Raw genomic sequence first — 115343 nt, 5'->3', positions numbered from 1 at the left:
CATACGAAACAGGCAGTCCGTTTCTTCCCCCGTAGTAAATTTCCAATGGATAAGGATTGGCATCAGGCCACTTATCTCCGTTCACCGCAATCGTCATTCCCATACGCGGGTCTCTTCCCTCATACGGATTACTTGGGTCAGGGGTGCTGCCGTCTTGCATTTCATAAGCATCTACCAACGTTTGTGTGGGACAATTACCGGAATTGGCGTTTTCCATACCAATCGGGAAATTATACCATTCGGGACTGTTCATATCTCCAAGACGGCGTGCAAATATCACTTCCGCAGCCTTATAATTGTCTGTTCCCCACAAAGCGGTGTACGCTCCTAAGGAAATTTCATTCTCGTTGCAATAATCAATCACAGCTTTGGTAGCCGTTGCAGCTTCCTTCCAAAGTGTTTTATCTTCACTTTCGTTGAATAGCTTGCTGGCACGATAAAGCAATGTACGGGCTTTCAGCGCCAAAGCTACTCCACGCGTCACGCGTCCTGTTTCGGGATTATCGGCACCACCGGCAGCATCGTTATCCAGACCGGAATATTTCACCGGAAGTTTGACAGCTACCAAGTCACATTCTTTCACGATAAAGTCGAAAATCTCCGAAGCAGGCGTACGGGTGATAGAATTGGCTTCCGCTTCGGTAAGCACCTCCGTAGTGAAAGGAACATCTCCATAGGCACGCACCAACAAGAAGTAGTAGTAAGCACGCAACAGGCGGACTTCATACGGATAGCGGTTGTACCGGTTCATCTGCGACTGATAATCTATCTGAAAACGCAAGTCGTAAAAGTCCAGGCCGGTTCCTTCTTTCAAGAAATAGTTAATCTCACGGATAGCAGTATAGTATCCCCATTGCGATTTGGGATTCAAGGCACTCCAGTTGCCGTTTGTGTAGTCCAGCACCGAAGAGTAGGTAAGCGCCATCTCGGCCTCATCACAAGCGGACGCCAAAGACGTAAGACCCGGCAAATCAGCATCCAGATAGGAATAGATATTATTCACGAATCCGGCGGTGCGGCCAAAGTCAGAAAAGACATATTCCTTATCATAAGTAGTATATTCGTGGTAGTCCATCTTATCGGCACAGGCCGACAAAGCTGCCACACAAACTATACCGAGACATATATTCTTTAATTTCATATCGTTGTAAGTTTTTAAAGTTCAAGATTTAAAGTTTCTTTTAAAGCCCTATCGACAAACCGACATGTACGGAGCGGGTAGCAGGATAAACGTTGTTCCCCATAGCTTCCGGGTCAGTCAGGTCAATGCTGTCGATACTGAACAAGTCAGTTCCTCTAACGTACACCTTTGCATTTTTCATCTTAATCTTGCTCAACCAGGAAGAAGGGAGTTTGTAGTACACCTCACAATTGCGCAACTTCAGGAAAGAGCGGTCGGTCAACCATATCGAACTAGTCTTCAAGTTATTATCCACCGTTTCAGTGCTTAGGCGCGGGAAACGGGCATTCGGGTTTTCCGGTGTCCAGCGGTTATCATAGGCATATTGGGAGATATTCGTATTGTCAACCAACGGAAGATACAGATTGGATGACAGAACAGCAGTATAATTACCTACTCCCTGGAAATAAGCATTGAAGCCCAGCCCTTTCCATTCCAGTCCGACATTGAATCCGTAATAGATTTCCGGACAAGTAGAGTTATACCCCATCGGTATATAATCATTCTCATTAATCACATTGTCGCCGTTGATGTCTTTGTACTTAATGTCACCTGCCCTTACCGGTCCGAACTGTTGTGGAATACTGTTTGCCACATCGGCATCATCCATAAAATAGCCCGTTGCCTGCAAGCCGAAAATCTGTCCGACAGGTTTGCCCGTAGAACGCAGATAGTCATATGCCTGCGGTGATTCCATCATTTCAATAATCTTACTGCGGCTATAAGAGAAGGTACCTCCTGCACGAAGTTGGAAATTACCGATTTTCTTTGTATAATCCAAACCAATCTCCGTACCCCAGCTATCCACGATACCTGCATTCACGTAAGAACTCGATGCACCCAGTACGGCTGAATTTTGTCCGGCAGAGCTTACCCAGATATCCGAACGTCTTTCATAAAAGCCGTCGACAGTCAGAGTCAATCCTTTCAGAAGAGACATGTCTAAACCCAGATTATACTTATATGCTTTTTCGGTAGTCCCGTTCAGAGAAGGAAGTCTTCCTTCCGTCCAACCGCCATCGCCTGTAAAATCGGCTCCTACAGGATAACTGCTTCCGCCTACCATTGTCGTATGCCAATAGCCGTCGGCAGGAATATTATCCGTCCGGATGATACCGAATGAAGCGCGTAGTTTCATAAAGTCAATGACACTCTGGTTCTTCATGAAACCCTCATTAGAGAGTACCCATGCCAGGCCGACTGTAGGCGCCAGTCCCCAACGGCTGTCCGGGTCCAGTTTATTGGATGCAGAAGTCATCAAGGTGAAATCCGCGAAATAACGGTTGTTGTATCCGTAATGCGTATACCAACCTGCATTTTGAGTGTACAAAGAATTGTTCGTACCATTGCTGTTATCATATTTGTAGGTGTACAATAACATACTATAAATATCATGCTTGCCGAAAGTACGCGACCAGTCCACATTCATCTGAAAATTGAATGAACGGTATTGCCAGTCAAGTTTGGCATTATCTCCTGCCACACTGCTCACCGAACCTCCCGTGAAGTCTGTCAGCGTTGCCGGTTCTCCATTAGTCCAACCCGCCACAGATTTCATTCCATATTTATAGTTCACCGTATAGTTCTCCCAATAAGAAGCGATATTATCATATCCCATGCGCACGGAAGCACTTAAACCTTTAGTTACGGATGACAAGTCCTGACTCAACTTCATGTCTGCATACAGAGCACGTGTATGTCCTTTGGAATATCCACGTCCCTGCGTCAGGGCAACCGGGTTATTATAACCGTCCCAAGTAGAGTTACCACCCCATAATCCGTCTTCCGTCTGGATAGGAAAAGCTGCCGACGGCACGGAGACAATCTTATACATCAAATTGTCACTTCCCAAACCCGGACGGCTGAACTCATTCAGTACTCCCATAATATTGGCCTGCATACGTGTTTTCGGACTCAAGTCAATATCCAGATTGGTACGGAAATTAGCTCTTGAATATTTGTTCTGAGTAGAATAACCGTCATTCGTACCGGTATTATCAATAAAGCCCCGGTTATTCTGCAAGTTCAGCAAAGTGAAATAACGCATCTTCGTAGAACCGCCACGGAAACTTAACGTAGCAATATCCGATGCTCCCTGGTCCCGGAACACTTCGTCAGCCCAATTCACGTTCGGGTATAAGTAGGGATATTTGCCGCTTTTATAAGCATCCAACTCATTCTGCGAATAGCGGGCGGATTTACCGGCATTCGTATAAGCCTCGTTCACCGCACTGGCGTATGTATAAGCATCTGCCATCTCCGGAACACACGTCTGAAAGTCGAAAGAATGGTCGTAGGAGAAATTGATTTCTCTCGTCTTGTATTTACCGCGTTTGGTGACGATGTTGACAACACCGTTGATACCTCTATAACCATAGAGTGCCACCGCCGCAGCGTCACGGAGAACACTTACCGATTCCACTTCTTCAGGAGTAATATAATTCAAGACCTGCCAGTTATTATCACGTTCCAGTCCGTCTACTACCAAAAGAATGCCGTTATTACCATTCAGGGTTTGCAAGCCACGGATAGTCATGGAAGGAATCTGGTCCCACACTGTGCCCGTCTTTTGCATGGTAGTCAGTCCCGTCACATTACCATATAACGAATTCCCCACACCGAATGAAGAACGATTGTCTATCTGGTCGGCATATACAGTAGATACGGCTCCCGTAGATTCTGCATTTGTCTGGTTCAATCCGAAACCGACATTCACTTTCTCGCCGGAAAAGTCGATAACAATAGTCATTGCTTTTCCGTTCGTCACCGGTACTACTTTCGTGTCGTCCCGTCCTGTCCGTATTCTTAAAAGATGATTTTTATCCGCAGTGATTGCAAACAGCCCGTTCCTGTCAGTCGTGACCTCCTGTATCAACGGATTGTTTTCAATGGAAACCAATGCACCCGCCACCGGATTGCCCAACTTGTCAACCACCTTTCCGGTTACACTGTTTTCTTCCTGCGCCATACCTTTCAGGCTGACGCAAGCTAACATTGCCAAAGCTATTATTTTATATTTTTTCATATTGTTCTTTCTAAAATTAACCGTTGTTTCTGTCCAACATTACCAACCCGGATTTTGTGTCAATCCATATCCCTTGTTCACTTCGGAAGGCGGGAAAGCCTGCAAATACCACTTCGGGCTAAAGTTGCTCCACCAGGAACGGGCGATACTCCGAATCGTGAAAGGCTCATACTTGAAATCCGAAGGTTTATTCGGGAAGGATGCACTATTGCCACTCGTACCCGACCACGGAGTATTACCACCGCCGTCATTACGGTAAATCATCAGTCCGTGCAACGGAGCCCTGAACAAATCGGCACGTTTATAGCGAATCATGTCAAACAGGCGGACATCTTCCAATCCCAGTTCACAAGCGCGTTCCCGGAGAATTTCTTCCAACAGGGCATCGGCATCGCCTGTCAGGTTCTTACCCGGATTACATTCTGCCAAACCTCCCAGACCAACACGGGAACGTACCGTATTCACCTGTTTGATAGCTCCTGCCAAATCATTCTTTGCTTTCAGGCAGGCTTCCGCATAAATCAGATATACCTCGGCAAGGCGCAGATAAGGCCAATGCGGATAAATGCCGGAAAGTGAGCCTTCCTTATAAAATTTATACAGACGGAATCCGGTAGCCGTTGTGCCCGTTTCAGTGCTCGTGCTATTCTCATTCTCACGTCCGCCTGTCCATAGTTCGGCAGCGTGGTCACCGTAGCTTGCTCCATTCACCAACATAGTTTCATACAAGCGTGGGTCACGAACCGGTTTGTTATAATCATTATCTGTGAAGAACGGGTCGCCGCCATCTGTAAGGAGAGCATCCGTAAACGGAGTTCCATCACTCATCGGGAACATTTTCATATATTCCAGTGTCGGAGTATATCCACCGTTGCCAACGAAGTCTGTCCATTGGAACCACCAACTTCCATGCTGTCCGGAGACACGGGTTGAAATCAAGACTTCCGTATTATTCTGGCGAATAAAATAGGCTTTATTGAAGGCGTCGCGATAAGCAGCGCTGGTAGTGCCGCTGGCTTCCATCAATGAATAACCGCCACTGGTTTCCAACTCGGTAAAAAATGCATTGCAAGCATTCCAACAGCGTGTCCACCAATCTGACTTGTAACCGCCATACCACACCTGATGATTTGTCACCGCTTCTTGAGGAGATTCCGTGCAATACGGTTCATTATCATTGAACAACGGACTGGCCGCAAACAGCAACACTTTGCATTTCAAGGCCATAGCAGCAGCTTTGGTGAAACGCCCCTGCCAGTTGACGTCATCTGCTCCCAAGCTCCAGGGAAGAGACGGCGTATCGGCAGCTTCGTCCAGCATACGAATCATAAATTCTGCCGTAGCTTCCGCAGTAGCGCGGGGTAGCTCATATTCTGCCTGAACATCGTATGCTTTTTCCAACAACGGAAGACCACCGAAATGGCGGAAAAGGTCAAAGTAACGGGAAGCTATGACAACCTTCGCTTCCGCCGTGAGACGTGCCTTCTCTTCATCATCCATATCAGGCACAAGGTTCACATTCTCAATAAATGTCAATGACTGGCGGATAGCCTCCCAACATCTGTCTTTTGTATAGCTGAAACGAGTCTCATTCGAATCATCTTCATCACTGGCCTTGTAAGCACCCGAGTAATATAAACGATTCACACCGTCCCAACTGTTATGGCTATGCCAACAATCGGACATCGTTTCAAACATACCGGTATTCATTCCTTTATTCCAGGAATCCCAGTAATAAGGCAAACCGAAATAGAGTTTGTTGTAAGCATCCCAAAGGAATGCACGGGCATACTCGGCTTTTCCAAAAATAGAGTCCTTATTCAATTCACCCGAAGACGGTGCTTTTTCAAGAAAACTATCGCCGAATTTTATTTCATCGACACAGGATGCAGAAAAGATTGCGATTCCTGCAAAGGCCGTTATAAACCATTTAGTCAAATGTTTCATATTCTTTTTGTTTTTAAGCTAAAATGAAGATATTAGAATCCTAACTTCAAACCGATATTAAAGACACGGGTGAGCGGATAGTTAGGACGGTCACTCTGACGGTTTTCCGGGTCTCCCCAGTCATATCCCGTGAAAGTCAACAGGTTGTAGCCATTCACATACAAGCGACAATCGCTTAACTTGAGTTTCCTCATGAAAGGGAAATCGAAGTTATAGCCAATCTCTACATTTTTCAGACGCAAGTAACTCGCGTTAATCAGATACAAATCAGAACCGGCATAGTTATTCTTCGCATGGCTTTCCGTTATACGCGGGAACTTTGCAGTGAAAGTATCTTCGGAAGAACGCCACGTGTTTTCGTATTGATAAAGCAGCAAACCTTTCTGCTGCGTATCACCCAGCGGTTGTCTGAATTCGCTCAACATACGGTCTACATTCCAGGCACCCGTCCACTGCATGGAGAAATCGAAATTCTTCCATGAGAATCCTACATTCAGACCTGCCGTATATTCCGGCACATCGGTGAAACCGATATTGCGTGTATAGTCATTACCATTTATTTTTCCATCACCATTCAAGTCTACATACACTGCATCACCCGGTGATAAAGTAATTCCATGGTCGGCAATGGCGCGTCCGAATTCTTCCTGATGGCGCATATCAGCCGTTTCATCATAAAATCCCCAGAATTTATACATCGAACGCGAACCGATACGGCGTCCTGTCTTATACATCCACGGTTCATCCTGAGCTACTTCATTCATATATACAATCTTGTTGGTTGCATAAGAGAGGTTAAAGTTAGCCCAATAACGGAACTCTTTACTTAGATTATCATTCCACTTCAATTGCAGTTCAATACCTTCATTTTTTGCCTTACCTACATTGACTACCGGAAGTGTCATACCCAATATAGAAGGAAGATAATCCGGTTCAACTAGAATATCCTTACGGTTTTCTACAAAATAATCGGCGGAAATACTCAAGCGTTCATTCAAGATTGTCAGGTCGATACCATAGTTCTGCTTGACAGAAGTCTCCCACGTAGCGTCCGGATTTGAGTTAGTAGCCTCATACGCACCGGGCTTGATGGCATTTACATTCTGTCCGAAATAATATCCGTGAGTATTCTGATTGCTTCCCGAACCGTAACCATAAGAACCGGGCAGATACAAAAAGCGTTTATCTCCCATCTTGTCGTTACCTACCATACCTACTGACGCACGGACTTTGAGATAATTCAACGCTTTCTTCAAAGGGGCGAAGAAAGGTTCTTCACTGACTACCCATCCTATCGAACCTGCCGGGAAGAAACCATAACGCTTGCCGGGAGCAAAGTTCTCGGAACCATTGTAACCAGCGTTGAACTCCGCCATATAGCGTGTTTTCCAGTCGTAAGTGACACGTCCTACAAGACCTACATAGCCTGAAGGAATATAAGAATACGTTCCGCCCGGATAATATTTCTTCGATTGATTGTAAAGCATAAGTCCGCTTACATTGTGGTCGCCAAATTTGCGGTTGTAGCTTAAAGCCAACTCCATATACCAGTCACGCGCCTTGCCGAAATCGCCATCACTATAACTCAACTGACTGTCGCTTCCTTCTTTACGGAAGGTAACGGCGCCCTTGTCATCAGTAACCGGCACATAGTAGGCTATGGAAGAACTGGCTTTCTTTGTAGTCGCATATTCTGAGTTGTATGACCCTTTCAGTTTAACAGAAAGTCCCTTCGTTATGAAATCCAGTTTCTGGTCGAGAATTAAGTCAAGATTCAACACATTGGTTGTCAATGTACGGAAACCTTTGCCATAATAAGAGTTCAAGCCATCAGCGCCTGTGAACGGGAGATATGTCGAGTTTGACACCACCCGGTTGCCATCTACGATACCGGCACCCGCAAAAGGAACTGCCCAATAAAGTTTACGAAACAACTGGTTTTGGTCTTCTCCCGATTCGGGAGTACGCTTCACTTCGATACGACCGCCGATATTCACTGAAAGCAGTGTGGTCTTAGTGACATCAAAGTCTAAGTTGGCACGATAATTATAACGCTTATAATCGAAGTCGAAATCCTCACCGGCATTGAACTGCTTGAACATACCGCCTTGGGTAAACATACCTGCGGAGACAAAATAGCGCATATTGTCCGTACCACCGGAGATGTTGACATTGTGTTGCGACTGGAAAGCAGCCTTATTCATACAATAGTCAATCCAGTTAATGTCCGGATAGAGCAAAGGATTGGTCTGGTCACGAAAAGTCGTGAGTTGGTCGTCTGTGAAAACAGGATTACCGCCATCGCCGACTTTCATCATATTATAATAAGAAGCATACTGGTAGGAATTGGCAAATTCCAGTTCCTTTGTACGCAAGTTCACACCGACGGAAGTAGAGAAAGAAACTTTTGCCTTTCCCTGCGCACCACGCTTGGTGGTGATAAGAATTACACCATTCGCACCACGCACACCAAATACCGCCGTAGCTGAAGCGTCCTTAAGAATAGTCACGCTTTCAATTTCATTGGGGTCGATTTGCGACATATCACGTTCTACGCCATCCACCTGAATCAACGGAGAGGCATCTTGCCATGTAGCAATACCACGCACATAGATATCGGCAGCATCGGCACCCGGCTCACCGGAATACTGCACGGAAGAAATACCCGTCACCTGCCCGGACAGGATATTGGAAATAGAACCGGCAGGAGTTTTCAACAAATCCTCTCCTTTCATAGAGGAGATAGCACCTGTAATGGATACTTTCTTCTGCACACCGTAAGCTACGACTTCGACTTCTCCCAATGACAACGCGTCTTCTTCTAATACTATATGGAGACTAATACCTTTTCTGACCGTTACTATCTGGTCTTTGTAACCTATAAAACTAACTTTAATTTTCGCGCCCGGCGCCGCATCTACAGAGAAGTTTCCATCCATATCGGTAATCGAGCCACTGGAAGTACCCACTACCGTCACATTCGCTCCAATGACAGGCTCCCCATGAGCATCTTTCACCGTACCTTTCACTTTGGAATTTTGTTGCATTACCTCCGGCATCGGACTTTCGTCACCATAGCCTTTCAGAGGAATCAAAAGAAATAAGAACAATGAGAGCACTACCGGAAGCAACCGATATTTATTTCCCACTTGTCTTTCATGGAAGGTCTTTTGTTTTTCCATTTAGTATAAACATTAAGATTAAACATTAAATAAACTACGTGGTTCTTCTATCCCGAACAACCACTGCAAACATAGGCAATCGCCCTCCAACCGGACTCCAATCATACTTATTCGAGGTTGAATTTTAGATATTCCACTAAATTGAATGATAATTCGACATAAAAAGCCCTCTCACGACGGCAATATACCGGACAAATAAAAGAGAAGGAATCAATCCTTCTCTTCATTCTGAATAAAACGTTCGATATATTCGGAAGGTAACATTCCGAATTCTTTCTTGAAGCAGGAACTGAAATATTTGGGGTCATTAAATCCTACCGCATACGCTAATTCGGATACGCGCACTGCCGTTCCTTTTTCTTCCATAATCCGGCAAGCCGCTTTCAGGCGAACATTACGGATAAAGGCGGACGTGTTGAGTCCCGTCAAAGACTTCAGTTTCTTATATAAGGTAGATTTACTGGTTCTCATTTCTTCAGCAAACTGCGGCTGGTCGAAGTCGCAATCATCCAAATGATTATTCACACACGTGATGGCACGTTGCATAAAATCTTCATCAAGGCTGGTGTAGTTCAAGTCTTTCACCTCAAAAACGAGTTGATTTTTGAAGTCATGCGCCATTCTTTCCTTATACTTCAACAGATTGCGGATGCGGGCATGCAGCACTGCCAGATTAAACGGTTTGCTGAGAAAAGCATCTGCTCCCACTTCATAGGCTTCCGCACGGTCTTCTTCCTTATTCTTGGCGGTCAGTAAGATGACCGGAATATGGCTGATTTCCAATTTCCCTTTCACATATTTGCAGAACTCTATACCGTCCATCTCAGGCATCATCACATCCGAAACAATCAGGTCGATGTCCTCATTCTCTAAAACGACAATCGCCTCTTTCCCATTCTCGGCAGTGAAAACATTGTAATCACGCTTCAGAAGTTTCACCATCAACTGCAACAATTCTTCATTATCTTCTACCAGCAGAATTGTGTTTTCTTCATTGCCGGCAGACGGAACATGAACAACTTCTTCCGGCTCTTCATAATCAATCACTTTTTGTACGGGAAGAATCGCTTCATCATCTATCTGCTCTTCTTCGAAATAAGAACGGTCGATAGGCAGCATGACAATAAATTCCGTACCTCTGTCCATTTCACTTTCTACGGTGATTGTTCCGCCGTGCAACTCCACCAGGTCTTTGACCAATGAAAGCCCGATGCCCGTACCGATAGTATTCGACCGTCGGTAATCACCTTCGTAGAAGCGTTGGAAGAGGGTTTTCTGCTTTTCCTTCGCGATTCCTTTTCCATTATCTTTGATGCGGAGAAGAATAAAATCCTGATTGTCCGCATAAGAAAGGTTTACCTGTATATATCCGTTCTCACGGTTATACTTGGCTGCATTGGAAAGGAGATTATAGATAATCTTATCCAGTTTGTCCGGGTCGAAATAGCCGATGACGGAATCCGGGTCACAGATAACGGAGAAGTGTATTTTCCTCTTTTTGATTAATGGTTGGAAACTCTCGGCTTCATTCCTGACAAAAGCCGCAATGTCCCCCGGTGATACACGGAGTTTGAGATTGCCTGTCTCTGCCTTACGGAATTCCAGTATCTGCTGCAAAAGTCGAATCAGCCGGCGAATATTACTTCCCATTACAGAATAGAGGTCGTCATGGTCGGGAGCCTGAACTTTCAACTCGTCTACTGTGGCGGAAATGATAGTCAGCGGCGTCAGTAATTCATGAGTAATATTGGTGAAGAACTGCAACTTGGCATGATTCAGCTCTTCCGCTTTTGCCTTTTCCATTTTACGCAAGCGAAGTTCGTTTCGCAATAATATACGATTCTTGGCTGCACGATACAGATAGAAGCCTATAATAAGTACGATGGTTATATAAATAAGGTAAGCCCACCAAGTCGCCCACAAGGGAGGAAGTACCACGACGGTCAACTCGCGGATATAGCCGCTCCACATTCCGTTCTCGTTGGCAGCCTTCAACTGGAATTTATAAGTTCCGCTTTTCAGGTTGTTGTAGTAAGCAAAGCGTCGTTCGGCATTGGTATATTGCCACTCCTTATCGAAGCCATCCAGTCGATACGCATACTGATTCAGTTCAGGATTTTTATAAGTGAGCGCGGCAAATTCTATACTGAAATTATTGTATTCATGCGGCAGTTCTATCCGCTCGGTGAAAGAGGGCATATAGGGAGAAATCCGCTGTCTGACTTCCTTAGGAAGTGTATTGAAAGAGCGATTGTATATTTTAATATCCGTAATCAGGAAGGGAACTTCGCATTGACGGTCTTCCATATGGTCGGGGAAGAAACTATTATATCCTTTGTATCCACCGAAGAAAAGCTCTCCGTCCCAGTTGCAGGAAGATTGGGCGATAAAGAAATTATCCTGCAATCCGTCGGCTGCCGTATATACCCGGACAGAAGGTTCTTTTCCTGCTGTCTGTACACTCAGCTTCACGAGTCCCGCATTCGTACCCAGCCAAAGATTTCCTTTCTTATCTTCTTCAATGCTTCCCACCATATCGCCCGGAATGTTATATTCACGGTTCTTTTCTTCAAAAAGCTGTTTTTCACGGTTGTAGAGGTATAGTCCGCCCCCTTCCGTTCCGGCCCATAATCTTCCAAGCTGGTCGGTGAAAAGACACAGTACGGTGTTGGTCAGTAATTTGCCATTACGAAAGCTATAATTGGCGTACTTCAATGTGGAAGGCTGGTTGAGGTCACCTGTAATATGGATAATTCCGAAGTTTGACGTGGCTATCCATATATTATGGTCTTTATCTTCTATAATATCTTTCACAAAAATCCAGTTCGTAGAATAACCGTCGCCGAAGTCCATCCATCCGAATTTATACCCTTTGCCGTCTGCCATTCTTATCCCAAGACTTCCGCGGGTACCTACCCAACAATTGCCGGCTTCGTCTTCGTAAAGCGCGGATACACATGAAGTGCCTATGAAGTCACAATCATCAGGAAGCAGATTTTTTACTTTCTCGCCTTTGCGGTAAATAAAAAGTCCGCCGTCATAAGTACCGAACCATATTTCTCCGTTTCTCCTTTGGATGATGGAATTTATCGTCGGAACGGATGCTATATCGGCAAATTCGGGCATATGCGAATAGAGCGTCAACTCTCCTGTGGTATAGTCCTGGCGAGCGAGTCCATAAGTTCCTATTCCCAGCCAAATATTACGTTCCGAGTCTACAAACAAGGCTTTCACCGATGTGGTGGGAATGTCTTCATCCTGAAGATTAAGACTATGGCGGATAAATAGAGGTTCATAAGTATCGGTCATCAGGATACCGCCCCCGATGGAACCGAGCCACATATTGCCAAAACTATCCCGGAAGATAGAATTGATTTCATCACAAGGGATATGATAAAGAGAATTCTTCGAATTGTAATTGATAAAGACTCCCGGTTTTTCCTGTTCCATCACACTAAGGCCGCTACGCGTACCAATCCACAATGTGTTTGCATAGGCATCTTCCGAAATATCATAAACGATATTGTCTGACAGGGAATTCGCGTCGCCTGTCTTGTGCGTATAGTTGACATAAGAAACGTTCGCCATGTCTTTAGGATTCAAGACTTTGAAAAGCCCCTGCGCCCAACTGCCTACCCAAATATTTTTATAACAATCTTCATAGATTACATGGGCCGAATTACGGTCGCTTATTGCAGGATAAGCATAAAACTTTTCTTCACCCGGAGAATAGCGGTAAAGCCCCGCTTCCCAGGTTCCAATCCATAAGTCTCCATCCGAATCTTCGTAGAGTGACTTGATGGCTGTGTAGTTCAGCACTCCACCGGTTGCTTCTGCCTCGTACACTGCAAAAGAATCACGTTCGGCTATATATCGGCAGAGTCCGGAATCAGTTCCTATCCAAACACTATTATCCCGGGTCACCAATAAACAGGAAACTATATTGTTAGGAATGACGGGGGACTGGAATTTACGTATCTCACCGGTTTTCTTGTTCAGTACGTTTAATCCTTCCTGAGTACCAATCCAAAGATTAAATTCGTTATCATCGCCCAGGCAATAAATATTATTATTTGTAAGCAAGCCGGGAGAATACAGGTTGGATTTATAAAGCGTAGTCCGGTAACCGTCGTACTTAAAAAAGCCATAACGGGTGGCAAACCACATAAATCCGTCCTTGTCCTGATGGACTTTCTGTACTTCATCCGTGAGAAGGCTATTGAATATGGTGAGCTGCTTGAAATTAAAATGAGACGTTACAGCATGAGATATGGCAGCATCAGACACCTCAACCATTAACAGTAAAACAAAAAATAAAAATGCTCTCTTAAAGCAAGCATAAATCCTTGTCGTATTTTTCATGTTTTTCAAAGATTAGTAACAGTCACAAATGTAGAATATTTTATTTATCCGAATGTAGAATTATCGGTCGTTTTTGTCTGTATAGAATGCAAATAATGTTCTTTAAAGAGCACCTGTCCCTCTTTGAATAGATTATTTAGTTCTCTCATATTCGATTAATTATTTCGTATTACTAAAATGGCAACCAGAAAAGATTTTTGGTTCTTCGTCAAATTTGGTGGTAATCTCTTTTTTATTTCAACGGTCTTCTTCTTTCTTAATCCTATAAAAAGTTGTAGATATGTTTGCTTTTTAGTAACTTTAAAGACACCACATCATTAAAAGTTACCATGCAACAAGCCATATCTACAACGTACAAATATACATCAAAAAAAGAAAACACTCCTACAAATAGGGGATTATTCCATGATTTCAGCTTCAGTCTTGGCTACGATAATCTGCAACAAGATGGTATCTCTGAAGCTGTTGGCTCATTGAGGGTCTTTTTACATACGGCTGGCAAGGGGGCTTCCTGTCCTTATTGCGGACATTTCAGTCACCGGTTGCACAGTTACTACTCCCGTCATATTCAGGATCTTGAAGTTTACGATCATGCTTTGGAGTTAGTCATAAAGGTTGGCAAATATTATTGTGACAATGTTTCTTGTCCGCAAAAAATATTCTGCGAACCGTTGTCTTTTCTGGCTCGTCGGTATGGTAGACGGAGCTATCTTGTTGAGGAACGCATCAGATCGATAAGCTTGGAACTTACTTCTCGAAAGGCCTCTTCTCTTTTGCAACTGTTCCATATAACGGCCAGTAGCTCTTCCTGCTTACGCATCCTACAACAGTGCGGGCAACATAATCCTATGCATAATAAAAGTATTTATGTAGGTATTGATGATTTTGCCTATAAAAAAGGTAAGGATTATATGAGTGTGGTCGTAGACCAGATGACACACATGCCTATTGCTTTGTTAGAGGATAGAAGCGGAGAAGCGCTTGATAACTGGCTTATCCGGAATCCTCAAATACAATATATAACGAGAGACCGTGGAAGATGTTTCACAGAGGCTATAAACAGAATAATCCCTGGTGTTACACAAATCTGCGACCGGTTCCATCTAACCAAGAATATGACGGACACGATGATACCGGAAATAGAGAAAATGATTCGTCAGACCAAGAAAAAGCTCAAGTACGAATATCCTGACAGAGACACGGCTTCTTCGTTAATTCTTCAGGACATATTTAACATGGGAGATGTCCGACACAGAGAAAAATTGAAGATATACAGGGAAAGCCTGAACTTAAAAATGCAGGGGATGACCATTGAGCAGACAGCCACACATTTGGGCAAGAAAAGTCGCTACATTTATAAACTCATTCACAACAGGAGAATAGGGGCATACTTGAATGAGCAACAGAAGACAGCTCTTAAATATGTATCCGAACTGGCTACAATCATTAGTGCGGGCTGTATTACCCGAAAAATATTGGCACAAAAAATGGGGAGTAAAATCAGTGGCGCACTTATTGGAAGGATAACATCAAGCTTGCGAAAAATGTATCAACAAAAGAGGAAGGAAGTCAAGGAGCATAATGAGAGCATTGAAAACGGAAGTAAAACACAGAGAGTTTCACAGAATCAGATACGCAAATACATTCTAAAGGGAAAATCGGATAATCCTAAACTAGCGGAACTGTATAAATCCTCACCACAGATTAAAGAACTCTTAAGCGTGTGTCAGAATTTCAGAGATATGATTAATGGGAATACTTATGATAAGGATATTAGAAAGTGGATTGAAAAAGCGAAGGCAACACGGAATATGGCACTGACGAACTTTGCATATGGTATTGAAAAAGACTGGGAGGCAGTACAGGCAGCTATTGATATCCCCTTCAGTAACGGATTATTGGAGGGGACAGTGAATAAAATTAAAGCGGTAAAAAGACAGATGTACAATAGGGCAGGAACTAAACTACTGAGAGCCAAGATTCTTTATTCACAATAGAAGAAGTACCACCAAATTTGACGAAGAACCAAATACGGTTCTTCGTCAAATTTGGTGGTAATCTCTTTTCAGGGCAACCGCTCAATAATCTCTACATGTTATCTTTTTATTCTTCGGGTGGTATAATTCTTTGAATACCGAGTATTTCATCTCTGTATTTCTCATCCCACCCGCATAGTTTTCTTTTTCCTGCTATCCCTATCTTCTTTTTACTTTGCTTTAATAAGATAAGAGCCATTTTGCACATGAGTGAAAAGTTAACTGCTGCATTATCCGTTTTTCTAGTGTAATCTTCTCTAAAGGAAACATCTAATTGCCAATGCAAGTTATTTTCCACCTGCCAATGTGACCTGACCGATTCCAGAATCAATTTCGGGTCTTGTGGCAAAGAAGAAATATAGCATCTTGTTTCTGTTGTTGGTTCTGCATTGCCAACCTGCCTGACACATGTTATTTTCGCTATAGTTTTTATCCCCTTCCAACCGGCATAAAAATGCTCCGGGTAAAAAGCGGCATCACAAACACATTCTCTGTATTCTTTTCTGCCATGACCGTCATTCTGTTGGAAATAGCTTTGCTTATAAGGCAGATAAATCCGGTCTTCTTCTGTGAGCAGAGAGAATATCTGAGCTTTGAGTTTCTTCTGATTGTCTTTAACGCACAGGATATAATCCGCTTCTGCATCTATAATTGTCTCTGTTATTGCTTTTTGACAACCAACAGCATCAATGGTCACAATACACTGTGTCAGGTCAAGAGCCTTTATCAGCTCAGGGATAGCAGTTATTTCATTGGATTTTCCATCCACTTTTTGTTGTCCCAGACAAAGGCCATTGCGTACGGCCCATGCACTGACCATATATAAACGATCTTTCATCCCATGCCCCTTTGAATGGGGAGTTTGGCATACAGCCTTGCCATCTATAGCAACGACACCGGGAAGCTGACTGCAAATATCATTAATCCAAAGGCGGAAAATTTCTTCAAACCATTCAATATCCAACAAAGTGAAAAAACGGTTGAAAGTATCTTCTGAGGGAATACCTGATAAATGAGGAAGACGGTTCTTGAAATATTCTTCATGACTATTACCAAATATTTCTATTTCATTCCAGGTTTCAGCACCACAAAGAACTGAAACCATCGCAATAAATACGATTTCTTCGACCGTATACACTTGATTCTTTTCATTACGAACATCAGGAACATAAGATGAAAACTCTTGTAGGTTCATATGGCGATATAGTTTGAGATTGCAGAACAAATATAGGCATAGAACAACACAGGAAAAAAGGTTTTATAGGTTTTTCAGAGAGAAGCTGAAAAAAGTCAAAACTATGTAGAGATTATTGAGCGGTTGCCCTGAATCTCTTTTTTATTTCGATGGTTTTCCTCTTCTTCTTCCTTAATCCTATAAAAGTTGTAGATATGTTTGCTTTTTAGTAACTTTAAAGACACCACATCATTAAGATGTTACCATGCAACAAGCCATATCTACAACGTACAAATATACATCAAAAAAAGAAAATACTCCTACAAATAGGGGATTATTCCATGATTTCAGATTCAGTCTTGGCTACGATAATCTGCAACAAGATGGTATCTCTGAAGCAGTTGGCTCATTGAGGGTCTTTTTACATACGGCTGGCAAGGGGGCTTCCTGTCCTTATTGCGGACATTTCAGTCACCGGTTGCACAGTTACTACTCCCGTCATATTCAGGATCTTGAAGTTTACGGTCATAGTTTGGAGTTAGTCATCAAGGTTGGTAAATATTATTGTGACAATGTTTCTTGTCCGCAAAAAATATTCTGCGAACCGTTGTCTTTTCTGGCTCGTCGGTATGGTAGACGGAGCTATCTTGTTGAGGAACGCATCAGATCGATAAGCTTGGAACTTACTTCCCGAAAGGCCTCTTCTCTTTTGCAACTGTTCCATATAACGGCCAGTAGCTCTTCCTGCTTACGCATCCTACAACAGTACGGGCAACATAATCCTATGCATAATAAAAGTATTTATGTAGGTATTGATGATTTTGCCTATAAAAAAGGTAAGGATTATATGAGTGTGGTCGTAGACCAGATGACACACATGCCTATTGCTTTGTTAGAGGATAGAAGCGGAGAAGCGCTTGATAACTGGCTCACCCGGAATCCTCAGATACAATATATAACGAGAGACCGTGGAAGATGTTTCACAGAGGCTATAAACAGAATAATCCCTGGTGTTACACAAATCTGCGACCGGTTCCATCTAACCAAGAATATGACGGACACGATGATACCGGAAATAGAGAAAATGATTCGTCAGACCAAGAAAAAGCTCAAGTACGAATATCCTGACAGAGACACGGCTTCTTCGTTAATTCTTCAGGACATATTTAACATGGGAGATGTCCGACACAGAGAAAAATTGAAGATATACAGGGAAAGCCTGAACTTAAAAATGCAGGGGATGACCATTGAGCAGACAGCCACACATTTGGGCAAGAAAAGTCGCTACATTTATAAGCTCATTCACAACAGGAGAATAGGGGCATACTTGAATGAGCAACAGAAGACAGCTCTTAAATATGTATCCGAACTGGCTACAATCATTAGTGCGGGCTGTATTACCCGAAAAATATTGGCACAAAAAATGGGGAGTAAAATCAGTGGCGCACTTATTGGAAGGATAACATCCAGCTTGCGAAAAATGTATCAACAAAAGAGGAAGGAAGTCAAGGAGCATAATGAGAGCATTGAAAACGGAAGTAAAACACAAAGAGTTTCACAGAATCAGATACGCAAATACATTCTAAAGGGAGAATCGGATAATCCTAAACTAGCGGAACTGTATAAGTCCTCACCACAGATTAAAGAACTCTTAGGCGTGTGTCAGAATTTCAGAGATATGATTAATGGGAACACTTATGATAAGGATATTAGAAAGTGGATTGAAAAAGCGAAGGCAACACGGAATATGGCACTGACGAACTTTGCATATGGTATTGAAAAAGACTGGGAGGCAGTACAGGCAGCTATTGATATCCCCTTCAGTAACGGATTACTGGAGGGGACTGTGAATAAAATTAAAGCGGTAAAAAGACAGATGTACAATAGGGCAGGAAGTAAACTACTGAGAGCCAAGATTCTTTATTCACAATAGAAGAAGTACCACCAAATTTGACGAAGAACCAAAAATACGTTTTAGTGGCGCGGGCTTAATTCTTAAAAATAGAACATTTTACCTGCAACTATAAGGCAACGTCTGCAACCACAATTCCATAAAACGGTCATACACACAATAACCTTCTTCCAACTTGAACACATATTCTTTGCTAATAAGAAATTTAAGAGCAGTATTGATACTGCTTGAACCTTTCAGCCCATATTTCTTCATAAAGGCAGAGCTATTAATAGCTGTAACAATCCGCTCCCTCGCGATAGCGCGCAACAGAGTTGACTGGTTTTCGGTCAGCATTCCATATAAACGTTGATATTCATCGACTTCGGAACGAACGATATCCACCAGGCATTTCTCAAACAGGGTTTCATTCAAAACGGCAATCTTCTGCTCGTAAAGTCGGTTCAATACATATTGCACATACCATGTATGCCCATTGAAGCGCTGATAAATCTTCTGAAAAAGCTCGTTGTCCAGTTCTTTTCCCCCTGCCTTCATCCAACGTATGGCAAATAGAGAATAACTATCCAACGGGATAGGTGCCAGATTCATTTTCTCCGTGCTCCGGTAAAAAGGACGTTTAGCCGAACCAAACATTTCCGCCATCAAGTGTTGTTTGCTTCCTGAAAAAACAAAATGTATATGAGGAAGAAATTGAATGTAAGAACGCAATAAGCCTTCCACTCCCTTCTCCGGATATTCAGTGATTTGCTGAAATTCGTCAATGGCGATATAACATTCTTTCCCTGAATGTTCCAGATAATCAAAGATTTCTTTTAATGTTGCCTGTGCCTGAGAAGGCTGAAAGTCAAGAGTCGCCTGAGGAACTCCCGTCAATACGTCAGGAGAAAACACCAAACGGCAACTTTTAAAAAAGCTGCCAATTGTTGCCAGTGTCTTCTGAGATAAGTTATCCAATTTCCCGATAACAGTCTGCCCGAACTGAATAATAAAATCATTCAGGCAAGTCGTTGAGAAAATATCCATATAGAAACAGGCTGCATCCGGATAATCCTGCCGGATTTGATGAAAAGCATTTTGTATCAATCCAGTCTTCCCCATACGCCGGGGGCTCATAAGTGTTACGTTTCTTCCGTTTCGCAGAGCGGATACTAATTGCTCTGTTTCTTCTACCCGGTCACAAAAGTACTTGGGACCAGCATAGGCATAAATCAGAAATGGGTTATTTACATCTCTCATATTCAATCAATTAATCATAGCACAATTAATGTAGCACTTTTTATGCTACACAAATTACGCTATAAGTATTGACATTACCAAAACTTTATTGGAATATTTGAAAGAATTGATTCGAGCCTTTATTATAAAACTTCCGGTTTTGGCAATGTTTTACTCCCGAGATTGGCTACAGAGCACAACCCCTCCCTGAGAATAAACCTCCAATTGTACTTTACCATTCTCCTTCACCTTTAACGGAACAAGTTGCGGCTCCCCCTTTTTATCATCTTTATAAAGAGAAATCGTTTTTCCGGCAAACATTTCCAAATCCAGTTTCAGTTTCAACGGCTCTTTTCCGGCATTCACGGCGGCGACATACCAAGTGTCACCGTGACGACGAGCCAAAACTACATACTTTCCGGGATACCCGTCAATGAAACGTGTTTCATCCCAAGTGGTGGGAACTGCTTTCATAAAGTCCATGCAAACCGGAGAAACATCATTCAGATTATTCGGAGCAAGTGCAAAGTTCTGAACAGGATTCTGGAATAAAACGGTGGTAGCCAATTGGAATATATCAGTAGTGCGACGAGTCGTACCACCGTCATTGTTACGGTTCAGACGCTTGTTCAGGAAGCAGCTGCCAAATTCCATACTGCCTACCGTATTGCGGATAAACGGATGCAAGCAAGTATTGAATGCTTCTTCATCGCAGAAGTGCTGGTTAAATACCATATTTTCGGATGCCAATACAGCTTCGCTACCTACATAATTGGGATACATACGTTCCCAGCCGCGCGGCAATGTGCAGCCGTGGAAAATAACCATCAGACCATGGTCGTCCGCATCGCTCAAAAGTCCTTCATACAGCCGCATCGTCTCTTGTTTGTCGCCACCGAAGAAATCTACTTTGATTCCTTTTACGCCCAGACTTTGCAACCATTTCATTTCACGCTTACGGATGATTGCATTATCCATGTGGTTAACCGGTCCCTGTTCGATGTCATTCCAGTAACCGGACGAGCTATACCACAAGAATAATTCCACTCCTTTGCCACGCGCATAGTCAACCAAGGATTTCATACGGTCACGTCCGATATTGGTGTCCCACCAGTTATCAATCAGCGCATACTCATATCCCATAGCCGCAGCAAAATCAATGTAACGCACTTGGTCGTCATAGTTGATACTGTCATCCTGCCATAGAATCCAACTCCACGTGCCACGTCCGAAACGGTAATCATACTCCGTCTCATAAAGAGGGCTTACAACGTCCCAGGGAACGGTTGTTTCTACAATCGGCTTCAAGGTTTCGCCGACAGTGACAGTACGCCAGGGAGTAGCTCCGGGCAGAGCAAATGCCGGTGCAACTGTTCCGTTGCCATTATTTTCTTCTGACATCGGGAACGCGACAGTATATAGATTGCCTTCACTGACATCACTCAAACGGGAACCGCAATAGCGGCTGTCCACGCCTGTCTCACTAACCAATACCCAGCCATCATCACCTATACGGAACAAACAAGGGAAAGTATATCCATGTCCGTACTGCGAGCGTTCGCTCATTGGCGCATCCGCTTTATATTCTTCTTCATAGCTCGGCTTCGTACGTTTCCAGCCAATCATGGCGTCGCTTTGCGGACACAGGAAAGTAGTAGTCTGTTGCGGGAAACGGAAGCCGGTCTGTTCATTATTGACGGTAACACTCCCTTTCCCGTTTTGTCTCGGCAAAGTATAGCGGAAAGCAATATCATTATCACTTACACGAAAAACAAGTCCTATCTTTTGACCTTGCGCATTCTCGAGATTACAGGTCAGTTCATTGGCGCGATAATGTATTTGGGACGTTTTGATGCGCGTCTGTTGATACATCGTGTCTATCACTTCAACAGCGTGTCCGGTCAGTTTCAAGTCTTTTGTAAAATCTCCTATATTCGTATTGATACCTAAAGGAGATTTCTCCAGCATTGTTTTTCCGTTATAGGTAACGGAATAATAGGGCTTTTCTTCATTCTGCACAAATACTACTAATTGCAGTTTCTCATCCGGTCCCTTTACCACTACATCTTGTGCAGCAAGAGTGTTCAGACCGAGAAACATTATTAAAATACATAACAATTTCTTCATAATATTACTTTGTTTTTAGACGAATCACTGTAAATGAATAAGCGGGTAATTGCTGTTTGAAGTTTGTTCCTGCCTCTACCATATCCGTCACCGGAAGCGGGGTCGTCTCCGGTGCACCTGCCAATACAGTTCTTGTAGCAGAAGGCAGGATGCCGTCAATTCCAAGCAGTTGCACTTCAGTTTCCACACTGACTGGCAATAAGTTGACTAATTTCACAATCACATCTCCGGTCTTGCTATCACGGACAATGGAAGAACCGACACGAAGTTTCACACGGTTGTCCTGATTATCCAGATTTATCTGTGAAGGGATATAGTGGTCACCTGCATTCTGTCCATATAGCTTCTGGACATAATATCCGGTAGTCGGTTTCACTTCACGGTTATTGAAGTAAATCAAATCCGGGCTCCATTGCGTATGCTTTTCTTTCGCCAGCAAAGGAGCATAAGAAGTCATGTGCACCACGTCTCCGTTACGTTCCAAAGCAGTCAGGTAAAGAGCTTCGGTCAGTGCAGTTTCCATATTGGCTTTTCGTCCGGGGATATGGGTGGCATATTCACCCAGATAAACTTTCGTTTTTTTACTGCGGTCGTATTTGTCGTAGAAGTCCTGGTTATGCAGGAACCAGCCCGGAGACTGATAATAATGTTCGTCTACCATAGGAATACCCAGTTTATCCGCCAGTTTCCAACCTTCGACATAATCCGTGCCCTCATTGAAAGGGCCGACAGTACCTACAACGGTTATTTCGGGATATTTCTCTTTTATCGCATTGAAAATCATAGTGAAACGCTCTTCAAAGATATCGGTGATAAGGTCTTCATTACCGATTCCAATATATTTCAAGTTAAAAGGCTTCGGGTGTCCGGCTTCGGCACGCACTTTTCCCCACTTTGTTTTCTTGGCATCGCCGTTCGCCCATTCTATCAAATCCAGAATATCCTGAATATAAGCCGGCATTTCACTCATCGGAATCCCGCCTTGCTGTCCGCCTCTCAAATCACCGTGACAAGCGGAATTCTGACAAGGAACACCGGCAGCAAGTACCGGCAGCGGTTCGGCACCTATGTCTTCACAGAACTGGAAATATTCATAATACCCCAGTCCCATGCTTTGATGATATCCCCAAAGGTTGCGGGCGGGTTTGCGAGCTTCCAGCGGGCCAATCGTATTTTTCCATTGATAGATATTCTTCAGACCATCGCCGTGAGCCACACAGCCACCGGGGAAACGAACAAAGCGGGGATGCATATCAGCTAGTGTCTGAGCCAAATCGGCACGCAGTCCGTTCTTTCTGCCTTTGAATGTATTCTGCGGGAAGAGAGAAATCATATCCAGTTCGACTTCACCTGCTGATTGCGGTTGGAGTTCCAAATGTGTATCAGCAGATGCTTTGGCGGTCAATACCGCTTTATAATTCTTCCATGAACGGGAAGAAACTGTAATTGAGGTTTCTCCCTGTACTGTGCCATTGGCATCTACCAAACGTATGAGTAGCTTATTGGACTTATACCCTGCCGGAATACGGCCAAACAGAGAGATGTTATACTTTTCAGCAGCTTTAAGAGCTATCCCGTCAAAACCTGTATTAGTCAATACAGCTCCCGGCTGCTTAATATCCAATACAGCATAATGAGGGTTATTCGGATGGATGGGGGTCGACGTATTTATTGTAAATGCCGCATTCTCCCCTTCTAATTTCCAGGAATGGGTACTGTTCCAATTCTTATCCCCCTCACGGTCGGACGGGTCATATTCAAAATCCCTGTTTTGAATCAATTCCGCATATAAGCCACCATCGGCAGAGTAGTTGATATCCTCAAAGAAGATGCCCAACAGTAAATCACTGATTTCCTTTGTTTCTTCCGATTGCGCCGTGACGGTAGCCTTTACAGGTTTCAGTCCGGCGAAACGCTCTTTGTCCTGTACGGGACGTTCCGCATGCAAAGCGTTTCGATATTGGTTCCTTTCATAGCTCTTCGTCAGTTCGTCCACTATTGCCCAAGATACCCGGTTGATATTTCCTGTCTGTTCTTGTCCGGCAATAATTGCCTTGGTTCTTGTGCCTTCAAAATCAGAAGTTGTACGGGGATACTTCTGGCTTTCCCAATAAACCAAGTCTTTTGATTTTGCCTGTCCGTATCCGTCATGGGCATTCAGTTTCCAGGTACAGAGCCATTCTCCATCGGGAAGCTGTTTCAAGAATGGGTCGAGCATCTTTTTCTGTGAACCCCAACGACTATAATCACAACGGAGATAGCCTGTTCCCTGACCTATCTCGAACCAGTGTTTCCCGTCCATGCTCCATGCAAAACGAAGTCCGCTCCGCCCGTCGTCAGTCCGGGTGGCGTAGGAGAAAAGAGATACAGAATCCGGTACATTCGTCGTTTCTTTGATTGCAGCTAAAGTGACCTGTTGAAACGATAAAAACAAGACAACTGACAGCAGGAATAATTTTCTCATGGTATAAGTATCATTAAGATTATCAATCGCAAAGATAAAAGTTTCACTGTTACAGCGAATGCCTTTTTAAGTGTAAAATTACCAATTATTATTCAAAAGCATATCAAGCGACAGGTAAACAAGAATAATTTGTACACCTTTCCAGTAGTATGTATGATTTTCCAGTAGTAAAGCCGTGATTTGCTACGGCTTGTCATAGGCCTTCCGGTTTTCCATAGGCCTTGTACAGGCGTTTCAGTTCCTTTCCGGTGACAGGTATCACTGTGCCGTGACGGGGATGGAAATCCATGCTGACAGCATGGTCTACTACTTTAAAGTTTTCCAGGTCGGTACTTTCCGTAAACTGATACTTGCCTTTCATATATACATCGTACATCAGGATATATTTGTCCGAGCCTGTCAGCGGGAAGATGCCTGCACCTTCCACAGCTTCTTTTGTCTGCTGCTTATATTCATCCGATTCGGTCCATTGTCCGGAAGTTAAAGAGGCAGTGGTCGCTTTTTTGATTCCGTTGCCATCTCCTTCCGTTTTGTAGAACAGGTGATAAAGCCCGTCTTTATAGATGATGTCGCCATCGATACATGATTTTCCGTTCTTCGGCAGAAACAAGGGTTTCGGTTCGCCTTCGAGGTCGGTAAAGTCCTTATTGGCGTATGCATAATAAATAATATCTGCGCCATTGCCATGTTTCATTGACCAATATACCATATATTTTCCGGCTTCCTTGTCATAGACGGTTTGGGGAGCCCATACACGTTTCAGGTTTTCCTGATTGGGATATTTCTTCTGAATATTCACGATGTTGGAAGTCCAGTGCACCAGGTCTTTCGATTTTAATAATACCATGGCACGGTTGGATTCCCATCCGTTCCCGGATACCATGTCGGTAACCACCATATAGAATGTCTTGCCATCCTCGCAACGCAGAATATGAGGGTCGCGCACTCCGCCCGTAGAACTTATCACACGGGAATCAAGTATCGGCTGGTTTCCATTCAGAGCTTTATAATTATATCCGTCAAGGCTGACGCCCATCCGGATGGCTTCTTCGCTCATCTTATTTCCGGTGAAGTAAACAAACAGGTAGGCGGATTGTTGGCAATAGCCGGTTAGCACTCCTATAAAAAGGAGTGCCAAGAGGGTGGTATATTTCTTCATATTCATGTAATATTCAATGCTTGGTCTATAATGATTAATATTTGAAGTCCGCAGGTTTCACATACACACGGTATTCTTTAATCATGCCCGGATAATTCTTTTCGGCACGAGGCAGATAGCGGAATCCGGTTACTGTTTCTACTTTATTCAAGTCAATCACCAAGTGGTGAGGATAAGCGACATTGTCCACTGTCATCCAAAAAGTGGATTCCTGCAAGTCGAATATCTTATCGGCGGTACGGTTGCCGCTGCGGGTTTCTTCGCTGTCGGCGTAACGAATCTTCCAGTGTTCGCGGGATACCGGTTTGCCGTCCGCACCTAATACGTCAAATTCTGCAATGGCGGCAATGTTATCGTTTGCTTGCGGAGACAATGCTTCGAGACAGAAGAAACGTCCTTTCACCGGAGCAGTGAAGCGTACTTCCTGCCAGCCGTTACCCGAAGTAAAGGCGCCTTCGTATACGGCTTTCTCTGTTGACAAATTCAGTTTTTCGCCTTCTTTGCGATGTGTTTCCGGTGCTTTTTCACGAAGTACATCGAGGATAGGTTTCTTCAAGCCTTTGATAGTAGCTTTTGCCGGGCCTTTCAAGTCCAGGACAAGGATTTCATTCTCTCCTTCTTTCAGCCAACAGCCTGGCATGAAGAGGGTTTGCTGTGGACCGATTTCCCAAAAACGTCCCATGGCATGACCGTTCACCCAAACCATACCTTTACCCCATGTGCTCATGTCGAGGAAGGTATCTCCTACTTTATCGAGTTTAAAGCTGCTCTTGTAGTAGGCAGGCATGGTCGGCAGGATTTTGGTGTCGCTATACTTTTTGTTTTTGATGAAAGAGTAGTCTACCGGGAAGTTATATACTGTCCAGTTCTTCAGGTCTTTCGTCTGATTGCCGGAGATTAGTTCCACCTTTTCGGTGATACCTTTCCGGTCGTGGATGGATTTGTCGAAGTTGACACGTCCCATCGCTTCAACAAGAATATCCAGTTGCGTACCTTTCTTTAGTGTGGGAAGCGTGGTTGTAAATTCACCTTTGCGACGGTCTAAACGAGCCAGGAGCTTGCCGTCGGCATATATCTGTGCCCAGTCGTGCACTTCTGTAATCTTCAAGGTTGTGCCTGTTGTAGTGGCTTCGGGCAATGTCGTGCGATACAAGATTGTTCCCCACCCCTGGTTGAACTGTTCCATCGGTTGAATATCCACCGAGTGTTTCGCTTCCGGCAGGTTAGAGAAAAGCGGAGCTATTTTAGTGAAGTGAAATTCGGGAATCTCTATTACAGGCAATGCAGCGGGAGCTTCCGGCAAGGTTTCACCAGTCGGGAGATAGTTTTTCAACAAGTCACGCAATAGGAAGTATTTCTCTGTTGTCCAACCGGGTTCACTGATGGGCGCATCATAATCATAGGAGCTGCACATGGCAGAATAGGCGGGATTGTTTGCACCACCCCAATGCCCGAAAGTAGTTCCTCCATGAGTCATGTAGAGACTGAAAGATATATTGCGGTCGAGCATATCCTTAATGCCCTGTACCATATCCTTGGCAGGACGCGTCTCATGCTTACGCCCCCAATGGTCGAACCAACCACTCCAAAATTCACTACACATCAGAGGAGTTTCGGGACGAAGTTCTTTGAGTTTCTTAAATTGCTGGTCGATATTGGCTCCTGTTCCAAAGTTTACTGTCCAAATCAGGTCGTCAAGCGCGTTGTTGGTAAAGTTACTGCTCCAGTCACATTGGAACAAAGGCACATCGGTGAAACCGGATTCGCGGACTAAATCACGTACGGCAGATACATAAGGCTTGTCTGTCCCGTAAGAACCATATTCATTTTCCACCTGAACCATGATGATATTACCGCCTTTATTTACTTGCAACGGAGCCAGTTGCTTGCCGACTTCTTTCATAAAGATACCTACACGTTCCATATAATAAGGGTCGAGCGTACGCAGTGCCACGTCTTTTTTCTTCAACAACCACCAGGGAAGTCCGCCCATCTCCCATTCCGCACATACATATGGGCCGGGACGGACAATGACATACATGCCATGTTTCTGTGCGGTACGGCAAAAGGCGGCAATATCATTCTGACCGGAGAAGTCGAATTTTCCTTCTTCCTGTTCATGGATATTCCAAAAGATATAGATACAAATCGTATTCATCCCCAACGCTTTGCACATTTCGATACGATGGTCCCAATATGCTTGCGGGATACGGGTGTAATGCAGCTCGGCTGCTTTCACCACAAATGGCTTGCCGTCGAGCAAGAATGTATTCTTGCCAGTCTCAAATTTACGGGCAGTAGTTTGTGCCTGTGCACTACTAAAGATAATGACTGTAAAAAGTACCAGTAAAGCAATCAATCTGTTTTTCATGGTTTATTCAAAATAGAATTTTAATAGTATACGGCAAAGGTAGGCGATTCACCTAAATGAGAGGGCATAATTATCATTCAAAAAGGGTTGGAAATAAAGCAAAATAGCCCCATTAGGGGCTATTTTGCTTTATTTCTATATATTTCCGGAATTATTGTTTTGCTAACCAGAGACTAAAAAACTTATCATACACCTCATAATAATCGCGTTCTTTTGTGATAAAATCTTTATCCAAAAGCCCATTCACAGCAGACTTGACAGAACTGGGGGATGCCAGTCCATAACGTTTACAAAACGCACCCGAATTGACAGCTCTAGCTTTTCCTTCTTTATTAATAGCAATAAAAACTTCTTTTTGTTTTTCGGGTAATTGATATAAAAGTTCAGCATAGGTATCCGCTGTGAAGTTTACAATATAATCAACGGCAGTCTGTATCATATCCATTCCGCAGACACCCTTCTCCGGAGTCTTCAGAAAAAGCACATTCATCACTTTCTGCAAATAAAAGGTTCCACCTTCAAAGCGGTCGTATAACGCATCAACCACTTCCGGACATAAAGTCTTATGATTCTCATGAAAATGCCCGACTGCAAATTCCCGGTACTTATCTTTCGGGATAGGGGGAAGATTCATAATCGTCACACTCTGATAAAACGGACGGGAAGGAGAAGTAAAGATGCTTCCCATTAAATGCCGTTGCGAGCCGGCAAAAATAAAGTGAGCATTGCTACAATACTGCACATATGTACGTAATGTTGCCTCAACGGTATCTTCGTCATATTTTCCTATCTGTTGAAATTCATCAATCGCCACCAGGCATGGCTTGTCCGCTTTCTGCAAATAGTTAAATATTTCATCCAAAGAAACTGCCGGATTAGTGATATCTCCCAAACTAATAGACCAGGAAGGCATCCCCGATATATCATAAGAAATACCGGCTTTCAAAGAGGATATGGCATTAACAAATAATTCCCAAGATTGTCTTCCACGGGGTTTCAACTCTTCCAAAATAGCTTTCCCAAGCTTATTTACCAAATCACGCAATGAACGGGTCGCATAAATGTCCACAATAAACGTATAAAAACGCTTGTTTATTTCCGGACAGGAAAAACAATGCCTGATTAAATCCGTCTTTCCATATCGTCGCGGAGAAATCAAAGCTATATTATTTCCGTTAAGCAGCATTGTTATCACGTCCTCTGTCTCTTTTTCCCTATCACAGAAGTACTTTGCAGAAACATAGCCATTAGTTACAAAAGGATTATTCATACCTATATTACATTGGTTTCTGCTCCAAAGATAATGATTTTATAGCAATGGTCAAAAGATGATGGTCATTTTATGACCATCATCTTTTGACCATTGCATTATTACTATAACTAGAATCAGTTTTCCTTTGTCAGCAGGCTTTCCAATTCTTCCGCATTCAAGCGAAGATAGAACTGTCCGTGATAAGCCACAGAGATAGCACCCGTTTCCTCGGAGACGATGATAGCATGAGCATCCGATTGCTGAGAGATCCCCATAGCCGCACGGTGGCGCAAGCCCAGTTCTTTGGGAATATTTAAGTCATGAGATACGGGAAGGATACATCCGGCTGCCTTGATACGTTTCTTACTGATAACCATTGCACCGTCATGCAGAGGGCTGTTCTTGAAAAAGATGTTTTCAATCAAACGTTGGTTGATTGCCGCATCAATCACTTCACCCGTACGGACGATTTCATCCAGGGGAACGTTGTGTTCAATGACAATCAACGCGCCGACTTTTTGTTTGCCCATACTCAAACAAGCCATCACTACCGGCATGATGTCATCATGCTTCAAGACTTCTTTCTTTGAGCCGTTGAAAAGACGTGCCAGTGCGCTGACGTGGCGGTGAGAACCTAAGGTTAATAAGAAACGGCGTATCTCATCCTGGAAAAGGACAATCAAGGCTATCACACCCACATTCATCAATGTGTCGAAGATAGAACCGAGCAGTTTCATTTCCAGAACCTGGGTCACAACCAGCCAAATCAGGATAAAAACAAGGATGCCGGTGAAAACCTTGATGGAGCCGGACGCTTTCATCAGTTTGTAGGTATAGTACAACAGCAAAGCTACCAGCAGAATATCAATAAAATCTTTTATGCCAAATTCAAAAAACATGCTATCTTCTTTTATTTGCTATATGAACTCTCTTTTTTTATCTTTTCCGTGATTCGGACGGCTTCCACGGCTTCGCGTACATCATGTACGCGGAGAATATGCGCGCCTTTCATTAACGCGACAGTATCCAATATAGTTGTCCCATTCAGCGAATCCTGCGGGGTTCCGCCCAACAATTTATAAATCATGGATTTCCGGGATACTCCAACCAAGACCGGAAGTTGGAAAATACTGAATTCCTCCAAATGTGCCATCAGCTCATAGTTATGTTCCAATGTCTTGCCGAATCCGAATCCGGGGTCGAGAATAATATCCTTTGCACCCAAATCGCGGAGTTGCTGTACCTTACGGGCAAAATACAGAAACACTTCTTTTATCAGATTGTCATAATGAGGGGATTTTTGCATATTTTGCGGAGTCCCCTGCATATGCATCATGATATAAGGTACCCCCAACCCGGCTACAGTATGAAACATCCGGTCATCCATCTCACCGGCAGCTATGTCATTGATGATAGCGACTCCATACTCCTTCACACATTGCTCCGCCACATCGGCACGAAAGGTATCTACGGAAATAATAGCGTCCGGGTGGTTACGGTTGAGGATTTCCAGTCCGGTACGAAGCCGGCGCATTTCTTCCTCGGCAAAAATATGTTCGGCATTGGGACGTGAAGAATAAGCCCCTATATCAATAATCGAAGCACCTTCGTCAATGATCTGCCGCGCACGGGTTGCAATATCCTCTTCGGTCTGCATCCGGCTGCCGGAATAAAAAGAATCGGGGGTTACATTCAAGATACCCATCACCTGCGGAACAGCGAGGTCAAGCAACCGCCCTTTCACGTTTATATAAATAGGAGATACAGGTTTCATCATTGATACTATTCCTTTTAGATTGCCTACAAATGTAGATAAAAAAAGCAAGTATTGCACTAAAAACAATAAATAAACGTATATCGGCAGACTATAGAATTTACCTTTGCCATATGTCTAAGCAAAAAACTGTCCGAACCCCTGTCAAATCCGAAAGAATAGCCTATCTTTGCAGCGTTTTAAATTAAAGTTCAGGTTATGAAACTTGCTGCTCTTTATCAAATTTTCCAGGAGTGCCAATCAGTCACTACCGATAGCCGCAACTGTCCGGACGGTTCTTTGTTTATCGCCTTGAAAGGCGAGTCGTTCAACGGTAACGCATTTGCCGAAAAAGCATTAAATTCCGGCTGCGCGTACGCCATCGTCGATGAAGCCGCATATGCCGTAGAAGGCGACCGGCGATATATACTGGTAGACGACTGTCTGCAAACCATGCAACAACTCGCCAACTACCACCGCCGCCAGCTCGGAACACGTATTATCGGCATCACCGGTACAAATGGCAAGACAACTACCAAGGAATTAATCTCCTCTGTCCTTTGCAAAGGGCAGAATGTGCTCTATACCTTAGGCAATCTCAATAATCATATCGGCGTACCGACTACCCTGCTCCGGTTGAAACCGGAACATGACCTTGCCGTCATCGAAATGGGAGCCAGCCATCAGGAAGAAATCAAATTTCTTTGCGGGATAGCCGAACCGGATTATGGCATTATCACCAATGTAGGCAAAGCCCATTTGGAAGGATTCGGTTCTTTCGAGGGAGTTATCAAGACGAAAGGAGAACTGTATGACTTCCTCCGCCCCAAAAGTGATTCCACCGTTTTCATCCATCACGACAATCCCTATTTAATGAATATAGCCGGTGGATTGAACCTGATTTCTTACGGAACGGAAGATGACTTATATATTAACGGACGCATTACGGACAACTCGCCTTATCTTACTTTTGAATGGAAAGCGGGTAAGGACGGAGACATTCATCAAGTCCGCACGCAGTTAATCGGAGAATATAATTTCCCGAATGCCCTAGCTGCCATTACTATCGGACGTTTCTTTGGAATAGAGGCACAAAAGATTGATGAAGCCTTAGCGGAATATACACCACAGAACAACCGTTCCCAACTTAAAAAGACAGAAGACAATACGCTGATTATTGACGCATACAATGCGAATCCGACCAGCATGATGGCTGCCTTGCAGAATTTCCGTAATATGACCGTTCCTCACAAGATGCTTTTATTGGGAGACATGAGGGAGCTCGGTACAGAAAGTGCAGCCGAGCATCAGAAGATTGTGGATTATATCAAAGAGAGCGGTTTTGAGAAAGTATGGCTTGTAGGAGAACAGTTCGCTGCCGCACAGCACTCTTTCAAGACTTATGCCAATGTACAGGAAGTCATCAAAGAACTGGGAACAAATAAACCGAAAGGATACACCATTCTCATCAAAGGTTCTAACGGCATCAAACTCAGTTCGACAGTAGAACACTTATAAACAGTAGAGTGCTTATCTGTAAAACACTCATAAAGTGAAAAGGGAACGCGTTAAAAGGAAGCAAATGCTATCTTTTTGACGCGTTCTCTTTTTTACTCATTCTCGGTCGTACCACATAATAGGCTACCAAACTCGCCAGAACCGCTCCCGTAGAATTGGCTGCAAAGTCCAGCCAGTCTCCGCCACGATACGTGGTACAGTATTCTTGCATCAACTCCACACAACCGCTGAAAAGTACAGGACATAGGAATGCACCCACCCAGGCGTGCCACATCGGGGCATCATCTCTGCGGTGTGCCCGCAAAAACTCCAGCCATAACATCCCCGACATGCCAAAATACATACAAATATGAACTAACTTGTCTATATTGGGAATTTCATTCAAATCCGTCTTAGGCGGTTTAAAGAACGACAGGTAAATCACAGTCAGTATGATAAAAAGCGAAACAGGATATTTCTTAATATAAGATAGCATATCTAAATTAAATTACAGATTCAGTGCAAATATACGTATCATTTTCTATATTTGCACTTTCATACGTATATTTATAACGATTTGTAAGATAAAACAAGATTTATGATAAAAAGTGATAGAGCGAACTTCGGTAGTAAGTTAGGCGTAATACTCGCTTCTGCCGGCTCAGCAGTAGGATTGGGTAACATATGGAGATTCCCTTATGAGACAGGAAATCATGGGGGCGCGGCTTTTATATTGATTTATCTGGGTTGTGTGCTTCTCCTGGGACTTCCTATCATGATTGCCGAATTCCTGATAGGACGCCGTTCGAGAGCAAACACAGCAGGAGCCTATCAAAAACTCGCTCCCGGCACACATTGGCGTTGGGTAGGGCGCATGGGGGTATTGGCAGGCTTCCTGATACTCAGTTATTATTCAGTGGTGGCAGGATGGACGCTTGAATATGTTTTTGAAGCTGCAACAAACGGCTTCGCCGGAAAAACCTCCGGAGAGTTCATTGCTTCTTTCCAGGAATTTTCCAGTAACCCTTGGCGTCCGGTCTTATGGCTGGTAGCATTCCTGCTGATTACTCACTTCATCATCGTAAAAGGAGTAGAAAAGGGAATCGAGAAATCTTCCAAGATTATGATGCCTACCTTGTTTATCATTATCCTGATATTGGTAGTCTGCTCGGTCACTCTGCCGGGAGCCGGTGCAGGTATTGAGTTCCTGCTGAAACCGGACTTTAGTAAAGTAGACGGCAATGTATTTCTGAGTGCGATGGGACAAGCCTTCTTTTCTCTTAGCCTAGGGATGGGGTGCCTCTGTACCTACGCTTCTTATTTCAGCAAAGAAACCAATCTGACTAAAACCGCATTCAGCGTAGGCATCATTGATACTTTTGTGGCAATACTGGCAGGTTTTATCATCTTCCCGGCCGCCTTCTCCGTAGGTATCCAGCCCGGTTCCGGCCCGAGTCTTATCTTTATCACACTGCCTAATGTATTTCAACAAGCATTCAGCAGTGTACCTGCACTGGCATATATATTCTCAGTGATGTTCTATACCTTGCTGGCAATGGCAGCATTGACTTCCACCATTTCCCTGCACGAAGTAGTGACGGCTTATTTGCACGAAGAGTTCAAATTCTCCCGCGAAAAGGCGGCAAGGCTGGTCACCGGCGGATGTATATCTCTGGGAATACTCTGCTCCCTGTCATTGGGAGTGACGAAAGGATTCACTATCTTCGGACTGGGCACATTCGACCTCTTCGACTTTGTAACGGCTAAAATCATGCTTCCGCTCGGCGGATTATGCATCTCCCTCTTCACGGGATGGTATCTCGACAAGAAAGTGGTATGGTCGGAGATTACCAATGACGGTTCCTTGAAAGTACCTGTGTACAAACTAATCATCTTTATATTAAAGTATATAGCTCCGGTAGCCATCACACTGATATTTATCAACGAGCTGGGATTTATCAAACTATAATGTGGAAAGACTTTTTTTATTTCACTAAAACCGAACGACAAGGCATTATCGTCCTTGTCGTTCTTATTTTAGGAACATTCGCAATTCCTAAGCTCTTCACGCTTTTCATCCATCCCAAAGAGATGGATGCCGCAGAACAAGAGAAGTTAGAAAAAGAGTATAATGAGTTTATCTCTTCCCTCAAAGAGACAAAGCCATATCGGAAATCTACCGGCAACTCCTTTCGCTCATCTCCAAAAAGAGAGATAAGGCTTGCCGTCTTCGACCCGAACACAGCCGATTCCATGGCTTTTCTGTCTCTCGGATTACCGTCATGGATGGCTAAGAACATCTTGCGCTATCGCAGCAAACAAGGACGGTTCCACCACCCGGAAGACTTCCGGAAGATATACGGACTGACGGAAGAACAATATCAGACGCTACTTCCTTATATTCAGATTGCGAAAAGTTCCGAGACAAGAGAACCAGGAGATACTGTACAACTATTAACAGCCAAAAGCACACAACGGGATACCATATTCAAATACCAACCCGGCACCGTCATCAGCCTCAACTCTGCCGATACAACCGAGCTAAAAAAGATTCCCGGAATCGGAAGCGTCATTGCCCGGAGAATTGTAAATTACCGCAAGCGTCTGGGAGCTTTCTGCCGGATAGAGCAATTGCAGGAGATTCAGCTAAAAGCAGAGAAGCTCCGTCCCTGGTTTTCCATTGACGCCGGACAGATACATCGTATCAACTTAAATAAAGCAAGCCTGGAACGAATGACGTATCATCCGTATATCAACTTCTATCAAGCGAAAGTTATTGTAGAGTACCGGAAAAAGAAAGGAAACATAAAAAGCCTGAAACAGTTGTCGCTCTATGAGGAATTCACTCCGGCTGATTTTGAGAGGCTCGAGCCTTACGTCTGTTATGATTTATAAAAAAAGATGCATTCCTATCACACCAGACAAGAATGCATCACACACAAACAAAACAAACACTCTACTATCATCTTCACAGACTTCCGTAGAGAAGCGACTATAAATATATAGCTAAAAGATAGAACCCCAACAAGGTTCTAGCCTTTTGGTATGCATTTTTAGAAATAAGGTTTCTTAATTAATCTTTTTTAATCATACCATCCACCATATGTACTGTCCGGTCGGTGATTTTGGCAAGTCCTTCATCATGGGTGACAATAACAAATGTCTGCCCCAATCTATCCCTCAAATCAAAGAACAGTTGATGTAAATCTTCTTTATTTTGAGTATCCAGACTTCCGGATGGTTCGTCGGCCAAGATTACAGCCGGATCATTGATTAACGCACGCGCCACAGCTACCCGTTGTTTCTCCCCGCCCGACAGTTCATTCGGTTTGTGAGAAGCACGGTCGGCGAGTCCCATAAACTCCAGTATCTTCACCGCACGATCGTTTGCCTCTTTTGAAGATACCCCCGCTATAAAAGCAGGAATCATCACATTCTCCAATGCGGTAAACTCCGGCAAGAGCTGATGGAACTGGAACACGAAACCGATATTCTTATTACGGAAAGCAGACAGCTCCTTCTCCTTCATCCGGCTGACCACAGTTCCGTCAATTTCGACCGTGCCTGCATCCGGCTCATCCAGGGTACCCATAATCTGCAACAGAGTAGTCTTACCCGCCCCGCTCGGCCCCACAATACTGACAATCTCACTCTTGTTGATTTCCAAATCAATCCCTTTCAGCACTTGCAACGAACCGAAACTCTTCGTTATTCCTTCCAGTTTTATCATAATAGCCTTTTATAATCGTTTAATAACATATTCCGCGAGGTAGCATCCGAACACTGCCGGCATATAACTGACTGTTCCACAGGTTGATTTCTTGTTCTGCTCATCATCGGTCAGCAACACAGCCTTCGGATCCGCCTGTTCGGTACTGAATACCACCGGGAGTTTCCGCTTCATTCCCATCTTCTGAAGACGCTTCCGCACCGCTTTGCTTAATCCGCAGTGATAGGTATCCCAAAGGTCGGCAAAGCGGACTTGCGTTATATCACTCTTCGCCCCTGCCCCCATACTGGAAACAATCCGGATACGCCGCTTCATAGCTTCACTAATCAGATAACATTTCGGGCTGATAGTATCAATAGCATCTACTATAAAGTCATACTTTCCGGCATCCAGCAGTTCCGGTATATTTTCATCTTTCAGATAGACAGGAAGAACCCTCAGCTCAATATCCGGATTTATATCTTTATATCGGGCAGCCAGCACTTCTGCTTTTGTCTTTCCTAATGTAGAATGCATGGCAGGCAATTGCCTGTTCATATTGGTAGGCTGCACTGTATCGGCATCTACAATCGTCATCCGCCCTACTCCCGCACGACAAATCATCTCGGCGGCATAAGCCCCTACTCCGCCCAAACCTACGACTAACACATGGGAATTACGGATGCGATTCATCTTTTCCTTTCCCAAAAGAAGTTCCGTCCGTTGTTGCCAGTTATTTTCTTCCATCAGTTTTTCTTTAGCCATTTATAGAACCATTTACCGACCTTTTCATAATGTTGCGACTCATTATGTCCGCGAGGATCAGAGAAAGAAACAATCTCCTGCGGCTCGCCGAACTGGTCGGGATACAAAATAATCAAACTATTATTAGAGAAATACTTTCCGAGTTGCGCGGGCAGACGCTCGAAGGAAGTATCATAAGAGATAGACCCCCGACGGGCGGAAATAACCACCAGCAGATGGTCATAATTCACTTGTCCTGTTAATAAGAGAAGGTCTTCCCATTCGTCCAACGTAGTAAATTCGGTCGGCGTTCCTGCATATTTCTTCTTCACAAGTTGACGCAGCCTCATCAATGTCCGTTCATTTGCAAAGAAATGAACGCGGCATCCCAAGATACTTCCCATCCGGCAGAAGTGTTCCACCCATTTCACAAACCCCGTTTCATACTCGGCTTTTGGCGGAACGGCAATGTTGATTCGCCGCAAGGTATTCACCGGCATCAGGAATTTGGCAATCATCACTTCGCGATGCGTACCCTTCAGCAAACTTTCCGCCAAGTGCCCGAAGAACGAATCCACAATATTGGCTTTCCGGTGCAGACCGATGACGACGTCCGTAGCTTCATACTCCTTTATCGTGTGGATAATCCCCGAAGCGATGTTCAAATCATAACGGCTCACCATAGTGACAGGCACATCGGCAGCGGCGGCAATCATCGCAGCCTTTTCCAGATTACGTTTTCCCTGCAATTCTTTCTTTTCCGAACTATTATTATCATTGATAACGTTCAACGCAATCAACGCATTTTTCTGTTTAGCATCCTTTATCACCAATGCCAGGTTAACAAGGTCTTCAATCGTATCCGGATTGGCGACGGGAATCAGTATCTGTTCATTGCTTTTCTTTGTTCCCTCTTCTTCCGACTGCGTAGCTTCATCCAACGCAAAGCGACGGGCGGCACGTTCGGTCACTAAAGAACTGATAACACAGGTAAAAAGAATCATCACGACCGTACCGTTCAGCACATCGTCATTCAACAACCGCTCACCATTCTCCATGATAATTTCGTGCCCGATTAATACCGCCGCCAACGTAGCCGCTGCCTGCGCATTACTCAGACCGAATATCATGCTCCGTTCATTCGAATGCATTCCGTAAATCTTCTGCGTAATCCATGCAGCCAGCCATTTACTGAAGGTAGCCACCACCGTCATGACAACCGCCACTTTCAATGCCTCCCCACCGGTAAACAGGCTTCTTACGTCAATAATCATCCCGACACCAATCAGAAAATAAGGAATAAACAGCGCATTCCCTACAAACTCCAGACGGTTCATCAGAGGAGATACATGAGGAATCAGACGGTTCAAGACCAATCCGGCAAGGAAAGCCCCCAAGATACCTTCCATTCCCACAAACTCCATCAATCCGCCACCAAGGAAGACCATGGCCAGCACGAATACGAACTGCATCACGCTGTCATCGTACTTCCGGAAAAACCAACGGCCGATACGGGGGAAGAAGAAAACAATCAGGAATCCGAGGAAAGCGACTTTTGCCACAAGAAATCCCCAGAACCAACCGTCGACAGTCCCTTTGAACATACCGCCTACCACAGCGAGAATTATCAAAGCCAGAGTTACGGTGACAGCCGTGCCACCGATAGTTATATTGACACTGCGCAGACGCGACAATCCATAACGGCTGATGATAGGATAAGCAATCAACGTATGGGAAGCGTACATACTGGCCAGCAGCACGGCCGTGAGAAAACCATATCCCAACATACTCATACTGCTCCATATCCCCAGTCCCATCGGAATAAGAAAGGTAAGCCAGCCGAACACAATACTTTTCGCCCGGTTCTTCTTGAAGTCTTCCATATCCATCTCGAGCCCGGCAAGAAACATAATATAGTATAACCCCACTTTGCCGAAGAGTTCGAAACTGCTGTCGCGGTCGAGTACATGAAAGCCATGTTCGCCAATCACCACTCCTGCCAAAATCATACCTATAATATGAGGGATATGAAGACGCCCCAGAATCATCGGAGCAAACAGAATAATAATCAATACCAGAAAGAATACCCAGGTCGGGTCGGTTATCGGTAAGGTCAAATTAAAATCAAACAGGTTCATGGGCTGTAGCTTTAGGAATTCAATGCAAAGGAACAAAAAAGTTCGCATACCACCAATAAGTTACAGGGTTTGAGACGTGAGTTTTAGGTTATTTCAATACAGGTTTTACCAGTTTACCGCCAAAAACTCATCGTCTTATAACTTTTTTCTCACCCGAAATACTGATTATATGGCAAAATGTTATAATTTTGCAGCCAAATCTCTTCTATTCGACAGCGGATAGAGAGATATTCAATATTCACAATTTAACAAAAGAAAAAGATGAAAGTAGCTATTGTTGGCGTAAGCGGAGCCGTGGGACAGGAATTCCTGCGCGTGCTCGATGAGAGAAACTTCCCGTTGGACGAGTTAGTTTTGTTCGGTTCTAAACGTAGTGCCGGAACAACTTACACTTTCCGCGGTAAACAGATCGAGGTGAAACTCTTACAACACAACGATGACTTTAAAGGGGTAGACATTGCTTTCACTTCTGCCGGAGCAGGAACATCCAAGGAGTTCGAAAAAACAATCACCAAGTATGGTGCTGTGATGATCGACAACTCCAGCGCATTCCGTATGGATGCCGATGTGCCTCTGGTGGTGCCTGAAGTAAATGCCGAAGACGCATTGGAGCGTCCTCGCGGTGTCATTGCCAACCCGAACTGTACAACTATCCAGATGGTAGTTGCACTGAAAGCCATCGAACAGCTTTCTCATATAAAAACCGTGCACGTGTCTACCTATCAGGCAGCAAGCGGTGCGGGTGCCGCTGCCATGGACGAATTGTACGAACAATATCGTCAGGTATTGGCAAACGAGCCTGTGACTGTGGAAAAGTTCGCGTATCAGTTGGCTTTCAACCTGATTCCGCAGATTGACGTATTCACAGAAAACGGTTACACGAAGGAAGAGATGAAGATGTTTAACGAAACACGTAAGATCATGCATTCCGACATCAAGGTTAGTGCTACTTGCGTGCGTGTTCCCGCATTGCGTGCCCACTCCGAAAGCATTTGGGTAGAAACAGAACGTCCGATTTCCGTGGAAGAAGCCCGCGAAGCGTTCGCCAAGGGAGAAGGCCTGGTTCTTCAGGACAATCCTGCAGAGAAAGAATATCCGATGCCGTTGTTCCTGGCTGGTAAAGACCCGGTTTACGTAGGACGTATCCGCAAAGACCTGACAAACGAAAACGGGCTGACTTTCTGGATTGTAGGTGACCAGATTAAGAAGGGTGCCGCACTGAACGCTGTTCAGATTGCCGAGTATCTGATTAAAGTAAAAAATGTCTAAGGTATCAGTCCGGAGATAAAATCCGGACATCGACAAAGATAAGCCAAACCAATGAACCGGCTTGCAACGCGATACTGTTCGCAATGCAAGCCGGTTTCTTATTTTATATACCATATGCCTTCCTCATAAAACCGAAAAGGTTCTTTTGTCGCAAACCCTCACTTATTATAGGTATTTCATTTCTTTAAAATAACTAATTATAGCGATTGCCCCGCAGCCGTTATTTAACGAATTTTGCGCAAAACTTATTTATGAAGTATTGTCTTTTTAATATTGCATTGTGGGGGCTATTATTTTGCAATCTATTTGAGGTTGCCGCCAATTCAAACATCTATACAATCTCCGGTCGCGTGACCGAAGCAAAAACGAATTCCCCCTTGCCTGGTGCATCTATCGTTATCAAAGGCACCTACTTATGGGCTGTATCCAATCAGAAAGGAGAATTTACGATACCGGGAGTACAAAGCGGGAAATACAATATAGAAGTATCTTTCCTGGGTTATGTGCCGACAACTCTTCCTGTAGACGTACGTAAAGACATCAAGAATCTGACTATCCAACTCAAAGAAAATACCCTCGCACTGGAAGGAGTGGTTGTCACCGCACAAGCTCCGAAAAACGAGTTGAACACTACGCTGACTATCGGTAGCAATGCCTTAGAGCATCTCCAAGTATCCAATGTCAGTGATATTTCCGCACTGCTTCCTGGGGGAAAGACGAAAGTACCCGACCTTACCGCCAATAACATTTTCTCATTACGCGCCGGCGGTTCGACAGCCGGTAACGCTGCTTTCGGGACAGCCATAGAAGTAGATGGCGTACGCATCGGCAACAATGGTTCATTCGGCGACATGAACGGTGCGGATACCCGGAGCATTGCCGTAGCAGATATTGAATCGGTGGAAGTAATCACGGGCGTACCGTCCGCCGAATATGGCGACTTAAACAGCGGTATGGTTAAAATCAACACCAGAAAAGGAAAGACACCGTGGAACATATTACTCTCCATCAATCCGCGCACGGAACAGGTTTCGTTTTCAAAGGGACTTGATTTAGGGAATGACAAAGGAGTTATCAACATAAACGGAGAATGGACAAAGGCTACCCAAAAGCTGATTTCTCCTTATACCTCTTATACAAGAAGAAGTTTCTCTGCCGGATACAGCAATACTTTCCACAAAGTATTCCGGTTCGACATCGGCGTCACGGGCAATATCGGCGGTATGAATACGAAAGATGACCCTGACGCATATTCAGGAGAATATACCAAAGTGCGGGATAACGTATTCCGTGCCAATACTTCATTGGCGTGGTTGCTCAATAAATCGTGGATAACCAACCTCAAGTTTGACGCATCGGTGTATTATAATGATAATAACTCGCACTCGCACACTTTTTATTCTTCCGCATCCGAGCAACCGGCAGTGCACGCCACCCAGGAAGGGTATTTCCTGGCAAGCAAACTGCCGTACACTTATTTTGCCGACCAGGTGGTCGATTCCAAAGAACTGGATTACGCAGCATCCTTGAAGTATGAATGGAACCGTCGGTTCGGTACTGCAAACAGTAATCTGAAAGCAGGTGTTCAGTGGAAAGCAACGGGAAATGTGGGTGAAGGAGAATATTATAAAGACCCCGCATTGGCTCCGAACGGTTACCGTCCACGCCCTTATAGCGCATATCCGTATATGCATAACGTTTCGTTTTATGCAGAGGAAAGCCTGTCACTACCTGTCGGGAATACAATGCTCAGGTTGATGGCGGGCGTACGCTGGGAAAATCTATTTATCAAAGGGACGGAATATAACAGTCTGAACAGCCTTTCGCCACGCTTCAATGCCCGGTGGCAGTTGAACGAATATATCGCTATCCGTGGCGGATGGGGGATTTCCGAGAAATTGCCTTCTTTTTATATGCTGTATCTCAAGCAGGAATACCGGGATATACAGACTTTCGGATTCTCTTATAATAACAATGAGTCATCTTATGTGTATTATAGCCAGCCCTACACCTTGCTGCACAACGAGAATCTCCGCTGGCAAAAGAACCAAAACTCGGAGATAGGTATCGACCTCAATGTCGCCCGTACCCGAATTTCACTAGTCGGATACTTCAACCGCACGAAACTGCCGTATAAATACACAAGTACGTATACCCCGTTCGCATATGATATACTCCAATTACCCGATGGATTCACGATGCCCGCTAACCCGCAAATCAATGTGGACAGCCAGACGGGAATGGTTTATATACGTGAAAACGAATCGGACTACTGGACTCCGATGGACGTAAAGGTGACCGACCAGACCTTTGTCAAATCAACCTCTCCCGACAATGGCATGGACGTAATCCGCCGGGGAGCGGAACTGATTGTCGACTTCCCGGAGATACCCCCTATCCGTACACAATTCCGGATAGATGCTGCCTATACTTACACGAAATATATAGATAACTCGTTATCCTATTATTATCAGAACGGATGGTCGCACACCGATGCCAGCCTTCCCAACCGTTCTTACCAATATGTAGGTATCTACGCCAACGGCGACAATTCATCCATAACCGCCAACGGCAGGCGCACCCACTCGCTGGATGCCAATATCACCGCCATCACCCGTATCCCGAAAGCCCGGCTGATTATATCCTGCCGACTGGAAGCCTCACTAGTGAAGCGTTCGCAGAACATCTCCGAATACAAGGGCAAGGAATACGCCTTCAAAGTCAGCGAAAGCAGTAATATCCGAACCGAAGGAAGCATCTACAACGGAGATTCCTACACAGCCATCTGGCCGGTAGCCTATCTCGACCTGAATAACGAAATGCATCCTTTCACTTCCGCCGAAGCCGAAAACCCGGAGTTCTCTTATCTGATACGTAAATCGGGTAATGCCTATACGTTCGCAGCCGACGGTTACGACCCGTATTTCTCTGCCAACATCAACATAACCAAAGAGATTGGCGACCACATATCCCTGTCTCTCAACGCTATCAACTTTACGAACTCACGCCCTTATGTGAAATCCCGTGCAACCGGTGTAAGCGCGCTCTTCACCCCTGATTTCTACTACGGGCTCACTTGCCGCATTAAATTTTAAACTTATGAAGCAATCCATCTACATAGTATTACTGACAGCCGCCATCAGCATCGCAGCAGGATGCACGGACATCGACAAAGAGAATCCGTACGGCGACCAATTGCATACCCTGCAAGTCACTGCCGTCTATCCGGAAGGTTATACAGAATATCTCCGGGAAGGAATAACCGTGAAAATTGAAGACGTAGACCGTGGCAACTCTTACAAGGCAAAAACCGACAAGGACGGAACGGTGCAATTTTCACTGACACAAGGAATCTACCGTGTGCAAATCAGTGACAAGAGCGACCAGGACATCTTCAACGGGCTCGCCGACAATGTAAAACTGACGGACGGGGATATGGCTTTTAATCTGCCATTGCTCCACTCCAGAGCGGGAGCTATCATCATCAAGGAAATCTACTGCGGCGGTTGTACCAAGCTGCCATTGGAAGGAAATTACCAGTCCGATAAATATATTATCCTGCACAATAACGATTCGGAAGTACAATACCTCGACAGTTTATGCTTCGGGACGCTCGACCCTTACAATGCGCAAGCCACCAACGTATGGGTGAAGCAGGACGCAGAAACCGGAGCAACCATCTTCCCCGACTTCGCTCCCATCGCCCAGTGCGTCTGGCAGTTTGGCGGCACAGGCAAGACGTTCCCGCTGCAACCGGGTGAAGATGCGGTGATTGCCCTCAACGGAGCCATCGACCATGCGGCACAATATCCGCAGTCCGTCAACCTGAACAAACCCGGATACTTTGTCTGCTACAACAACGTCTATTTCCCGAACACGCAATACCACCCGGCTCCGGGCGACCAAATCACGCCGGAACATTACTTGAACGTTGTCGTGAAGACGGGACAGGCCAATGCCTATACCTACTCGCTATCCTCTCCCGCCACAATCATCTTCAAGGCTAAGGGCACTACAATACAAGATTTCGTTGCCAAAGAAGGCAGCATCATACAAAAGCCCGGAAGCACAGTCGACCGGGTGATAGCCGTCCCGCTTGAATGGGTTATCGACGGCACGGAGATATACTACGGAGGTTCCTCGAACAATAAGAAGCGTATCTCTCCTTCCATCGACGCCGGATACGTCACCCAAAGCGCCACTTACAACGGGCGCAGCCTGCACCGCCAGGTAGACGAAGAAGCCACACAGGAAGCGGGTTATGAGATACTGGTAGATACCAACAACTCTTCCACCGATTTTTACGAACGAGAAAAACCATCTTTGCATGAGTGATATGAGAAAAATAGATATAACCTGTCTTTTGCTATTATGCATGGTGTCCGCAACTTCGGCACAGACCTATGACATTATAGAACGGCGTAACTCATGGAATGCCGGAGCCAATGTCACGGGCATCATGATGGACAGCATCACTACCTCTTACGCCGAATTGTACGGAAACAACCGCCACGGTGACTTCCGCAACTCGTACGAAGCGGAAAAGTCATGGAGTGCCGGGGCGATAGCAAAGTCCATCACCCACTTGAAAGGCTATTCTCTGACCGGTTCATTCTCCTTCGACCAAACTTCGGGCAAGAATATGAGCGGCTCGATGTTTATCCATCCGGGCTTTTACCCGGTAGACGTTCTGGAGTTCACCCCCGGACGCAAAGACCTGCAAACCTATGCGTTCATGGGCGGTATAGCAACAGACATCGCCCCCAACTGGCGATTGGGCGGTAAGATAGATTTTTCCGCAGCCAACTACTCCAAACGGAAAGACTTGCGGCATACCAACTACAGGCTCGACCTGACGGTAGCCCCCAGTGTCATGTATCATTCCGGTGAACTGGCAATCGGGCTTTCGTATCTCTTCAACAAAAACAGCGAATCTGTCAAAGCGGAAGTTATCGGTACGGCAGAGACGTCCTACAATGCCTTTCTGGATAAAGGACTGATGTATGGAGCCTACGAAGCATGGAACGGCAGCGGTATCCACTTGAGTGAATCGGGAATCAACGGTTTCCCTGTCAAAGAGCTCTCTCACGGAGCAGCGATGCAACTTCAATGGAAAGGCTTCTACGGAGATATTGAATATATGCACTCTTCCGGCTCTGCAGGCGAACGGGAAGCTATCTGGTTCAAATTCCCGACGCACCGGATTACCTCTCATCTGAGTTACCGCTTCAAACAGGGAAACAAGGAACATTTTCTGCGGCTGAACCTGCAATGGTCGCACTTGGCAAATAATGAGAACGTTATCAGCAAGGAAACGGTCAACGGAATAACAACGACTCACGTACACGGCTCCAACCGTATCTTCGAGCAAGACGCTTTTTCCGCCAATCCCGAATATGAACTTATATGCCCGCGCGGAGAACTTCGCCTGGGAACGGAATTATCGGCATCCAAACGTCTCGTGACTCAGATGTACCCTTACGTCGCTTCGGAAAAGATGCTTTGCAGCCGGACGTATATCTCCGGGATACTTCACACCGGAAGATTCGACCTGAAAGCCGCCGCATCCTTTTCTACGGGAGACTTCACCGAGAAAAGCAGAACCGTTGAGACAGCTACGGAAGCGGGCAATCCGCCTTATCGTCTGACTGATTATTATAATCTACAGAATGAATACGCAACCGCCACGCACGCCACTCTCCGTCTCGGATTACGCTATCATTTCAACCGGGGAATTTATGCGGAGATACAGGGAAGCTATACGCACGGTTTCAACCTCAACTATATAGAGGGTGCGAGCCGATGGAACGAAACCATAAAGCTAGGATATACTTTTTAAAAACAATCAATATCCATACGAACTAAATTATTAAACAATGAAAAAGATTTTGACGTTTATGTTTGCAGCAGCGCTTCTGGCATCCTGCCAGCAAGAAGAGAAGGAAGCAACGGCTATTGGCACTAGCAGCCGCATAACTATTGCTCCCATAATCACACGTGCTACGGAAGTTAACTTCGAAAATACAGACCAAATCGGAGTAACAGTCACCCAAAGCAATGACTTCGTATATGCATCAAACAAACTGATGACATTCAATGACGGAGTATTTACCGGTGATTTACTTTGGTATCCGGAAGGAAATGACGAATCGCAGATAGTAGCCTATTATCCATATAATGCGGCCGGTACTCCGACTTCATTTACGGTAAAAGCCGACCAGACTACAGGTTACGGTGCATCCGACCTTATTGCTGCGAGCAAGTCCGGCGTACTTCCTTCTACCAATGCTATCGTCATGAACTTTAAGCACCTACTTACCAAACTGGTCATCAACGTAGAGAATGATACGCAATCAAACATTTCATCTGTTGTACTGAAAGGTTCTGTACCAACCGCCATTCTCGACCTGGCAGCCCTTTCGGTTACAGCCGACGAGAACGTTGCAACAACAGACATCATCGCACAAGCTGTTACAGCAAACAAGGTCTATCGCGCCATCGTCATTCCGCAGACGGTAGCTTTCACTCTTGAAGTAGCAACTGCTGACGGCAAGACTTTATCACAGAGACTCGCTTCTACGACATTGGTTCAAGGCGGACAATACAGTGTGAATGTCCGTGTGTTACCTGATGATATTATCGTTACACTGAGCGGTGAGATTGATAATTGGACAGATGAGGGCGAAATCAGCGCTGACAATGAAGTTCCTTTCGAAGAACATCTTGACGAAAACTATTTCCTGTATGACAGAGTGAAATACAATACCGTAACCTTTGCAAACGGAACAACATGGATGGCTGAACCGCTTATCTATCTCCCGAAAGGATTTACTCCTTCCACCGACCCAACCGCAGATTCACATATCTGGTATCCGTATGAAATTGTAGACGGCGCAACCGTAGCTACAACCGATATTAGTGCCATAAAAGAATTGGGCTATCTCTATGACCTGCAAGCTGCCCTGGGCGGTAAGGAAATTACTGAGAGTAATTTGAATAGCTTTGAAGGAGCACAAGGTATCTGTCCGAAAGGATGGCACATACCGACACGCCTGGAGTACTTTAACCTGGTAGGAAAATCAACGAATGATGCTGACGGTAAAGTACCGGCTGATGGTGATAAAGCTCTTTTCTATGATGTAACCTATGACGGTGGCAAAATAACATCACTTAATAATGCAGGATTCAATTACCGGTTCTCCGGTGTACGCATGGTAACAAGCCTCACCGGAGCCGGCAGTTATCAAAAGACTGCAATAGCCAGTGAAGACAACATCCAAGCTGCATGGCATGGGAAACCGGCAATGAATTACCATATGACTTCGACTGCCTACAAACCCATATACAACAATACTTCCGGATTATTGACCAACATACAGTTCTTCGGATTGATGAGTACAATCAATACAGCCAAGTATCCGGAAGGCAGATTATCACTATCTTATGTCAGCGTCAAAGCCGGCATGCAACTTCGTTGCGTAAGGGACTAATCCGCCAGCCCAAGGGGCAATATTTGTTTCATGCCTTGAAACTATTTGTTTCTCGGTGTGAAACGAATGGTTTCCCGGTGTGAAACAAAGTGTTTCTCGGTGTGAAACTAAAAGTTTCAAGTAGGGTTGAAACTAATCTCTTATAGGACCGGCTACTGAATGCTATAAGCAGAGCAATAAACTATTTACAAACTATATAAAAAACGAAGCAGTAACAATGAAAACAAAAAAGCTAACTATCGTCGTTGCTTTAGCAGCAATGACTTTTATCGGAACTTCATGTGGTAACAAACAACAGAAAAGCGCAGCGGAAGCGACTACGGAGCAAACCGCCTCTTCCGCTCTGGAAATCGACTCTCTCCTGGCAAATGCCGAAAGCCTTGCCGGAAAAGAAGTGACCATCGAAGGCGTTTGTACGCACACCTGCAAACATGGAGCCAAGAAAATCTTCCTCATGGGCAGTGACGACACGCAGGTAATCCGCGTGGAAGCCGGAACACTGGGCGCATTCGACCCTAAATGCGTGAACTCCATCGTCCGCGTCACCGGCACGCTGAAAGAGCAACGCATCGACGAAGCCTATCTCCAGAACTGGGAAGCGCAACTCAAAGCGCAAGCTGCCGAGAAGCACGGTACAGGCGAAGCCGGATGCGACACCGAAAAGAAAGCGCGCGGCGAAACAGCCAACACGCCCGAAGCCCGCATCGCCGACTTCCGCGCCAAGATAGCCGACCGCAAAGCAAAAACAGGAAAAGAGTATTTATCATTCTATTTTATGGAAGCTAATTCGTATGAAGTGGAGTAGCAGCGTCCGCAAATGGAGCCGGATTATACACCGCGACTTATCATTTTTCTTTGCCGGAATGGTCTTGATATATGCCATTTCCGGCATTGTGATGAATCATCGCAATACAATTAATCCGAACTTCTCCATCACGCGGAAAGAATATAAGATAACCGAAAACCTGCCGGACAAGGCGGGAATGAATAAGGAAAAAGTACTTACCCTGCTGGAACCACTGGGAGAGGCAGCCAACTATACCAAACATTACTTCCCTCAAGCGGACGTAATGAAAGTATTCTTGAAAGGCGGCTCCAACCTCTTGGTGAATGTAAAGACGGGGGAAGCAGTTTACGAATCCGTCACCCGTCGCCCGCTTATCGGGGCGATGTCCCGCCTGCATTACAATCCGGGACAGTGGTGGACGTACTTTGCTGATATTTTCGCTGTCGGGCTTATTATCATCACCCTTTCCGGCGTCATCATGCTGAAAGGGAATAAAGGTATTATCGGCAGAGGGGGAATAGAACTCATTGCAGGAATCTTGATTCCCCTGCTTTTCCTCTTCTTCTTTTGAATAGAATAACAGATAAAATCGAATGGAACAAATTATCGAATGTAACAACCTGACGCATTATTACGGCAAACGGTTGATTTATGAAAACCTCAGTTTCACAGTACCCAAAGGACGTATCCTGGGACTGTTGGGCAAAAACGGTACGGGCAAGACCACCACTATAAATATCCTGAGCGGTTACCTGAAACCGCGCTCGGGAGAATGCCGCATCTTCGGACAAGAGATACAAACCATGCCACCGTCCCTGCGTCGTAACATCGGACTGCTGATTGAGGGTCATGTGCAATACCAGTTTATGACTATCACCGAAATTGAGAAATTCTATGCAGCTTTCTACCCCGGTCAGTGGAAAAAGGAAGCGTATTATGAACTGATGAATAAGCTGAAAGTCGCCCAGGGGCAACGCATCTCGCGCATGTCCTGCGGACAACGCTCGCAAGTAGCCCTCGGACTGATTCTCGCACAGAATCCTGAACTTCTGGTATTGGACGACTTCTCCCTCGGACTCGACCCGGGTTACCGCCGCCTGTTCGTTGATTATCTCCGCGACTATGCCCGCTCTGAAGGTAAAACCGTCTTTCTGACTTCGCATATCATTCAGGATATGGAACGTCTTGTGGACGATTGCATCATCATGGATTACGGAAAGATACTGATTCAGAAGCCGATTTCCGAATTATTGGAGAAGGGACGCCGCTATACATTTACGGTTCCCGAAGGTTATGAATTTCCCGCGTCCGAGGATTTCTACCATCCTTCCGTCCTGCGGAATACGTTGGAGACATTCTCCTTCCTGCCGCCTGCGGCAGCAGAGGAAAAACTGAAATCAATGTCAGTTCCTTATGCAGACTTGCATAGTGAACAGGTGAACCTGGAAGACGCTTTCATCGGTCTGACGGGAAAATATTAAATACTCAACAACAATGTACGCTATATTTTATAAAGAATGGATAAAGACACGGTGGTATTTCCTGCTTGCCGTGCTCGCCACACTCGGTTTTACAGGCTACTGTATGCTCCGCATCAACCGGGTGGTAGAAATGAAAGGGGCTGCGCATGTATGGGAAGTCATGCTGCAACGGGATGTTATATTCATTGATATGTTGCAATATATCCCTCTGATTGCCGGGATACTGATGGCTATCGTGCAGTTCGTCCCCGAGATGCAGCGCAAATGCCTGAAACTGACGCTTCATCTGCCTTACCCGGAATTGAAGATGACAGGCAATATGCTATTCTCCGGCTTGGTGCTGCTCCTTGCCTGCTTTGCTTCCAACTTCCTGCTGATGGAGATATACTTGAACGGAGTGCTTGCCCACGAGTTGAAAAACCATATACTGCTCACTGCGCTGACGTGGTATCTGGCGGGAATCTCCGGTTATCTGCTTGTCGCATGGATTTGCCTCGAACCGGCATGGAAACGCCGTATCCTGAATCTCGTCATCGCCGTGCTTTTACTGCGAATCTTCTTTTTGTCGCCCACACCGGAAGCCTACAACAAGTTCCTGCCTTATCTGCTGGTCTATACGTTGCTGACGGCTTCTTTCTCGTGGCTTTCCATCGTACGGTTCAAGGCGGGCAAACAGGACTAAAAGAAATGAAGAATGAAGAATGAAAAATTAATAATGAAGAATTAAAGATGAGACGTTTCAGTACCATATTATTATATGTCACCATTGCTTTTCTGCTTCTATGGCAGTTGCCCTGGTGCTACAATTTCTTTGTCGTAAAGCCGGAGAAGTCCCCTTTTACGTTATATAGTTTCGTGATTGGTGACTTCGTCCTGATGGGACAAGAAGACGGAAAAGGAACCGTGCGCCGCGACCTCGCAGGCAATGTCTACTCGGAAGCTGCTTTCGACAGTATCCTGCCGATGTTCTACTTCCGTCAGTTAATGTCCGACGAGCGTTTCCCGGATACGATTAAAGGGATAGCAGTTACCCCCAAGCTGGTGCAGACGGAGAACTTCAATTTCCGCAGTGTCCCTTCGGATATCAATGCACCTTCCATCGGGCTTTATCCCTTGCTGGAATCCATGTCCGGTCGTGTAGACCTGAAGATGCCGGATGATGTGTTCCGCATTACTTCCAAAGGGATTGATTTTATCGACATGGCTACCAACAGTGTGAAAGCAGACAAGAGCCTTCAGTTCACGGAAGCTATGACGAAAAAAGGGTTCTGTTTCCCCGCTACGGAGATAGCAGGAAATCCGACAGTGAAAAAAGAGTATGACGAAGGGTATCTTCTGCTGGATGCCGACCGTCGTCTGTTCCATCTGAAACAGGTGAAAGGTCGTCCGTATGTCCGTGCCATAACGTTGCCCGAAGGACTGGCATTGAAACACTTGTACCTGACGGAATTCAGAAATAAAAAGACGCTCGCTTTTATGACAGACGTCAACAATGTGTTTTATGTCTTGAACAATCGTACTTATGAGGTAGTGAAGACAGGTATCCCGATGTTCAATCCCGAAACGGACGCGCTGACAATCATAGGCAATATGTTCGACTGGACTGTCCGGGTGACTACTCCGGCTTCCGATAATTACTACGCATTGAATGCCAATGATTATTCACTGATTAAAGCATTGGAAAACAAGTCGAGTGTTCATCCTATGCCGGGTGTTACTTTCACTTCCTACACGGATAAATATGTAATGCCACGCTTCGAATAACCTCCCTATTCCACACATTCAATCAGTCAGGGATTTTATCGGAAACCTGTAAAACAGAAGCAGCTTCCGACAATCCCTGATTGTTATTTCCCATATCCATAAAAAACAAAAAGCAATAATTTTCATTTATTCAACAAAAAGCCATATCTTTGTTCACACAAATAGATAAATAAGCCGCAATTGCCTCTGCGTTATACACAAACAAATACGGTTAATGAAAACTACTTTATATATAACCGTATGAGAATCTACAAAACACTTATATTCATATCCCTAAACCTTTTGGTCCTTTTATTCCAAAGTTGCTCACTCCCTGCCGATGACGAAGCGGCAGAAAATCCCGAAGGAGAAGATACTATCACATCCGAACTTCCATGGGAAGGGGAAACGGACAAATTCACCATCAATGCCATAGAAGGAATCCGCCTGAATGACCCGCAGGAAGATGCAGGAACTGCCTACGCCACCTTCCCTTCTTCTTCCGTAAAAAACACCCGTTGGGAATTCGGAGTACGCCTTACTTTTAATCCGTCCGCCAACAATTATACCCGATTTTACCTGACCTCTTCTTCCAACGTACTTTCCGGCAGTTTGAACGGTTATTATATCCAAATAGGCGGAGCCAAAGACAACGTAGCGCTTTATCGCCAGAATGGAGAACAATCCAAACTTCTGGCTTCGGGAAGGGAACTGATGAAAGGAAACAACTCACCGAAGTTATATATAAAAGTAGAGTGTGACAACAACGGCTACTGGACTTTCTGGACACGCCTGGAATCCGAGGATGAATATACCAAAGAAAAACAAGTGAAGGACAATAGTATCCAAAACTCTTCCTGCTGCGGAATATACTGTATTTATACCCAAACCCGCTGCAAAGGCATCACTTTCCATCATGTACAGTTATCGAACGATGTAGAAACAACGACAAAACCCGACGGGACACCGGATGAACCGGATACCCCCGCAGACCCTGTCCCCATTCCGCCTGATTATCCGGCAGAAGTAAAAGGGATTTTATTGTTCAACGAAGTTATGTATGATAATGCAACAGACGGGACAGAATATATAGAACTCTATAACCCATCCGGTTCTACCGTCTCTGTCCCGTCATTAAAACTTATGAGATATGTAGATGCAGGGGCGAACACCACAACCACCAAGTCTACCGTTATCCTGCAACAGACAGACGGCAATCAGGAAATAAGCGTTCCCCCTTACAGCTATATATGCCTTACGAAATCAGCCGCTACCCTCATCAAAAAGCACAAGACTAATGGAGAGACAATCATCGGAATAGCTAACTTTCCAAAACTGACCAACGAAGACAGTTATCTCGCTATAATGACTAACGAGGAAAAGTCACGGCTTATTGACAAATGCAGTTACTTTGAATCCATGCACAGTTCCGGTGATAAAAGACATCAAGGCATATCCCTTGAGAAGGTTTCACCGGAACTGTCTTCCTCAACCCGGAAGAACTGGCATTCATCCAAGGCACTGACAGGGGGAACGCCGGGGATACCAAACTCACAAAAATAGGTTCACTCTCAAGACCTTTCTATTGGCATGCTTGTACCAACGTGGTGGCACAAGACATGCATCCGGTATGCTTATTTCTCTCCTATATATTTAGAAGGCGACACCCCGAAGTGTTCCGTAAAATGCTTGCGAAGCGTACGGGTATCCGAATAACCGACCATCTCCGTAATCTCCTGAATCGAGTACTGTTTTTCAAGAATCAACGAAGCGGCTTTACTAATGCGAATGCTCCGGATCATGTCTATCACAGACAAGTCACTACGCTGCTTTACTTTACGATATAATGTAGGCTGGCTCATATTCAGTTGTTCAGCCAACATCTTGACATTGAAGTTCTCATTAGGAATATTCGCCTCTATGACATGAATCAATTGTAACAGAAAGGTATCTTCCTGTTCCCCCTCTTCCGATTTCTGTTTCAGCATCAAGGCTTTGGTATAAATCCTCTTCAACTGTTCACGCTGCAAAATCAAGTTATCGACTTTCGCTTTCAGGATTTCAGGGTTGAAAGGCTTCATCATATAATCATCCGCCCCGCTACGCGCACTTTGCAGAATGTCTGCATCCTCTGCTTTTGCTGTCAGCATCAAGATAGGAATATGTGCTGTCTCTTGTTGTGAACGAATTTCCTCACAACAAGTAAAACCGTCTTTTACAGGCATCATCACGTCGGAAATAATCAAATCGGGAAGCTTTTCTTTCGCCATGTGTACACCTTCTTCACCATTGCCGGCTTCATATACCGTATATTTGGAAATAAACAAGCTCCGAATGTATTCGCGGACATCTTCATTATCTTCAATGATTAACAGGCTTTTCTTTGCCGCTACATTCTGCATTTCATTTTCCGAAGTTTGCAGAAACAACTCAGTTTTCAAGCCACTCGATTGTTCCACTTCTTCCCGCTGACAATCTACCCACTCACAAGTATCCTTTAAGAAATGCTCTTTCCCCTCAGGGATATACAATACAAATGTACTTCCCTCCCCCGGCACACTTTCCAACGTGACCAGACCATGGTGCAAATCCATCGTGTTTTTCACAATATGTAGTCCGATTCCTATTTTTGTCGAAACTTCTGGCATATTCTCTCCTGTTATGAATGACTCAAAAACATGTTTTTGCAGTTCTTTCGATATTCCCACCCCCGTGTCCGAAACGGCTATCTGACAATAGCCGTTTCCATCTTTTACCACATAAGAAACAGAAAGTAAGACACTACCTCCCAAAGACGGCGTATATTTAAAAGCATTTGAAAGAAGATTCTGCACAGCAGAAAATATCTTACTCTCATCCACCCAAAACAGAAGTTGTCTGTCTGGTAAGTTTACCTCAAAATGTAAACCTCTGATTTCTGCCATTTGCCGGAATGACTCCGATACATTTTTTATCAATTGTATCAGATCTACTTCCGATACCCGAAGTCTTACCATCCCAGCATCTATTTTTTGCACATACAACAAATGATCAACCAAAGTATGTAACGAAGTGGCATTCTCGTACATGATCCGCAACTTTTTATAAAAAGGCTCCAACACGGTACCTTGTTTTATCAATTCCTGCAATGGAGCAAGAATCAAAGTTAGCGGAGTACGCAATTCATGAGCAACTCCCGTAAAAAAGTTTTCACGTTCCATACGTATCTGGTGTTCTTTCTCACGTTCCATATTGACGGTCAGTAGTTCATGTTTCATCTGCATTTCACGTTCCAGACGCTTTTGACGCATTTTCATCAACCGTATGCAATACATTATTCCAACTGACACCAATAAGAGTATGAAAACACGAAAAATTAAAGTGTTACTCCAATGAGGAAGAATTACTATTTTCAAAGAAGTCACAGGACCTGCCTGCCCGTCCGGATAAATGCTCCTGACTTCAAATACATAATCTCCGGCTGCCAAATTGGTATATACCGCCTTTTCTCCATCATCAGATATCAACCAACTCTCCTGATAAGGTAAAAGCCGATAGTTATATTTCTGCTGTTCGTTGGAATAAGACAAATTATTAAATATTAAAGCAATATCCCGGTTAGCATTATTCAATATCACCTGTTCTGTATAAGAAATCATCTTGTCAAGCACAATCTGATTATTTATCTCTTTTCCTATTTCAACGGAGCGATTATCAACTTCCAAACCTGTAATCAAGACCCGCTCATTATTCGGCCAAGTATCTATTTCATTTGGATCAAAATAAGTCAGACTTTGATTATTACCAAAAAACAAAGTACCACAACTGAACAGCGCAGAACGATTACTCCCTGCTATATAATAGTTGTAAAAAAGATGTTGATGGCGGCTATAACGTGATATTCCCGAATTACTACCCAACCAGATATGCTCCTTACCATCTTCCACGATACATCCGACAAAGTTACTACACAATCCGTCAGCAGTTGTATAAAATTCACAAATTGTATCTTGAGAAGGCGAAAGAATGGCAAAACCATCAGTATAGCCAATATATAAGTTTCCATCTGAAGACGCTAATAATGAACGCACCGAATAGTAATCAAGCTTAAGACTTTCCTCATAGCCTTTACGAACTGCCATATCACCGGAAGCTGATTCTAAAATCCTGCACACTCCCTGTTCACTTGTCCCTAACCATATTGTTCCATCTTCTGTTTGGGCAAGAGCACGTACCCAAATAGCCCCTTTCTCATTCAGCCAACGCTCTATCGGCAATCTCACACAAGTCCCTGTCTGCAGTTCATATAAAAGGAGTCCGTGTTCCGTACCTATCCAAAGCCGTTCTTTCTTATCCATATACAAAGCCCATACAGGAAACTTGTTGACAGCTCCGTCTATTACCAAAGACTGGTTTATAAACTTACCGGATTGGGTGTTATAAACAGTCAGCATACCATTCTTATTTCCAAACCAAAGGTTTCCAGCGGAATCTTTCGACGCACATAATATCGTCTCTTCAGACTTCTCCTTTTTAACATTCATTGCCGAAAAACAAAGTTTTCCATTTTGAATATACGGTGTATCACTCCGCATTATCCCTTTATGAAAGGTAGCCAACCATATATGCCGTTCATCATCCATAAGCACACTACATATTTCATTATGCCTGTCCTGATAATAGCGGTTATAAAACTGGGATCTCAAGTCCGAATACATCACTCCACCGCCATTGGTACCAATCCACAAAACACCATTCGGATCATAAAAGGCAGAAATCATCCTAGTCTCAAGATTCCGATGAATTTGCGTATAAGTGTAGTTATATACCTCTGAAGTCAATTCCTCCTTTTTTTCTCCATCTGGCATCAGTAAAGTATAACCACTCCATGTAGCTGCCAAATAACGGTTATTTCCGATATATATAGTTTCATAAACATCTGTATGGGAAAGGAGATTTTCTTTTCCCGTTCCACCATAAGAAATACGGTCAATATGCCCCGTACATGTATGATAACGAATAATTCCTCTTGCCAAAGTCGAAACCCATATAATCCCTTGCCTGCTCAAAACAGAAGTGATTTGCAATGCTTTTCCATTATCTAGTGAGACTTTTTTATATATTTCCGAAGTATCCGTACAGAATAAAAACAAGTCCCCTTTATTAGTTGTCAACCAAATTCTGTTCTTATTTTCCCCATCATAACAAATAGCACTAAAGAAACCATTTTGTTCTGACAACAAATCGTACTCTTTTTGCAACTCAATACGGACAGTAACCGTATTCCTTTCCGGTTCTTCCTGATCCTTCCATCGACATAACAACAATCTATTTCCGGTTACTCCCCAAAAAGAAGATTCATCAATAGGTAATACATGATTGAAGGTAATTTTTTCCATCCTAGAAGCAGAAGATACAGGAATAAAAGCTTCCCGCTTCCGGTTGTAAACATGAAAAGTACCATTGGAAACGACCCCCAGATAATCATGAGACAAACGCACAATAACAGAATTCGGGATGTAGCTTTCCTGCGGTTTGAAATTTCTGACAGTCCTGCCATCATAACGGCTTATCCCGTCATTGGTTCCGAACCACATAAATCCATCATCATCTTTATATATGGAAGTTATTGTATTATCAGCCAGACCATCCTGCATCGTCAGTAAACGAATGTCTTTGTCAAAAAAAGCATGCACAAGATTTATCGGGCAACTACTTATAATCAAAATAAAAAGAATTAGATTTAAGTATTTCATCATTTTTTGTTTTGATGCAAATAAACTAATTTATAACCGAATACACAAAAAAAAGTTATAAAGAAATAATGTTTGAATTAAACATGTATACTCAATGAAAAGAATATGCATATCCTGAAAATTCTTATTCACGTACTTTTGCATTTGTAATATAACAACCTTATGTTCAACTTTAATCAAAATGCAATGAGAAGACTTAAATCATTACTCATCATGTTGTTGCTCAGCATTAATATCATGTATGCACAGCAAATCAACATTAAAGGTATGGTCACTGACAAAAAGCTCAATGAGCCCATTATTGGTGCCAGCGTAATAGTAAAAGGAAGTACCAATGGAACGATTACCGATTTCGATGGTAAGTTTACTCTTACTAATGTTCAGATAGGAAATATGCTAGTCATATCCTATATAGGTTATCAAACTAAAGAGATTAAAATCACTTCTGAAAAACAATATTCTATTTCCTTGGATGAAGACACCCAGACATTGGACGAAGTGGTTGTAGTAGGATTTGGTACCCAGAGAAAAGCCAACCTGACCGATGCCGTAGCAACCGTAGATACTAAAATGCTGGATTCACGTCCGGTAACCAACTTAGGACAATCTCTGCAAGGTACAGTTCCCGGTCTAAATCTGTCTGTCGGAAATCGGGGTGGTGAATTAGGACAAACACTAGATATCAACATTCGTGGCACTGGTACCATATCACAAGGTTCCAATGCAGCAACTTTAGTGTTAATCGACGGAATTGAGGGAAATATGAACAATCTGAACCCTGACGATGTAGAATCTATTTCTGTTTTGAAAGATGCCGCATCAAGTTCCATTTATGGTTCCCGTGCCGCCTTTGGCGTAATCCTAATTACAACCAAAAAAGGAAAAGCAGGAAAAATCAACGTCACTTATTCGGGAAATGCCCGCTACTATGGTCCCAACCACCTGCCCGACTTAATGAATTCATGGCAGTTTGCCAATTATTTCAATGAAGGTAATGCAAACTCCGGCTCCCCCAATCCCATTTTTGACGCAGACACCATGGATCGTATCCAAAAATATATGAACGGAGAAATCAGCACCAGCACTGTTGCCAATTCTAACGGCAATTGGCAATTCCATGAAAAAGCCAATGACAATGTAAACTGGTACAAAAAACAATATAAATGGTCATGGGCACATGAACACAATCTGAATATAAGTGGCGGTACTGACAAAAGCCAATATTATGTTTCTGCCAATTATTTAAATCAAGACGGAAATTTACGTTTTGGTGAAGATACATATGACCGCATTTCTACAAACGCCAAATTCAATGCACAACCGTACAAATGGCTGGATATTGAGGTTAACACCAAATATGTACATACCGACCTCGATAATCCATTCTATACCGATTTGGACGGTTTGCTTTATCATGATATTGTACGTATGTGGCCTACCATGCCATTTGAAGACCCGAACGGACACTATATGCGTAACGGCAAATTAGCACAATTGACAAATGGCAGCCGTTCGAAAACCAGCAATGATAATGTATATCTGCAAGGCCAATTAGTATTTCACCCGATGAAAGGTTGGAATATTTATGCAAATGCAGGTTTACGCCTTATCAGCCAACTAAAGAGACAAAATCTGAACAAAGTTTATGAATATAATGTAGAGAATGAACCGCTGTTACTTTCATATGGTTCAAATTACACTGCGGGACAAACCGGTGCCATGCAGCATTGGACAAAAGCCAATCATCTGACTACCAGTTTATATTCTGATTATTCTTTCTCCATCGACCAACATATGTTTAAACTCATGGTCGGTGTCAATACTGAAAAATACAACAATCGCTATTTATCAGTCAAACGTATGGACTTGATTTCGGAAAATGTTCCGGAAATCGGTTCAGCTACCGGAGAGGATGTTATCAATGAAGCAAGTGCGTATTCATGGGCGACAGCAGGTTTCTTTGGTCGTATCAACTACGATTATTCTAACAAATATTTCTTTGCGGCAAACTTACGCTATGACGGTTCTTCACGCTTCCTGCGCAAAGAACGCTGGGGAGTGTTCGGTTCTTTCTCTTTAGGCTGGAATATAGCCGCTGAAGAGTTCTTTTCTGTAAACAAAGATATCATTAACCAATTAAAACCACGTTTCTCCTGGGGTACATTAGGAAATCAAAACACAAAATCATATTATCCTATGTACTTACTACAGACCGTCAAAGCTAACGGCGGAAGCTGGTTAATGGGAGATTCCAAACCGTCTGTCGCGAATGTTCCAGGAACAATCAGCAGTTCTCTGACTTGGGAGACCGTTAAATCACTGAATGTCGGTTTCGACTTGGGCATGCTGCGTAACCGTCTTACAGTCAACTTCGATTACTTTGTCCGTAAAACACTTGACATGGTAGGTCCCGCATCTGAAATAGCAGGTATCTATGGAACAGGTATGCCACAAACCAACAATACCAATCTCCGCACAAAAGGTTGGGAACTAGCTGTAGCATGGCGCGACCAAATAGGGCAAGTCAACTACAACGTAGGATTCAATATTGCCGACTCACGTTCTTTCGTAGACAAATATCCCAATGCGGACAAATCAATTAAAACCTATTATGAAGGGCAGGAACTGGGAGAAATTTGGGGATATGTAACTCATGGCATTGCCAAAAGCCAAGCAGAAATGGATGAATGGACAGCCAAGAACAATCCTTCCTGGGGTTCAGGCTGGGGTGAAGGTGACATTATGTATACCGACTTGAATAATGATAACGTAATCAATGAAGGAGCCAATACCGTAGATGATCCGGGAGACCGCAAAATTATCGGTAACTCCACTCCGCGCTTCCGTTTCGGAATCAATTTGGGGCTAGAATGGAAAGGTTTAGATTTCAGTATGTTCTGGCAGGGAGTGGCCAAACGGGACCTAGCTTTGACAGGAGCTATGTTTTGGGGACTTTCCGGTGGTGAATGGCAATCAACAGGTTTCAAAGAACATTTGGATTATTACCGTCCGGAAAATACAAATTCTGTATTTGGCCCCAATACAAACGCCTATTTCCCCAGAATTTACATGGGCAAAGATATGAACCAAAAAGTACAGACCCGCTACTTACAAAATGGTGCCTATGCACGCCTTAAAAATATTCAAATAGGATATACATTGCCTAAGCAGATTATCAACAAACTATGTATGCAGAATCTACGTGTATTTGTCAGTGCAGAAAATGTATTGACCATTAGCAGTTTGCCAGGAGGATTTGATCCGGAAACAACTTATTCTGTTTATGGAGATGAATTTTCCGGTAAGACATACCCGCTCCAAAGCACAATTTCATTTGGTATTAATGCAACTTTCTAAACAATCAGAACGCATATGAAAAAGATATTATTATATACATTCATGGTCGCATCAGGCATATTCGCCTCATGTAACGACTATCTGGACTGTGAACCAATTACAAGTGTAAGTACAACAGTCTATCTTTATTCTGAATCAGACCTAGCCGCTTATGCCGCGAAATTCTATAATGACAGCGAAAATGAAAATAATGACGAATATGGAAATATTCTTCCGTCACATGGTTCAGGCAGTTATAACATGGGACTCTTTGATGATGACAACGGGACTGACAACCAAACAGCTGACACACCCAACAAATTGCTTGTAAAAGGACAATCCTATGTTGGTGAAGAAAATCTTTGGTATAAATACTTCCGAAAAATTCGTGCAACCAATTATTTCCTGCAGAATGTCCCCAAACGTTTTGAGAATGGAGAAATCACGGGTAATGATGCAAATATCAAACATTATATCGGTGAAGTCTACTTTTTCCGTGCCTATATTTATTTTATGGCATTGCGAAATCTAGGAGATTTCCCTATTATAAAAGAAGTGGTGTCCGACGATTATGATGTTATACGCGAAGCATCCAAACGCCGTCCACGTAACGAGGTAGCCCGTTTCATTCTTTCTGATCTGGATAATGCCTACAACTATATGTTGCCCACCGCTCCTGTAACCAACCGTCTGAATCGGGATTGTGCAGCCTTGGTAAAAAGCCGCGTAGCCTTATTTGAAGGCACCTGGGAAAAATATCATAAAGGTACTGCATTTGTTCCCGGTGGTCCCGGCTGGCCCGGCGCTACTATGGATTATCTGAAAGACTTCAATATCAACATTGATTCCGAAATCAGATACTTTCTGGAGCAAGCTGTCGAAGCTGCCGACATCGTGGCCAAAGCTCATCCTATATTAAATAACGATTATGCTGCAATGTTCAACTCAATAGATTTGAGTGGTATGAATGAAGTTTTGTTATGGCGCAAATATAGTTTGAATTCTGAAGCAACTTCCTATCATTTTGTAGTAAGTTATCTACAGCGTAACGGTGGCGGAAATGTTGCTTTCACACGCTCAATGGTAGACTCCTACCTGATGAAAAACGGTTTGCCGATTTATGCCGACAACTCCGACTATCAAGGTGACGGTTCTTATGAGGATCTATTCACCAACAGAGATCCTCGCATGGAGCAAACCATCCTTAAAACCGGAGATCTCTTATCTGACGGTCCCAACTTGATAGAGTACATAAAAAATGACGGTAAAGGTTATTTCTATCGGGCTCCGATTTTCGAAGGACAGGTTGAAAACAGCAATGCTACTGGTTACTGTCTTCGCAAAGGCTTAAATACTTCCGGCAGCATGCAGACCACTAAAGAGTCTTACACCGGATGTCCTATATTCCGCGCAGCAGAAGCTTATCTGAATTATCTGGAGGCATACTACGAATTACATGGCAATTTACAGGGTAACTGTGACACTTATTGGAAAGCTCTCCGTACTCGTGCCGGTGTAGATACAGACTATCAGAATACAATTGATAATACAATCATGGAAAAAGAAAAGAATGATTGGGGAAGTTATTCAACCGGAACCCAAGTGAATACTACATTATACAATATCCGTCGTGAACGTCGGATAGAATTGGCTGCCGAAGGACATCGTATGAATGACTTAAAACGTTGGAGAGCTCTTGACCAAGTAAAGAATATACATATTCAGGGATGTAATTTCTGGGAAAGCATTTACCTGCTGTACACAAATCCTCAACCCGAAGATGCTGCTTCCACACTTGCGAAAATGACATTGACAGAATATGGAACTACGGAAGAAACAGCCAACGTTTCATCACGCAATGACCAATACGCAGAAGGAAAATATTTATTACCCTACCGTAAAAATAAAGCAAATATAGGATTTGACGGGCTTAACTGGAATACCGCCAAATACTTATACCCAATAAGTAACCGGGAATTCCGCTTAACGACCGCAATAGCCGGTTCTGGTGACTTTGACAGTTCCAGTATCTATCAAAATCCGGGATGGAGCAAGAATGACGGTACATTGCCTGTAGGCGATTAGAAACCAAGTCGGTTCTCAGCCAATAACAAAGAGTACCGAGTTTTGCATCAGCATCAGGGAGGAAAAGTTGTCTTTCACTAAAATAACTTTACCTCCCTATTACAATACATGAAATAATATATGTATCTTTACCCATTATAAACGTCACCATGCAAAAGATAATTTACCTTCTGGAATTTGTCAGCGGAACTGTATTTTCGTCGCTGTCTGTTATTGCCCAGCCATCTCCTAATCTTCTTTTCATCATGGCTGACCAATGTCGGGGTGACGCTCTCGGCTGTATTGGTAAAGAGCCGGTGAAAACTCCTTGTCTGGATAATCTAGCTTCCAAAGGTATTCTATTTACTAATGCAATCAGCAGTTATCCGGTTTCATCTCCTGCACGAGCCATGTTAATGTCAGGCATGTATCCACCACACAACAAAGTTACAAGTAACTGTAATTCACAAACTGCACCTTATGGAGTGGAACTTCCACAAGACGCCTATTGCTGGAGTGATGTATTGAAAAGCATGAATTATCGTACCGGATATATCGGCAAATGGCATTTGGATTCCCCTTACAAACCTTATGTCAATACCTATAACAATCAAGGGAAAGTAGCGTGGAACGAATGGTGTTCTCCCGAACGCCGCCATGGCTTTGAACATTGGATAGCTTACGGAACATACGACAACCACCTGAAACCGATGTACTGGAATACGACTACTCCAAGAGACAGTTTTTACTATGTCAACCAGTGGGGGCCTGCCTATGAAGCAGATAGAGCCATCGAATATATTCAAAAACAAAAAGAGAGCAAACAGCCTTTTGCTTTAGTCGTTTCAATGAACCCTCCGCATACAGGTTACGAATTAGTGCCCGACAAATACAAGGATATGTATAAAGACCTTGATGTAGAAGCACTTTGTGCAAACCGCCCGGACATACCGCCCAAAGGCACTGAAATGGGCGACTATTTCAGAAATAACATACGCAATTACTACGCCTGTATCACAGGAGTGGACGAACATGTGGGACGTATCATAGAAGCTCTCAAGAACAACGGATTCTTCAACAATACAATTGTGGTATTCACTTCCGATCATGGTATCTGCATGGGTGCCCATAACAATGCGGGAAAGGATATCTTTTTTGAAGAATCAATGCGAATTCCGATGATCATATCCTGGCCCAAGAAGATAGAACCACGCAGAGATGATCATTTAATGATTGCTTTTGCCGACCTATACCCTTCTCTTTTATCTATGATGGGATTCCAAAAAAAGATTCCCGAAACAGTACAAACGTTCGATTTATCTCGTGAGATTCTCTGCAAAAGTAAGAGAGAGATTGTACAACCATATTATTATATACAATATAATAATCATTCCATCGGCTATCGCGGGTTACGCACGGCAACTCATACATTTGTAGTTCATGCAAGTAACGGTGTAATAGATGAAACTATTCTTTATGATCGCACAAAAGACCTTTATCAAATGAATAATATCGCCGGACAATCCCCCCAATTAGTCCGGCAACTCAATAAAAAGCTGAAGGTTTGGCTTATCCAGACCAATGATTCATTCGCTAATTACATAGACCTCTAAATAATCTTATTATCTTACCCCATAACAAATTAAACCATGCAGAAACAATATCTTATTTACCTCTTACTCTTTTGTACAATTGACTGTTTTGCCCAAAAACAGGGGAAAATAATCCCCACTCCCAAACCTCACCAGCTAAAATGGCACGAAGCCGAATTGGGAGCCGTGTTTCATTATGATTTGCATGTCTTTGATGGTATCCGCTATGGCCAAGGCAACAACCGTATCAATCCTATTGAAGACTATAACATATTCAATCCGACAGAATTAAATACCGATCAATGGGTACAAGCCGCCAAAGCAGCCGGATGCAAGTTTGCCGTACTGACAGCCACCCATGAAACCGGATTCGGGCTTTGGCAAAGCGATGTCAACCCGTACTGCCTGAAAGCTGTCAAGTGGAGAGACGGAAAAGGGGATATAGTCCATGATTTCGTCAATTCCTGTCGTAAATATGGCATTCAACCAGGTATTTACGTAGGTATCCGCTGGAATTCCCTATTGGGAATACACAACTTCAAGGCTGAAGGTGAGGGGGAATTTGCCCGGAACCGTCAGACATGGTACAAACGCCTTTGTGAGAAAATGGTAACAGAGCTTTGTACACGTTATGGCGACCTCTATATGATATGGTTTGACGGTGGAGCCGATGACCCGCGTAACGATGGTCCCAACGTAGAACCAATCGTAAACAAATACCAACCGGAATGTCTTTTCTATCATAATATCGACCGTGCTGACTTCCGTTGGGGAGGCTCGGAAACGGGTACGGTAGAATATCCCTGCTGGTCTACTTTTCCAGTTCCCTGTTCACACCATAAACGCATAGAAAGCAACATCGACCAATTAGAACTGTTGAAACACGGTGACAAAGATGGAAAGTACTGGGTGCCCGCTATGGCGGACACGCCATTAAGGGGAGCGAATGGACGTCATGAATGGTTTTGGGAACCGGATGACGAGAATAATATTTATCCGTTGGACGTCCTGATGGATAAATATGAAAAATCCGTAGGACGAAATGCCACCCTTATCCTCGGATTAACCCCCGACCCCACCGGGCTTATCCCTGCCGGAGACGTACAACGACTGAAAGAGATGGGAGAAGAAATAGACCGCCGTTTTTCCTCGCCCATTGCGCAAACGTCAGGACAAAAAAAGATCCTGACTCTAAACCTCGGAAAGAAACAAACCGTAAGTTACTGTATCATCCAAGAAAATATAAAGAATGGAGAACGTGTCCGCCAATATAAGATAGAAGCAAGAATAAATGGAAAATGGAAAACAGTCGGTTCAGGAGAATCCATTGGACACAAACGTATCGAAAAGTTTGAGCCGATAGAAACAACCGAACTAAGACTTACCATTCTCAAGTCTATCGCATTACCGGACATCATCAATTTTAGTGTTTATTCCGCTAAATAAACAAATTCCGAGAATTGAACAGTCAAGAATACATAAAGATAAAACTTAATAATTCCCCCATGAATAAAAAGAAACTATTCCCCCTCGCACTTGTGCCCCTCGCAGCAACCAGCCTGCAAGCACAAAGCAACGTACAGACAGAACGTACGGACAAACGCCCGAACATTATCCTCTTTATGGTGGATGATATGGGATGGCAGGACACTTCACTTCCTTTTTGGACACAAAAAACGCATTACAACGAGCTGTACGAGACTCCGAACATGGAACGGTTGGCACGCCAAGGAATGATGTTTACCCAAGCGTATGCCAGCAGTATCAGTTCTCCCACCCGATGCAGCCTCATCACCGGAACAAATGCGGCACGCCACCGCGTAACCAACTGGACACTGCAAAAGAATACGATGACAGACCGCAAAGACAATCTGCTGGCTATTCCCGACTGGAACTATAACGGGGTCAGTCAAGTGCCCGGTACGAACAACACCTTTGTAGGAACTTCTTTTGTACAAATCCTAAAAGACAGCGGTTATCATACCATTCATTGCGGAAAAGCACACTTTGGTGCCATAGACACTCCGGGAGAAGATCCGCATCACTGGGGATTTGAAGTAAACATAGCCGGACACGCTGCCGGCGGACTTGCCAGCTATCTCGGAGAAGAGAATTACGGACATACCAAAGACGGAAAACCCGTTTCACTTATGGCTGTCCCCGGACTTGAAAAGTATTGGGGCACGGAAACATTTGTTACCGAAGCATTAACTTTGGAAGCTATCAAAGCACTGGACAAAGCCAAGAAATATAATCAGCCTTTCTACCTGTATATGTCACAATATGCTATTCATATTCCCTTGAATAAAGATATGCGCTTCTACGACAAATACAAGAAAAAGGGTATGACCGACCACGAAGCCGCTTATGCCACCCTTATCGAAGGAATGGATAAGAGCTTAGGTGACCTGATGGACTGGTTGGAGAAGAATGGAGAAGCCGACAATACTATCATCATCTTTATGAGTGATAACGGTGGACTTGCTTCGGAATCCGGATGGCGTGACGGAAAGTTGCATACGCAAAACTATCCGTTAAACAGTGGTAAAGGTTCGACTTACGAAGGTGGTATCCGCGAGCCGATGATTGTCAGTTGGCCGGGAGTGGTAGCTCCGGGCAGTAAATGCGATGACTATCTGCTGATTGAGGACTTCTACCCAAGTATCCTCGAAATGGCAGGAATTAAGAAATATAGAACAGTCCAGCCGATAGACGGAATCAGTTTTCTGCCTTTACTGAAACAGACAGGTAATCCATCCAAAGGACGCAGCCTTTTCTGGAACATGCCCAACAACTGGGGAAATGACGGACCGGGTATTAACTTCAACTGTGCAGTCCGTAACGGAGACTGGAAATTGATTTATTATTATGGCAGCGGGAAAAAAGAATTATTCAATATCCCGAATGATATAGGTGAGAGTAATGACCTCAGCATACAGCATCCGGACATTGTGAAAAAACTATCTAAAGAATTAGGTAGCTACCTGAGAAAAGTAGACGCACAGCGTCCAACTGTCAAAGCAACCGGCAAGCCATGTCCGTGGCCGGATGAAATCAATTAGTTCATTCAGTAAAGGAGTGTTCAAAACATAAAGTGTGGCGGGGAGTGTGGATTTATTCCACACTCCCCGCCACACTTTCCACATATTCCCCATTGCTTTCTACACATCTACTCTATCCAAAACGACCATTACAACATTACATATCAACAACTTAGATGAATATTTTTTCTTTGGCACACACTTTGAACTATATTAGAAGTCAATGTAATAGTAATAACCAATTCCTTAACACAAAAGTAGAGAATTGAAAACATATTTCTAATTATCATTAAAGCAAAAGATTATGAAAAAATTAGTATTAGTAGTAGCAATGTTTATGTTTGTTTGTGGTGGTTCATTCCTTGTAAAGGCTCAGAACTCCGCAGAAGCTGTGACAGCCCAGGCAGGAGTTAATGCCTCACTTATCGTTAATGATACAGTAGTGAAAGATACTGTAACCAAAGACGAGCCTGTGAAAACGGAACTGAGTGCACCAACCGCTTTTGTCAATGATACAGTAGTGAAAGGACACTGCATCCAAAGACAAACCGGCTGAGCCTGTCAAGGAATAACCTTGCCAACAACAAGCAGGACATAGTCTGCCGAATAATAGTAAGCACACTACAAAAAAAGCCATCCCTACTTCGTCTATTCCGGGGATGGCTTTTTTGTTCTTTCTATTCGTTTCTTATTCCACTGTCAATATCGGGTCGGCTTTCCACGTAGAAACCACACTTGCCGCTTCAGCTTCAAAGCTCTTGTCCGCTAAAGAAACAAATGTTTTAATATTTCCGTTTCCATTATTGAACAACCAGTTGGCAATCATTCCTTCCGCTTCCTCATTCAGTATCTTGCCACTTTGGTCTGCAATCTGCTGTTCCGTCAATGCTTTCGTCCAGATACGGGCGTAACTGATAGCACCATTCAAGCGGCGTTTGCTGTCAGACTGACCGATGTAGAAGTTGGAAGTCAGGTTAATATTCTTCAAATCATCCGGTGTGCCACTTGTATATTGGAGCGTTTCCTTCACACCATTCACATACAAGGCAATCCGGTCACTGCCACTCTTGCTATCATCCAGAACCACGGCAACATCATACCACTTATTAGTCTCTATCTTAGTGGAGCCTTCATATCGGATTTTACCTTTATCGTCTGCTGCCAACTGAAGATAACGTGATTCCGTATCACTATCGTCCTTATGAACATCCACACGCAATAAGAAGTTTTTCTCGATTCCCATCACCGTATTAATCCGCGCATCACCGCTTCCATTCAACGATTCAATATTGAAACGAGCCTCAAACGTGATTGTGCTCACACTCTTCAGCGATTCGTCCGCCACCCCATTATACGTAAACGGTACATGGAAATAATTGCTGCTACCCAAGTTCGCCACTCTATCTGCCAGTACCACTGTTACAGTCAAAGATAATTCCTGGTCTGCCTGGTCTTTGACAACCACTGTGGTGACACCTGCCTTCTTACCAATCAGATTGAAACGGGTATCATCCACCTGCTGAACACCGACTATCTCATCATCTTCCGCTGTAAGACTATAACCTCCGTTTCCTTTTTCTACAGTAATCATCACCTTGTTGTTCACACCGACTCTCGGAGTCAGGTTGGATACATCAATAGAGATAGGATTCACTGTTACTTGAACCGTAGCCTGCTTTCCCTTATGGTCGGTGAAAGTCACCGTGGTATGTCCGCTCTTCAACCCCATCAATGTATAGAAAGGACGGAACACATCAGTATTGACCATGCCGACAATCGTTTCATCACCCACCGTATAAGACAATTCATCATTACTGGAGAAGTTTCCCATGCTGACAATCAACTGTTTTTCGTCCCCCACTTCCAACGTAACTTGAGATTCATTCACTTCCAGTTCAAAGACCCCTACATTGACCGAAATATTGGCAATCACTCCTTCACCATCCATCACTTCCACCGTAGTGGCTCCATTCTGCGAGCCGCTTCTCACCGTAATCACCTCACCGGAAACCGTAGCCGTTGCGATAGCAGTATTGAAACTCCTCACTGAGTAATTTCCGTTTCCAACCACTATATTCACTTTGGTCTCTTCATTCTGCCCGATACGTATCACCGGTTTATTCACTATCAATTCTATCAGGTCCTTGGCAATATCGTCATCGTCATCATCGTCACAACCGGCAACGGCAAACGACAATACCGATAAAAGCAACAGACACATATATGTATAGATTCGTTTCATCTGATTTTCTTTTTAAAGTTATACATTCCTATCGGTTTACCATCCCGGATTCTGCTCAATAGACGGTGTCTTCTGCAATTCGCTCTGCCGAATCGGGAACAGATAATGCTGGATGGAGAACGTACGTTCTTCCACACAGAAACGTTCCATTCTATATTTTACACCGTCTACAGTAATAGCACCATTCTCATCCTGCACCGGACGCATTCCGTTAATCATCCTTTGGCAACGGGGCAACGCTCCGTTGTTTGCCGCCCAGTATTTCTGCGTACGTTTTGAGTTGTCGCTGCCGCTGGATTTCCAAAGACTCTCTTTAGCCAATTCTTCTTTGCTCGTCGGTTCCAGATACAAACGGCAAGTCCAGGGACGTTTGCCTTCATAGAAGAGCTCCACACGACGTTCGCGCTGAATATATTCACGCATCAACTGCTGATTGGACTTAACTTCCGGTGGCATCGGTTTCATGAACGAACGTTCGCGGACGGTATTTACCAATTTATAAGCCTCATCCAAATCCTCTCCCAGCTCATTGCAAGCCTCCGCATAGATATAGATAAATTCAGGCAGGCGCCAGATAGCAGGCGCATTGATACTGAAGTTACCGGATTTATTCCAGGACTCCTGCTGGAATTTGCGCAAGTAATATCCGGTAGTCGTCGCATTAGTTGCTCCTATCTTATCAGAACCGCTGGCAGTATTCAGTGTTTTCGATTCATTCTTATTGTTGCGGTAAGGAGCACCGTGATAGATAATATCCCGATAGAAACGTGGGTCACGAGTTCCCTTCACATACGGATTCGCATCATCATAACCGCCTTTGCGCGCTTCCGCCGAATATACAGGATAACCGTAATCACCTACGATATATTCATACTCGTCCACCTGTTCCTGTACAGGCTGCTGACGGGAACTTCCCTCTCGGCTGGGCGGATAAATATCTCCCTGCCAGGCCTGGTCCTTGCTCTTCGTCATAAAGAACACATACTCGTTGGCAAACGCATCCATATCATAGAACATATCCCATAGGCGGGCATACACACGGCTATCATTCAAGTTGCCGTCCGCCGGGTCTTTGAAATCATTTGCGTCATGTTTCATATAAAGAGAATAACGCTTTGTACCACCAACTTCAAAATCCAGTACAGCCTTAGCCGCTTCCTTCGCCCTTCTCCACCGGTTGATGTCATACGTATATTCATTCTCGAACACACGACGCAAGTTGTATCCATATTGGGAAGCTCCATTCCACAGCGGAGTCGCCACTATCCAGCGGACAAAGGAAATCAGTCCCAGGCAAGCCCCCTTATCCACACGCCCGAAGTTTTCAGAGGTCTTCACGTATTTATTGGGCACCATACCATACGCAGTCTGTGCGTCCGCAACAATTTTTTCCACCATCGTATGAACAGACTCCTTCTTGAAATCCATATTATCTCCGGCATGAACTACATAGTCAATATACGGAGCTTCTCCGTACATACGCAACAGCAACATATGGAAATAACCGCGCATGAAATACATTTCTCCGATACGGTTACGCAAGTCACCGTCCTGTTGAGGATTATCGGGCGTATTATACTTCGCCACATTTTCTATAATCAAGTTCGCCTTACGGATTCCTTCATACAAACTTTCCCAGTACTGACCGCAGCTACCCGGCAAGGAGTTCGGGTTCCAGGCACCGTTATTGAAGTTATTCGTAATATTCCCTTCTACATTAGTACCTTCACATTCGTCCGTAATGGCACTGTTACTGAAGTGTTCGAAAAACACCAGCGGACGGTCGGCTTTCTTCGCCTTGGCATACACATCCGATACCAGTCCGTTTACTTTCTCATAACGGGCAAACACATCCGCTTCCGTAATGTTGTCATCATCATCCCGGTCGAGGTAATCATTGCACGAAGCGAAAGACAACGTCAGAAGCGATAAAGCGATTGCTGAAAATCTATATAACTGTTTCATGTTTCTATACTGTTTTTAGAATGTAATATCAATACCGAAGTTGAATACCTTTTGAATCGGATACCAGGAAGCACCGTCACCGGACTTCGTTTCCGGGTCGATGTCTACATCACCCAGTTTATCAAAAGTCAACAGATTCAAGCCCTGCACATAGATACGTGCCTGCTGTACATGGAACTTACGCAACCAGTTAGGCGATACATTATAACCGATTTCCACATTCTTCAGACGAAGGTAGGAAGCGTCATACAAGAACAGGCTGCTGTTTCCATTCTTATTGTTATCATGCGTTCCGTAGTGCAAAGCCGGATATTTTGCCGTAGCAGCCGTTTCCGGTGTCCAACGGTCGAGATGCATCTTCTTCACACGCCCGATCTTATCTTGCTCGAACTGCGGGAAGTCAAATACAGCAGCCCCATTCAACAGGATAGATGTTTTGGTGGCTCCCTGCAACAATACACTAAAGTCGAAATTCTTATACTGGAATCCGAAAGGAATACCGAACATAAGCTCCGGGCTACGCGGATTTCCCATAGCCGTACGGTCTTCATCGTCAATCACCCCATTGCGATCCAAATCCTTGTAAACGACATCTCCCGGAATTAACTGCCCCCATGGCTGATAACCGATTTTATTCAAGCGGTCGGCCTCTTCCTGATCGGCCACAAAGTGGTCGAATACATAGACAAAGTTCTCATACAGGCGCTTGCCGGTTTCTTTACGCCAGGAGTTCTTACGGGCTACTTCCGCCTTATATTCCAGGCGGTTGCGGGAGAAGGTCAGATTCGGACGAATATAATAACGGAAATTCTTTCCTATCTTGTCGTTCCAGCTCAATTCGATGTCCACACCACGGTTGCTGACCTCACCCAAATTCTGTAAAGCCGCATCCTTACCTACAATGTCCGGATATCCCATGATACCGTCACTATTCATATCCGTAATAATATCGAACCGATATTCATAGAAAGCATCAACAGTCAATGCCAAACGCTGGTTCAAGGTAGTAAAGTCAATACCTACATTCAACTTGCGGGCTTTCTCCCAAGTCAGGCTTTCATTTGCCAGGTTTCCTTCGGAAGTACCACCCACGTTCGTTCCGAAATTATTGCCGAAATCATAGCTGCTACCACTACCGTAGAAAGCTAAATAAGGGAAACGGCTGCTCACGTTGTCACTACCTACCAAACCATAAGAAGCCCTTACCTTCAAGAAGTCGATCCAGGAAGCCTTCTTCATAAAAGACTCTTCCGAAATCACCCAGCCGATAGAACCTGCGGGGAAAAATCCGTAACGTTTGCCCGGAGCGAAGTTCTCGGAACCATTGTAACCGAAGTTGAACTCCATCAGGTACTTCTGATTATAATAATAGGCAAAACGTCCGGTGATACCCTGGCTATGATAAGCCAGTTCATTATTAACAGTACGGTTGCCACGGTTTGCCAGCAACATCGCTGTCAGTTCGTGACGGTCGTTGAACAAACGGTTGTAGTCCACACGTGCCTGTATATACGTCCGTCCGTCGGAAGCATTATGGCTGAATCCGTTGCCGATAGTCTGGTCGATGTCGTATTTATTACCTGTCTTGTAAGCACCGGTATAATGTCCGCCCGCCATATAGGCATCCGAACCTTCAATCGGCATAAACGTCGCATATTTCGGATATTCACGGTATCCGTCCTTATAAGTATCCAGCTTGCGGTTGATCCAGCGTCCTTCGGAAGCATCATAAGAAAACATCACTTCCGCTTTCAGCCCTTTTGTCAGGAATCCCATATCCAGGTTCATGGCAAAGCTACCGTTCAGATAGGTATTCTTCTCATTCAGATAACCGGTACGGCTCAGCTCACCTAATATATTATAGCGATAGATGTTGTCACCATACAGCATGCCCCGGGAGTTCTGCTGAATATATTCTTCATTCTGCGGATGCGAGTTCTCCTCTACCAAGATAGGCAGATACGGCGGTTGCGTAGCACAGATAGTCATCAGTCGCCCGGCAGTAGTACCCGGTGCATTACGGTCGGTAATACGGGCACCCAGGTCGAGACGTGTACTCAGATAGCGGTTAATATTAATGTCAATATTCGAACGGAAGTTGTAACGGGTAAATCTGGTCTGCGAATTATATTCACCGGCATTCGAATATTTGTAGTTACCGCCCTGTGAAAAATAATTAGCCAGCACATAGTAACGCACCTTGTCCGTACCTCCACGGATAGAAAGGCTGACATCTTCCTGCATACCCGGTTTGAAGGCGAAATCATAATAATCCCAGTCATACCCCAGCCCGTCAGAGTTGTCGCCTTTTGCACGGCGGAAGTTGTCGATAGCCTGTTGAGAGAAAAGATTCAGGCTGCTAATGTCTGCGCCTGTCATCTTGGCGTCATTCAGTCGCGCTTCATTATATAAGGTAGCATAATCGGCAGAGCCCAAATATTCGGGGAATCCGATAGGTTGGTTGATACCGACAGAGGCTTTCAGGTTTACAGTCGCTTTCTCGGCGGCCTTACCACGTTTGGTTGTGATCACGATTACACCGTTCGCGCCACGGATACCGTAAGCGGCAGTCGCGGAAGCATCCTTCAGAATAGTGAATGTTTCAATCTCGTCCGGAGCCAGATAACTCATGTCGCGTTCGATTCCGTCAACAATGACAATAGCACTCTGATTGCCGTAAGTAGCTTTACCACGGATGAACAATTCACTTTGGTCAACACCCGGCTCACCACCCGCATATTGGTTCACAACCAATCCCGGCAGACGTCCGGCAAGTGCATTGTTGATATTGGCGGTCGGACTTTGCGTCAAGTCTTTCGTTGTAATGGTAGCTACCGAGCCGACCATCGTTTCCTTGCGTTGCTTGGTGTAACCTACCACCACAACTTCCTGCAAGGCTTTCGTATCTTCCTGTAATAAGACCGTCAAGTCTTTCTTGGCACCGGGAACAATTTCCTGCGGCTGATAACCCAAGTAAGAAAATACCAGCGGAGCTTCCGCGTATGGCAACTTCAACGTAAACTTACCATCCATATCCGTAATCGTTCCCGCATTGGCTACTCCTTTTACCACAACAGACACACCAATCAACGGGTCATTTGTCGTCTTATCCAATACCGTACCCGATATCGTTATCTTATTGTTTTGCGAAGCCTGTGTCCTTGCGGCTCTGCCTGTCTGCGCCATACTTTGTACAGGGATACCTGCCAGCAAAGCGCAAGAAACAGCCATCAGACAAATATTTCTTTTTATATGTATCATTTTTATTTTCGATTTTCTATGTGTAATGAATCAATCTTATTCCCCTGCTTTCTTCCCAAATTCCGGGCCAACCCAGTTGGCCTCTTCGGAAGCCTTGCCCTGTACCCAGTCCTCATAACGGGCACGAATCTCGATCATTGTCGCTCCGGGAACCTCTGCGTTCAAAGAAATCGTCAGGCGGTCTTCCCTGTTATCGCGATTGCCGAACTTCGGAGCTTTCGCCCAATCGTATTCCCATACATAATATCCTTCCGGATGTGCCAGTGTCCAAAGTACATCGGAGCAACTCCGTAATGCGGCAATAAACTTATTCCTGGTCTTTTCCGGATAAACACTGCTGACAGGTTGTTTCACCATATCCAGGAAATAACGGACAAAGATTCCCCGGAACAAAAGATTATCACCGGAATTACCCTCCCCGCTGAATACCGGATAATTGGAATCCATTTTCTTATTCACCTGATAAGAACCGAAAGCAACAGCGTTACGGAGATATTCCTCCTCACCGGTGGCATTGTAGAGTGCCAAAGCAGATGCCATGAATGTTCCCTGATTGTAAGACAGAGCCACTTTATCCGGGTCACCCGGAGTGCCGTCATCCTTGATTCCCAAGTTATCATATACCTGTCCGGTCGACGTGTCACACAGATAAGCAGTCATCCAGTTGTACACCTCTTTGGCAAAGTTGAGATAATAAGCCGCCTTATCCTCCCATCCCTCTTTCGCTTCTTTGACAGTCAGCTTGTACAGTTTCATAGCCAAAAGACAACCGGGGCCATTTGAACAAGCCATACGTGAAGCCGGCGCATCCGTTTTCCATGCCATGCCGCCTACTCCTTTATAGTCATTCTTGGCTCCCTTGATATGATCCCACATTTTCATCAAGGCACTGTAATAGTCTTCGTCGCCCGTCAGCTCGTACACCCGCAGGCAAGCCAATGCCATCCACTCCATATCATCATAGAAGTTATTCCAGAAGTCCTTGCCACCATAACCGCAATGCTCATTCCAGTCGTCAAAAGCCGGAAGGAACGGTTTTATTATGTTCTCATACAAATCGGCCTGATAAGCAGGATCGTCTGCATGACGGATATAAGCATCGATGACTATATCCAGCGCATGTCCCTGCGACCATCCGCCGCTGCCCCCTGTACTTGTAGGTTCTCCGGTTTCCGGTGTATTCGGTTTTTCCCAATAAATGCTTCCGCAGAAAGTATCCCGTCCGCCGGCATTCTCAAAGAAATATTTGATGTAAGTTTCTGTACTTGTATTGGCAGCATCCGTCCAGTTTACATCCGACACATATTCGCCGGATGAACTCCCTTTGTAGATGTCACTCAATTCGCCGTCGTCACAGGCAGCGAACATAGTTAACGTAACACCGCCCAAGAGCAAAGCCTTTTTTGAAAATGATACTATATAGTTCTTCATATTATTATTCAGTTTTAATCTTCATTGGTTTCCGAAGCCACCCAACGATGAGTATAGACTCCAAATTCAGCATTGAAATAAAGGGTAACATCTGTTTTTACCGTTGCATAATACACATTTCCCTGTATTGCGCCCCACTGAAGCAGTTCGTCACAATAACGGAAACTGTAATCCCAAGGATCGGTACCCAACGCCAATTGATACAAGTTGTAATAGCCGGCATCGGTAGCCAAGTTGGGCTGACTCTTATCTTTCTCCTTATGTCCCCAACGATAAGTCGTCCCGTTGATTTCCATCTTAAAGCTATGACGGGTTTCACCGCTTCCTGCCCAACTTTCTGTCTGTTTCCGTGCAGTATAATTCTTCACGCCCCACTTGCCATATCCCAAGTAGTCGAAGTTCTGCCGGTATCCGCCCGAATGGTTATAGAGATAGACTGCTCCTATTTCATCATAACTGATGGTTTGTTCACCCATATTGATAGTAATACGGTAAATGCCGGACTTCGGAACGGTCACCGTATACTCTTCACCGTCATTGCGTTCGCGCAACACGCCATTGTCGTCTACATAGTAATAGCATCTGCGTCCCTCTACCGTTGACATAAAGATAAACGGCTGGTCTGCTTTCAACTGAACGAAAGTCTGGTAAATTCCTTCGTTCTGCCGGAGCATCTGCAACGCTTCCGCTTCGTCCCCGTCATCTTCCGTACCGATACCTGTGATATAAACCGGTTCATTCTCCGAAGGCATATCGTCAATGCCGTCCATCATAAATATCACGAAATAACCTTCCAGGCTACTGATTGCCTGATCCAATCCACAGTAGGCACGTACTTTCCAACGTAGTGTTCCGTTTGTGTTGCAACGGAACTTGGCAAGTTTGCCAATCGTATTTGCCTGATAATGCGTCAAGGTAAGCTGAGGTTCCAAGCCGTTATTGTCGGAAAAGATAGTTTCTACCGGCTCCGTAAAATCCCCGCCAATCGTATCAATCAGCACTTCGTAACGATATACTGTATTACCGTGTTTCTCAGTAGGCGTCCATTTCAGGATGATGTCCGTCAGTGAAGCTCCCGAAAGCACCACTCGTTCACCGCTAGCCATAGCGTCCATCGTACGTACTGGTTCAGGCGGAACAATCGCTTCATAATCGTCCGGGTCAAATCCCGGATTCAGTTCATTGTCACAAGCCGTCACTCCGATAAGAAAAAACAGCAGGGCAAATTTGATTAGGTTCTTTGTAATCATATTGTTTCTCATATTATTGTATTCCTTGTTTTTAGTATGAATGAGGACATTCCACTCGTTTGTAGCGGTCAGGGAAAGTGACAGGACTTATACTCTTACCGTTGTTATAAACCACTGCATCCAATCCGTCGCCTGCAGAACCATAGTTCTTGAAAACACTGATATCACCAACACCATTAGACGGTATCCAATAACCCAATAAATCAGTATTCGCCTTAGCTTCTTCCTGAGAGTAGTATTTACACATATCCTCTTTTATCTGCTCTGCAGTACGGGCAACTTTCCACATACGCGCCTGAGCAACGGCACAATATCCCAAACGGAATTCACTATTACCCGAACGTCCAATCATCAAGGCGTTATCACCGGATACGGAAGAAAGAACCAAATACGGATCGGGCCGTACATCTTCATAATCACTGCTTGCAGGAGTCAGCGTTTCACGCACACCATTGATATACATCTTGTAAGCCTCCTTTGTACTGCCCTGTGTTCCATCAAACACAATAGCGATATGATACCATTTCCCGTTTCCCTGACGGTCATTGCCCATTTTCTGCTGACTGCGGAAACGGGGGTCATTGTATTTATCTCCATTCAAGTTATTGGGATCTTTATGGATTTTGGTAGCTATTTCAAAGCGCAAATCAGTATCCCCATTGGATTCGCAACGAAGCAGGAAAACACCTTCCAACCCGATAAACGACTGCAAAGCACGTGAGTATGTCGGATAAAATACCATCTCAAAAGTAAGTTGTTGCATATTATCCAAAGCCTGGTTACCTTCTACAAATTTCTTGATGTCAATCTTAAAGCAACGGTCAGAGTCGAGGAAGGTTGCCATCGGCATGACAGTAACCGGTAAGTCCAACTTCTTCCCGGCAGCATCCGTAATTATAAGCGTAGTAGTTCCCAGCCAGTTAGCTTCAATTTTCAGATGACCGTTTTCATCTATTTCCGCTGATTTCAAGTACTTCCTATTATCATCCGTCAATGGCGCTAACTGATATTCACCGTTACCACGGGAAATTGCAATTTCTTTTGACGAACCTTTCTGGTCGGTCACAATCACCTTTACATCCCCTCTTGCTTTCGGCTTCAGCGTAATCAGATTCTCTTTCTCGGTAGCTTCTACAACGGTAGCCTCCGTAGTCGGTTCACTGTCTCCCACCTGATAAGTAAAGCTATATCCACCATTCCCTTTTTCAATCTCGATATACTGAGACTCGGCATCCGGCTCCGCAAAAACCGCTTCGTTGGCTTTCAGCGTCAAGTCAACGATATTTACTACCACAGGAATAACTACCGTCTTACCTTTTTTATCAGTAATCGTAATTTCAACAGGTTCTGCTCCTGTTTCAAATTTGGCAGTTACGGGGAATACCTGACCGGAGAATTCGCCCACTTCGATATACTTGTCGGCACCTTCGGGAATGGAAATCTCATAATTACCATTACCAGTCAGGATTTTCACCATTCTTTTTTCACCGATAAACAAATCGAAGCCTTCTTCCGGTACATCTGCCGTCAAGTCCCAGAGTTTGGCTACCTGAACCTGAATCCTAGCCACTTTCTTGCGTCCGTCTACTACTAATACAGTTGTTTCGATGCGGTTATTTTCTTCAAGCCGGCTATTCTCCGTAGCTTTAATTGTTACTTTATTACCACTGACCGTAGCTGTCGCTATACTTTCATCAAATGGTTTCACATAATAATCTCCATTACCGGAAGTAATACCTACCGTAATTTCGTCTCCTTGCAGTAGTGTCACCGAATTATTATCGACCACCAAGTCAGTTGCCGGCTTCACCTCCTGTTCTTCTTTATCATCACTGCACGAAACCATAAAAAATGGAAGGGCCAATGCTGACAGGAATAAAAAACTAAGTTTCCTTTTCATTAGATTAAAGATTAATAAATTAATACTTTCGATTTTATCTACTTAAATTTTCGATGAAGCAAAGATAAAATCACTAAACTCTACCAAAAGAAATCAAACTCTACTTTTTTACTTTTTGGCACGGATACTTACCATATTAACACGGATATTTACTTCTTCTTTTTCTCGGAAAATCCCCCGCTACAGCCTATTGCCGAACCTCTTCCAAATGTTTCATCCGAAATTCTTTTGGCGTGCACTCGTACTTTTCACGGAACACTTTGAAGAAAGTTACCTTATTGGAGAACCCTGAATCGAATACTATTTCATCAATAGTCTTTTTAGTCGTCAGCAGCAAATCCTTGGCGATATGCAAACGACATTCCTTTATCAGATCCGTCGGACTATCTTCACCGATTTCTTCCATTTTCCGGTAAAGGCTACGCGGGCTGATTGCCAGCCGGTCGGCGATATAACGCGGGGTCAGTTCCTTATTCGTTATATTATCATTGATAATCTTCAAGACAGACTGGAGGAATTTCTTCGATTCCTTATGTGTCAGCTTGCCGTCCGACTTCTCAAAGGAACTGATGGGTGAACTGAAATAGTTTTTCAGCACTTCCTTACGCTCCATCACCTGCCCCACCGATATGCGGAGATATTCCGCATTAAACGGTTTCGTGATATACATCTCCGCACCTGCCGAGAGAGCCGCCATCTGCTCTTCCATCTCATGTCGTCCGGAAACTATGATGATAGGTATATGTGCCGTCTCTTTCACCGCCTTAATCCGCCTGGTCAGTTCAATGCCACCGATTCCCGGCATCATGACATCACAGATTATCACATTCGGATAAACTTCGTTCATCACCTGTTCCACCCGCTCAGGGTCCTGCAGGGTTACTACATTAAAGTCACCGGAAAAGATTTCACCGATAAACCACAGCATTTCTATTTCATCATCAACCACCAACAAGGTAGGACGCATCTTATCAAACTCATAATGAGGAAGTTTCAGAACAGGCTGTGTGTCTATCTTCGGAATATATTCCGAAGTAATCCGCTTTGTTGCCGTTGCTCCGGTAGTCGGCTCCATGACAGGCAAGGTCAATGTGAACATCACCCATCCGTCAGGCGTATTTTCCACTTTCAACGTGCCGTTCAGCAACTTCGCCATATTGTAGGAGATGGCAAGCCCCAATCCATTACGGGAGAAGTTCTTCTCATCCTGATTTTCAAAGTTATCCAGGATAGAATAGCGGTTGAAGATATGCTGGAAATCTTTTTCCTTGATGGCACTTCCTTCATTGGCTACCCGGAGCACCAATACACCTTCCTCAGCCGTATCCACTTCAATCTTAATGCTTTGCCCGTCGGGAGTATATTTGAATGCATTCGAAATCAGATTGATAATGATTGTATTCAGGAAGCCTTTGTCCGAGTTCCACATCACCTGTTCGGGAATCTTGCTCAGGAAAGTAATATTTCTCGATTTCGCCATTTCGACAAAGGTTCTGGCTATTCCTTTTACGATGGACGATACATTTAACGTTTCAATACGCACTTCCCTGTTGCCCGTCTCGATACGGCGGAATTCAATCAGTTCATGAATCAGGTTATTCAGACGCTCGGCATTGGTCTGAATCATCTGTACGTAGTCTACCACAAACTTGCTCAGTCCGTTGGACGAAAGGATGCGTCCGCAAGGGCCGTAAATCAAAGTCAGCGGCGTGCAAAATTCATGAGCGATATTTGTAAAGAAGCGGAGTTTGGATTCAAAGACATTCTTTTGATGACGTTTCTCTATTTCGTTCAGCAATTCCTGCTTCTTGCGTTTGGAGCGCAGGATAAAGGAACGTATCAGCAAGGCAGCCAGCAAAAGCAGGCACAAGGCATAAATCAGATAAGCCCACCAGGAAGCATACCACGGGTCGCCGATACGGATGACCAAAGAGTAGACATCACTCTCTTTATCAAAGACACTATTATAGTATTTCACCAGCAGCGTATATTCGCCGGGAGCCATATTCGTAAAAGACACTCCGCTCTCCGAACCGTTGTTCACCCATTGGTCGCTCAAACCTTTCAGCTTATAGAAATAGGTGCAGTTGTTACCATTCAGATAATCCACCGAAGCAAAGGAGACAGAAAAGAAGTTTTGATTGTACTGCAGGTTCAGCACCTCCGTATCCTTTTTCCGGGTGAGAAATTCGCCCAAGTTATATTGTTCGCCAAAGATGGATAATTTATCAAAATAGACGGGCGGTGTATAAAGCTGTTCGGGACGACCGTCCGCACGGATGGCAACAAAACCGTTGATGCCGCCGAAGAACAATGTACCCGTCCGAGGATCGCGGTAAGCGGCTCCGTCACTGAACTCCACCACTTTCAGCCCGTCACCGAAACCATACGAACGGAATACATTCCGGCGGGTATCGAAGTTGATTAGTCCCAGGTTGGTACTTAACCAGAAGTTATCGGATGAGTTTTTGAGAATGGCATGAATCGTGTTGTTCAGGAAGCCATTCTTCGCATTAAAAAGTTGGTAAGAAGTCTCCGAGGTATATTTTATCAACCCGTAGCTCGTGCCGAAAAGATAATTGTTACTGCTATCCTTGCTGATGGCGAGAATATTGTTCAGCGTCATGTTCTCATATTTATGAGTAGATACAGGCTCCAGTCCGTTCGTTGTCTTGTTGAAGCGGAACACCCCATATCCTTTATTGCCAAAGAGCAGACGGGATTCGTCTTCCGCATAGATAGTAAAGAAGTAGTTCGAGCCCAGTTCGCCATCGTTGATGACATAACGCTGGGCATCTACGATGACCGGATTATCCGGTGTTCCGGCAATACGGGCTTTCAGGACTCCCATTCCTACACTTGCCAGCCATAGTTCGGAGTCCGCCGTTTCGTAAATATCGTGTATATATTTGAAGTCTTCGTTAGCTACCCGGATAGGGATATTCCTGACACGTTTTTCCTTGTACGAATAATAGCTCAGCCCTTCTTCATCGCCTATCCAAAGAAGATTCCAGTGACTTTTGGCAAAACAATAGACGGCGTTGCTTCCCAATGCACTGTTGGAAGTGGTCAGCGTCTCCGCACGACAGTCGGAAATGCTCTTATCAACCTCGTAATCATAGATTTTCAAGATGCCGTTTCCCTTTGTGCCTACCCAGAAAGTACGGTCTTCATCAAGATAAAGGGCACGTACGGGGCGTTCTATCTTCTCGCTGTAATTGCTGAGCACCGTTGATTTGATAGAATAGAGAGGGGTGGAATAAAGATAAACCCCTTGTCCGTCCGTACCTATCCACACAATATCCTGAAAACGGTCTTTCTTGAGACAAAACACGCCACTGTTGACAGGCAACGGCTGAATCTGATAGGTATTCGTTCCCTTCTGCTTCTCCAATAACAGAATGCCGTCCATCAGAAAACCGACAAAGAAGCTGTCGTGATAATGAACAATGGAAGAGATTTTGCCGCGTGCCTGTATCTCTTTGCCCAGATTGGCGATAAACTCATTCTTTTTGGTCGGGATATGGAAAGCGTAGAAGTTATAGTCCTTGTCGATGTAATAAAGAGATTGCTCATCATTGAAGCAGTAAATCAGTGAAGTCTGATAAATCAGGCTGGTTTTCTGCGGCAGCAAAGTGATGTCTCCCGAGGCGGACTCCTGCTGTATGTCATAACAACGGTTGTACCCTTTCATCACTACCCACATACGGTTGTTGCCGTCGATAAAAAAGTCTACGATGTCCGAGATGGGAATACCTGTAATATTTATTTTCCTGAAAGCCCCCTCTTTCTTATGATAATAATAGATGCAGTTGCTGTCCTGGATAATAAACAGATTGCCATTGGTATCCTTGTTCATAAAGAAGAGTTTCTGAAACTCATTGTAGTGCGTAATCGTGTTGGTTCGCCTGTCCAGCCGGTTCAGTCCGTAGTAGGTTTGAATCCAGTAAATTTCGTCACCGGTATATACAATATTGTCAATCAGATTACCGGATAAGTAATCTTCCTTGTCACGTGTTTTAAACTCTTCGATTTCCTGTCCGTCGTATATATTCAGTCCGTCGCAAGTACCTATCCACATCAGCCCGCGTTCGTCCTGGCACAGAGATGTAATCGAACTGTTAGACATATATTCCTTATCTGCAATCTGCTTCAGGTTATAGGCGGAAGCCGTATGTATCAACAGATTAAGGATTAAAACAAAGATAAAAAACGGTTGTCTATTCATGGCGTGTCATTCTTAGATTTGATGTATGGCAAAGGTAAACAAAAAAATATTTCGCGCTTTTTTCTGGCAGGAATATAAGTTAAGTTCCACGCCATAATGGTTAACATTAGCGCCATCAGGCATTTTTGCTTTTCTATTCGTGGAAGCACATTCCTTTTCTCCCTATTTTCGTCGTAGAAATTATTATCAAATCAATAAATTCATTTGTTCATGAAAGCACATTTTTCATTTAAACACTTGTTATTTCTTGGAAGTGCCGTGTTGTACACCCTGCAATCTTCCGCCGTAAAGAATCCGGTGGACTATGTCAGCACACTGGTAGGCACCCAATCCAAGTTCGAACTGTCCACCGGAAATACGTATCCGGCTACGGCACTGCCGTGGGGAATGAATTTCTGGACACCGCAGACCGGTAAAATGGGAGACGGCTGGGCATATACGTACAATGCCGACAAAATCCGGGGATTCAAGCAGACGCACCAACCCAGCCCGTGGATGAACGACTATGGCCAGTTTGCCATCATGCCCATTACCGGCGGACTGGTATTCGACCAGGACCGGCGCGCCAGTTGGTTCTCTCACAAGGCGGAAGTCGCCAAGCCTTATTATTACAAGGTGTATCTAGCCGACCATGACGTGACTACCGAACTCGTTCCCACCGAACGTGCAGCCATGTTTCGCTTTACGTATCCCGAAACGAAGAATTCCTATGTCATCCTGGATGCCTTCGACAAAGGTTCTTACATCAAAGTGATTCCCGAAGAGAACAAGATTATCGGCTATTCGACAAAGAACAGCGGCGGTGTGCCCGAAAACTTCAAGAACTACTTTGTAGTGCAGTTCGACAAGCCGTTTACGTTTACTTCCACCGTTTCGGAAAACAGGATTCTCCCTAATGAAACGGAAGCGAAGGGGAACCATACGGGAGCTGTCATCGGATTCGCCACGAAAAAAGGAGAAATCGTCCACGCCCGTGTCGCCTCTTCTTTTATCAGCCCCGAACAGGCGGAACTGAACCTGAAAGAGCTAGGCAACAAGACTTTCGACCAACTGGTGAGCAGCGGACGAAACATATGGAACCGTGAAATGGGCAAGGTAGAGATAGAAGACGACAACATCGACAACCTGCGCACGTTCTACTCCTGCCTGTACCGTTCGATGCTCTTCCCGCGCAGTTTCTACGAAATAGACGCGAAGGGACAAGTGATGCATTACAGCCCTTACAACGGCAAAGTACTTCCGGGGTATATGTTTACCGACACCGGATTCTGGGATACATTCCGCTGTCTGTTTCCTTTCCTCAACCTGATGTATCCGTCAATGAACCGGAAGATGCAGGAAGGACTGGTGAACGCTTACAAGGAAAGCGGCTTCCTGCCCGAATGGGCGACACCGGGACACCGCGACTGCATGGTAGGCAACAACTCGGCTTCCGTTGTAGCGGACGCCTATATCAAAGGTTTGCGCGGATATGACATCGAAACTCTTTGGGAAGCGTTGAAACACGGAACGAACGCGCATCTCCGCGGGACTGCTTCCGGCCGTCTCGGTTATGAGTCCTACAACCAACTGGGCTATGTAGCCAACAACATCGGAATCGGGCAGAACGTAGCCCGTACCCTCGAATACGCTTATAACGACTGGACTATCTATGCATTAGGCAAGAAACTGGGTAAACCGGCCGACGAAATCGAGATTTATAAAAAGCGCGCACAGAACTACAAGAATGTCTATCACCCGGAACGCAAACTGATGGTGGGCAAGGACGATAAAGGTGTATTCAACCCCAACTTCGACGCGGTAGACTGGAGCGGCGAATTTTGCGAAGGTAACAGTTGGCACTGGAGTTTCTGTGTATTCCACGACCCGCAAGGGCTTATCGACCTGATGGGCGGCAAGAAAGAATTCAATACCATGATGGATTCCGTATTCGTAATTCCGGGCAAGCTGGGAATGGAAAGCCGCGGCATGATTCACGAAATGCGCGAGATGCAGGTGATGAACATGGGACAATATGCACACGGCAACCAGCCGATTCAGCACATGGTTTATCTTTACAACTATTCCGGCGAGCCTTGGAAAACCCAGTACCGGGTACGCGAAATAATGGACAAGCTGTATACCGCCGCACCGGACGGTTATTGCGGTGACGAGGACAACGGTCAGACTTCTGCCTGGTATGTATTCTCCGCCTTAGGCTTCTACACTGTTTGTCCGGGAACCGACGAGTATGTCGTAGGCTCTCCTCTCTTCAAATCAGCCAAACTGCATCTGGAGAACGGGAAAACAGTCACTATCAAGTCGGATAACAACCAGCCCGACTACTGCTACATCAAAGAAATGAAAGTGAACGGAAAGCCGTACTCACGCAATTATCTTACACACGACCAGTTGACGCGAGGTGCGAATATCCAATTCCGGATGAGCCCTGTACCCGACAAACAACGGGGAACCACTGAAAAAGATGCTCCCTACTCTCTTTCATTTGAATAAAATATCGTACTTTTGAAGTCTGAGAATTATCTATCAAACAAACTATAAAAACATGAAACTTAAAAGCCTTTTATTTATTGCTATTGTTGCGATAGTCTTTTGCGGTTGCCAAAGTAACTATCAGCCTACTTCCATCACCGTTGCCTCCTACAATCTGAGAAACGCCAACGGCAGCGACTCCGTCAACGGAAACGGTTGGGGACAACGTTATCCGGTCATTGCCCAAATGGTGCAATACCACGATTTCGACATTTTCGGCACGCAGGAGTGCTTCATTCATCAACTGAAGGACATGAAAGAGGCATTGCCCGGCTATGACTATATCGGTGTAGGCCGCGACGACGGCAAGGAGAAAGGTGAACATTCTGCTATTTTCTATCGTACGGACAAGTTCGACGTGATAGAAAAAGGCGATTTCTGGTTGTCGGAAACTCCCGACGTGCCGAGCAAAGGTTGGGATGCCGTACTGCCGCGTATTTGCAGTTGGGGACATTTCAAATGCAAGGACACCGGTTTCGAATTCCTTTTCTTCAACCTGCACATGGATCACATAGGAAAGAAGGCACGCGTGGAAAGCGCATTCCTCGTACAGGACAAGATGAAGGAACTCGGCAAAGGCAAAGACCTTCCGGCTATCCTGACGGGGGATTTCAATGTCGACCAGACTCACCAGTCGTATGATGCTTTCGTGAGCAAAGGGGTATTGTGCGACTCTTACGAGAAGTGTGATTTCCGCTATGCCATCAACGGTACGTTCAATGACTTCGACCCGGACAGCTTTACGGAAAGCCGTATCGACCATGTGTTCGTGTCGCCGTCTTTCCACGTGAAAAGATACGGCGTACTGACGGATACATACCGCAGCATCGTAGGAAACGGCGAGAAGAAGCAGGCGAACGACTGTCCGGAAGAAATCGACATCAAGGCTTACCAGGCACGCACGCCTTCCGACCATTTTCCCGTGAAGGTGGAACTGGAGTTTGACGAGCGGCAACAGAAATAATATTTGTCAGCCGTGTGCCGTCTATCCGTCATTCGGCTGACACTTTTCACTAATAACCTGAAAGTTTCAATTCCCAACTCCGATACTCCTATGAGAAATATATGTTTTGCAGCCTGTATATTATTTTGCCTTACTTCCGCAGTAGGAAAGACTCCGGGAAATGCCCGCTATCTTTCTATTGCCGACTCGATTCTATATAATGTCTTGAATCTGTATCAGACAAATGACGGGCTACTGACAGAAACGTATCCCGTCAATCCCGACCAGAAAATCACTTATCTGGCAGGCGGTACGCAACAGAACGGAACACTGAAAGCGTCTTTCCTATGGCCGTATTCCGGGATGATGTCGGGCTGTGTGGCGCTATACAAAGCTACGGGAAATAAAAAGTACAAAAAGATACTCGAAAAGCGGATTCTTCCGGGAATGGAGCAGTATTGGGACGAAAGCCGCCTGCCAGCCTGCTACCAGTCGTATCCTGCCAAGTATGGGCAGCACGGACGTTATTATGACGACAACATCTGGATTGCACTGGATTACTGCGACTACTACCAATTGACGCACAAGCCTGCTTATTTGAAGAAAGCCGTCGCACTGTATCAATATATTTACAGCGGATGGAGCGATGAAATGGGGGGAGGCATCTTCTGGTGCGAACAGCAGAAAGAGGCGAAGCATACTTGTTCCAACGCCCCATCGACAGTGCTCGGTGTCAAACTGTACCGGCTGACAAAAGACGCCAGGTATCTGGAAAAGGCGAAAGAGACTTATGCCTGGACGAAAAAGCATCTGTGCGACCCTGACGACCACCTTTACTGGGACAATATCAACCTGAAAGGAGGCATCTCCAAAGACAAATATGCCTACAACAGCGGACAGATGATTCAAGCGGGCGTATTGCTTTACGAGGAAACAGGGGACGAACAGTACTTGCGCGACGCACAACAGACAGCCGCAGGAACAGACGCATTTTTCCGTACAAAAGCCGACAAGAAAGACCCGGCAGTCAAGGTGCATAAAGACATGGCGTGGTTCAACGTGATTTTATTCAGAGGACTAAAAGCCCTGTATAAAGTCGACAAGAATCCGACGTATGTCGATGCCATGGCAGACAATGCCGTGCATGCCTGGGAAAGTTACCGGGACGAAAACGGACTATTAGGCCGGGATTGGTCGGGACACAACGAAGAGCAGTATAAATGGCTGCTCGACAATGCTTGTCTCATCGAATTATTTGCCGAAATTTAATCAATTAAAAACTATTACCATGAATATTACTAAAGCCTTTTGCTTATCCATGGCACTCTTGGGCACAGCCAACATACAGGCTATGGAGAGCAGTGATTTTATCATCCGACAAGATAATACCAAAGTCAACAACTATCGGACGAACCGCCCGGAAGCAGCGAAACGCCTGTTCGTCTCGCAAGCCGTAGAGCAACAGATTGCGCACATCAAGCAACTGCTGACTAACGCCCGGCTGGCGTGGATGTTCGAGAACTGTTTCCCGAACACGCTGGACACGACCGTCCATTTCGACGGCAAGGACGATACATTTGTTTATACGGGCGATATTCATGCCATGTGGCTTCGCGACTCCGGTGCACAAGTATGGCCTTATGTGCAACTTGCCAACAAAGATCCGGAACTGAAAAAGATGCTCGCCGGCGTCATCAACCGCCAGTTCAAGTGTATCAACATCGACCCGTACGCTAATGCCTTCAATATGAACTCCGAAGGAGGCGAATGGATGAGCGACCTCACTGCCATGAAGCCCGAACTGCATGAGCGCAAATGGGAAATCGACTCGCTCTGCTATCCTATCCGTCTGGCTTATCATTACTGGAAAACGACGGGAGACGCCAGTGTATTTTCCGACGAATGGCTCGCAGCCATCGCCAACGTACTGAAAACGTTCAAGGAGCAGCAACGCAAGGACGACGCCAAAGGTCCTTATCGCTTCCAACGCAAAACGGAACGTGCGCTCGACACAATGACAAACGACGGCTGGGGTAATCCTGTGAAGCCTGTCGGGCTGATTGCTTCCGCTTTCCGCCCTTCCGACGATGCCACAACTTTCCAGTTCCTTGTTCCGTCCAACTTCTTCGCTGTCACTTCTCTTCGCAAAGCTGCCGAGATTCTGACTACGGTCAATAAGAAGCCGGATTTAGCCAAAGAATGCACAGTTCTTGCAGACGAAGTGGAAAAGGCCCTGAAGAAGTATGCAATTTACAATCACCCGAAATATGGTAAAATCTATGCTTTCGAGGTGGATGGTTTCGGTAATCAACTGTTAATGGATGATGCCAATGTGCCGAGCCTTATCGCCTTGCCTTATCTGGGAGACGTAAAAGTGAACGACCCGATTTATCAGAATACCCGCAAATTCGTATGGAGTGAGGATAATCCTTACTTCTTCAAAGGTACTGCCGGAGAGGGTATCGGTGGCCCGCATATCGGATATGACATGATTTGGCCGATGAGCATTATGATGAAAGCGTTCACCAGCCAGAACGATGCGGAAATCAAGACTTGCATCAAAATGCTGATGGACACGGATGCCGGAACAGGTTTCATGCACGAGTCCTTCCATAAAAATGACCCGAAAAACTTCACCCGCTCCTGGTTTGCATGGCAGAATACACTGTTCGGGGAGTTAATCCTGAAACTTGTCAACGAAGGAAAAGTGGACTTATTGAACAGTATCCGGTAGTTCCTACCCTGCTCTTGCCTATGAGATAATTGATTCATACGGCGAAACCAATGGTTCCATGCCTTGAAACTTTTGGTTTCACCGTATGAAACAGGGAGTTTCATATTTTTTTTTAATTTATATGTAGAGGAGTAATTGTCCTCATAAACCAATTAATAGATTATGAAATCAACTTTTTTATTTCTACTTGCTACAACGATGATGACCTGTACCGCCTACGGACAGTCTGCCAATAACAAAGAGAACAAATTGCCCGATTGGGCTTTCGGCGGTTTCGAACGTCCGAAGAACGTCAATCCTGTAATATCTCCCATAGAAAACACTAAGTTTTATTGCCCGTTGGCAAAAGATTCCATTGCCTGGGAATCGAATGACACCTTCAATCCGGCAGCCACACTCTACAATGGGGAGATTGTCGTATTGTATCGTGCAGAAGATAAGTCCGGTGTCGGCATCGGTCACCGCACTTCCCGTCTCGGCTATGCCACTTCTACCGATGGCACGCGTTTCAAACGGGAAAAGTCGCCGGTGTTCTATCCGGACAATGATTCGCAAAAAGAACTGGAATGGCCGGGTGGCTGTGAAGACCCGCGAGTTGCCGTGACAGAAGACGGACTTTATGTAATGATGTACACGCAATGGAACCGCCATGTGCCCCGCCTGGCAGTAGCCACTTCCCGCAATCTGAAAGACTGGACAAAGCACGGCCCTGCCTTTGCCAAAGCATACAACGGGAAATTCTTTAACCTGGGATGCAAATCCGGCTCTATCCTGACGGAAGTAGTAAAAGGAAAACAGCTTATCAAGAAAATCAACGGGCAATACTTTATGTACTGGGGCGAAGAACATGTATTTGCCGCCACTTCCGATGATTTAATCAACTGGACGCCTGTTGTCAACATAGACGGCTCCCTAAAGAAACTATTCTCTCCCCGCGACGGATATTTCGACAGCCATCTTACCGAATGTGGACCTCCGGCTATCTACACCCCGAAAGGCATCGTCCTTCTCTACAACGGAAAGAACCATGCGGGAAGAGGAGACAAACGCTACACCGCCAACGTCTATGCTGCCGGACAAGCTCTTTTCGATGCCAACGAACCGACCCGCTTCATCACCCGTCTTGACGAACCGTTCTTCCGTCCGATGGACAGCTTTGAGAAAAGCGGCCAATACGTAGACGGCACCGTTTTTATCGAAGGAATGGTTTACTTCAAGAACAAATGGTATTTGTATTATGGCTGTGCAGACTCCAAGGTAGGCGTAGCCGTTTATGACCCGAAACGCCCCGCCAAGGCTGACCAGCTGCCATAAGCAATGAAATAACAAACAGCCAGTTATAGAAAACACAAATCCTGCTCTCATCCCTATTCACTGAAAAGAATAGAGTTTGAAAGCAGGATTTATTTTTGGATTCTCAAAGAGAAATCAGCCAATCACATTCAAGCAAGTTATGTACAAACTCTTTGCACATATTTAACGCTATTCGCTATTCCATTGTTTCCATTAATAACATTCAGCCCTCTTCTATAAAACCTGTTAGTCTTATGGAAGAGGGCTGAAAACTACGTTCAAACAACTATCTGAATCCTATTACCTATTGAAAACTATGTTCTTCTTATTCATTTATCTTATTCAAAACAACCGGTCTGTTTGCCGGAGCCTTGCCGAAATTCTTATTCGGTTTCTTTCCCATTACAAACTTCAAAGTGCTGCCGTTGATAATATCATCGTATGTGATATAGCTCTTATTATAAGGCTTATCGTTCAAATAAACTTTCTGGATATAAATATTCTCTTTGTTATTGTTGGGAGCTTCAACTGTAAATGTCTTGCCACCACGTACCTTCATTTCGACTTTCTTAAAACACGGGCTGCCGAAAACAAATACACCGTCCGACGGATTCACTTGATAAAGCCCCATGGATGAAAGAAGATACCAGGCGGACATCTGACCGCAGTCTTCATTGCCGATGATACCGTCCGGTCGGTCTGTATAGAATTCATCCATGATGAAACGGACTTTCTCCGCTGTTTTCCATTGCTCGCCGGCATATGCATACAGGTAGGCGACGTGATGGCTCGGTTCATTTCCATGTGCGTATTGCCCGATAAGTCCGGTAATATCACTGGATGCGCCTTCGCCCATGCTGTCATTGTTGGTGAAAAAGTCATCAAGTTTTGCAACAAACGGTTTATCACCGCCGAACAGCTCGATTAGTCCATACGGGTCTTGCGGAGCGAAAAATGTATATTGCCAGCCGTTACCTTCGCAAAAATCTCCGACGGTATGGATGGAACGTGCCGGGTCATAAGGAGTACGCCAAGAACCGTCTTCCAACTTCGGACGGATGAAGCGGATGGAAGAGTCAAAGTAGTTTTTATAGTAATGTGCACGTTTCGCGTAAGTTGCCGCATCTCCGGTCTTTCCCATTTTACGTGCCATGGCGGCAATTCCCCAGTCATCTACTGCATATTCCATGGCTATCGAGGTAGCTTCATGGATTTTATCGGCAGGGATATATCCTTTCTCTATCACATAAGGGACTCCTTTTTGTTTCTCATAAGTAGCAGTCGCTTTCATTGCCTGCAATGCTTCTTCCGCATCGAATCCGGTAAATCCTTTCAGGTAAGCATCGGCAATGACAGGGACGGAGCTATAACCCGGCATTTGATTAGTTTCACCGCTCATCAAAGGCCAGATAGGAAGCTTGTCCTGCTGGCGGTAGATGGAAAGCATGGAGTTGACCACGTTGTCTACCATTTCAGGCTGGATGATAGTCATCAGAGGATGCAGGGCCCGGTAGGTATCCCATAAAGAAAGGGTGGTATAGTTGACCTTCTTCGGGTCAGTGTAAATCATATCATTCATCCCTCTATATTCTCCATTCACGTCACAATAAAGCGTAGGAGCAATCATGGTATGATAATGCGCGGTATAAAAAGTACGTTTGGAAGCCTCATCATCCGTCTCTACTGTCATTCTTGCAAGTTCTTTATTCCATCGTCCGGCACTCATCTTTACTGTTTTGTCAAAGTCCCAGTGAGAAAGTTCTTCTTGCAGGTTCATTGCTGCATTGGCACAGCTAACGGAAGAAATAGCAACCTTTATCTTTACTTCTTTTACATTGCCGAAGGTGAGGACGCTTTTTACGGATGCTACTTTCAGTTGGTCCCAGGGTTTCGGCGTATTATCATCGTAGGCTGTAAACAGCTCTATCTTCTTGTCGCTCTTCAGCACAAAATAGACTTTCCGGGAAGGGCTCCAACCCCTTACGTAGCGATAGCCTTCTACTGTATAGTCGTCTATTTTACGGATATAGCTATCATAGGCGTTCGAGCCGTTCCCTTCGCGCAAGTCAATCAATATAGAAGCAGGCTTGCCTTCGGGGTATGTATAACGATGGAAGCCTACCCGGTCTGTTGCCGCCAGTTCCGCTCTGATATTATAGCGATCGAGAAGTAAGGAGTAATATTCGGGACGGGCTATCTCATTATCGTGCGAATAGCGGGAAGCGTAGCCGTCACGTATATCATCCTGATTTCCTCTAGGAGTACGGATTTCATTCAACGGCATAATGAGAATATCACCTAAGTCGGTACATCCCGTACCGCTCAGATGAGTATGCGAGAAACCTATCAGGATGCTGTCGGAATAATGATAGCCGGAGCACCAGTCCCATCCTTTATGGATATTGCTAGGGCCGAGCTGCACCATGCCGTAAGGAACGCTCGTTCCTACAAATACATGCCCGTGATAACCGGAGCCGATATAAGGGTCGACATACTGAAGCAGTCCTTCACTTTTTGAATAGTCCCGTTGTGCAACTCCGCTTCCTGTCGCAAGTAAAAAGCAGGAAGTAAGTGCGAGTAGTTTAAATGCCTTCATTCGTATTTTTCTTTAGTATAACTGAATATAGTAATTAGCGAATGATGCAAATATAATATGTATCGGGGAATTTACCGGCTGTCGCTAGAATTAACCGGAAGAATGGCAGGCAAGTTTACTCTTTTGGCAAAAAGAAGAAGGATTTGTACTGCTTAGAACAGTTCAAATCCTTTCCATAGGTTTCCATCGGGGAGAGGAGCTTCAAGCGCTATCAACTCTTTCGAGACGGGGTGTACGAACCGTACCCTCCGGGCATGCAGGCAAATGCTGCCATCGGGATTGGAACGAGGAGAGCCGTATTTCAAGTCTCCCTTGATGGGACATCCCATCTTTGCCAACTGGCAACGAATCTGATGATGGCGCCCGGTTTTCAAATCAACTTCGAGCAAATAATAATTCTCCGAACGGCCGATTAGGCGGTAGTCCAAAATCGCCTTCTTGCTATTCGGCACTTCTTTATCGTACGCATAACTCTTGTTCTGCTTCTCATTGCGTACAAGGAAATGTACCAGTTCGCCTTCCGGTTCTCCGGGAGCGTTCTTCACCACTGCCCAGTAGGTCTTCTTCACCTCACTGGTGCGGAACATCTCATTGAGACGCGTAAGTGCCTTGCTCGTTTTGGCAAATATGACAAGACCGCTTACGGGGCGATCCAGCCGGTGTGTCACACCGAGGAAAACATTGCCGGGTTTCTGATATTTCTCCTTCAAGTACTGTTTCACAGTCTCCGAAAGCGGCGTATCACCCGTCTTGTCTGCCTGGACAATCTCGGAAGCGGTCTTGTTGACTACAATGATATGGTTGTCTTCGTATACAACAGTCATTCTGTTCGATTACATATTCATACCACCATCTACCTGAATCACCTGTCCTGATACGTAAGAAGACATATCGGAAGCCAGGAAGGTAGCGATGTTTGCCACATCTTCAGGAGTACCACCACGACGCAAAGGAATTTTCTTTGCCCATTCGGCTCTTACTTCTTCCGAGAGAGCGGCAGTCATGTCTGTCAGGATGAATCCCGGAGCGATAGCATTGGCACGGATGCCGCGAGAACCGAGTTCCTGAGCGATAGACTTCGCCAATGCAATCATACCGGCTTTGGAAGCTGCGTAGTTAGCCTGTCCTGCATTACCGTGAACACCTACGACAGATGCCATGTTGATAATGCTACCTGCTTTCTGACGCATCATGATGGGGGTACAAGCGTGGATGAAGTTGAATGCAGACTTCAAGTTCACGTTGATTACCATATCCCACTGCTGTTCGCTCATACGCATCATCAAACCGTCACGAGTGATACCGGCATTGTTTACCAGGATATCAATGCGTCCGAAGTCCTTATGGATTTCTTCTACGACTTTTGCTGTATCTTCAAAGTTGGCTGCATTGGAAGCGTAACCTTTGGCTTTCACGCCCATTGCTTCGAGTTCTTTAGCTGTATTTTCTGCATTTTCGTCAATGACAAGGTCAGTAAATGCGATGTTTGCGCCTTCGGCGGCAAACTTCAGAGCGATAGCCTTACCAATACCGCGGGCGGCACCGGTTACAATGGCTGTTTTTCCGTCTAATAATCCCATACTAAAAGTTATTTAATTAAATTTCTGTTCTATGCAGTGCGCCAAACACAATGTTGGTCACATATCTGTTTCTCGTATCTTCATCCAGGTGCGCTCCTATATGACCACGTATATAAGGAACTTCAATTCCCTTCACGCAATAATGTATCAAATCGGCAGTCATCTCTACATCGTCAATATGGAAAACTCCTTTTGCCTGTCCTTCCAGAAGAACCGCCTTAAAGAGTTGTATTTCCTTTGCGTCGAATTTCTTACGCACTTTCTCCACCCGCCATATGTCACGGAAGAAGTTGGCACGCAACGTCCCGTTCCGGTAAACGACTTCTTTTACCGCATCCAGCCGGGTATATATCAACTCCAACAGCTTTTCATCCGGAGAAATGTTCTTTTCCGACACCCGTTTCATCATATCCGACAGGATATCCAGTTCCGATTCTACAACAGCCAGATAGATTTCATCCTTACTTTTAAAATAGGTATATAGTGTTCGTCTACCCTTTTTAGAAGCAAGAGCGATATCGTTCATAGTCGTGTTCTCTACTCCCATCTTTGCAAAAAGCTGACGGGCAACATCTACTAATTTGGCTTTTGTCTTGGATACGGTCATAGGTTACAAATTGCACATTGCTGAATATTTTGAGCAAAAGTAACGCTTTTCTTTAGACCATACAAGAAAATAGAGAGAATATTAACATTTGTGTATTAATAGGTACTAAAAAAAGTTCTAACATTACTCAGCTCATTTTCAGCAACATAAGAAAAAACCGAGAATTTATTATAAAAATATTCCGCAAATAGTTTGTGTATTCCAAATAAAGCCGTACCTTTGCACCCGTTAAACATCGCGGAGTGGAGCAGTTGGTAGCTCGTTGGGCTCATAACCCAAAGGTCATTCGTTCGAGTCGGATCTCCGCAACTAAGATAAGAAGAATCGCAGAAATGCGGTTCTTCTTTTTTATGGCAGCTCTTCTTTATTAGTGTTATTCACAATCCTGTTTCAATTATCAACAAGGATATCAACAAAGTTATTAACAGGTTAATTTATTAGTAATAAACATATTAACTACAACCCACCCTATTTTATAAACAAGACAGATTTTAGTTATTCACAGTTCATTTCCTTATGATAAAACGGCAAACAAGCCATCTCAGAACAAAACTTATTCTTCCCGTCCGAACGACCGATACTCCAGCGGAGTAAGCCCTGTACGCTTCTTGAAGAAAGAAAAGAAATACTCGGTAGATTGAAAACCAAGAAAGAAAGAAATCTCTTTCACAGACTGGGAAGTACCAACTAACAGTTGTTTGGCTTTACGAAGTTTCAATTCCTGGAAATATTTGGCGGGAGCATAACCCGTGTATTCCTTAAAGACACGGCGGAACCACGAATAACTGATATTCAGCCGCATCGCCAGTTCTTCCGGGTCTACATTGCCGGATACATTCTCGTTCATTATAATCTTTGCCTGCTCTATCTTCTGGTCTACGTCACTCATCTCAAAAATCTTGTTTTTAGAAACGGAGAGAATCATGCCAATCATGTGGAGCACAATACCGGAAAGATATTGCTGTGCCGAAATCTTATCCGCCTCGGCCACTGCAAGAGCACGGGAGAACAATGAAACCAGTTCTTCATTGATACCCACCTCTAATATCTGCTGTTCGGACGATAAAAAAGAATTATCCACGATAGCATCTATTGCCGGACCTTCAAATCCGATATAATATTCCGTCCAGCCCGTCTGCCGCAACGGACGATATGTATGCCACTGACCAGGAAACAGTACCATCAGCCGACCTTTACAAACCTGCTTTTCGGAAGTTGAATCGGATGAAAACAAACCACGCCCCTTGGTTATATAGACCAACTGGTATTCACGAAGTACCCGTCCTTTTTCCGCATTAAAGAAGTAACCGGAAGGATGCTCTTTCAACGGGTAAGGGGAATCGGGCGGGATAGACTGATAGCCGACAGTATTAACCCATAAACCAAATTTACGGTCCATATCATTTACAATCAGATACTTAAATTCCAGTCCTAAACTATTGTCCTCAGTCATATCAGCGTGTTTTCATACAATTGGATTGGACAAAAATAGGAATTATTTTCAGAAAACCCACGCTAAGAAACAAAAAACATCCGGAGCATACCTTCAGGCAGCCCCGGATGTCTATTTAAAATAAATCCGATAGAATCAGATTTAGAAAGCTTTATGATACAGAGCTTCGATGTCTTCTACCGAAGTAGGACGAGGATTGCCACCCGTACAAACATCATTGAAAGCTGCCACTGCCAATGCGGGAATATCCTCTTCCTTCACATTGATTTCATGCAGTTTCTGAGGAATGCCGATGCTGAGAGAAAGAGCTTTTACAGCCTCAATAGCTGCTTTCACACCTTCCGCTTCACTCATTCCGGCAGTGTCTACCCCCATCGCTTTCGCAATATTGATATATTTCGGAGCAGCCGGAGATTCAGCGTTATATTCCATCACGTAAGGCAACAGCAAAGCATTTGCCACACCGTGAGGAGTATCATAGAAAGCACCCAGCGGGTGAGCCATCGAGTGGACAATTCCCAAACCAACGTTAGAGAATCCCATTCCGGCGATATATTGTGCCTGAGACATTGCTTCGCGGGCAACTACATCCTTGCCGTTATCCACAGCCGCCTTCAGGTTCTGCGCAATCATTTCGATAGCTTTCAGCTCGAACATATCGCTCATAGCCCAAGCACCCGGAGTAATATAACTTTCGATAGCATGCGTCAAAGCGTCCATACCCGTAGCGGCAGTCAGCCCTTTCGGCATAGAATACATCAGTTCGGGGTCTACGATAGCCACGGCAGGAATATCGTTCGGGTCTACGCAAACCATCTTTTTACGTGCGTCCTCGTCGATAATCACGTAATTGATAGTCACCTCGGCAGCCGTTCCGGCAGTAGTAGGCAATGCGAAAGTAGGTACGGCTTTGTGCTTAGTATCCGCTACCCCTTCCAAAGATTTTACGTCGGCAAAATCAGGATTATTCACAACGATACCGATGCCTTTGGCTGTATCAATGGAAGAACCGCCACCCAAAGCAACGATAAAGTCAGCGCCGGAAGCCTTGTAGGCAGCCACACCGTTTTGTACATTAGCAATAGTGGGATTAGCCTTTACATCACTGTAAAGTTCGTAAGGAATCTTATTTTCATCAAATACTTTAATGATTTCAGCGGCCACACCAAATTTGATAAGGTCTTTGTCCGTTACAAAAAAGGCTTTCTTGAAGCCACGTCTAGCTGCTTCCACAGCAATTACACTCCGGCATCCGGCACCGAAATAAGAAGTTTCATTTAAGATAATGCGATTCATGGTTGTGCTATTTGTTTAAAAAGTTAACCGCAACATCTCCCCCTATGGAAAACATTGCGGTTGCTAAAGTAGATAAATTCAACGACTAGTACAAATTTTATTTAGGAAGATTGAAAGCAACTGACATTTCTTTCATCTGTTCCTGACTCATACCATCCGGCTCGAAACCCATATTCTTGGCTGCGATATAGATTAAAGCGGATTTGTTCAGTACATCAATCTGATCGAATGCCTGCATGGCATCACAGTCTACCGCGAATACACCATGTTTCTCCCACATCACGACATCGTAGTCCTGCAATTCCTTGATAGTAGCTTCCGCCAGTTCTACCGAACTAGGCAACTTATAAGGGATGATGCCCAGACCACGCGGGCAAAACGCCTTTGTCTCCGGAATCATACTCCACAACAGATTGGTAGCCACATCTTTTTCCAGGAATTTCGGGCAATGCGTCATCGCAATCAACTCAATCGGGTGAGTATGCACAGATGCTTTATAAGGAGAGTTCTTGCTCAACAGATCATTATGTACGCTCAAGTGAGACGGCAATTCCGATGTCGGAGCCACTGCTTCATCAGCAATGATTACATAACTGGCACAGTCATCCAGAATACGGATTACCGAACCATTCTCCATCGGCCAGCGAGCCAAATCACGCATACGTTTATTGGTTCCCTTACAGTAAAAGTAGCATCCTTTCAGATAAGGTAATGTAACACCGATCGGTTTCACTTCACTAATCGGTTTCATCTGACGGATTTCATCGTCTACAAACTCTGTTATATTAACAGTGATATTACCACCGTTACGTTCAGCCCATCCTTTCTGCCACAAGTAACCGGCAACTTCCGCCACCTTGTTTACCTCCTTGGCAAGCGCCGGACGGTTTTCTAAAATTGATTTCATTATTATATATGTATTTAAAACAAATTCGGGAACACCAATGAGAAAATCAACACTACCAATCCACAAATTAGTACAGTGATAGTCTTGGTAGATACTCCCTTCCATTCTTTCAGGATAATTCCCCAAACATTACTGAAGGTCACATTCAACGCCATCAGGATACACCAGGAGAAAGCCAGCAATACGGGACTTTCGGTAAGGAAGCTCTTGCCCATTTCCAGTCCGAAGAACTGCATATACCACAGTACGCCGGCCAATGCGCAGAATACCAGATTATTGCCCCATACTTTTCCTTTGGCATAGTCCCCCATTGTCTTATTAGCCACATTCTGCTGCAGACAGTATGCTGCATTCGTCAAGAATCCACCGAGCGTAACCAGGAAGATTACAGGAAGGCCAGCATAAAGCCCTTCAACGCCACCTGCCAAAGCCGCTTCCTTGATAGGCGTTCCGGCATCCAGCCCCAAAGCGAAGCAGGCACTCATCACACCTGCCAACAATGCCACCAGCAAACCTTTTGTCAAAGCAAAATCTTTCACGGCAGCACGTTTTTCCTCTTCACTCATGTTTTGCGCACGCAGGCTGCCGGCATAGCCGATGATGGCAATACCCGCCAGCGTAATGCAAACACCCAGCAAAAGAATCAGTCCGTTACCTGCAAACAAATTCGTCCCCGCAAAAAGAGCCGGAAGAAGAGTTCCGAAACCAGCACAAGTCCCCAATGAGATACTTTGTCCCAACGCAACACCTAGATAACGCATGGAAAGTCCGAACGTCAATCCGCCTACTCCCCACAATATACCATAAAAGATGCTCATTCCAGCACCTCCCGCTCCCCACAAGTCGAGCAGACTGCTCCCTTGGGGTACGCCCAGCAGTGAACCCAGAAACGGGAACACCAGCCAGGCAAATACACCTTGTATCAACCAGAAGCTTTCCCAGCTCCATTCCTTCACCTTTTTAATAGGTACATAGGAACTGGACTGGCAAAAGCTACCGATAGCTATAATCAACAAGCCGATTAAAATCTCCATAACTTATCGTTTAGAAGTTACTTCGGCTTCGTACTTCTCGATTTCTGCAATGAAATCTTCGCCTACCGGAACATTGTTCCTCAAGCAGAACATATCCCATACAGCATTCCAGGGAAGCGCTTTCTCTTCTTCGAGCAGCGCCAGACGTTGGAATCCTTGTCCGTTGGCTTCGTATTCACGCAACTTGGCAATCGGTTCGAGCAGGGCGCGAGTCATACATTTCTGTGCGGCACGGCTACCGATTACATAAGCACCGATACGGTTGATAGATGCATCGAAATAGTCAAGCCCATAATGTACGCGGTCTAATGCACCGCAACGAACGATTTCGCTGAACAGCTCCATAGTCGGGTCGTCCATGATAGTAACGTGGTCGGAATCCCAACGAACCGGGCGGCTTACGTGCAACATCAGTTCAGGAACATAAAGCAACAGTGAGGACACTTTGTCAGCCACACTTTCTGTCGGGTGGAAGTGACCGGTATCCAGCGTAATCATCTTGTTACGTGAAGCGCCATAACCGATATAGAAGTCATTAGACCCTACCGTATAGCTTTCCAGACCGATACCGAATACTTTAGATTCGATGCAGTCTTTCATATTCTTATATTCGGTAGCGAAAATCTGGTCTAAGGAGTCTTTCAGCAATGCACGATATTTCATGCGGTTTACTGTGATATCCTTGCTTCCGTCATGCACCCAAAGATTCATGATACACGGGTCTCCCTGCGCCTTACCCATTTCTTCGGCCACTGCACGGCAGCGTTTGGTATGTTCAATCCAGAACTGACGGATTCCTTCATCGGGATTAGAAAGAGACAAGTCACCTGATTTCGGATGTGAGAAAGAAGTAGAGTTGAAGTCAAGTTTCATGTTATGTTCCTTACCCCATTCTATCCAGCTCTTGAAATGTTCGGGTTCCACCTGGTCACGGTCTACCACCTTGCCCTGGAAGTCTCCGTAAATCTCGTGCAGGTTCAGACGGTGAGTACCCGGAATATAAGAAGCGGCTTTCAAGATATCGGCACGCAGTTCGTCAATGTTGCGGGCTTTACCCGGATAGTTACCGGTAGCCTGGATACCGCCTGTCAATGAGCCGGCCTGTACTTCAAATCCTGTAACGTCGTCGGCCTGCCAGCAATGAAGCGACAGATGAAAATCCTGCATAGTTTTCAATACTTGTTCGGTGTCCACACCTACTGCTGCATAACGTTCCACAGCAATCTCATACGCTTTCTGAATCAGTTCTTCTTTTTTCATGATATTCTATTGTTTAAAATGATATTCTATCGGTTATTTATTAAATTATCGGATACAGTTCTTAAATTGATTATAAGCCATATCCCACGCTTCCGTATCCTGCGGATGATAGGTTTTCAACGGGATGGAACGGTTTATCAATTGGCGCATACCCGCCACATCCGTTGCTTCTCCCGCCGCCATTGCCTGAATCATTACATTACCGATAGCAGTAGCTTCGGACGGGCCTGCAACCACCGGAATGCCGATAGCATTGGCGGTAAACTGGTTCAGCAAGTCGTTGCGGCTACCACCGCCAATCACGTGCAATGTTTCAATCGGGCGAGGAGAAAGTGAACGCAAGTTCTCCAACACCTGACGGTAACGCAAAGCCAGACTCTCGAAAATACAGCGCACCACTTGCCCGCGTTGTTCGGGAACAGGTTGTCCGGTAGCCTGACAATATTCTGCAATGGCTTTTTCCATATTCACAGGATTCGCAAAACAATCATCATCGGGATTAATCAGGCTACGGAACGGCTCGCAAGCATCCGCCTCATTGATTAACTCCGAATAACTTGTATCCCCCCAATTCAAGCGGCAGCGTTCCAACAGCCACATTCCGCAGATATTCTTCAGCAGGCGGATAGTACCTTCCACACCACCTTCATTCGTAAAGTTCAAGGCTTCCGTTTCAGCATTAATCACCGGAGCGTCCATCTCAACGCCCATCAATGACCAGGTGCCGCTACTCAGATAAGCAAAGTTGCGGTCTAATGCCGGAACAGCGGCAACGGCAGAACCCGTATCATGTCCGGCTACGGCAATCACAGGGATAGCCCCCAGTCCGGTTATCTTCTGTACTTCCTCTGTCAACACTCCCACCTTTTCACCCGGAAATACAAAACGACCGAAGTTCTTTTCGCTCAAGCCGACTGCTTGCAGCAGTTCCGGTTCAAGACGACGGGTCTGTGCATTCACCAGTTGGGCTGTCGAAGCAATCGTATATTCTGTCACCATTTCCCCGGTCAGCATATAACTCAGCGCATCCGGCATAAACAGAATCTTATCCGCCGCTTCCAGTGCGCTATCATTATTACGACGCAAAGTATCCAACTGGAAAAGTGAATTAAAATTCATTATTTGAATACCCGTCTTACCATAGACTTCGCTACGCGAAATACGGGAGAAGAGAGCTTCCGGCGCTCCTACCGTATGCGGGTCACGATACGCATAAGGCTGGCGAAGCAGGTTTCCGTCCTTTCCGATGCATACGAAATCTACCCCCCATGTATCAATACCGATAGAAGCGATAGATTCACCACGGTGAGCCACCAGCTTCAATCCGTCAATGATATGACGATATAATGCATAAATATCCCAATAGAAATGACCACCGACTTCAATCAGATGGTTAGGGAAACGGTTAATCTCTTCGAGGTTTAATCCGCCTTCAATGAAAGTACCTAAGATTGTACGGCCGCTCGTTGCGCCCAGGTCGACTGCAAAAAAGTTTTGTTTCATGGTATTCTGTCTATATATTTAAGGTATCCATTTACCTACATTGCAAAGATAGGCGATTCCCGCCTCGTGTTCCTTACGCATTTTGATTGAAAGGATATACATTTTGACACAAAACAGAAAAAAGGATTCTTCAAGTATAGTTTCCATACAATAACAAAACCAAAGAATAACTCAAAACTGCACGGAAATGAACTAAATATCCCTCTATATAAAATGAAAAAGTGAAAAACATCTGCCATCTGCAACAAAATTGAGATAATATATTAATTAATAGTTTGTTACAGCGTTGCAGATACCGTTGCAGATGGTTGCAGCTACCTAGCTATCTGCAACACTTTGTATGCCGATAGAAAGCTGTCTTTTAAGAGCAAGGCAACAGTACATATAGCTAAACATCAGCCTCCGTTTCTATACATGGAAACTTCAGTATCCATACGTGGAAACTCCAGTATCTATATGCAGAAACTCCCGTTTCTATGCTTGGAAACGAGAGTTTCCAGCCTGGGAACGGGAGTTCCAACGTAGGGAACTGCTATTTCTTAAGTAGACACTGACGGGATGACCGATACGGCTCGTTTATAGTGTTGCAGATACCTGGGCATCTGCAACCATCTGCAACAGCATCTGCAACGCTGTAACCATCTATTAATTAATACATTATCTCGGTTTTGTTGCAGGTGGCAGATGTTTTTCACTTTTCATATTTGGTAGGAGATTTAGCTGTAACAAGTAGGAGACTTGAGTAAGTCAAGTACATGGCTCGGCTTACTTCAGTACTGCTTTGATTCATCCCCGTACAAAACAAACGAAAAACGTCTCCCAACAAATGTTTTAAATAAACATAAATTAGCAACGATCAGATAAGCAATGTAGAATCCACAATTGTACTATATATAAAGCCGAATTATGAAAAACATCAAGCACCAAACAAAAGAACATAACAGACTAATATATTACCTCTGTTTATTTAATCTGATATTCGTAACCTTTGCCTGCCAACAAAAAGGAAGTGGAGATTTACTTTTATCTACTGCAGATTCATTGATGTCCACCCGTCCAGACAGCGCATTGTATCTACTGGAGAATATCTGCCTGTCAGAGATAAAAACACCTGCCCAAAATGCTAAATATGCCTTGCTACTCACTCAGGCACAAGACAAAAACTACATCATACCAACCACAGATTCATTAATACGCATAGCCACTGAATATTATGATTCGATAGACAATGACATAGAAATGCAGGCAAAAGCCCATTATTATCTTGGAAGAGTGTATCAAGAATTAGGAGATAATCCTGCTACCACTCGTGAATTTCTCACTGCAATGCCACTAGTGAAACAATCCAAAAACCACAAACTATTGTGCATACTGTATGGAAACCTTGGGTATGTATACTTCCAGCAAGAGTTACTGGACAAAGCGGACTCTCTTTATGTATGCGAAGAAGAACTTCTTAAACAAGAAGCAGATTCCGCCCATTTAGCAACGTTACTTGTACAACGAGCTGATATTTGTATTATGAAAGGAGCGGCATTTCATGGCAAAGCCGAAGAGTTGTTAAACCGCGCCCTACCCATTGCTGAAAAACTAAATAATCCACATGTAAAGATAGAAGTTCTTAGCTCCCTAAGAATTCTTTATAACGAAATGGGAGAACCAGAAAAGGCTATTTCATATATCAGACGTGAACTAATGCTGCAAAAAGACACCGCTCAACTATATGGTATATACCTGAGTCTAGGTGATGCTTATAGCAGAAGCAATCAAAACGATTCGGCTGTTTACTATGCTTACAAAAGCCTATTTTCTCCCAGTTTTTACACTAAAGCTGGTGCTTGCATCATACTAGAAGACGTAGCACGAAAAAAAGGAGACTTTGCCGAAGCATTACATTTCAAAGATAGCTATGAAGCATATATAGATAGCACAAAACACATTGAACGTACAAAAGAAATTTTAGCAGTTGAGAAAGAAACCCTTCTTCAACAAAGTGAACAAAAACACAGAAGTAACCTATCATTATACTTGTATTACATCTACGCCGGGAGTAGTTTCATAGTAATACTCATTATTCTTTTTGTATACAAACGAATCAAATATCGTCAGAAAGCACAACAACTAAAACTGAAACAGGAGTCTCTATTACAAACTATCTCCACACAATCCATCCAAATGAGAAAAGATATGGAGAATAAAGATGCAGAAATAGCGAAATTGAGACAAAAATGTAGTGAGTATAATGAAGATAAACAATATTTAAATCAACTGAATAGCTGTCTCAATGAATTATTAAAAGAAAAAGATAAGATATACACAGATATAAAAAAAGCTATTGCAGATAAAGAGAAAGAAATAGAACAACTTATGAAACAAATACAATTACCAGATGATGCGAAATATAATATCCATTTAGCAGGGCAACTGGCTAACATAAAAAAAGAAAAAAGTTACTTGTTCGATAGTTTATTAACAAGTCGGTCTGTCGCCTACAAGACCTTATTAACCATAAAACAACACAATTATGAAAATCCGGATGCAAACGAAAAAGTACCGAATGAAATATGGGAAACATTGATTGCGGAAATAGATCAATTAACACATGGATTTATTGGACGATTGACGGGGAAGCATGAACGACTATTGAAAGAAGATGTCTATTTCTGCTGTTTGGTTAAAATTGGTATGAAATATGCAGATATTGCGAATGTATTTGGTTGTACTCCCAATGCTGCATACAAAAGAAGAGATGCTATTATGAAGAGGATGAATGTAGAGACGCCTATAAAATTTGATATTCTGATAGAAGAGATTTAGATGTAATGTATTGATTTTCAATAAATGCGCATTTGTTAATTAAGTTTTAACAAAATGCTACACAAACCAAACCAACTCTAAGCCCTATGTTTGTAACATCAAAAATGAAAAACCGAATTTATATTTTACAGACATGAAAAAAGAACTACTTATTTTCGTACTATGCAGCATGCTATTCACACAATTACCGTGTTTTGCCAATAGTGAGATTGATACTTATTCAACACGCCAAACTGTTATAATACGTGGCTCAGAACAACATTCTTCACAACGTACCCTATTCCCGGCACAAGTATTTCTCATGGAGCATTTATTAACGGCCGAGTCATTAGACTTCGAATCCGATTTTAAAATAACCATAACGAATATGTCAACAGGTGAAGTAGTGTATGAGCAAACTTATAATGCTAGTACTAAATACATAACTATTGATTTAGGCACAGAAGAAATTGGAGAATACAAAATAGAACTGTCGTCAGCAAACTGGCAACTCTACGGAAATTTTGACTTATGAAAATACTACGTAATTCTTCATACATTATAGATGTAGAATTGGAGGATACCGACAAGTACATGCTACTTCACGGCTATACAGGAGCAATCGATGTTGTAAGCAAAAATATTATGTCCTTTCTGAAAAAGACCAATAACAACTTCACAGAAGAGGAATGCCCTTTATCAAAAGATACAATCTCCGCACTGGAAAAACGAGGTTATATCACCACCAAAACTCAAAAAGAGGAATATACTTACGTAGCAAGGCTGGCTGATGCGTTACACCGCAAAGAGAAAATTTTAAATACAGTTTTCGTTTTCGTTATAACCTATAACTGCAATTTCAGATGTCCATACTGTTTTGAAACAGGATTGCATAGTGATTCTATCGGAAAAGTTTTCACCAAAGAAATGGCAGACAAAGCCTATCAAGCAATTTTGAAAATAGAACCACGTGAACAGTTACGGGCAAAGAATATTACTCTATATGGTGGAGAGCCTTTATTGAAAGAGAATAAAGAAGTGGTAGAATATATTGTTCTCAAAGGAAAGGAGTTAGGCTTTCAATTCAATGCCGTAACAAACGGATATGATTTAGACGCATATAAAGAATTACTGTCTCCTGATTTAATCAGCCATATACAAATAACTATTGATGGGATGAAAGAGCTTCATAACACCAAAAGAGTACACTACAAGGGCTATAATACATTTGACAAAATTATATCTAATATTGGAATAGCTTTAAAACAAGGCACGGGAGTGACTATTAGAGTTAATACAGACAGGAACAATTTTGATGATTTACAACAATTAAAAGTATTATTCGAAGAATTAGGTTATTCCCAATACGAAAACTTCAAAATAAATTCAGCATTATTACGTGGATATAACAGTGAGGGGCAGCACACAAAAAATATCCCTTCCAATATGTTCTCGCAACGAGAGTTTATGGAGAAGCATAAAGAACTAAAATTTAATTATGGTTGTCAAGACTATGGTGTATCTTATAAAATCTATTCATCCATAGTCAATAACAAGCCACTCGAGTTTCGTTCTATATTCTGCAAATCCCAATCAAATGAATATGTCCTAGACCCGTTCGGCAAGATATTTCCTTGTTGGGAAGTTGTAGGAAAAGCAGAGTCTCAATTAGGAGATTACCTGAATGATAAAATTCATTGGAATGAAAAGGTATTCAATCTGTGGAGAGGTTATAATATCAATAGTACTCCCATGTGCAGACATTGTAAATATGCATTATTATGTGGCGGAGGGTGTCCGGCTCATTCTTTCAGCAATCCCACAGAATGCAGCCAATTCCCAACAGTTATTAATTACGCTATAAACAGGGCTTTTCGAAAAGTAAATAACATAAGTACTAATTAATTTTATTTTAAAGATGGAAAACAAAAAAACATCAATAGGAATAGACTCGGCAGAATTTACTCCTATGAACACGGAGCTTTCAGAGTTCTTTGTAGAAGAATTGGAACAAAGACTGGAAACTGATCCGCTAATTGTAGGTGGACTGTTGGATTTGTTCTCATCCAGCCATCAAGGCGGAGCCGGCTCTGTCTCAATGGCTTGTAATGTTGATAATTGCGACTCGCATATAGGCAATTCAACCGGAGATTTCTAATCGACCCGCAAGTTAACGTAGATACGCTTCATCCATCTGTTATCAAATGCAGTCAGATGGGCATTATCTTCAAATAAAGTCGTGCCATTCGGTATAATGATAACCAATGGCACTTCTTTTTAATTTACTAAAATTTAGTATTAGCAAAATGAAGACCTCTATTCTTATCTTCTTTTTATGGCTATCAGCCACAAATGTATATGCCAAAGATATCACTCTTAATGGACGGGTAATAGACATAAACAATAATGGCATAGGTGGAGCTACCATCCAATGTTTTCATCACGATTCTATTTTTATCAGCGGCAGCGTAAGCAATAATGACGGTAGTTTCAATATCAAGATACAACAGAATAAGGACTACATGCTGGTAGTGACCTGCATCGGCTACCAAAAGAACATTGTCTATTTAAAACATGTAGAAAGTGATACAAAAATAGGAAATATCGTTCTTGAAGAAACGTCGGTCAAGCTGGATGATATCACAGTAACGGCACAGCAAATCGTTCATACTTCGGACAAACTGATTATATATCCTACCAAAAAACAGTTACAACATTCTATGGGAGGATATGAAGTTTTATATAATTTACTACTACCTGAATTAGATGTTGATCCGTTCAATAAAAAAGTAACCACTAGAAATAGAGAGGTTACCTTGTGTATCAATGGCAGAAAAGTAAATGAAAGTGAAGTACAAAACTTGAATGCTGATGATATTCTCCGAATTAACTTTTATGATATAGGTACACCCGCTTATCCAGGCGCTGATGCAGTAATTGACTATATTTTAGTTCAGCATGAAAAAGGAGGAAATGTTACTCTCAATAGCGAGCAACACTTGAACAGGGCTACCGGTGATTACAATTCAACAGGACAATTTTTTAAAAAGAAATCAGAATTTTCGTATAGTATCAGCAGTCTATTTGACCACCAAGAACTAAATCCAGGCAGCAATGAATTAATTCAATTTATATATCCGGATAAGACTCTCACCCGTAAGACTACAAGTTTATCCACCGGTAAACATAATTATGCCTACAAATCTTATATCAATTATACTTACAGGAGCGATAAAACTCTTTTTTATACCAGTTTACGATACAACCAATCCAAGGCAAAAACTGATAATTACCAATATCAGCAATATGAAGATGAAAACTCTGAGAAAATTTTTCGGGATTATACAATTACGAGCAATCTTAATCCTGCCATTGAACTGTTTTATGACCGCAAGCTGAACCATAAACAATCGTTGATGTTCTCCTTGTTATCAAGCTATAATTATAATGAATACTCTTATCAATATTCAGAAACATATCCCCAACCCGAAGAAAAAGATGATATTGAAAGCATGACGAAAGAAAAATACTTTCTTATGAAGGCTCAAATAACATACGTAAAAGCATTTAACAACAAAGGGACTTTGAGTGCGATGTTAGAATACGAACAGAATAATACGTACAAGACACAATACTCGGATAAAGCGACAAAAAACAAAGACGACTTACTTTATAGCCAGTTTCCCCTAAATGTGGTTTATCAACAAAACACACAAAATATTTCGCTCATGCTTAAATGGGGAAGCCGATATAATATACGCAAAAACAGAAATGAAGCAACTATTCGTAATTTTTCATTTCATCCGGACTTAACTCTCAACTATCAGATTAATGACAATCAAAATATATATATCTTTGGTACATATAGTGAAACCCCGCAACAAATTACATGGCTGAGCAAGACTGAACAGGAAATTGACTACTTACAAGTCCGCAGAGGAAATCCCCATTTGAAGAATATAAAGTATATGGAGTTCGCTCTAGCGTATGCTTTTAACTGGAAATGGCTAACAATCAGACCTCTCATATCACATTCATTACTTTATGATGCTTTATATGAAACCGTTTTCAGGGAAAATAAAGTTTTCGTTCATTCTTATTATACAGGAGGAACAGAGCGGAATTTTTTTCCCATTTTAGGACTGAGATTTAAGTTGATTCCGCAAGTATTAACCATGAAAATGGATATCAGTTATGCAAAACGTTGGTTTACAACTTGGAAAAAGATGTCTCTCACTACTTGGGAGATGTCGAATATCGGATTAGTATTCATGTATAAAGACTTTATGGCTACAGCAAATGTTCAAGCCCCGAGAAAATCTTGGGGATTAGGCGATTTAACTGAAATCCCATGGACTTACCGTCTCAATGTAGGATATAATCATCATAATCTTCATCTACAAATTGGTTCCCAGAATCCTTTTTCACGCCTGAAGAAGAATAGAGTATTTGAGACTCCGGAATATAGGAGCGAATCTAACATATATATACCAAAATTGGAAGATCATGTATTTTATCTGAAAGCAAGTTATCGTTTTAATTTTGGAAAACAGCATGAGTTCTATAACGTTCCAGCTGGAAATACAAATAAGTCAGCCATATTAAAAGCGAATTAATTAAAAAATACAAAATAAGCTATTTATGAATTTTGAGAATATAAAGAAGATGTCGGTTGGTAAGTTCTCCACATCCTCTACCAATGAATCATACTTGGTACATTATGAGGATCGCTTTTTTGAAGTAAACCGGATGATGGCCCTGTTGATTGAAGTTATAAAAGGGAGCAATACGCAAGAAGAAGCAGTACACTCATTTATCCAATCAACTGATGGGAAATATACAGAAAAGTCTGTTATAGAAATAATAGACAAGTTCATAAATAAGCTGGAAGGAGCGCCAAGTAACAAAAAAACTTTTTTGCTCAATAAAGAATTAATTCCATCACATGTCATAAGTAAATGCACACCATTTTTCAGTGTCTTATTTGAAAAGAAGATTATTGTTACCGTTTTATGCATTTTATTGGGAATGGAAGGTTATTTTATGGCTACTTCTTTATCGGTTTTAAATATGCCTGCCATCGACCTGTACACAATATGCGGATTATTCTTGTTTTTCATCCTGTCTTCTTTATTCCATGAATTAGGGCACGCTTCTGCCTGCCAATTCTACAACATACAACATGGTGGCATCGGCTTTGGACTATATTTGAATTTTCCGGTCTTTTATACAGATGTTTCCAATACGTGGACTTTGTCCCGCAAAAAAAGATGTATTGTAAATATCGCTGGAGTCTATTTCCAGATACTATTGCTAATACCATTGTTGATAATCTATTTCTATACGCAAAACGACATCTTGAAATATGTCATTATCATGACAAATATCAATTTTATAATCACACTTAACCCATTCTTCAAATTCGATGGCTACTGGCTGATGACAGACTTGCTAGGAGTTGCCAACCTGCGAAAGAAGTGCGGAGAGTATATTACTTATTTATCAAAAAAAACAAAAAGAAAAGACATCAACCAGAAGCCTTACCTTTTCTCTCTTAGAAAGCGGGAAAAAGTTGCGATGATTATCTATACCTGTCTGGTTAATCTCTTTTTCGGTTATTACTTCTTATACGTGCTACCGGCTTTTCTTGTCAAATTTTACAAGACATTTCCCGAGGCGTTCGGAAACTTTATCACAGAGTTGGCAAATCATCAGGTTCCGGACTTTTATAATTTGCAAAAGATGGCAACTCAAATCTTCTTTCTTGCGTTGACTATCTATCTGCTATATCGTTCGTTTTCACCATTGTTCAAAAAGAGAAGTAAATGAGCACCTCTTTAAAGTTATTTGATTGGCTGGAAATTATTGTATTGACTTTTGTGTTTTTACTCCAATTCTTTTATGCAGGTGATACCTATTTTATCTGCGGACTTGTCATGGCTATCATTTTAAGTCTAAAATTAAAGAAAGGATATATTACTCTCACTCCCATAGATTATTGTATCCTGCTGGTAGGACTGTATGATTTGTATTCTGTCTTTGTCTCCGTCAATCCTTTAAAGAGTTTTTCTTATTTAAAAACGTCCCTGTATTGTATTTGTTACTACTGGATACTCCGTCTCCTGCTTACAGATGCTTCGAAAACCAAAGTATTACTCTCTTCTTATTGTTGGATGTTCGGACTTCTCTCTATACTTGCAGTTACTTACTTCGGATTATTCACCCAGTCGATACACTCGATAGGATTCTCCGACTTATATCCTTTCAGGCATTTCTACCAACCTTTGGGTATTAGTAGCAATGAATGGGCGAATCTTCAAATCCTGACAGGTGGAATAGCCATATTAGGTATGTACTATTGCCGAAAGTCACACAAAATGCTTTTTATTATAAGTGCCATCAGTTTATTGATTCTCTTCCAAATGGTAGTTTCTTTTTCCAGAGGAATATATCTGGCTTTACTCCCATACCTGTTTTGTCTCATTTTTATCGCTTGGAAGTCAATGGGTAAACGATATTTCTTTTTGCTGTCATCCGGCATTATTGTTGTATTGCTTTCACTCTTTATCATTTATCATCAAGAAATATTCACCACACTACGAATGAACCACACAGTCTCTCAACAAAGAAGTTTGCACAGCAGGGTCAATGAATTGGACGCGACAAAATTGTTTGTCAAGAATCATCCTTTGGGTGGTGGAAACGGTAACTACACTTTATTAATGGATAGTTACCTGTACGAAAATGATGAAGCAGGAGTTACTTCGTACGCTTCCAACCTAATCAGCAAGATTTTAGTAGAAAAAGGTTGGGTTGGCTTCCTGCTCTACTCACTATTATTTATAGTAGTATTAATAACAATCTGCAGGAGAAAGGATATTGCAGCATGGGGAATTGGGCTTATATTGTTCGCATATCTTTTTAAGGAACAAACATTCTCTGTTTTTTTTATGTCTGTACCTGCATGCTTGCTTGTATATACATTACTAGCAATATTATTGTCCCCAAAGACTGTCAAAGAAAGGCATGCCTTACCCAACAAACATTATATACATTGGCTACCAATAGGAATCTGGATACTCTTATTTACAGGCATACAATGGGATGTACGAAATAAAAAGCACAATTCTTTATTTCTGACTGCCATAGAAAACGGTAATACCCAGCAAGCTATCCAGGAAATAGAACAAACAGAAAGAACACCTGCATATTTACTAAATCGTTCATTGTTCTATCTAAGCACTTTTGAGAAAACAAAAGACAGTCTCAATTTGATGAAAGCAGAGAACGCAATCAGGTGCTCCATTTCTCAAAATCCATTCGATATTCATTTGTCTTATTTTCTTTCGATTATCTTAGAAAAACGACAAAACAAAAAAGAAGCAATTGCAATAAAGAAGGATTTAATTAAACGTTACCCGGAAAACTCTTTGTTTCAATGGGATATGTTCAAGCAAGCATATCAAACCGATAATAAAGCAACTGCATGCAAACATCTGGTAAAAGCAATCACATTATCGCCTACGATACTGGACACTGGATTTTGGACAAAATTCAAAGAGAATGACTCTCTTTTTTGCAAGAAGATAACAACACACTTATATAACCACATAGTAAGTTACCAAGAAGAAAATCCTATTGCATTAGCTAAATCGGGAAAAATAGCGTTAAGCCTGAAAAATATCCCGCTGGCTAAGAAATATCTCGAAGAAGCTTTAGCACAATTACCCAATCTATCAATGGCATGGTATAATTTAGGTAAAGTGGAATTAAGTTTGGGGAATAAGGAAAAAGCCTGTATTTATGAGAAGCGGGCTTGCGTATTAAGCATGGGAGCATTATCCACAGAGGTTATGCATAAAAAATTCACTGACATGCAATCAAAGCCCCGTCTTATCAATAGAATATTATTAGGAAACTACAACATAAAATTCACTCAATGGTATTCTGACAAATTATACCAACTCCAAATAGAATAAAAAAATGAATAGAATTATCGCTATAATATTAGCAGTTCTTACCGTTGTGGCATGCACCGGTAGAAAAAGCAAACTGGATGAAGCCCTGAAAGAAGCAAAAAGCAACCGGTCAGAACTTCTCAAAGTCCTTGAGCATTATAAGAATGACTCCTTAAAACTAAAAGCTGCGATATTTCTGATTGAAAATATGCCCGGTTACACAGCTTATCATTATAAATATATAGACAGTATCCAAGCATTAAAAAAGGAATGGATAAAAAACGGATTCGTCAAAGCCGGAGACATAAAAAAGATGGAACAAGAATGGTTGAAGCCGGACATTCGAAAGGATATTGAACACATCACCGCTGACTTTCTGATAAACAATGTTGATGACGCCTTTCAGGCATGGCATGAACGCCCATGGGGGAAATATATACCTTTCGATGTTTTTTGTGAATATATTCTACCCTATAAAGTAAAGCAAGAACCTTTAGAAGAATGGAGAAAGGCATATAAACAACGGTATTCCTTTTTACTGGATTCCATTTATACGGGAACAGATGTGATAGAAGCAACAAAAACAATATGCGAATATCTTAAAATGGAAGATTTTCACCATACACACATATTTAATACTACAAGCGCCGGTCCCGGATTTGCATTAAATTACCGGATAGGAAAGTGTATGGATGAACTTGAACTCACGATGTATGTAATGAGAGCTTTAGGAATACCAGTCAATATTGACTATTACCCCTTTTCTCCCGAATCACTCAACAATCA

The 115343-nt window shown here is 43.8% G+C and carries 70 protein-coding genes, 1 tRNA gene and 1 pseudogene (2 of these 72 cut by a window edge); 36 read left to right on the top strand and 36 right to left on the bottom strand.

Translation table 11 applies throughout. The features are described from left to right. The 5 genes from ACGHVY_RS17855 to ACGHVY_RS17835 form a co-directional block, all read right to left on the bottom strand. Positions 1 to 1141, bottom strand: the 5' portion of a protein-coding gene (locus ACGHVY_RS17855; protein WP_390600389.1) for a RagB/SusD family nutrient uptake outer membrane protein. The gene continues 527 nt to the left of window position 1, outside the view; only the first 1141 of its 1668 coding nucleotides appear in the window; it begins with the start codon at positions 1139 to 1141; the stop codon falls past the left edge of the window. A 40-nt stretch (positions 1142 to 1181) separates the two neighbouring features. Then, the gene (locus ACGHVY_RS17850) at positions 1182 to 4205 is read right to left on the bottom strand and encodes a SusC/RagA family TonB-linked outer membrane protein (RefSeq protein ID WP_390600387.1); all 3024 of its coding nucleotides are present in this window, start codon (positions 4203 to 4205) and stop codon (positions 1182 to 1184) included. 39 nt (positions 4206 to 4244) lie between these two features. Then, on the bottom strand, positions 4245 to 6152 hold the full coding sequence (locus tag ACGHVY_RS17845; protein WP_390600384.1) for a RagB/SusD family nutrient uptake outer membrane protein: 1908 nt from the start codon (positions 6150 to 6152) through the stop codon (positions 4245 to 4247). A 32-nt stretch (positions 6153 to 6184) separates the two neighbouring features. Next, complete coding sequence (locus ACGHVY_RS17840) at positions 6185 to 9334, bottom strand: SusC/RagA family TonB-linked outer membrane protein (protein ID WP_390600382.1); 3150 nt, start codon at positions 9332 to 9334, stop codon at positions 6185 to 6187. A 210-nt stretch (positions 9335 to 9544) separates the two neighbouring features. Continuing rightward, entirely contained in the window at positions 9545 to 13696 is a 4152-nt protein-coding gene (locus tag ACGHVY_RS17835; RefSeq protein WP_390600378.1) for a two-component regulator propeller domain-containing protein, read from the bottom strand. Between the two features lie 329 nt (positions 13697 to 14025). On the opposite strand from ACGHVY_RS17835, the gene ACGHVY_RS17830 reads away from it, so the two are divergent. After that, positions 14026 to 15693: an ISL3 family transposase gene (locus ACGHVY_RS17830; protein ID WP_390599040.1), complete on the top strand. Its 1668-nt coding sequence runs from the start codon at positions 14026 to 14028 to the stop codon at positions 15691 to 15693. 106 nt (positions 15694 to 15799) lie between these two features. Here ACGHVY_RS17830 and ACGHVY_RS17825 read toward each other — a convergent pair whose 3' ends face one another. Further along, a complete protein-coding gene (locus tag ACGHVY_RS17825) occupies positions 15800 to 16927 on the bottom strand; it encodes an ISAs1 family transposase (RefSeq protein WP_390596623.1) in 1128 nt (375 codons plus the stop codon). Between the two features lie 244 nt (positions 16928 to 17171). On the opposite strand from ACGHVY_RS17825, the gene ACGHVY_RS17820 reads away from it, so the two are divergent. Further along, positions 17172 to 18839, top strand: a complete 1668-nt coding sequence (locus ACGHVY_RS17820) for an ISL3 family transposase (protein ID WP_390600375.1) — start codon at positions 17172 to 17174, stop codon at positions 18837 to 18839. 78 nt (positions 18840 to 18917) lie between these two features. Here the strand turns inward: ACGHVY_RS17820 and ACGHVY_RS17815 are convergent, their stop codons facing one another. The 8 genes from ACGHVY_RS17815 to folP all read right to left on the bottom strand — a co-directional run bounded on the left by ACGHVY_RS17815 (position 18918) and on the right by folP (position 31186). Beyond that, positions 18918 to 20057 carry an ATP-binding protein gene (locus ACGHVY_RS17815; protein WP_390600373.1) on the bottom strand — a complete coding sequence of 380 codons (1140 nt, stop codon included), beginning with the start codon at positions 20055 to 20057 and terminating at the stop codon, positions 18918 to 18920. A gap of 150 nt (positions 20058 to 20207) precedes the next feature. Then, positions 20208 to 22163, bottom strand: coding sequence for a glycoside hydrolase family 97 protein (locus ACGHVY_RS17810; protein WP_390600370.1), 1956 nt, complete (start codon positions 22161 to 22163; stop codon positions 20208 to 20210). 4 nt (positions 22164 to 22167) lie between these two features. Then, positions 22168 to 24627, bottom strand: a complete 2460-nt coding sequence (locus ACGHVY_RS17805) for an alpha-L-arabinofuranosidase C-terminal domain-containing protein (RefSeq protein WP_390600368.1) — start codon at positions 24625 to 24627, stop codon at positions 22168 to 22170. A gap of 193 nt (positions 24628 to 24820) precedes the next feature. Then, positions 24821 to 25792: a glycoside hydrolase family 43 protein gene (locus ACGHVY_RS17800; protein ID WP_390600365.1), complete on the bottom strand. Its 972-nt coding sequence runs from the start codon at positions 25790 to 25792 to the stop codon at positions 24821 to 24823. Positions 25793 to 25820: 28 nt separating this feature from the next. Next, positions 25821 to 28157, bottom strand: coding sequence for a beta-galactosidase (locus tag ACGHVY_RS17795; RefSeq protein WP_390600363.1), 2337 nt, complete (start codon positions 28155 to 28157; stop codon positions 25821 to 25823). A gap of 151 nt (positions 28158 to 28308) precedes the next feature. Further along, positions 28309 to 29427 carry an ATP-binding protein gene (locus ACGHVY_RS17790; RefSeq protein WP_390600360.1) on the bottom strand — a complete coding sequence of 373 codons (1119 nt, stop codon included), beginning with the start codon at positions 29425 to 29427 and terminating at the stop codon, positions 28309 to 28311. A 116-nt stretch (positions 29428 to 29543) separates the two neighbouring features. Further along, entirely contained in the window at positions 29544 to 30308 is a 765-nt protein-coding gene (gene cdaA, locus ACGHVY_RS17785; protein ID WP_390600358.1) for a diadenylate cyclase CdaA, read from the bottom strand. An 11-nt stretch (positions 30309 to 30319) separates the two neighbouring features. Beyond that, on the bottom strand, positions 30320 to 31186 hold the full coding sequence (gene folP / locus ACGHVY_RS17780; protein WP_390600356.1) for a dihydropteroate synthase: 867 nt from the start codon (positions 31184 to 31186) through the stop codon (positions 30320 to 30322). A 195-nt stretch (positions 31187 to 31381) separates the two neighbouring features. On the opposite strand from folP, the gene murF reads away from it, so the two are divergent. After that, complete coding sequence (murF, locus tag ACGHVY_RS17775; protein WP_390600353.1) at positions 31382 to 32680, top strand: UDP-N-acetylmuramoyl-tripeptide--D-alanyl-D-alanine ligase; 1299 nt, start codon at positions 31382 to 31384, stop codon at positions 32678 to 32680. A 67-nt stretch (positions 32681 to 32747) separates the two neighbouring features. Here the strand turns inward: murF and ACGHVY_RS17770 are convergent, their stop codons facing one another. Next, a complete protein-coding gene (locus ACGHVY_RS17770) occupies positions 32748 to 33155 on the bottom strand; it encodes a hypothetical protein (protein WP_390600351.1) in 408 nt (135 codons plus the stop codon). A gap of 102 nt (positions 33156 to 33257) precedes the next feature. Here ACGHVY_RS17770 and ACGHVY_RS17765 point away from each other — a divergent pair, with 102 nt between their 5' ends. Next, positions 33258 to 34628, top strand: a complete 1371-nt coding sequence (locus tag ACGHVY_RS17765) for a sodium-dependent transporter (protein WP_390600348.1) — start codon at positions 33258 to 33260, stop codon at positions 34626 to 34628. Next, positions 34628 to 35554 (top strand): helix-hairpin-helix domain-containing protein, encoded by a 927-nt coding sequence (locus ACGHVY_RS17760; protein ID WP_390600345.1) that lies wholly within the window; start codon positions 34628 to 34630, stop codon positions 35552 to 35554. The genes ACGHVY_RS17765 and ACGHVY_RS17760 overlap by 1 nt, the downstream gene beginning before the upstream one ends. 178 nt (positions 35555 to 35732) lie before the next feature. Here ACGHVY_RS17760 and ACGHVY_RS17755 read toward each other — a convergent pair whose 3' ends face one another. The 3 genes from ACGHVY_RS17755 to ACGHVY_RS17745 are packed head-to-tail and all read right to left on the bottom strand — an operon-like array spanning position 35733 to position 39250. Continuing rightward, the gene (locus tag ACGHVY_RS17755; RefSeq protein ID WP_308747404.1) at positions 35733 to 36389 is read right to left on the bottom strand and encodes an ABC transporter ATP-binding protein; all 657 of its coding nucleotides are present in this window, start codon (positions 36387 to 36389) and stop codon (positions 35733 to 35735) included. A gap of 9 nt (positions 36390 to 36398) precedes the next feature. Continuing rightward, positions 36399 to 37133 (bottom strand): ThiF family adenylyltransferase, encoded by a 735-nt coding sequence (locus tag ACGHVY_RS17750; RefSeq protein WP_390600341.1) that lies wholly within the window; start codon positions 37131 to 37133, stop codon positions 36399 to 36401. Continuing rightward, positions 37115 to 39250: a cation:proton antiporter gene (locus tag ACGHVY_RS17745; protein WP_308747406.1), complete on the bottom strand. Its 2136-nt coding sequence runs from the start codon at positions 39248 to 39250 to the stop codon at positions 37115 to 37117. The genes ACGHVY_RS17750 and ACGHVY_RS17745 overlap by 19 nt, the downstream gene beginning before the upstream one ends. A gap of 261 nt (positions 39251 to 39511) precedes the next feature. On the opposite strand from ACGHVY_RS17745, the gene ACGHVY_RS17740 reads away from it, so the two are divergent. The 11 genes from ACGHVY_RS17740 to ACGHVY_RS17690 all read left to right on the top strand — a co-directional run bounded on the left by ACGHVY_RS17740 (position 39512) and on the right by ACGHVY_RS17690 (position 53583). Next, a complete protein-coding gene (locus tag ACGHVY_RS17740; protein ID WP_390600338.1) occupies positions 39512 to 40519 on the top strand; it encodes an aspartate-semialdehyde dehydrogenase in 1008 nt (335 codons plus the stop codon). A 251-nt stretch (positions 40520 to 40770) separates the two neighbouring features. Beyond that, complete coding sequence (locus ACGHVY_RS17735; RefSeq protein WP_390600336.1) at positions 40771 to 43614, top strand: TonB-dependent receptor domain-containing protein; 2844 nt, start codon at positions 40771 to 40773, stop codon at positions 43612 to 43614. A 4-nt stretch (positions 43615 to 43618) separates the two neighbouring features. Beyond that, positions 43619 to 44854, top strand: coding sequence for a DUF4876 domain-containing protein (locus ACGHVY_RS17730; RefSeq protein ID WP_390600334.1), 1236 nt, complete (start codon positions 43619 to 43621; stop codon positions 44852 to 44854). Further along, a complete protein-coding gene (locus ACGHVY_RS17725) occupies positions 44847 to 46358 on the top strand; it encodes a DUF6850 family outer membrane beta-barrel protein (RefSeq protein WP_390600332.1) in 1512 nt (503 codons plus the stop codon). The genes ACGHVY_RS17730 and ACGHVY_RS17725 overlap by 8 nt, the downstream gene beginning before the upstream one ends. Before the next feature lie 37 nt (positions 46359 to 46395). After that, the gene (locus ACGHVY_RS17720; RefSeq protein ID WP_390600330.1) at positions 46396 to 48009 is read left to right on the top strand and encodes a fimbrillin family protein; all 1614 of its coding nucleotides are present in this window, start codon (positions 46396 to 46398) and stop codon (positions 48007 to 48009) included. A 217-nt stretch (positions 48010 to 48226) separates the two neighbouring features. Beyond that, the gene (locus tag ACGHVY_RS17715) at positions 48227 to 48814 is read left to right on the top strand and encodes a hypothetical protein (protein WP_390600328.1); all 588 of its coding nucleotides are present in this window, start codon (positions 48227 to 48229) and stop codon (positions 48812 to 48814) included. After that, a complete protein-coding gene (locus ACGHVY_RS17710; protein WP_390600326.1) occupies positions 48801 to 49367 on the top strand; it encodes a PepSY-associated TM helix domain-containing protein in 567 nt (188 codons plus the stop codon). The genes ACGHVY_RS17715 and ACGHVY_RS17710 overlap by 14 nt, the downstream gene beginning before the upstream one ends. 22 nt (positions 49368 to 49389) lie before the next feature. Then, positions 49390 to 50277, top strand: a complete 888-nt coding sequence (locus ACGHVY_RS17705) for an ABC transporter ATP-binding protein (RefSeq protein WP_390600324.1) — start codon at positions 49390 to 49392, stop codon at positions 50275 to 50277. Between the two features lie 13 nt (positions 50278 to 50290). Further along, positions 50291 to 50959, top strand: a complete 669-nt coding sequence (locus tag ACGHVY_RS17700) for a hypothetical protein (RefSeq protein WP_390600321.1) — start codon at positions 50291 to 50293, stop codon at positions 50957 to 50959. A 47-nt stretch (positions 50960 to 51006) separates the two neighbouring features. After that, on the top strand, positions 51007 to 52041 hold the full coding sequence (locus ACGHVY_RS17695; protein WP_390600318.1) for a DUF4857 domain-containing protein: 1035 nt from the start codon (positions 51007 to 51009) through the stop codon (positions 52039 to 52041). A gap of 240 nt (positions 52042 to 52281) precedes the next feature. Next, entirely contained in the window at positions 52282 to 53583 is a 1302-nt protein-coding gene (locus ACGHVY_RS17690; protein ID WP_390600316.1) for a lamin tail domain-containing protein, read from the top strand. A 71-nt stretch (positions 53584 to 53654) separates the two neighbouring features. Here ACGHVY_RS17690 and ACGHVY_RS17685 read toward each other — a convergent pair whose 3' ends face one another. Further along, positions 53655 to 57755 carry a two-component regulator propeller domain-containing protein gene (locus tag ACGHVY_RS17685; protein ID WP_390600965.1) on the bottom strand — a complete coding sequence of 1367 codons (4101 nt, stop codon included), beginning with the start codon at positions 57753 to 57755 and terminating at the stop codon, positions 53655 to 53657. A gap of 186 nt (positions 57756 to 57941) precedes the next feature. Here ACGHVY_RS17685 and ACGHVY_RS17680 point away from each other — a divergent pair, with 186 nt between their 5' ends. The 6 genes and pseudogenes from ACGHVY_RS17680 to ACGHVY_RS17655 all read left to right on the top strand — a co-directional run bounded on the left by ACGHVY_RS17680 (position 57942) and on the right by ACGHVY_RS17655 (position 68360). Further along, a complete protein-coding gene (locus tag ACGHVY_RS17680) occupies positions 57942 to 61112 on the top strand; it encodes a SusC/RagA family TonB-linked outer membrane protein (protein ID WP_390600314.1) in 3171 nt (1056 codons plus the stop codon). 15 nt (positions 61113 to 61127) lie between these two features. Continuing rightward, positions 61128 to 63176 (top strand): RagB/SusD family nutrient uptake outer membrane protein, encoded by a 2049-nt coding sequence (locus ACGHVY_RS17675; protein ID WP_390600312.1) that lies wholly within the window; start codon positions 61128 to 61130, stop codon positions 63174 to 63176. A gap of 149 nt (positions 63177 to 63325) precedes the next feature. Then, the gene (locus ACGHVY_RS17670) at positions 63326 to 64768 is read left to right on the top strand and encodes a sulfatase (RefSeq protein WP_390600310.1); all 1443 of its coding nucleotides are present in this window, start codon (positions 63326 to 63328) and stop codon (positions 64766 to 64768) included. A gap of 36 nt (positions 64769 to 64804) precedes the next feature. After that, entirely contained in the window at positions 64805 to 66193 is a 1389-nt protein-coding gene (locus tag ACGHVY_RS17665; protein WP_390600308.1) for an alpha-L-fucosidase, read from the top strand. 59 nt (positions 66194 to 66252) lie between these two features. Beyond that, positions 66253 to 67809 (top strand): sulfatase, encoded by a 1557-nt coding sequence (locus ACGHVY_RS17660; protein WP_390600305.1) that lies wholly within the window; start codon positions 66253 to 66255, stop codon positions 67807 to 67809. 283 nt (positions 67810 to 68092) lie between these two features. Then, a pseudogene (locus tag ACGHVY_RS17655) lies at positions 68093 to 68360 on the top strand (hypothetical protein). Between the two features lie 116 nt (positions 68361 to 68476). On the opposite strand, the gene ACGHVY_RS17650 reads toward ACGHVY_RS17655, so the two are convergent. From ACGHVY_RS17650 to ACGHVY_RS17620, 7 genes are all read right to left on the bottom strand, one after another. After that, positions 68477 to 70030: a LamG-like jellyroll fold domain-containing protein gene (locus tag ACGHVY_RS17650; RefSeq protein WP_390600304.1), complete on the bottom strand. Its 1554-nt coding sequence runs from the start codon at positions 70028 to 70030 to the stop codon at positions 68477 to 68479. A gap of 36 nt (positions 70031 to 70066) precedes the next feature. Next, a complete protein-coding gene (locus ACGHVY_RS17645) occupies positions 70067 to 71995 on the bottom strand; it encodes a RagB/SusD family nutrient uptake outer membrane protein (protein ID WP_024987613.1) in 1929 nt (642 codons plus the stop codon). 15 nt (positions 71996 to 72010) lie between these two features. Then, positions 72011 to 75256 (bottom strand): TonB-dependent receptor, encoded by a 3246-nt coding sequence (locus tag ACGHVY_RS17640; RefSeq protein ID WP_172503570.1) that lies wholly within the window; start codon positions 75254 to 75256, stop codon positions 72011 to 72013. Between the two features lie 36 nt (positions 75257 to 75292). Continuing rightward, positions 75293 to 76687 carry a glycoside hydrolase family 76 protein gene (locus ACGHVY_RS17635; protein WP_390600300.1) on the bottom strand — a complete coding sequence of 465 codons (1395 nt, stop codon included), beginning with the start codon at positions 76685 to 76687 and terminating at the stop codon, positions 75293 to 75295. 14 nt (positions 76688 to 76701) lie between these two features. After that, the gene (locus ACGHVY_RS17630; protein WP_175630890.1) at positions 76702 to 77949 is read right to left on the bottom strand and encodes a SusE domain-containing protein; all 1248 of its coding nucleotides are present in this window, start codon (positions 77947 to 77949) and stop codon (positions 76702 to 76704) included. 19 nt (positions 77950 to 77968) lie between these two features. After that, positions 77969 to 79837 carry a LamG domain-containing protein gene (locus ACGHVY_RS17625; protein WP_390600297.1) on the bottom strand — a complete coding sequence of 623 codons (1869 nt, stop codon included), beginning with the start codon at positions 79835 to 79837 and terminating at the stop codon, positions 77969 to 77971. Positions 79838 to 80024: 187 nt separating this feature from the next. After that, on the bottom strand, positions 80025 to 84065 hold the full coding sequence (locus ACGHVY_RS17620; RefSeq protein WP_390600295.1) for a response regulator: 4041 nt from the start codon (positions 84063 to 84065) through the stop codon (positions 80025 to 80027). 210 nt (positions 84066 to 84275) lie between these two features. Between ACGHVY_RS17620 and ACGHVY_RS17615 the strand changes: the two genes are divergently transcribed. The 5 genes from ACGHVY_RS17615 to ACGHVY_RS17595 all read left to right on the top strand — a co-directional run bounded on the left by ACGHVY_RS17615 (position 84276) and on the right by ACGHVY_RS17595 (position 91588). Then, positions 84276 to 86558, top strand: a complete 2283-nt coding sequence (locus ACGHVY_RS17615; protein ID WP_121766499.1) for a GH92 family glycosyl hydrolase — start codon at positions 84276 to 84278, stop codon at positions 86556 to 86558. A 52-nt stretch (positions 86559 to 86610) separates the two neighbouring features. Then, the gene (locus ACGHVY_RS17610) at positions 86611 to 87561 is read left to right on the top strand and encodes an endonuclease/exonuclease/phosphatase family protein (protein WP_148332227.1); all 951 of its coding nucleotides are present in this window, start codon (positions 86611 to 86613) and stop codon (positions 87559 to 87561) included. Positions 87562 to 87651: 90 nt separating this feature from the next. Next, positions 87652 to 88809 carry a glycoside hydrolase family 76 protein gene (locus tag ACGHVY_RS17605; protein WP_390600293.1) on the top strand — a complete coding sequence of 386 codons (1158 nt, stop codon included), beginning with the start codon at positions 87652 to 87654 and terminating at the stop codon, positions 88807 to 88809. A gap of 19 nt (positions 88810 to 88828) precedes the next feature. Continuing rightward, entirely contained in the window at positions 88829 to 90274 is a 1446-nt protein-coding gene (locus ACGHVY_RS17600) for a glycoside hydrolase family 125 protein (RefSeq protein ID WP_148332231.1), read from the top strand. Between the two features lie 162 nt (positions 90275 to 90436). Continuing rightward, positions 90437 to 91588, top strand: a complete 1152-nt coding sequence (locus ACGHVY_RS17595; protein WP_308747386.1) for a glycoside hydrolase family 130 protein — start codon at positions 90437 to 90439, stop codon at positions 91586 to 91588. A gap of 304 nt (positions 91589 to 91892) precedes the next feature. Here ACGHVY_RS17595 and ACGHVY_RS17590 read toward each other — a convergent pair whose 3' ends face one another. From ACGHVY_RS17590 to ACGHVY_RS17575, 4 genes are all read right to left on the bottom strand, one after another. After that, positions 91893 to 94163 (bottom strand): GH92 family glycosyl hydrolase, encoded by a 2271-nt coding sequence (locus ACGHVY_RS17590; protein ID WP_390600290.1) that lies wholly within the window; start codon positions 94161 to 94163, stop codon positions 91893 to 91895. A 152-nt stretch (positions 94164 to 94315) separates the two neighbouring features. Continuing rightward, positions 94316 to 94987, bottom strand: coding sequence for an RluA family pseudouridine synthase (locus tag ACGHVY_RS17585; protein ID WP_390600289.1), 672 nt, complete (start codon positions 94985 to 94987; stop codon positions 94316 to 94318). Between the two features lie 9 nt (positions 94988 to 94996). Beyond that, positions 94997 to 95743: a 3-oxoacyl-[acyl-carrier-protein] reductase gene (gene fabG / locus ACGHVY_RS17580; protein ID WP_390600287.1), complete on the bottom strand. Its 747-nt coding sequence runs from the start codon at positions 95741 to 95743 to the stop codon at positions 94997 to 94999. Positions 95744 to 95759: 16 nt separating this feature from the next. Beyond that, positions 95760 to 96350, bottom strand: coding sequence for a TetR/AcrR family transcriptional regulator (locus ACGHVY_RS17575; RefSeq protein ID WP_390600286.1), 591 nt, complete (start codon positions 96348 to 96350; stop codon positions 95760 to 95762). Positions 96351 to 96586: 236 nt separating this feature from the next. Between ACGHVY_RS17575 and ACGHVY_RS17570 the strand changes: the two genes are divergently transcribed. Beyond that, positions 96587 to 96659, top strand: a tRNA-Met gene (locus ACGHVY_RS17570). Between the two features lie 244 nt (positions 96660 to 96903). On the opposite strand, the gene ACGHVY_RS17565 is transcribed toward ACGHVY_RS17570, so the two are convergent. The 6 genes from ACGHVY_RS17565 to rhaB form a co-directional block, all read right to left on the bottom strand. Continuing rightward, positions 96904 to 97803 carry an AraC family transcriptional regulator gene (locus tag ACGHVY_RS17565; RefSeq protein ID WP_390600284.1) on the bottom strand — a complete coding sequence of 300 codons (900 nt, stop codon included), beginning with the start codon at positions 97801 to 97803 and terminating at the stop codon, positions 96904 to 96906. Positions 97804 to 97944: 141 nt separating this feature from the next. Continuing rightward, the gene (gene fucO, locus ACGHVY_RS17560; protein WP_390600282.1) at positions 97945 to 99099 is read right to left on the bottom strand and encodes a lactaldehyde reductase; all 1155 of its coding nucleotides are present in this window, start codon (positions 99097 to 99099) and stop codon (positions 97945 to 97947) included. A gap of 97 nt (positions 99100 to 99196) precedes the next feature. After that, positions 99197 to 100006, bottom strand: a complete 810-nt coding sequence (rhaD, locus tag ACGHVY_RS17555; protein ID WP_308746533.1) for a rhamnulose-1-phosphate aldolase — start codon at positions 100004 to 100006, stop codon at positions 99197 to 99199. A 14-nt stretch (positions 100007 to 100020) separates the two neighbouring features. Further along, positions 100021 to 101040 (bottom strand): L-rhamnose/proton symporter RhaT, encoded by a 1020-nt coding sequence (gene rhaT / locus ACGHVY_RS17550; protein ID WP_308746532.1) that lies wholly within the window; start codon positions 101038 to 101040, stop codon positions 100021 to 100023. A 3-nt stretch (positions 101041 to 101043) separates the two neighbouring features. Beyond that, complete coding sequence (locus ACGHVY_RS17545; RefSeq protein ID WP_308746531.1) at positions 101044 to 102300, bottom strand: L-rhamnose isomerase; 1257 nt, start codon at positions 102298 to 102300, stop codon at positions 101044 to 101046. Positions 102301 to 102345: 45 nt separating this feature from the next. After that, positions 102346 to 103803: a rhamnulokinase gene (gene rhaB, locus ACGHVY_RS17540; protein ID WP_390600278.1), complete on the bottom strand. Its 1458-nt coding sequence runs from the start codon at positions 103801 to 103803 to the stop codon at positions 102346 to 102348. A 906-nt stretch (positions 103804 to 104709) separates the two neighbouring features. Between rhaB and ACGHVY_RS17535 the strand changes: the two genes are divergently transcribed. The 8 genes from ACGHVY_RS17535 to ACGHVY_RS17500 form a co-directional block, all read left to right on the top strand. Then, positions 104710 to 106620: a hypothetical protein gene (locus ACGHVY_RS17535; RefSeq protein ID WP_390600276.1), complete on the top strand. Its 1911-nt coding sequence runs from the start codon at positions 104710 to 104712 to the stop codon at positions 106618 to 106620. A gap of 133 nt (positions 106621 to 106753) precedes the next feature. After that, complete coding sequence (locus ACGHVY_RS17530) at positions 106754 to 107134, top strand: DUF3244 domain-containing protein (RefSeq protein ID WP_390600274.1); 381 nt, start codon at positions 106754 to 106756, stop codon at positions 107132 to 107134. Next, entirely contained in the window at positions 107131 to 108504 is a 1374-nt protein-coding gene (locus ACGHVY_RS17525) for a radical SAM protein (RefSeq protein WP_390600273.1), read from the top strand. The genes ACGHVY_RS17530 and ACGHVY_RS17525 overlap by 4 nt, the downstream gene beginning before the upstream one ends. Before the next feature lie 13 nt (positions 108505 to 108517). Beyond that, positions 108518 to 108757, top strand: a complete 240-nt coding sequence (locus ACGHVY_RS17520) for a hypothetical protein (RefSeq protein WP_390600271.1) — start codon at positions 108518 to 108520, stop codon at positions 108755 to 108757. A gap of 148 nt (positions 108758 to 108905) precedes the next feature. Next, positions 108906 to 111215 carry a carboxypeptidase-like regulatory domain-containing protein gene (locus ACGHVY_RS17515; RefSeq protein ID WP_390600269.1) on the top strand — a complete coding sequence of 770 codons (2310 nt, stop codon included), beginning with the start codon at positions 108906 to 108908 and terminating at the stop codon, positions 111213 to 111215. Between the two features lie 25 nt (positions 111216 to 111240). Continuing rightward, positions 111241 to 112428 (top strand): hypothetical protein, encoded by a 1188-nt coding sequence (locus ACGHVY_RS17510; protein ID WP_390600268.1) that lies wholly within the window; start codon positions 111241 to 111243, stop codon positions 112426 to 112428. Beyond that, a complete protein-coding gene (locus tag ACGHVY_RS17505) occupies positions 112425 to 114578 on the top strand; it encodes an O-antigen ligase family protein (RefSeq protein ID WP_390600265.1) in 2154 nt (717 codons plus the stop codon). Before ACGHVY_RS17510 ends, ACGHVY_RS17505 begins: the two co-directional genes overlap by 4 nt. A gap of 4 nt (positions 114579 to 114582) precedes the next feature. Continuing rightward, on the top strand, positions 114583 to 115343 hold the 5' portion of the coding sequence (locus ACGHVY_RS17500; protein ID WP_390600264.1) for a transglutaminase domain-containing protein. It continues 1120 nt past the right edge of the window; only the first 761 of its 1881 coding nucleotides appear in the window; its start codon is at positions 114583 to 114585; its stop codon lies off the right edge, out of view.

It is taken from the genome of Bacteroides sp. f07, from assembly GCF_042854785.1.
Taxonomy (GTDB): domain Bacteria; phylum Bacteroidota; class Bacteroidia; order Bacteroidales; family Bacteroidaceae; genus Bacteroides.
This window is presented reverse-complemented; position numbering and strand designations above follow the sequence as displayed.

What these genes read in the sequence shown, in the direction of transcription:
- ACGHVY_RS17850 (WP_390600387.1), bottom strand. Translation starts at nt 4,205, where the DNA reads ATGAAAAAATATAAAATAATAGCTTTGGCAATGTTAGCTTGCGTCAGC.
- ACGHVY_RS17845 (WP_390600384.1), bottom strand. Translation starts at nt 6,152, where the DNA reads ATGAAACATTTGACTAAATGGTTTATAACGGCCTTTGCAGGAATCGCA.
- ACGHVY_RS17840 (WP_390600382.1), bottom strand. Translation starts at nt 9,334, where the DNA reads ATGGAAAAACAAAAGACCTTCCATGAAAGACAAGTGGGAAATAAATAT.
- ACGHVY_RS17835 (WP_390600378.1), bottom strand. Translation starts at nt 13,696, where the DNA reads ATGAAAAATACGACAAGGATTTATGCTTGCTTTAAGAGAGCATTTTTA.
- ACGHVY_RS17830 (WP_390599040.1), top strand. Translation starts at nt 14,026, where the DNA reads ATGCAACAAGCCATATCTACAACGTACAAATATACATCAAAAAAAGAA.
- ACGHVY_RS17825 (WP_390596623.1), bottom strand. Translation starts at nt 16,927, where the DNA reads ATGAACCTACAAGAGTTTTCATCTTATGTTCCTGATGTTCGTAATGAA.
- ACGHVY_RS17820 (WP_390600375.1), top strand. Translation starts at nt 17,172, where the DNA reads ATGCAACAAGCCATATCTACAACGTACAAATATACATCAAAAAAAGAA.
- ACGHVY_RS17815 (WP_390600373.1), bottom strand. Translation starts at nt 20,057, where the DNA reads ATGAGAGATGTAAATAACCCATTTCTGATTTATGCCTATGCTGGTCCC.
- ACGHVY_RS17810 (WP_390600370.1), bottom strand. Translation starts at nt 22,163, where the DNA reads ATGAAGAAATTGTTATGTATTTTAATAATGTTTCTCGGTCTGAACACT.
- ACGHVY_RS17805 (WP_390600368.1), bottom strand. Translation starts at nt 24,627, where the DNA reads ATGAGAAAATTATTCCTGCTGTCAGTTGTCTTGTTTTTATCGTTTCAA.
- ACGHVY_RS17800 (WP_390600365.1), bottom strand. Translation starts at nt 25,792, where the DNA reads ATGAATATGAAGAAATATACCACCCTCTTGGCACTCCTTTTTATAGGA.
- ACGHVY_RS17795 (WP_390600363.1), bottom strand. Translation starts at nt 28,157, where the DNA reads ATGAAAAACAGATTGATTGCTTTACTGGTACTTTTTACAGTCATTATC.
- ACGHVY_RS17790 (WP_390600360.1), bottom strand. Translation starts at nt 29,427, where the DNA reads ATGAATAATCCTTTTGTAACTAATGGCTATGTTTCTGCAAAGTACTTC.
- cdaA (WP_390600358.1), bottom strand. Translation starts at nt 30,308, where the DNA reads ATGTTTTTTGAATTTGGCATAAAAGATTTTATTGATATTCTGCTGGTA.
- folP (WP_390600356.1), bottom strand. Translation starts at nt 31,186, where the DNA reads ATGATGAAACCTGTATCTCCTATTTATATAAACGTGAAAGGGCGGTTG.
- murF (WP_390600353.1), top strand. Translation starts at nt 31,382, where the DNA reads ATGAAACTTGCTGCTCTTTATCAAATTTTCCAGGAGTGCCAATCAGTC.
- ACGHVY_RS17770 (WP_390600351.1), bottom strand. Translation starts at nt 33,155, where the DNA reads ATGCTATCTTATATTAAGAAATATCCTGTTTCGCTTTTTATCATACTG.
- ACGHVY_RS17765 (WP_390600348.1), top strand. Translation starts at nt 33,258, where the DNA reads ATGATAAAAAGTGATAGAGCGAACTTCGGTAGTAAGTTAGGCGTAATA.
- ACGHVY_RS17760 (WP_390600345.1), top strand. Translation starts at nt 34,628, where the DNA reads ATGTGGAAAGACTTTTTTTATTTCACTAAAACCGAACGACAAGGCATT.
- ACGHVY_RS17755 (WP_308747404.1), bottom strand. Translation starts at nt 36,389, where the DNA reads ATGATAAAACTGGAAGGAATAACGAAGAGTTTCGGTTCGTTGCAAGTG.
- ACGHVY_RS17750 (WP_390600341.1), bottom strand. Translation starts at nt 37,133, where the DNA reads ATGGCTAAAGAAAAACTGATGGAAGAAAATAACTGGCAACAACGGACG.
- ACGHVY_RS17745 (WP_308747406.1), bottom strand. Translation starts at nt 39,250, where the DNA reads ATGAACCTGTTTGATTTTAATTTGACCTTACCGATAACCGACCCGACC.
- ACGHVY_RS17740 (WP_390600338.1), top strand. Translation starts at nt 39,512, where the DNA reads ATGAAAGTAGCTATTGTTGGCGTAAGCGGAGCCGTGGGACAGGAATTC.
- ACGHVY_RS17735 (WP_390600336.1), top strand. Translation starts at nt 40,771, where the DNA reads ATGAAGTATTGTCTTTTTAATATTGCATTGTGGGGGCTATTATTTTGC.
- ACGHVY_RS17730 (WP_390600334.1), top strand. Translation starts at nt 43,619, where the DNA reads ATGAAGCAATCCATCTACATAGTATTACTGACAGCCGCCATCAGCATC.
- ACGHVY_RS17725 (WP_390600332.1), top strand. Translation starts at nt 44,847, where the DNA reads ATGAGTGATATGAGAAAAATAGATATAACCTGTCTTTTGCTATTATGC.
- ACGHVY_RS17720 (WP_390600330.1), top strand. Translation starts at nt 46,396, where the DNA reads ATGAAAAAGATTTTGACGTTTATGTTTGCAGCAGCGCTTCTGGCATCC.
- ACGHVY_RS17715 (WP_390600328.1), top strand. Translation starts at nt 48,227, where the DNA reads ATGAAAACAAAAAAGCTAACTATCGTCGTTGCTTTAGCAGCAATGACT.
- ACGHVY_RS17710 (WP_390600326.1), top strand. Translation starts at nt 48,801, where the DNA reads ATGAAGTGGAGTAGCAGCGTCCGCAAATGGAGCCGGATTATACACCGC.
- ACGHVY_RS17705 (WP_390600324.1), top strand. Translation starts at nt 49,390, where the DNA reads ATGGAACAAATTATCGAATGTAACAACCTGACGCATTATTACGGCAAA.
- ACGHVY_RS17700 (WP_390600321.1), top strand. Translation starts at nt 50,291, where the DNA reads ATGTACGCTATATTTTATAAAGAATGGATAAAGACACGGTGGTATTTC.
- ACGHVY_RS17695 (WP_390600318.1), top strand. Translation starts at nt 51,007, where the DNA reads ATGAGACGTTTCAGTACCATATTATTATATGTCACCATTGCTTTTCTG.
- ACGHVY_RS17690 (WP_390600316.1), top strand. Translation starts at nt 52,282, where the DNA reads ATGAGAATCTACAAAACACTTATATTCATATCCCTAAACCTTTTGGTC.
- ACGHVY_RS17685 (WP_390600965.1), bottom strand. Translation starts at nt 57,755, where the DNA reads ATGAAATACTTAAATCTAATTCTTTTTATTTTGATTATAAGTAGTTGC.
- ACGHVY_RS17680 (WP_390600314.1), top strand. Translation starts at nt 57,942, where the DNA reads ATGAGAAGACTTAAATCATTACTCATCATGTTGTTGCTCAGCATTAAT.
- ACGHVY_RS17675 (WP_390600312.1), top strand. Translation starts at nt 61,128, where the DNA reads ATGAAAAAGATATTATTATATACATTCATGGTCGCATCAGGCATATTC.
- ACGHVY_RS17670 (WP_390600310.1), top strand. Translation starts at nt 63,326, where the DNA reads ATGCAAAAGATAATTTACCTTCTGGAATTTGTCAGCGGAACTGTATTT.
- ACGHVY_RS17665 (WP_390600308.1), top strand. Translation starts at nt 64,805, where the DNA reads ATGCAGAAACAATATCTTATTTACCTCTTACTCTTTTGTACAATTGAC.
- ACGHVY_RS17660 (WP_390600305.1), top strand. Translation starts at nt 66,253, where the DNA reads ATGAATAAAAAGAAACTATTCCCCCTCGCACTTGTGCCCCTCGCAGCA.
- ACGHVY_RS17650 (WP_390600304.1), bottom strand. Translation starts at nt 70,030, where the DNA reads ATGAAACGAATCTATACATATATGTGTCTGTTGCTTTTATCGGTATTG.
- ACGHVY_RS17645 (WP_024987613.1), bottom strand. Translation starts at nt 71,995, where the DNA reads ATGAAACAGTTATATAGATTTTCAGCAATCGCTTTATCGCTTCTGACG.
- ACGHVY_RS17640 (WP_172503570.1), bottom strand. Translation starts at nt 75,256, where the DNA reads ATGATACATATAAAAAGAAATATTTGTCTGATGGCTGTTTCTTGCGCT.
- ACGHVY_RS17635 (WP_390600300.1), bottom strand. Translation starts at nt 76,687, where the DNA reads ATGAAGAACTATATAGTATCATTTTCAAAAAAGGCTTTGCTCTTGGGC.
- ACGHVY_RS17630 (WP_175630890.1), bottom strand. Translation starts at nt 77,949, where the DNA reads ATGAGAAACAATATGATTACAAAGAACCTAATCAAATTTGCCCTGCTG.
- ACGHVY_RS17625 (WP_390600297.1), bottom strand. Translation starts at nt 79,837, where the DNA reads ATGAAAAGGAAACTTAGTTTTTTATTCCTGTCAGCATTGGCCCTTCCA.
- ACGHVY_RS17620 (WP_390600295.1), bottom strand. Translation starts at nt 84,065, where the DNA reads ATGAATAGACAACCGTTTTTTATCTTTGTTTTAATCCTTAATCTGTTG.
- ACGHVY_RS17615 (WP_121766499.1), top strand. Translation starts at nt 84,276, where the DNA reads ATGAAAGCACATTTTTCATTTAAACACTTGTTATTTCTTGGAAGTGCC.
- ACGHVY_RS17610 (WP_148332227.1), top strand. Translation starts at nt 86,611, where the DNA reads ATGAAACTTAAAAGCCTTTTATTTATTGCTATTGTTGCGATAGTCTTT.
- ACGHVY_RS17605 (WP_390600293.1), top strand. Translation starts at nt 87,652, where the DNA reads ATGAGAAATATATGTTTTGCAGCCTGTATATTATTTTGCCTTACTTCC.
- ACGHVY_RS17600 (WP_148332231.1), top strand. Translation starts at nt 88,829, where the DNA reads ATGAATATTACTAAAGCCTTTTGCTTATCCATGGCACTCTTGGGCACA.
- ACGHVY_RS17595 (WP_308747386.1), top strand. Translation starts at nt 90,437, where the DNA reads ATGAAATCAACTTTTTTATTTCTACTTGCTACAACGATGATGACCTGT.
- ACGHVY_RS17590 (WP_390600290.1), bottom strand. Translation starts at nt 94,163, where the DNA reads ATGAAGGCATTTAAACTACTCGCACTTACTTCCTGCTTTTTACTTGCG.
- ACGHVY_RS17585 (WP_390600289.1), bottom strand. Translation starts at nt 94,987, where the DNA reads ATGACTGTTGTATACGAAGACAACCATATCATTGTAGTCAACAAGACC.
- fabG (WP_390600287.1), bottom strand. Translation starts at nt 95,743, where the DNA reads ATGGGATTATTAGACGGAAAAACAGCCATTGTAACCGGTGCCGCCCGC.
- ACGHVY_RS17575 (WP_390600286.1), bottom strand. Translation starts at nt 96,350, where the DNA reads ATGACCGTATCCAAGACAAAAGCCAAATTAGTAGATGTTGCCCGTCAG.
- ACGHVY_RS17565 (WP_390600284.1), bottom strand. Translation starts at nt 97,803, where the DNA reads ATGACTGAGGACAATAGTTTAGGACTGGAATTTAAGTATCTGATTGTA.
- fucO (WP_390600282.1), bottom strand. Translation starts at nt 99,099, where the DNA reads ATGAATCGCATTATCTTAAATGAAACTTCTTATTTCGGTGCCGGATGC.
- rhaD (WP_308746533.1), bottom strand. Translation starts at nt 100,006, where the DNA reads ATGAAATCAATTTTAGAAAACCGTCCGGCGCTTGCCAAGGAGGTAAAC.
- rhaT (WP_308746532.1), bottom strand. Translation starts at nt 101,040, where the DNA reads ATGGAGATTTTAATCGGCTTGTTGATTATAGCTATCGGTAGCTTTTGC.
- ACGHVY_RS17545 (WP_308746531.1), bottom strand. Translation starts at nt 102,300, where the DNA reads ATGAAAAAAGAAGAACTGATTCAGAAAGCGTATGAGATTGCTGTGGAA.
- rhaB (WP_390600278.1), bottom strand. Translation starts at nt 103,803, where the DNA reads ATGAAACAAAACTTTTTTGCAGTCGACCTGGGCGCAACGAGCGGCCGT.
- ACGHVY_RS17535 (WP_390600276.1), top strand. Translation starts at nt 104,710, where the DNA reads ATGAAAAACATCAAGCACCAAACAAAAGAACATAACAGACTAATATAT.
- ACGHVY_RS17530 (WP_390600274.1), top strand. Translation starts at nt 106,754, where the DNA reads ATGAAAAAAGAACTACTTATTTTCGTACTATGCAGCATGCTATTCACA.
- ACGHVY_RS17525 (WP_390600273.1), top strand. Translation starts at nt 107,131, where the DNA reads ATGAAAATACTACGTAATTCTTCATACATTATAGATGTAGAATTGGAG.
- ACGHVY_RS17520 (WP_390600271.1), top strand. Translation starts at nt 108,518, where the DNA reads ATGGAAAACAAAAAAACATCAATAGGAATAGACTCGGCAGAATTTACT.
- ACGHVY_RS17515 (WP_390600269.1), top strand. Translation starts at nt 108,906, where the DNA reads ATGAAGACCTCTATTCTTATCTTCTTTTTATGGCTATCAGCCACAAAT.
- ACGHVY_RS17510 (WP_390600268.1), top strand. Translation starts at nt 111,241, where the DNA reads ATGAATTTTGAGAATATAAAGAAGATGTCGGTTGGTAAGTTCTCCACA.
- ACGHVY_RS17505 (WP_390600265.1), top strand. Translation starts at nt 112,425, where the DNA reads ATGAGCACCTCTTTAAAGTTATTTGATTGGCTGGAAATTATTGTATTG.